Raw genomic sequence first — 113606 nt, 5'->3', positions numbered from 1 at the left:
GCAGGGCACAACGGACGACATCGTTGTCGCCTACCCGACGGCCGACCACGAGGCCCTCCGCCGCCTGGCGGCGTCGGACGAGGCCCGCGCGTCGATCGCGATCATGGTCGACTCGCCCGAGCACCTGGACCTGGTCGACGCGGCGCTGGGCCACAACCACCCGGAGATCCGGGTGTGCCTGGAGCTGGACGCGTCGTGGCGCCCGCTGCCGGGAGTCCACGTCGGCACGCGCAGGTCCCCGGTGTTCACCCCGAAGCAGGCGGCGGCGTTCGCGCGCAAGATCGTCTCCCGCCCGGGCTTCCGCCTGGTGGGCGTGATGGCGTACGAGGGCCAGATCGCGGGCTTGGGCGACGCGGCGGGAGCGCGCCTGAACCGCCTGGTGGTGGGCTGGATGCAACGCCGTTCGGCGGCCGAGCTGAACCGCCGTCGCGGCGAAGCGGTCCGAGCGGTCCAGGAGGTGACGCCGCTGGAGTTCGTGAACGGCGGCGGCACGGGAAGCATCGAGTCGACGGGCGCGGACGCGGTGGTCACGGAGATCGCGGCGGGCTCGGGCCTGATCGGCCCCACGCTGTTCGACGGGTACACGCGCTTCAAGCCCCGCCCGGCGGCGTTGTTCGCGTTGCCGGTGGTCCGCCGTCCGACGCGCAACATCGCAACGCTCTTTTCCGGCGGCTACATCGCTTCCGGCCCGGCGGGTGCTTCCCGTGTGCCGCAGCCTTACCTGCCTCAGGGCCTGAAGTTGCTGGGTTTCGAGGGCGCGGGCGAGGTCCAGACGCCGGTGACGGGCCGAGCGGCCCGAAACCTGAAGCTCGGCGACCGGGTGTGGCTGCGCCACGCGAAGGCGGGCGAGCTGGCGGAGCGGTTCACGCACTACCACCTCGTGCAGGGCGACCAGGTGGAGCGAACAGTGCCCACCTACCGCGGGGAGCACCAGAACTTCGGCTGACGCTAGAGGCCTTCGTGCGCCTTGCGCCGAGCGAGGTAGGCAGGCCAGTCGGCCCGCGCGGCGATCACGTCGTCGATCGAGAGCTTGACGACCGCGCACCCGCTGAGCGAGCAAGCCCGCGGGTAGCTGGCGTCGATCAGGGAGATGCCACCGATCTCGTCACCGTCGTCGATGTAGGTGCAGAGGACGGGGTGGAACGAGCAGTCTTCGTAGATATCGCCCGGCTGGAATTGCCCGGCGCGGTCTTCGTCCGGCACATCGGCCACCGTACGGCCTCCGTCCCATGGCCCTGTGGATGCAAGCCACATCGGGAGCGGTAGTGGGTGCCGTTGCGGGCGGCGGCAGTGGGAGGCCGATGCCGGACGACCCTGCTGCAATTGCGGAGGACGGCGTCAGCGGCTGCGGTGCCGGGGACGGCGCGGTCTGCTCACCCATGCGGGGCGCGGGAACTTTGCCGATCGCGGCGAGTTTGCGGCGGCCGACCTGGGCAATCCGCAGCGCGAGTGGATCTCTGGCGCGGTCCCGGTCCAGCACATCGGCCACCGCGCGCGCAGCCCGCCCTTCCCTGGGGGAACCCCCGCTTCCAGTCTATCGGCGCCCACCGACAACCCAGCCCCAAAACCGGAGTTGTCCACAGCTGTGCATACCTGTGGACAACTCCTGTGGACAGCTAGTCCCCGAACCGGGCCGCGAGATACCCCTTAACGACGTACTTGGCCTCGGCGACGATCTTCTCGTCCCCGCTGGGCTCCCGCCGGAACGCCAGCTTCAGCAGCGCGTCAGCCACCTCGTTGGCGATCGTGATCGCGAACCGCAGGTCCTCGACCGGCCGATCGACCTGAGCCGACAGCAGATCCGTCAGCGAGTCGACGATGACCGCGTTGTTGTCGCGTGTCTCGTCCAACAACTGGCGGTCGATGATGTCGCCGAAGTGGACCTTGGAGAATCCCGGGACCGTCCGGTGCATCTCGAGGTAGATGTCGAGGATCGAGTCGACGACGTCCCACCAGTGCTCGGGCCCGAGCTGCTTCAGCCGCTCGTTCACCGCCGCCACGAACCTCTCCAGGTTGCGGGCGGTAAGCGCTTGCACGACCGCTCGCTTGTCGGGGAAGAACTGGTACAGGGACCCGACCGCCACTCCTGCGCGCTTGGCGATCAACGTCGTCGTCAAGGCGTCGTAGCCCAGTTCGTCGATCAGTGCCGCGCTCGCGTCGAGCATCTGCTCGACCCGCTTCGCGCTGCGCTGCTGAACCGGCTGACGGCGCAAGGGGGTGGCTTCTGCCGGCACCTTCGCGGCCTGGATGTCGGACACGGCGCTCCTCCTCGTCTGATCTGGGACTTTATCGTGCCGACGGGGTTCCCCACGGACGAGTGAAGACCTAGTATATGAGAACTTTTCATGTTCACCCGTACGGGTGGCCTGACGAAGGGGTCAGCAGCCGGTGCAGAACCCGATCTTCCCGCCCGACTTCCTCTGGGGTGTCTCGACCTCGGCGTTCCAGATCGAAGGCGCCACCCGCGAAGGTGGGCGCGGACCGTCCATCTGGGACACGTTCACCGCGACCGAGGGCAAGATCGCCCGCGGTGAACAAGCAAACGTAGCCGCCGACCACTACCACCGCTACCCCGAAGACATCGCGCTGATGGCCGAACTCGGCGTCGGCGCCTACCGGATGTCCATCGCCTGGCCGCGCATCCAGCCCGACGGCACCGGTGCACCCAACGCCGAAGGGCTCGGCTTCTACGACAAGCTCATCGACGCCGTGTGCGAAGCCGGCATCGCGCCCGCCGTCACGCTCTACCACTGGGACACCCCGCAGGCGGTCGAAGACGCGGGCGGCTGGCTCTCCCGGGACACCGCTGAGCGTTTCGCCGAGTACGCCCGCATCCTCGGCGAGCGCTTCGCCGATCGGGTGAAACTGTGGATTCCGCTCAACGAGCCCATGGTCATGTCCATCTTCGGCTACGGGATCGGTGAGTACGCGCCCGGCCGGATGCTGCTGCTCGACGCCATCCCCACCGCGCACCACCAGAACCTCGCGCACGGCCTCGCCGTCCAGGCCCTCCGCGCCGCCGGGGCGACGAACATCGGCACGGCCAACAACCACTCGCCGATCTGGCCCGCTGACGAGAGCGACCAGGAAGCCGCCGAATGGCTGGACGCGCTGCTCAACCGGCTCTTCGCCGATCCCGTGCTGCTCGGCAGCTACCCCGAGCAGCTCCACGCGCACCTCCCGGCCGGGTTCGCCGACGACCTGCCGACCATCGCGCAACCCCTCGATTTCTACGGCATCAACTACTACGAGCCGCAGGGGGTCGCGAAGCCGAGCCCGGGCAACCCGCTGCCCTTCGACCTTCGCCCGATCGAGGGTTATCCGATGACCACGAACGATTCGCCGATCGTTCCGCACGCCCTGCGCGAGCTGCTGCTCGACTTCCACCGCCGCTACCTGGACAAGCTGCCGCCGATCCAGATCACCGAGAACGGCTGCAGCTTCGCCGACGTCGTCGCCGAGGACGGGGGCGTGCACGATCCCGAACGCATCGACTTCCTGCACAGCCACCTGGTCGCGCTGCGCGAGGCGATGGACGCCGGTGTCGACGTCCGGGGCTACTTCTGCTGGTCCCTGATGGACAATTTCGAATGGTCCAAGGGTTATGCGCCGCGCTTCGGCCTGGTGCACGTCGACTACGAGACCCTGCGGCGGACGCCGAAGGACTCGTTCCACTGGTACCGGAAGCTGGTGCGGAATGAGTGAATCGACCCGAGTCCTCCCGGAGGCGCTCGCCGAGCCCGTCGTGCGCGTGCGGCCCGGCTGGATGAGCCTGCTGTTCTTCGCGAACATCGCGCTCTGGCTGGGGATCTACGCGCCGATCCAGGTGCTGCTGCCGCAGCAGGCCGAGCTGCTCGACCAGGTGAACAAGGAGTTCGTGCTCGGACTGGTGATGGGGGTCGGCGCCGTCGTGGCTCTGGTCGTCAACCCGGCCGTCGGGCTGCTGTCGGACCGGACCTGCTCGCGCTTCGGCCGCCGTCACCCGTGGACGGTGATCGGTGCGGCGGTCGCCGCCGTCGGGCTGCTCGTGCTGGCCTTCGCGCCGGACGTCGCGCTGATGATCGTCGGCTGGTGCCTCGTTCAGGCCGGCCTCAACGGCATGCTCGCGACGCTCATGTCCGCGATCGCCGACCGCGTGCCGGTCGGGCAGCGGGCGCAGGTCGGCGGGCTCGTCGGCATCGCGCAGATGCTCGGCACCGTGCTGGGCGCGCTCGTGGTCGTCGTGATGCTCGGCATCGCCGGACTGCCGCTGGCTTACGCCGTTTGCGCCGGGATCGTCGTGGTCGGCGCCGCGTTCTTCGTGCTCCGGACGCCGGACGCGCGCCTGCCGGTCGAATTCCGGCCGTCGTCCCAGGCCGGCGAGGTCCTGCGCAACCTGTGGGTGTCGCCGCGGCGGTTCCCGGACTTCGCGTGGGCGTGGTCGTGCCATTTCATGATCAACCTCGGCAACGCGTTCGGGACGCTCTACCTGCTGTTCTTCCTCAAGGACGCGGTGCACTACCCGGATCCGGACACCGGGCTGCTCATCATGATGGCGCTCTACGGCGTCGCGCTCGTGATCGGCGCCGTCCTCGCCGGGCACTTCTCGGACAAGTCCGGACGGCGTAAGCCGTACGTCCTCGCGGCCTCCGGCGTGATGGCGTTGGCCGCTTTGCTGCTGGTGCTCTGGCAGAGCTGGCCGGTCGCGCTCGCCGCGTCGCCGCTGCTGGGCGTCGGCTTCGGTGCGTACATGGCTGTCGCGCTCGCGATGCTGACTCAGGTGCTCCCGACGGCGCAGGACCGCGCCAAGGACCTCGGGGTCATCAACATCGCGAACTCGCTGCCGCAGGTGGTCGCGCCGCTGCTGACGCCGCTGGTGCTCGCCTACCTGGGTGGTTATCCGGGGCTCTTCGCCGCGTCAGCCGTCGCGACGCTGCTCGCGGCCGTGCTGGTGCTCCGCGTGAAGGCGGTTCGCTGAACGAAGGTGGAACCGCGGGCCGGTGCCGGTCGGGGGAGGGGAGTGCAACGGCACCGGCCCGCGGAATTCGAGGGCCGCTCTGAGGCGGGCCGCCGCGCGGGTCGACCCTTGATCCACGCTGCGTTTGATGATCAATCTAGCGGGGGATTACCGCCTGGGCTAGGCCTGACGGCGAATTTTTTCGATTAATCGCGGTGGGGACCGGGATGGCCGGGAACTGGTTCGCACTGCTCGGGGGTGCGGGCGAAACAGTCCCCGGCCGGGGCGAGAGCAGGCGCGGGTCCGATGGGGCGATCGGTCGGCCGCGCTCGCCGGCTCAGTGGGTCAGGCCGTGACCGCTCGGCGCGGGTTCACCAGCGCGTGGCGCCCGGTGGTCTCGGCCGGGGACGGCGCCGGGACCGGGTGGCCCTGCGCGGGAACCGGGCTCTTGCGGCGGCCCTGCAGCCGCCGGTCCGCCGACGCCTGCTGCTGCTGCGGGGCCAGCCCGCCCGCCACCAGGTGTTCGTGCGCGACCTGCCAGACGGAGCACGGCGCCTTGCAGCGGTGCCACCGGGTCGAGCAGGTGGGGCAGTCGCCGCGTTCGTCGGGCTCGTGCATCTTCAGCATCGCGCGCCACGCCTCCGTCAAGCGGGGCAGTTCGGAGCGCGCGACCGAGACGAGCGACTGGGCGTCGGCGCGGTTCGCCAGGTCGGTCAGCATGTCGAGGCGCTCCCAGACCGCGTTGCGGAGGACCTGCCCGAGTACCTGATCCATCGTCAGCTCACCGTCACCTTTCCGCCATCTTGGCGGCTTCGTTGAGCGCGGCGCGCAGCTGGCCGAGCTGGCCGGACGTCAGCCGCGCGGTCTCACCGGGAGGCGAGACCAGTACCACCTGGTTGTCTTCGACGAACACCGTCACCGCGCGCTCGCGGCTGATGAGGTCGCCGCACTGCACGCGCCACACCAGCTGACCGCCCTCGTAGTGGCGGACGCTCGCGGTGCGGGGGTCCACCGCGGCGGCGGGGGTGACGGGGCGGACGGCGGAGACGGGAGAGACCGTCGCGACCGCCGGCCGCACGGCGCGGGTGGCCGTGCCGGCATGTCCCCCTGCGAACGAGTCCACGAACTCCACGCCTCTCTCCGCTCTGTCGTCTCTCTTCGGAGTGGCTCCGAAGATGCCTTCTGCAACATCGCCTTTGTGACTGTGCTGCGGTTTTCGTAGCTCTCCGTGATCGCTGCCGGTGTCCGGGCGGTGACGGAGATCTGACAACTACAGTGAGGTGAAACCGGGTGCGATAGAAGGTCGAAATGGCGTCATAGCGGTGACCGGACCGGGTTCCACGGTAAGCGGTCAACGGACTTCGCCCGGACCGATCAGGGCGCCAGTTCGGCAGTTCACACGGTTTCGCAGGTTTGCCTACGCTGTTTCACAGACGCCCGACCGGACAGTGGAGGGGGCGCGATGGACGCCAGTAACGGTGGCAGTGCCGACGCCAGGCAGGGCCACGCGGTTCCCGCTGACGCGTGGGAGCAGCCCGAGATGAGAGCTGCGCTCGCGACGCGCGAGATCAGCGCCGTTTACCGGCTCCTGCGCAAGCACGGTGTCTCGCAGCGCCAGATCGCCGCGATGACCGGCCAGTCCCAGTCCGAGGTGTCGGAGATCCTCAAGGGTCGCCAGGTCATGGCCTACGACGTGCTCACGAGGATCGCCGATGGCCTGGGCGTTCCCCGTGGATACATGGGCCTCGCCTACGACGAGGCCACGGCGATACGGGTCGTCGGCTCCGCCGACGGCCAGCAGGCTGAGGAGGACGAGTCCGTGAAGCGACGGAGGTTCCTCGCGCACGCCGCCCAGGTCACGATGGGTGCGGCGGTGTTCGGTCCGGAATCGGGCACGTGGTCGGCCGGACCGGCGCGGACGCCGGCTCCCGGGCGCATCGGCATGACCGACGTGCGCCAGGTGGAGGCCGCGACGCGCGCGCTCCGGGCGCTGGACTACCAGTACGGCGGCGGGTTCTGCCGCGACGCCGTCGTGGCGCAGCTGTCCTGGGGACAGCAGATGCTCGAAGCGCACGGCACCGACATCGTGAAGAACCGCCTGTACGTGGCGCTGGCCGACCTCCACTCGCTGGCCGGCTGGACGTCCTTCGACACCGGCCTGATGGACTCCGCCCGCGGCCACTTCGCGAACGCGCTCGACCTGGCCAAGCAGGGCGAAAACCACCCGCTCGTCGCCAACGTGCTCTACCGCATGGGCCGCGTCTACCTGCACCAGGACGCCCCGAACGACGCGCTGAAGCTGTTCCAGCTCGGCCAGATCGCCGCCCAGGAAAGCGGTTCCGAGCTGGCCGTCTCGGTGCTGTGCGCGAACGAGGCCTGGGCCTACGCGATGATGGGCAACGAAGAGCAGGCCGTGAAGCTGCTCGGCCGGAGCAAGGACGAGTTCGAGCGCGCCAACCTGGCCGAGGCCGAGTCCTGGGTGAAGTTCTTCACCGAGACCGACGTCTACGCCATGGTCGGCACCGTCCACACGGTCCTCGCGCAGAAGAACGCCGAGCACACGAAGTACGCGATCCCCGCCCTGACCAGGGCGGTCGAGTCCTACGACGACGAAATGGCCCGCTCCAAGACGTTCATGCTGAGCGCGCTGGCCACCAACCACCTGCTGGACGGCGACCTCGACCACGGCGCCAAGGTCGGCGGCAAGGCCATCGACTGCGCCGAGGGCATCAAGTCCGAGCGGGTCAAGGACCGCATGCGGCCGCTGCAGGACGAGGCCGAGCGCCGCCGGAACAACGCCGACGCCCGTGACCTCGCCGATCGCCTCAACGCTTTCTACGCCGCCTGACGTCGACGGCGCCGGCACGATCTTGGACGGCCGGTTCACCGCGGGGAAGTTGCGCGGTGTGCTGGCCGAGACCTGCTCGCTGCTGGGCCTCGACCCGGCGGGCGCGCGGCTGCTGCGGTTCACCAACAACGCGGTGTACGCGCTGGTCACCGCGCCTTTCGTGATCCGCATCGTCGGCTCGACGCAGCTGCGGCACCGGGTCGGCACGGTCGTGCGCGTGGCCCGGCACTTCGAGCGCCACGGCGTCCCCGCGATCCGGCTCCTCGACGGCGTCGAGCAGCCGCTGGACGTGGCCGGGCACCTGGTGACCGTGTGGCACCAGGTGCCGAGCATCGGCCGGCCGGCGACCTCCGCCGACCTGGCCCGCCTCCTGCGCCAGGTGCACGCGCTGCCCGCGCCGGACGGCCTCGCCGAGTGGGCGCCGTTCGCCGCGGTGCGGGCCAGAGTTTCCGATGCCGAGGAGATCACCGCCGCCGACCGCGCGTTCCTGCTCGACCGCTGCGCCGAGCTCGAGGCGGCGCTGGCCGAGCTGGAGTTTCCGCTGCCCAGGGGCCTGGTCCACGGCGACGCGTACCCCGGCAACGTCATCCCGGGCCCGGACGGACCGGTGCTCTGCGACTTCGATTCGTCGTGCGTCGGCCCGCCGGAATGGGACCTGACGCCGCTGGCGGTCGGGCGCGACCGGTTCGGTGACCCGCCGGTGCGGTACCGGACGTTCGCCGCCGCGTACGGCTTCGACGTCACGTCGTGGCCGGGATTCGCCGTGCTGCGGGCGGTCCGGGAGCTGAAGCTGACGACGAGCGTGCTGCCGATCCTGCGCAGCCGGCCGCAGGTGCGGCCCGAGCTCTACCGGCGGCTGGACGATCTCCGGAAAGGCCGGACGGACACGCGCTGGACGCGTTACCGTTGAGCCAAGTCTGTCACTTGATGTGACCGGCGCCACAATCTGCACGTGCATTCGCCGACTGCAAATGACCGTTCGTCGCTTCCGGAATGCGGTCAGCTCTGGGTAGAAAGTTCGGCTCGACGGGTCACCCCCAATGGATCACCAGTCATCCCAATGCGCAACTTGCAGCTACCCGCCGTGTCCGACCTGCGGTGATGCGGTTCAGGAAGCGACGACCGGCGCCCGCGTCAACACGACCGCGAAGCCGAACGCCAGCCCCATGACGGTCAGCTCGAGCGTCGCCCACGCGGCGAGCGCGGTCCGGTTGTGCCGGACGATCTGCGGCATCAACCGGAAGCGGGTGTATGCGCCGAGCAGCGCGATGGCGCCGGTGCACACCAGCTTCAGGAGGAACAGCTGCCCGTACGGCGTCGTGAAGATCGCCGCCCAGAACCCGATGGTCGGGTTGAGCGAGATCTCGACGAGGCCGTTGAACAGCCCGGTCGCCGCGGAGAGGACCAGGCAGAGCGTCGCGAGCTTGGAGAACCGGGGCAGCGCATGCGCCAGCAGCGTCCGGTTCGCGACGAGGAGCACGGTCATCGCGCCGAGGCCGCCGGTCCAGGCGACCGCGCTCATGACGTGCAGCTCCATCGAGATCATCGTGTAGTCGTGGTAGTTCCAGTTCGACGCGTGCCCGGTGACCGGCAGCGGCAGCAGCGCGAACAGGCCGAGCCCGACGCGGACCTCGGCGGGCACCTTCTCGCCGAAGCGCAGGGCCAGCGCGCCGATCCCGGCGTGCCCGAGGGCGAGCGCGGCGACGATGACGAGCGCCTTGCCCGCGCCGACGTTCGCGATGTAGCTGCCGATGTCCCCGGCGGAGAGCGTTGTCGAGCCCGGCTTGTACTCCGCGGTCTGCAGGATGAGCGCGACCACCGCGGCGGTGGCCCAGACGAGCGCGGCCGCGACGCCGGCCGGGCGGGCCAGCCGCATGATCGGCTCGGTGAGCTTGGGCCGGTCGTACCCGACGAGGACCGACAGCAGCGCGAGCCCGATCGTCGTCACCGCGGCCAGGTCGAGCAGGACCCGGACGATCGGGATGCCGGCCGAGACCACCGCGCTGGGTTCCACCACACCCGGCACCGGGGTGGTGGACATGAGCGCGACGCCGATGAGGGCGCCGAGCAGGCCCGCCGTGACGACGCAGAGCAGCGTCGAATAGCGGGGTTTCGCGGTGGTCTCGGCTTGGGACATCGCCTTACTTCTTCTCCTCGGCGGCGCCGCCGCCCGAACGCAGGGCCACGGTCAGCCCGATGGCCAGCAGCACGACCGCGCCGGCGATCCAGACCCAGATCGGCACCCCGCTCGACGGCGTCGACGCCGCCTGCGAGGAGCTGCCCGGCGACTTCGCCGCGTCGACGGTCGCCGGCGTGCCGGTGCCCGCCGTCGTCAGGGTGAAGGTGAGCTCACCGGTGACCGGGTGGCCGTCGGCGGAGAGCACGCGGTACCCGACCGTGTACTTCCCGGCCGGGCCGAGCGGCCGCAGCGGCGCGCTGATGACGTTGTTGACCACGCTGATCGGTCCCTCGGCCCACTGGCCGCCGCCGGGTCCGGTCACCGCGATCTGGTTGACGTCCGCGCCCTGCACGTACTGGTCGAACGTCAGGCTGATCTTCGCCGGGCCGGCGGCGACGGACGAGCCGTTCGCCGGGTCCGAGGAGATCAGCACGTTGTGCGCGAGCGCCGGGGTGGCCGTGCCCAGCAGGGCCACCCCGGTCAGTGCCAGCGCGACGAGCGCCTTGCGCATCTAGTCGTTGCCTCCCGACTTGGCCGTGGCCTTGCGGGCCCGGATGGTCGCGCCGGCTCCGACGCCGAGGCCGATGGCGCCGACGAGCAGGCCGGCCCCGCCGAGCCAGCGGGCCGTGCTGTCTGACGTGGTGGTCGCTGTCGCGGCGGCGTCCCCGGTCGTCGACGCCGTCCCCGCCATACTGCCGTGCGCGTCGCCGTCCTCGGCCTTCGCGGCCAGCTTGACGACCGGCGCCGGGTGCTCCGGCTCCTCGCCGCCCGGCGGCGTCGGCTGGTTCCAGTCGACGACCTTGCCGTCGCTGTAGGTCTGGTGTGCCGGGAACTCGATCTGGTCCACAGTGGACGGCAGCGGGCCGAAGCTGACCTGGAACTCCTGGAAGTCGGTGCCCTTCGAGCTCGTTGCCCGGCTGCGCGGTCCACGTCACCGCCGTGACGGCTTCGGTGATCTGGGTGCCGTTGTCCTTGGTGATCGGGGTGGGCAGCTTCGACTTCGTCACCTCGGCGGTCCAGCCGGGCAGCGGCTTGGTCCGCAGGCTGCCGATGCCGTAGTCGCCCTTGATGTCGACGACGACCTTGGTGGTGGCGGCGTTCGCCTCCTCGTTCGGCACGCGGAACCAGATCGCGGTGTAGCCGCCCTTGGTGGGCTGGGCGCCGTAGACGTTGGCGGTCACGTGCGCGGAGGCGACGCCGGCGCCGAGGAGTCCGGCGACCCCGACCGTGGCGGCGAGGAAACCGGCGCGCTTGAAGACGTGCTGGGACATGGGTTCACTCCTGATGAACTCAAGAAGGGGCAGCGGACTGGTTGTCCGCTGGTTCGGGGATGAGCTGGGTTCAGGAGTGGCTGGGCGGGCCGCGTCGCCCGCGGATCCGGCGCAGGTCGACGCCGACGAGGTGAGCGGGCCCGTCGACGCGGGCCGGGATGGGCGCGGGGGCCGCGGCCGGGACCGGCAGCGGGGTGAGCAGCCGCGGCAGGATCGCGCGCAGCACGGCCAGCACCGTGAGCAGCGTCGAGTCCGCGCGGGCGAGCAGGAGCGCGGTCAGCACGGTCGCGACGGCGTGCGCGGTGATCATGCCGAGGCCCGTGCTGTCCGCCGTCGCGTACATGTCGTGGTGGCCGGCGAGCGTGGTGAGCAGCAGGTGCATCACGAGCTGTGCGGCACCCAGCAGGGTGATCGTGGCGACCGCGCCGCGTGCCTTGCGGGCGAGCGCCGTCGCGGTCCAGCCGAACAGGGCGGTGAGCAGCACGGTCATCGCCGGGTCGGGCAGGCCGCCGTCGGCGAGGCGGTGCGCGGTGACGGACAGCGTCGCCGCGCTCACGGCCAGCAACACGCCGCGCGTAGCACCCAGCACGGCGGGTCGCCGTGCCGAAGTGCGCATGGCGAGCAGCCTAAGCGACGCGCCGCAGGGTGATCGTGTGATCCCGGCAAGTGAGCACACGATGAGTACACGGCCACCGAGCGGGATCGGTTCAGCGTTGTTGTTGCCGATCACCGCCGGATGCGGAACGGTGGTCGAAACCACGAGGCCGGATCCGGAGGTTTGGCTTCCACGCACGGTGGGTACTGAGCCGTCGGTCAGGAGCTAGCCCGTTCGGGTGAGTCTCGACGGACGCGGGCGGGAGTGCGGACACGGATGAATCTCTTCGAGTACATCTCGGACCGGGCGAGCAAGTTGTGGCTGGAGGCCTACCTCCACACCAGCATGGTGGTGCAGTGCACGATCCTCGCCGCGATCCTCGGCGTTCTGATCGGCGTGGCGGTCTACCGCAGCCCGATCGGTTCGGCGGTGGCCACGGCGCTGGCCAGCACGATCCTGACGGTCCCGTCGTTCGCCCTCCTGGGGCTGCTGATCCCGATCTCCGGGCTCGGGCCGACGACGGCCGTCATCGCGCTGGTGCTGTACGGCCTGCTGCCGATCGTCCGGAACACCATCGTCGGGCTCGACGGCGTCGACCCGGCCGTCGTCGACGCCGCCCGCGGCATCGGGATGAGCCGCTTCGGCGTGCTCACCCGCGTCGAGCTGCGGCTGGCGTGGCCGGCGATCCTCACCGGCATGCGCGTCGCGACGCAGATGCTGATGGGCATCGCGGTGATCGCCGCCTACGCGAAGGGCCCGGGCTTCGGTGCCGAGGTCTTCTCCGGGCTCACGAACGCGGGGAGCACGAACTCCCTGAACCAAGCCGTCACCGGAACGGTCGGGGTCGTCATCCTCGCGCTGATCCTCGACGGCATCTACGTCCTGATCAAGCGCTTCACCATCTCTAGGGGTGTCCGTGGCTGAGAACGAGGAAGTCTCCGGCGTCGAAATCGAGCTGGAGCACGTGACCAAGCGGTACCCCGGCACCCGCGAGCCGGCCGTGAACGACTTCTCGATGGTCGTGCCCGCCGGCAAGATCGTGGTCTTCGTCGGCCCGTCCGGCTGCGGCAAGACCACGACCATGCGGATGATCAACCGGCTGGTGCAGCCGACGTCCGGCCGGATCACGATCGGCGGCGAGGACGCGCTGAAGCTCGAGGTCGACACCCTGCGCCGCCGGATCGGCTACGCGATCCAGCAGGCCGGGCTGTTCCCGCACTTCACCGTCGCGCAGAACATCGGTGTCGTGCCCGGTTTGCTCGGCTGGGACAAGAAGAAGGTCAACGACCGGGTCGAGGAGATGATGGACCTGGTCGGGCTCGACCCGGCCGACTTCCGCGACCGCTTCCCGCGCCAGCTTTCGGGCGGCCAGCAGCAGCGCGTCGGCGTCGCGCGGGCGCTCGCCGCGGACCCGCCGGTGCTGTTGATGGACGAGCCGTTCGGCGCGGTCGACCCGATCACCCGCGGCAACCTGCAGGACGAGCTGCTGCGCCTGCAGAGCGAGCTGAAGAAGACGATCGTGTTCGTCACGCACGACTTCGACGAGGCCGTGAAGCTCGGCGACAAGATCGCGGTGCTCGGCAACCAGTCGACGATCCTGCAGTACGACACGCCCGAGGCGATCCTGGCGAACCCGGCGGACGACACGGTCGCGGGCTTCGTCGGCGCGGGCGCGTCGCTGAAGCAGCTGACGCTGCTGCGGGTGCGCGACGTCGAACTGCAGCAGGACGCGCTGACCGTGACCGTCGACGAGACACCCGCGTCGGTGCGGGAGAAGCTCGAGCAGTCCCGTCGGCACTTCGCGCTCGTGCTGGACGCGCGCCGCCGTCCCACCCGGTGGGTGCACGCGCGCGAGCTCACCTCGGCGACGTCGCTGGCGAACCTCGGCAAGCCGCTGCGCGACGTCGTCAGCTTGCAGTCGACGCTGCAGGACGCGCTCGAGGCGATGCTCGCCGAGGGCGGCTCGGTGCCGGTGACCGGCGCGCGCGGCGAGTACGCGGGCACCATCCAGCTGGACACCGTGATCGCGACCATCCAGCAGCTGCGCGAAGAGCACACGAACGGCGAAGAGGTGTCGGCGTGACGGCCGCCGTCGACACCGGGTTCAGCACTGAGTCCGGCTCCAAACGCGCGGAACGCGTCCGGCTCTTCGCGCAGCCGGTCGCGGTGCTGGTGATCGTCGCCGTCACGCTGGTCTCGGTGTTCTCCAGCGGGCTGACCGCGACGGAGAAGGAGACGCTCAACGCGTCTTCGCTGCTCACGGCGTTGTGGGACCACGTGCTGATGACGCTCGTGGTCACCGCGATCGTCGTGCTGGTCGCGGTACCCCTCGGGGTGATCGTGACGCGGCCGTGGGCTCGTTTCCTCGCGCCGATCTTCCTGGCGATCGCGAACATCGGCCAGGCCGCGCCCGCGCTGGGCGTGCTGGTGCTGTGGTTCATCGTCACCGGCGCGACGGGCGGGATCTGGGTGGCGGCGCTGCCGCTGGCGTTCTACTCGCTGCTGCCGGTGCTGCGGAACACGATGGTCGGCATCCAGCAGGTCGACCCGGCGCTGATCGACGCGGGCCGCGGCATCGGGATGTCGGCGGGCGCGGTGCTGTGGCGCGTCGAGCTTCCCGCTGGCCGTCCCGCTGATCCTGGCCGGCCTGCGCACGTCGCTGGTGCTGGCGGTGGGCACGGCGACGTTCGGCATGTTCGTCAACGCGGGCGGGTTCGGGCTGTTGATCGACACCGGCTACAAGCTGAACCTGACCTCGGTGCTGGTCACCGGCTCGGTGCTGGCGGTCGCGCTGGCGCTGCTGGTGGACTGGCTGGGCGCGGTCGCCGAACAGTACTTCGGACCGAAGGGGCTGCGATGAAACTCCGGCGACTGGCCCTCGTGGCGCTGCTGGGCGTGACGCTTTCGTCGTGCGGCCTGACGGTGAACCAGGCGGTGCCCTACGACATCCGGCCGGGCTCGATCCAGCCGATCCCGTCGCTGCAGGGGCTGAAGGTGACGGTGGGGTCCAAGGACTTCACCGAGAACATCATCCTGGCGTACATGGCCGAGATGGCCCTGACGGCGGCGGGCGCGGACGTCGTCGACCTGTCGGACATCAAGGGCTCCAACTCGTCGCGGCAGGCGCTGCTGTCCGGGCAGACGGACGTCACGTGGGAGTACACCGGCACGGGCTGGATCAACTACCAGGGCAACGAGCTCCCGGTCCCGGGTGGCGAAAAGGCCCAGTACGAGGCGACGGCGAAGGCGGACGAGGAGAAGTTCGGCGTCACGTGGCTGAACTATTCGCCGCTGAACGACCAGTACGCGTTCGCGGTGACCGAGGCGTACGGCGCGAAGAACAACCTGAAGACGACGTCCGACCTGGCGGCGTTCATCAAGAAGCAGCCGGACCAGGGAGTGTTCTGCCTGGAGACGGAGTTCACCAGCCGCCAGGACGGCTTCCCGGCGGCGGTCAAGGCGTACGGCTTCCAGAACCCGACGGTGAAGAACTTCGGCATCGGCACGATCTATTCGGCGGTGGCGAGCGGAACCTGCCCGGTCGGCGAGGTGTTCACCACGGACGGCCGCATCTCGGGCCTCAACCTGAGGGTGCTGGAGGACGACAAGAAAGCGTTCCCCCAGTACAACGCGGTGGCGACGCTGCGCACGGAGTTCATCAAGGCCCACCCGGACCTGCGCGGCCCGCTGGAGACGGTGAGCGCGGCGATCACGAACGAGCAGATGGTCGAGCTGTGCAAGCAGGTCGACGTCGACGGCCAGGACGCGGGCAAGGTAGCCCACGACTGGATGGTCAAGAAGGGCTTCATCAAGTAGACCGAGGGCCGAGCTTTCACGTGAAAGCTCGGCCCCAGGTCGGAGCTTTCACGTGAAAGCTGGTCAGATCCCCAGGCGGTGCAGCAGCTGGCCTTCGAGCCGCTCGAGCTTCCCCGGCCACCGCCCGGTGCGCTGACTTCCGCCGCGCCGCGGGCATCCGCTCCGCGGCCCGAACAGTCGCCGACAGCTGCTCCAGCGTCCCCAGCGCGTCCTTGACGAAGTCCTGGTCCGCCTTCGACGCCTTCTCCGACTTCTGCAGGTCGCGGCATCCGTCGGCCAGCCCGGCGATCCGCGCGTGCAGCGCCGCGCCGCGGCCGGTGTACTCGCCCAGCTTGTCGACCGAGACCCCGAGCTTGCGCGCCTGGTAGCGGTCGTACGCCTCCCGCGCCGCGCCCGCCGCGCGGACCGCGAACGGTGCCACCACCGGGATCACGGCCGGGCCGAGCACCTTGGCCACCGCGACCGCGTTCTTCGCCCTCTTAGGGGTGAACCTGGCTTCACCCTCGACCTTGGCCTTGCGCGCCATGGCACCTCCTGCGACGTGTCGACGTCGAACTTACTGGTCGCCCGGGTGGCGGGCATGTCGGCTCGGCGGTGGGAATCTAGAGTGATCTCCATGCAGGGTGAGGTGGTACTCGACGCGGGCGCGGTCAGCCGCTGTCGTCGTCGTGTGCACCTGGAGCACGATCCGGCGATGCGCGAGGTACCGCTTTCCCCGCCGGACCCCACCGCGCAGCAGCGGATCGCCGACGCCACCGCGCACCGCGAGGACATCGTCACGCGGCTCATGGCGGCGAACCCCGGCCACTGGGCGAAGATCGATCGCGACCTGCCCGCCCACGAACGCGTCGAGCTGACCGAGCAGGCCTTCGCCGCCGAAGCGCAGTACATCTGGGGTGCGCTCTTCCCGGTCGACCAGGCCGGGCACCGCCGCGGCGGCATCGACCTGCTGGTGCGCACCGGCCGTGGCTACGTCCCGGTGCTCGTGGTGCGCCATCGCATCACCGACCGCGGCACCGGCGCCATCGTCACCGAGATGACCGACCTCGACCCGGCGCACCGCAAGGCCGACGACGGCCGCAAGGTCCGTTCGCAGCCGCGCGACCAGCTGCGGCTCGTGCACATCCGCCGCATGCTGCAGACGCTCGGGCAGGCCGACGAAAGCCTCACCGTCGGCGGCGTGATCGGCCTCGACGCCGACGTCGTCGTCTGGCACGACCTCGCGGCCGGCACCTGGCCGGGCGGGCGCAGCGCCCTGACCGAGTACCAGGCCCGCTTCGCCGACCGGCTGGCCATCGCCACCGCGGCCGCGAACGGCGAGGAGCCGCTGGCCGAGCCGTCGCGCGTGCTGGAGTGCCGCCGCTGCCCGTGGTGGCCGACGTGCGAAGCGGTGCTCACCGAAACCCGCGACGTCAGCCTCGTGGTGCGCGGCGAGGACGCGATGGAGCTGCGCCGCGCCGGCGTGTCCACTGTGGACAAGCTGGCCGCGCTCGACCCGACGGGCGAGCCGCCCGCGGTGAACTGGACCGGCGTCACGTTCCCGGACGCGGTCGTTCTCGCGCGCGCCTGGCTGGCCGACCTGACGCTGGTGCGCCGCGTCGAGGCGGTCGAGGTGCCCCGCGCCGACGTCGAGGTCGACGTCGACATGGAGAGTTTCGGCGACGCCGGCGCGTACCTCTGGGGCTGCCTGCTCACCGGCGCCGACATCGGGCTCGAGCCCGGCTACCGCGCCTTCGCGACGTGGGACCCGCTGCCCACCGACGACGAAGCCCGCTCGTTCGCCGAGTTCTGGGCGTGGCTCACCGACGTCCGCAAGCGCACCGAAGCGGCCGGGCTGACGTTCCGCGCCTACTGCTACAACGCGCTCGCCGAGAACCGCTGGCTCTTCGGTTCGGTCGAGCGCTTCGGCGACCACCCGGGCATTCCGGCCAAGAAGGACATCCAGTCCTTTGTGGACTCGGCCGAGTGGGTCGACCTCTTCCGCAGCGTCACCGACCAGTTCCTGTGCTCCCACGGCAAGGGGCTGAAGGTGATCGCGCCGGTCGCCGGGTTCTCCTGGCGCGACCCCGAGGCGGGCGGCGAGGCGTCGATGCGCTGGTACCGCGACGCCGTGGGCATAGACGGCGAAGTCCCGGACGACGCCCAGCGCGAGCGGCTGCTTCGCTACAACGAGGACGACGTCCTGGCGACGCGGGCGCTGCGCGAGTGGATCAGCGCGCGGGCGCAGGCTGAAGTCCCGTACATGTTCGATCTCTGAGTAGTTCATTTCCTAAGACACTTGCCAGCTGACGCGTCTTCGCGCATACTCGTCTGCGAGTACTCGTAGACGAGGAGTCGAGATGAAGCGGCGCAAGGTCGGCAACCTCCTCGGGCTGGCCGTGCTGTCCGTCGTGCAGGAACGCCCCGCGCACCCGTACGAAATGGCGTCCGTGCTCAAGCAGCGCGGCAAGGACGCGGACCTGCCGATCAAGTGGGGTTCGCTGTACACCGTCGTCGCGAACCTCGAAAAGCACGGCTTCCTGGAGGCGGTGGAGAGCGTCAAGGACGGCGGGCGGCCCGAGCGGACCGTCTACCGGATCACCGAAGCCGGGCGTGCGGAGTTCGAGGACTGGGTCCGCGAGCTCGTCGGCACGCTCGACCGGGAGCCGCCGCGGTTCAAGTCCGGGCTGTCGATGATCGGCGTGCTGGGCCCGGACCAGGCGATCGTCCAGCTGCGGAGCCGGCTCGCGGCGCTCAGCGAACGCGTCGAGGCGCTGCGGGCGAGCCTGGACCAGCTGCGGCCCGTGCTGCCGCGGCTGTTCCTGGTGGAGGTCGAGTACGACCTCGCGATGACGGAGGCCGAAGCGCGCTGGGCGCGGGCCTTCCTGGAAGAGCTGACCAGCGGCGCCCTGCCCGGCATCGAGGCGTGGCGGCGCTACCACGAAACCGGCGAATTCCCGGACGACCTGGGGGAGTTCGTGGAGAGGTAGGAACCGATGGAGACGACCCGCAAGCACAAGGTGCCCGAGATGGAGGGCTTCCAGGCCCGCTGGTACGCCAAGAACCGCGGCACCGAGGCCCAGCTCGCGCAGTACCGGCGGCAGGCGGCCGAGGTGACGGCCGGGCTGCCCGACGGCGCGGAGATCCTGGAGGTGGCGCCCGGCCCCGGCTTCTTCGCCGTCGAGCTGGCGAAGCGCGGCTACCGCGTCACCGGGCTCGACATCAGCCACACGATGGTGGAGATCGCCCGGGAGAACGGGGCCGGGCTCGAGATCGACTTCCGGCAGGGCGACATCACGCACGCGCCGTTCGCGGCCGAGTCGTTCGACTTCCTGATCTGCCAGGCCGCGTTCAAGAACTTCCGGCAGCCGGTGGCCGCGCTGAACGAGATGCACCGGGTGCTGCGGCCGGGCGGGTTCGCGGTGATCCAGGACCTCAACCACGAGGCCACGGCCGCGGACATCGAGCGCGAGGTCGCCGGGATGAACCTCGGCGCGATCAGCGGCTTCACCGTGCGGCAGACCCTGGCGTGGCTGCGCCGCCGCGCGTTCACGCCCGCGCAGTTCGAGGAGCTGGCCGTCGAGAGCGCGTTCGGCGGCTGCTCGGTCACCACCGACGGCGTCGGCCTGGAAGTCCGCCTCACCCGCTGACCCGGGCAGGGCGGCACTTTCACGTGAAAGTGCCGCCCTCGGGCGTCAGCGCGGGGCCATGCGCAGGGAGCCGTCCATGCGGACGACCTCGCCGTTCAGGTAGTCGTGGTCGATGAGCGACAGCGCGAGCTGCGCGTACTCGTCCGGCCGCGCGAGGCGCTTCGGGAACGGGACGCCGGCGGCGAGCGACGCGCGGAAGTCGTCGCTGACCGTCGCGAGCATCGGGGTGTCGACGATGCCCGGCGCGATGGTCAGCACGCGGATGCCGTGCGAGGCCAGATCGCGCGCGGCGGGCAGCGTCATGCCGACGACGCCGCCCTTGGACGACGAGTAGGCGACCTGCCCGATCTGGCCGTCGAACGCGGCGATCGACGCGGTGTTGATGATGACGCCGCGGGCGTCGTCCTCGAGCGGTTCGGTCTTCGCGATGGCCTCGGCGGCGATCGTCAGCACGTTGAACGTGCCGACCAGGTTGATCTGGACGACCTTCGCGTACAGCGCGAGGTCGTGGCGGCCCTTCTTGGACAGGATCCGCGCGGACGGTCCGATGCCGGCGCAGTTCACCACGGTCCGCAGCGGCACGCCGGACCCGGAAGCGGTGGCGACGGCGGCCTCGACCTGCTCGACGTCGGTCACGTCGGCCTCGACGTAGGTGATGCCGTCGAGCTGCTCGGCCTTCTCGATGGACGGCGCCAGGTCGAGCGCGAACACCCGCGCGCCCTTGGCCGCGAGGGCCTTCGCCGTCGCGCCGCCGAGGCCGGACGCGCCCCCGGTGACGAGCGCCGCGGTGTCGGTGATCTGCATCTTGCGGTTCCCTTCGCTGCTCCGATTCCGGACCCAGGTTAACGCTCGTTCGCACGGCCGATTTGTGTGCTCTCTCACCGCGCGCAAACTGCCGTTAACGCACCGCCGCGGTGTCGTGTGGAGTACTCACCCGTGTCCGGTTCCGTTAGCGCGGTCGTCAACTCCGGCTGTCACCTTCAGCACCATGACGCCAGCTCGGATCGTGGTGGTAGGAACGGGTTACGTCGGGTTGACCACAGGGGCCTGCCTGGCCAGTCTGGGTCATTACGTCACTTGCGTGGACGTCGATCGCGCGAAGGTGTCGCGGCTGGCGGCGGGCCGCGTCGACATCCTCGAACCGGGGCTGGCCGACCTGGTGACGCGCGGGCTCGCGGCCGGTCGGCTGCGGTTCGTCGTCGGCGCCCGGGAGGCGGTCCGCGCCGCGGAAGGCGTCTTCCTCTGCGTGCCGACGCCGATGGGCGCGGGCGGCTCCGCGGACCTGCGCGCGGTCGAGGCGGTGACCGCCGAGATCGGCGACGTCCTGCCCGCCGGGTGCGCGCTGATCACCAAGTCGACCGTGCCCGTCGGCACGTCGAAGCGGATCCAGGAGATGCTCGGCCGCGCCGACGTGCCGGTCGTGTCGAACCCCGAGTTCCTCCGCGAAGGCACCGCGGTCGCGGACTTCCTGGGGCCGGACCGGATCGTCGTCGGCTCCGACGACCGCGCCGCCGCGCGCTGGGTGGGCGAGCTGTACGCCGAACTGGACGCGCCGGTCGTCGTCGCCGACGCGGCCAGCGCCGAGCTCGTGAAGTACGCCGCGAACTGCTACCTCGCGCTGAAGCTGTCCTACGTCAACTCGATCGCCGAGCTGTGCGAGCGGCTCGGCGCCGACATCGACCTCGTCACCGAGGGCATGGGCCACGACCGCCGGATCGGCCGGACGTTCCTCAAGCCCGGCCCTGGCTGGGGCGGCTCGTGCCTGCCGAAGGACACGAGCGCGCTGGTCAAGGTCGCCGAGTCGGTGAACTACGACTTCCGCATGCTGACCTCGGCGATCGACGAGAACATCGCCCAGCGCGACCGGATCGTCGCGAAGATCGCCGGCGCGGTCGGCGGCACGCTGGCCGGCGCGCGGATCGGCGTGCTCGGCCTGGCCTTCAAGGCGGGCACGAACGACCTGCGCGACTCGCCCGCGCTGGCCGTGTCGTCGGTGCTGTGCGCGCTGGGCGCCGAGCTGGTCGCCTACGACCCGGCGGTCGACGGCGAGATCGACGGGATGACCGTGGTCGACGACGCCTACCAGGTCGCGAAGGACGCGGACGCCGTCGTCGTGCTCACCGAATGGGCCGAGTTCAAAGACCTCGACTGGGCCGCGATGGCCGAGCTGATGGAGGGCATCGACGTCGTCGACACGCGCAACCTGCTGGACCCGCGGGCGATCGTCGACGCCGGGCTGTCCTGGCAGGGCGTCGGACGGCCACGGGTGAGCGCGCGAATCAAGGTTTCCTGACGGCTTGATCTTGGTTAGGGTGATCGGCACGGCATCGCGTGTCGGTCACCGGCTGGGTGAGGCATGGAGGTGGCGGGAGTGCCCGTGGAGGCATTTCAACCGTGTCAGTTTCCGTTGAGTTGAACCATTTGATCATTCCGTCCCGGAACAACCGGGAATCCGCCGAATTCCTGGCGAACCTGCTCGGCCTCGAAGTCGGGCAGGAGTGGGGTCCGTTCATCCCGGTCGAGACGCGCAACGGCGTCCGCCTGGACTTCGCGACCGTCCCCGAAGAGGACCTGCGCCTGCAGCACTACTGCTTCCTGGTCCCGGAGGACGATTTCGACGCCGTGTTCGCGCGGCTCGTCGAAACGGGTGTGACCTACCACGCCGACCCGATGGGCAAGCAGGTCGGCGAAATCAACCACAACCACGGCGGCCGTGGTGTCTACTTCCTCGATCCCGGCGGGAACGGGATGGAGATCATCACGCAGCCGTACGAGCCGGAGCGGAAGCGTCCGTCGTCCTGGTAGAAGTTCCTTAGCAATGCGTACTATCGGGGACATGTTCACGACGCGGCCGGAGCTGGCCGGCACCTTCGGGATGGTGGCATCGACGCACTGGCTGGCTTCGGCCACCGGGATGGCGGTGCTGGAGGACGGCGGCAACGCGTTCGACGCGGCGGTCGCGGCCGGGTTCGTCCTGCAGGTCGCCGAGCCGCACCTGTGCGGGCCGGCGGGCCAGGTACCCGGCCTCTTCGTGACGGCGGACGACCCGACCCCGCGGGCGCTGGCCGCGCAAGGCCCGTCGCCCGCGGGGGCCACGCCCGAGCACTTCGCGTCGCTGGGCCTGGACCTGATCCCGGGCAGCGGCCTGCTCCCGGCGACGGTCCCGGGTGCCTGGGAAGGCTGGCTGTTGCTCCTGCGCGACTACGGCACGAAGTCCCTGCGCTCGGTGCTGTCGTACGCGATCGGGTACGCCCGCAACGGCGTCCCGCTGGTGTCGCGAGTCGGCGACACGATCCGCGCGGTCTCCGAATTGTTCACGGAGCACTGGCCGACGTCGGCGGCGTTGTGGATGCCGGACGGCAAACCGGCGTCGGGCCTGCACCGGAACCCGGCGCTGGCGGACACGTGGGAGCGGCTGCTGCGCGAGGCGGAAGCCGTTTCGGGTCGCGAAGCGCAGATCGACGCCGGACGTCGTGCCTGGTCACAGGGTTTCGTCGCGGAGGAGATCGAGAAGTTCAGCCGCACGGCGTTCCGCGACGACTCCGGCCGCGATCACGCGGGCTTGCTGACGGGCGACGACCTGGCGTCGTGGGAGGCGTCGTACGAGGAACCGGCGTCCGTGGACGTCGGCGACTGGCGCCTGGTCAAGATGGGCGGCTGGACCCAGGGCCCGGCCCTGCTCCAGCAGGCGCTGCTGCTGCACGGCTTCCGCGACGAACTGTCCTATGTGGATGGAGTGCCGACGGAGCGCACGGTGCACCTGGCGGCCGAGGCGGCGAAGCTGGCGTTCGCGGACCGCGAGGCGTGGTACGGCGACACGGACGTCCCGCTGGACGTGCTGCTTTCCGCGGAGTACACGGATTCGCGGCGGGCGCTGATCACGGACACGGCGTCGCCCGAACTGCGCCCGGGGGACGCGCGCGGCCCCGCGCGGCTCCCGGCGATCCTGGACTCCCTGAAGGGAGTGCGAGCCGAGGGCGGCGCGACGGGCGAGCCGACGGTCGGCCCCCAGGGCCAGACCCGAGGCGACACGGTGCACCTGGACGTCGTCGACGCGGCGGGCAACCTGGTGTCGCTGACCCCATCGGGCGGCTGGCTGCAGTCGAGCCCGACGATCCCGTCGCTCGGGTTCTGCCTGGACTCGCGCGGCCAGATGTTCTGGTTGGAACAGGGACTGCCGAACTCGTTGGCGCCGCGCAAGCGGCCGCGGATCACGCTGTCGCCGTCACTGGCACTGCGCGACGGGGTCCCGACGCTGGCCTTCGGAACTCCGGGTGGGGATCAGCAGGACCAGTGGCAGCTGTGCTTCTGGCTCGCGCACGTCTACGGCGGGCTGAACCTCCAGGAGTCGATCGACTCACCGGCTTGGCACACGACGGCGTTCCCGAGTTCGTTCTACCCGCGCTCGTGGAACCCGCGCGAGCTGGTGGTGGAGTCGCGCCTGGGCACGTCCACTTTGGACGCCCTGCGCGCCCGCGGCCACGAGGTCGTGGACGCGGGCGATTGGGCATTGGGCCGCTTGTCAGCGGTCTCCCGCACGGAAGGGCTGCTGCGGGCGGCGGCCAACGCGCGCGGCATGCAGGGCTACGCAGCGGGCCGGTAAGCGTCGTGAGTGTTTAGGGCGGTTAGAACCGCCCTGAACACTCACGACTCCGCCAGCGAGGACCAGCCGCCGCCCTCGGCGAGCAGTGTCCGCACGCCCAAGGCGTGGTCGGCGAAGCAGGCCAGGTCCCGGTGCAGCAGCTCCGCACGCTCTTCATCGAGCGGGCGGTTGTCGTCCTGCCACAACTTCCAGGTCCAGCTCGCGGCGAGGTACATCGACCGCAGCAGCCCGGCGACCTCGGCATCGGCCGACCCGCCCGCGGCCAGGTACTCGGCGAGGATGAGATCGCACGCGCCGACCAGCTCGCGCAGGCCGCGCACCGCTTCGTCCGGGCTGCCGTCCCACCCCGGCCGGGGCCACGCCGACGAGCCGAGCTTCGAGCCACAACCGCCAGCCCGCGGTCAGCTCGTCGTGGTCACGCGGCACCCATTGCCCGGCCATGCCTTCGAGTGTGCGCCCGAAGACGCGGCCCGGCGGATGGGATTCCTCACGCCCCGGGGCGCTCCCAGAGCCAGAACTCGATGCCCTGGTTGTCCGTGCAGTCCGCCGTCGTCCCGTACGGGTGGTGCTCGACCTCGCCCGCCTGGCCGCCCTGCTCGCGGACCCGCGTCAACGCCGCGTCGAGGTTGTCCACCGCGTACATCAGCTTCCAGCCCACCTGACGGTCGCCGCCCCACAGGCCGCCTTCGAGACCCGGGCCGGAGAAGCTCCACGCGTCCGGCACCGAACCCGGCGAGAACTGCCAGCCCAGCACCGCGCCGTAGAACCGCTTCGCCGCCTCGTCCTCCGGGACCTGGAACGTGAAGTACATGGCCTCGCCGTGCCGGGCGGGCTTCGGGCCCGCCGAACGCGCCGGAGCCTGGGAGACCAGCCAGCGCTGGCCGAACGGGTCGCGGAACGAGCCGCCCCGCCCGTACGGCGAGTCGGTCACCTCACGGATCAGCGTCGCGCCGCGGTCGAGCGCGCGGGCCACGCTCGCGTCGACGTCCGGGACCTCGACCCGCACCGACGCGCCGCCCTCGTGCGGGGCGACGTGCCCGATTTCCGGGTGCTCCTCGGCGAGCATCAGCACGGCGTCGCCGATGGCCAGCTCCGCGTGCCCGATGCGGCCGTCGTCCATGACGATCGGGTCGCCGCGGCGGGTCGCGCCGAACACCTCGACGTAGAAGTCGAGCGCGGCGCGGGCGTCGGATACGGCCAGATAGGGCGTCAGCGAGCGCAGTTCGGCCTGGCCGGCCGGTGCTTCTGAAGTGGTGGTCATGTCGGCTCCGTTCAAGATCAAGCGACGCAGGTTGTCGCGCAGTTCGGCGACGAAGTCCGGGTCCGGCCGGACCCGCTCGGAGGGGCGGCGAAGCGCGTCGAAAGGCTCAGGCATCGCGACCCTCCTTCTCCTCGTAGGCACGCCGGAACGCGGCACGGGCCCGCACGAGCAACGCCTCCGTGGCGTGCACGCTGCGCCCCAGGTGGCCGGCGACTTCGGGCACGCCGAGGCCGTCTACGTACCGCAGGGTCAGGGCCGCGCGGTGGTGCGCGCCGAGGGATTCGAGCACCTGTCTCGCGCGCAGGGCGTCGAGCTGCTCGTCCCACGGGTCCTCGACGTCCGGTTCACTGTCGTGCACCAGCCGCAGCCCGCGTTCCTCACGTTCTTTGCGCCGCCAGTGGTCGGCGAGCTTGTGCCGGGCGACGCCGATCAGCCACCCGGTGCTCACTGGAGGTGCGTACTCCTTGCGACAGGCGGCGACCGCCCCGAGGAACGTCTCGGACGTGAGCTCCTCGGCGACCGTGCGGTCACCACACCGGGACAGCAGGTACCCGTAGACCTCCGGCAGCGCGGTCTCGTAGAGCCCGAGCAACGCGAAGGCCGGGTCCGGCTGTACCCGAGGTTCCGTCACACCCTCATCGTCGTCCGGCGCGCGGTTTCTCCGACGGGTGAACCCGGGATTTTTTCGGCGGCCAGTTCACCCGGACGGTGACGACGTGGTCCCGCCGCCCGGGAAAGAGCCGGTAGACGCTGACGACGAAGGTCCCGGGACGGGCCCGCTTGCGGAAGAGGTAGTCGTACGCGCAGGCGGTGCCGTACCGGACGGTCCACCCCTCGTACCGGTCACTGCGGTGCTCGAGGACGAACCCCATGTCGTCGACGAGCTCGGTGTACTCGTGCACCCTGCCGTCGTCGACCTCACGCCGGTACTCGAGCTCGTGGGGATAGCCGTACGCGTCCATGGCCCGCAGGTTCGCGTTCCGACCCCAAGAGCGGACCGTCCGAAGCGGGAATCCCGGCGCCGGAAACCCGCCCGTGCGATCGCCGTACCCCCCTCACGCCCTGGGGTCCGGCAACCGCCGCGCGGTAATCGCCACCACTGCGGCCAGCAACGCCACCGCCCCGATCACCACCGCGAACGCGTCCCGGCTCCCCAACGACCCGGAAAGCGCCGCGTACAAGCTCCCCAGCGTCGCCACGCCGAAAGCCAGCGACGTCTGCTGGTTCGTCGTCATCACGCCGGACCCGACCCCGGCCAGGTCCGTCGGCACGTGCGACAGCACGATCCGGAACAACGTGGTCATCGCCAGTGCGTTCCCCACCCCGATCGCCACCATCGACGGCGCCAGATCGAGGATCGTCAGGTGCGGCCAGGCCGACAGCGTCGTGCACAGCAGCGCCACCATCCCGGCCACCACGATCAGCCCGCCGACCGGCACGACCTTCTGCCCGTACCGCGCCACCAACCGGCTGCTCAGCATCGACACGGTGAAGTACGCGACGGCCATCGGCGTCAACGCCCCACCGGCGCCGAGCGGCCCGAAGTGCAGCCCTTCCTGCAACGTCATCGCGAAGACGAACATGAACGACCCGAACGCGGCGAAGAACGGGACAGCCACCATCAGCCCGCGCCGCACGCTGGGCAGCCGCATCACGGACGGCGGTAGCAGCGGTGTTCCGCCCAGTCGCTCCAGACGGCGCTCGACGTGCACGAAGGCCGCGGCCGCGAACGGCGACACGATCAGCAACGCGATCGTCCACGCGGGCCAGCCCAAGGCACGGCCTTCCATCAGCGGCACCAGGAACGACAGCAGGGTCACGGCCAGCAGCGTCGTCCCGAGCCGGTCGACGCCGAGTGGGTTGTGCGCCCGGCTCTCCGGCAGGCGGCGGGCCAGCACCAGCACCACCAGCCCGATCGGGACGTTCACCAGGAAGATGGGCCGCCAGCCCGTGCCCCACAGATCAGCGGCCACCAGCGCGCCGCCGAGCAGCTGGCCGACCACCGTCGAGAGGCCGCCCGTAGCACCGTAGAGACCGAGTGCGCGTGAGCGAGCTTCGCCCGACGTCGTCGCCTGGATGATCGAAAGCACCTGCGGCAGCAGCAACGCCGACGCCGCCCCCTGCGCGGCGCGGGCCACCACCAGCGTTGCCGCCGTCGGGGCGATTCCGCAGGCCAAGGACGTCAGCGTGAACAGCCACAGCCCGGCGAAGAACAGCCGCCGCCTGCCGAACGAGTCGCCGAGGCGGCCGCCCACCACCAGGAGCACCGCGTACGCGATGCCGTACGCCGCCACCACCAGTTCCAGCGTGGCCGTCGAGGCGTGGAGGTCGGCGTCGATCGTCGGGAGGGCGACGTTGACGATGAAGAAGTCGATGATCGGCAGCGCCGCCCCCAGCAGCACCGTGACCAGGCCGGCGGGGGTCAGTCCCGGCCGGGCCGGGGCGCCGAGGGTGGTCGGCGCGTCTTGAGTCGTGGTCATGACTACCACGATCAGCGTCCGCGGAACCTGGTACCAGTTGCCGTTTATCCAGGTATCGCCACTACCTGGTACCAGGTTCGAACGCGTGGCATCCTGGCACCATGACCACCGCCGTCGCTTCCGAACTCCGCCGTCAGGAGCTGGCGAGGTTCCTGCGCAGCCGCCGGGAACGCATCACGCCCGAGCAGGTCGGCCTGCCCCTCGTCGGCCGGCGGCGGACACCCGGCCTGCGCCGCGAAGAGGTCGCGCAGCTCGCCGGGGTCGGGGTCACCTGGTACACGTGGCTCGAGCAGGGCCGCGACATCAACGCGTCCGAGCAGGTCCTGCAGGCGATCGCCCGCACCCTGCGGCTCGACCCGCACGAGCACACCCACCTCTTCCGCCTCGCCGGCGCGCCCGAACCCGACCGCGAGCGGGACTGCCAGGTCATCACCCCCGCCATGGAGCTGATGCTCAAAAAGCTGGAGCCGTACCCGGTCGCCGTGCGCAACGCCCGCTGCGACCTGCTCGCCTACAACCGCGGCTACACCTGGCTGATGGGCGACGTCGACGCCATCCCGTTCGAGGACCGCAACACCCTCGTCCAGTGCCTGCTCAACCCGGACTGGCGCGAGCGGATGCTCGACTGGGACACGAACATCCCGCGGGTCATCGCGTCCTTCCGCGCGGCGATGGCCGAGCACGTCGCCGAGCCCGCGTGGAAGAACCTCGTCAAACGCCTGAAGGCCGAGTCGCCGCTGTTCGCCGAACTCTGGCCGCAGCACGACGTCAACTCCGAACCGATCCGCACCAAGCGGTACCTGCACCCGGACGTCGGGCTGCTGCGGTTCAACTTCACCTACCTCTACTACGGCCGCCGCTCGGAGATCACCGTGTCGACCTACACCCCGGCCGACGAGGAGACGGCGGCGAAGCTGCCGCTCATGTTCGACTGACTACCGCACCCGACGTACGCGGGAAGTCGCTTCGAGACGGACGCGGTGCGGCCTCGCGACCGGTAGTTTTCGCGGCATGAAGTGGTCGCCGTGGGTGGGACGCGTGGTGCGCACCGTCGTCGTCCTCGGGTTCGTGCTCGGGGCGACGAGCGCTTCGTCGCGCTGGCAGCCCGGCTCGGCGCCGCTCACCCCGCCCGGTGTCGCGTGGCTGGCCGCGACCGTGCTGACCCTGCTGGTCGTGCACCGCTTCCCGCTCACCGTCTTCCTCGCCACGACGGCGTCCGCGTTCGGCTACTACGCCTCCGGGCTGCCCGGCGGGCCGGTCATCGTCGTCCCGACCGTCGCGTTGTTCCTGCTCACCCGGCAACGCGGCCCGCTCACCGCCGGGATCACCGGGTCCGCCGCGCTCGCCGTTCTCTACCTCGGCCACGTCGTGACGTCGGGGTCGTTCGCGCTGGAGTTCGGCGCCGGGTTCCTCGTCGTGTGGCTGGTCGCGGTGATCGGGGTCGGCACCGCCGTCCGGTACCAGCTCGACGCGCTCGCCGCCCGCCGCGAGCAGGCCGACGAGCACCGCCACCGGCTCGCCGAGCAGGAACGGCTGCGCATCGCCCGCGAGGTCCACGACGTCGTCGCGCACAGCCTCGCGATGATCAACGTCCAGGCCGGCGTCGCCGCGCACGTCGCCGACCGGCGGCCGGAGCAGGCAAAAGAGGCGCTGCTGAACATCAAGGCGGCCAGCGCGTCCGCGCTCAAGGACCTGCGCGCCACCCTCGCCGTGCTGCGCTCGGGCGAGGACAAGGCGCCCGCGCCGAGCCTGGCCCAGGCCGCCGAGCTGCTGGCACACGCGCGCGACGCCGGGCTCACGGTCGACGTCCACGGCGAGCCCGGTGACCTGCCCGCGCCCGTCGACGCCGCCGCCTACCGGATCCTGCAGGAGTCGCTGACCAACGTCGTCCGGCACGCCGACCAGCCGGACCACGTCGACGTCCGGTTCGAACGGCGGAACGGCACCTTCACGATGCGGGTGCGCGACGACGGCCGCGGCACCAGCCAGCCGACCCCCGGCCACGGGCTGCGGGGGATGGGCGAGCGCGCCACCGCGCTCGGCGGGCGGTGCACCGCCGGGCCGGTCGACGGCGGTTTCGAAGTGTGCGTCGAGCTACCGATCGAGGGGGAAGCATGATCCGCGTCCTGCTGGCCGACGACCAGGTCCTGGTCCGCGCCGGGTTCCGCGTGCTGCTGGAGACCGAGGACGGCTTCGAGGTGTGCGGCGAGGCGGGCAACGGCGAGGAGGCCGTCGCGCTGGCCGTCGAGCACCAGCCGGACATCGTCGTGATGGACGTCCGGATGCCCGGCGTCGACGGCCTCGAAGCGACCCGCCGGATCACCGCGAACCCCGACCTCGCGGGCACGAAGGTACTGGTCTTGACCACTTTCGACGTCGACGAGTACGTCTACGAAGCCCTGCGTTCCGGCGCCAGCGGGTTCCTGCTCAAGGACACCGAGCCGGTTGAGCTGCTGCGCGCGCTGCGGGTCGTCGCGAGCGGGGAGGCGCTGCTGGCGCCGACCGTCACCCGCAGGCTGATCCAGGAGTTCGTCGGCCGCCCGGAGAACCGGCGCATCGACACCGCCGCCGTCCGCGAGATCACCGACCGCGAGCGCGAGGTGCTGGCGCTGGTCGCGGGTGGGATGTCGAACGACGAGATCGCCGCGCACCTGGTGATCTCGACCGCGACGGCACGCACCCACGTCAGCCGGATCATGACGAAGATCGGCGCCCGCGACCGGGCGCAGCTGGTGGTGCTGGCCTACGAATCCGGGTTGGTCACGCCGCGTCGCCCCGCCTGACCCGGCGCACCACGCGGACCGCGCGCACCAGGAACACCACGGCGAGGACGCTGACCAGGCAGATCCAGATCACGGCGCCTCCTCTCCCGGCCGATGCTCTGCTCAGAAGGCGTCCGGGAGTGGGATGGCGTTCATCGACACGGCGGATGTCACACCTTCGGGGTAACCGCCGGGACTCTCCACAAAGGCCGGATCTTCCGCTACGTTGCGGACCAAGCACAAATCGTCATCTCACAGGTCGGCCCTCCGTGCCAGACTGATGCCCCGAACGGTGGATGGGGGTCCAAGAATGAGCTGGCAGGAAGATCTGCGCCGACTCGACGCGGACCTGGCAGCCGGGCGGATCGAGCCGGCCGCGCACCGGAAGCAGCGCGACGAGCTCCTTGCCGCCGCGTCCGGGGCCACCGTGCCCTCGCCGGTCCCTTCGCCGCTGCGCCGTCCGGGCAACCGCTCGTGGCAGAGCGCCAACCCCGCCTTCACCCCGCCCGTCGATCCGACGCCGACCCCGCGGCCGATGCCGAAGCAGCCGACGCCGGAGGAGCGGCCGTGGATGCGCACCCGGCCGGCCGGTTCGGTGCCCGCGCCGAGCGGGATCCCCGCCATCCCCGACCACATGACGACCGCGCCGAGCCCGGCCGACATCGTCCCGACGCGCTACCTGCGGGTCGAAGGCACCAACCTGCACTCGACCACGCCGAGCCGCTTCCCGCCGGTGGCCCCGGAATCCGCGCCGCCGCCGGAACCGGACCTCGGGGGCAAGCACCGCGGCGGGGCAGAACCCGGGCAGGGCCGCCCGACCTGGCTGTTCGTGACGCTCGGCGTCGTGCTGGTGCTCATCCTGATCGTCGGCGGCACGTACTGGCTGGGCACGCGGACCGACGAGCCGTCCGACGCCGCGTTGCCGCCGGTCCCGACGACGTCGCTGCCGTCGAACGGCGTCACCGACCCGTCGCTCTCGCTCGAGCAGCGCCTGCCGGCGTTGCCCGGCAAGCCGAACACCGCCAACTCGACGATGTCGATCGACAAGGCGCTCGAAGCCAAGGTGATCACCGAGGCCGACGCGGCGCAGATCCGCGCGGGCAACGCCAAGGAGATCATCTTCCGCGCGTCGGCCGACCCGGCGAAGCCCCGCGACGGCAACCTGATGATGGTGATCCCGACGTTGTCGGTCTTCGACGCCAAGCACCTGGCGGCCGCGCTGCGGCAGAACCTCTCCGGGGCGCAGCTGGCCGCGACCCGGCTCGGGCCCACCGAGAACGATCTGATGTACACCCAGCGCGGCACCGACGGCTGGGTCGGCATCCTCTGGTACTCCTCCGGGGCGGTGGTCGTCGGCATCGGCGTGTCCCAGGCGGGTACCAGCGATTCGGCCGCGTTGCGGGTCCGGCTCGAGGCGATCCGGGACAGCGTGACGGCCGTCCTGCCGCCGGGCTGAGGAGCTCGGGTGACAAGCCGACCCGAGGGTCGGCCGGAGCACCCAGAAGTGCACAATGTGCATGTCATTTGAACAGGCGAGGCCGTGTCGGCCGGCCGCTGGCCGATCGACCAGACTGGAATAAGGGGGCTCCTGGTGTCGTGGCAGGAGGAGCTGCGTCGGCTGGACGAGGAGCTCGCGGCCGGGCAGCTGTCGGCGGACGAGTACCGCACCCGACGTGACCAGGTGCTTTCGTCCGCGGTGGGGGTGCAGGACCAGCAGCCGCCGCAGGCGCCGTCGCCGAACGCCGACGCGACCCAGGTGATCGCCCCGGTGAGCCCGCCGGGCGGGATCCCGCAGACGCAGCCGAACCAGGGCGGCGACGCCGAGCGCACGCAGGCCGTTTCGTGGCAGGCGCAGCAGCAGGCCCGCCCCGGTGACCCCAACGCGACCGCGTACGTCCCGCCCGCTCAGCAGCAGCAGCCGTTCTCGCCCCCGGGCGGGTTCGCGCCGCCGCCGCAGCAGCCGGGCGCCGACGACAACCCCGAGCGCACCCAGGTCGTCCGCAACACCGGCGAGTACCAGCCGAACTACCAGGGCTACTCGCAGCAGGCGCCGCCCGCGCAGCCGGGCTGGAACCAGGTGCCGCCCGGCGCCGCCGTCCCGCCGTGGGGGGCCGAGGACGCCGGCGCGCCGCACGACCCCAACGACCTGAGCTGGATGCGCCAGGGTCCGGAGTCCTACTTCGAGACCAAGAGCGGCTCCGGCAAGAAGAAGGTGATCAGCATCGTCGCGGCGGTGCTGGTCGTGCTGCTCGCCGGCTTCGCCATCTGGTGGTTCGGCCTGCGCGGTGACTCGGGCCAGGTCGCCCAGCAGACGACGGGGAACAACCCGACGTCGGCCGCGCCGAGCACCACCCCGCCGCCGCCGAGCGTCGCGCCGACCCGCGTGCCGCCGATGCCGGGCAAGGCCAGCGAGAAGAACGGCACGATGAGCGTCGACGACGCCGTGTCGAAGGAGTTCCTGAACGCCGCCGAGGCCGCCTCGATCAAGGCCGCGGGTTCCGCGTACGTCACCTGCCAGGCGTCCAGCAACACCCCGTTCGACTACTCGGTGCTGCTGGTGAACACCAAGAGCGTCGCGGACGCGACCAAGCTGGCGCAGTCGCTGAAGCCGGCCGCCGACACGGGCCTCCAGCCGGTCGCCGACCACGCCGGGCTGCCGAACTCGGTCACCGTCTACAAGGCCGTCCTCTCCGACCACACCACCTACCGCGCGGTGTACGTCTCGGGTGCGGCGGTGCTGCGGGTCGACGTCAACCAGGCGCCGGCCACCGACACGGCCGTGACCAAGGAGTTCGAGGGCGTCATGAAGGCGATGCTGGAGAACGTTCCGAACTCGTGACCGGACTCCAGGTGCCGACACCGCTGCGGTCCCGGGCGAACCCGGACGAGTACGGCTGCACGGTGCTGTCCACCGGCGTCTCGGACTACGCCGACGGCGCCGAGGACCTGGTCACCGCGCTGCTGGAGAACGCGCAGGACCGCGGGTCGCTCAGCGACGAGCTGACCCTGGCCGCGCGGACCTGGCCGGAGCGCTACCACCTGGACCACGGCCGCGCGAACGTGCTGCGCACTCTGGCCCTGCCGCCGGACGCCGCGGTGCTCGAGATCGGCTGCGGCACCGGCGCGATCACCAGCCACCTGGCCGAACGCTGTCGCTATGTCGACGCGGTCGAGCCCGTGGCGAGCCGGGCGCGGGGCGCGCGGGCCCGGACCCGCGACCTCGGCGACGTCGAGGTGTTCGTCGGCGGCATCGAGGACGTGCCGGAGGTCCCGGCCTACGACGTCGTGGTCGTCATCGGGGTGCTGGAGTACGTCGGCTCAGGCTCCGACGACGACGAGGTCTACACCAGCTTCCTGCGTGCCGCGCACGCCCGGCTCCGGCCCGGTGGCCAGCTGGTGCTGGCGATCGAAAACCAGCTCGGCGTCAAATACCTGTGCGGTGCTGCGGAAGACCACACCGGGCGCGCGTGGGACGGCGTCACCGGCTACCCCGACGGCGGCGTCGCCCGGACGTTCTCCCGCAAGCGGCTCCTCGGTCTCGTGGACCGCGCCGGGTTCGGCGGCACGACCGTGCTCGGCGCTTTCCCGGACTACAAGCTGACCCGCGCGCTGCTCTCCGACGAGCTGATCGCGGCGAGCCCGCGCCTGGCGACCCAGCTGCCCGCGTTCCCCAGCCCGGACTGGGCGGGCGACGCGGACCGCGTCGCCGACGAGGAGCGCGTGTGGGCCGAGCTGGTCGACGCCGGACTGGCCGCGCAGCACAGCAACTCTTTCCTCGTCCTGGCGGCGAAAGACGGCGAGCCGAGGCTGTGGCCGGACACCGTGCTCGCGTCGTTCTTCAGCACGGACCGCGCCGCCGACTTCTGCACGCAGTCGGTCGTCGAGCGGGGTGACCACGGCCTGCGCGTCCGCCGGACCCCGCTGGCCGCGCACCCCGGCGCGGCGCACGGCGTCCGCGTCGTGTCCACAGTGGACGACGTGGTCGACGCGCCGACCGTGCTGGACCTCGCCCAGCGGCACCCGGAACGGCTCACGGAGCTGCTCGGCCGCTGGCGTGACCTCGTCGTCGCGCGGGCCGAAGACCTCGGCCCGCGGCTGTGGGACCTGACGCCGCAGAACCTGCTCGTGACGCCGTCGGGGCTCGTCCCCATCGACCTCGAATGGTCGGTCGACGGCTGCACGGCCGACGACGTCCTCGCCCGCGGGATCCTGATCACTGCCGACGAACTCGCCCGCGGCGGCCGGGTGCCCGGACCCACCGTCGGCGACATCGTGCGGGACCTTTGTGGACGCCTCGGCCTCGACGAATCCGCGGTCCTCGACGTCGCCACGGCGGAGGCGCGGTTCCAGGTCATCCGGCAGGCGGGCCGCTGCGACCCGGCCTACCTCGCGGACCGGACCGAAGAGCTGACGCGGGCGTGGACGGTCCGGCTCGCCGAACCGTCCGCCGGCTGACCGCTCAGGCCCGCATCGACTCCGGCAGCATCCGCCGCATCGCGCGCCGCGTCGGCTCCTCGAAGAACCGGTGCAGGATGTGCGCGATCACGACCGTCAGCGCGAGGAAGCCGAGCACGATCAGCCGGTACTCCCAGCTCGTCGGCATGTCGGTGAGGTGCAGCTTGGTCTGGATGACGTGCCGCATGACGTCGATGCACAGCCAGTGGATCAGGTACAGCGCGAACGAGATCTTGCCGCCCCAGATCAGCAGTTTCGTGCGCAGCAGCCACGCCATGGGCTCACGGTTGCTGATCGCCAGTGAGCCGATCAGCAGCAGGAACAACGGGACGACGACGACGGTCTCGGCCGAGCCCCACATCAGGTGGCCGTTGATCCGCCAGTCCAGGCCCATGTTGTAGCGGGGGAACGGGTCGTAGCGCTGCACCAGGAAGATCACCGCGACGATCACGACGAACACGACGGTCGGCCGCAGGAACCACGGCAGCCGCGCGGCGCGGCCGTACCGCATCACGATCAACGCCGTGAACGCGCCGCCGAAGAACTCCGTCAGCACGCGCAGCGGGATCATCCCCGGCACCAGCGCGTTGTTGAACAGCAGCAGGTCGCTGCCGTCCTCCATGGTCACGCCGATCGCGACGATCGGGAACACGGAAACGAGCGCGCACAGGACGAGCGAGCGGACGCGCACGGTCCGCAGCATCTTCGCCAGCACCGCGATCGCGACGCTGAACACCAGGTACGCCAGCCATTCCGCGCTCAGCGACCAGTCCACCGGGTTCCACTGGTCCGGTTCGATGAACCAGCCTTGGATCAGCAGCACGTGCTCCAGGAACCGAGCCGGGCTGGCCGCGAGCTGGATGCTCGCGTCGTTGTTCGCCTGCAGCGAGTACGCGCGGTAGAGCGCCCAGCCGAGCAGCACCAGGAACATCACCGGCCAGATCCGGCTCAGCCGCAGCCAGAGGAAGCCGAGCGCCTTGCGCGGCGTCCACGGCTCGGTCATCCGGTGCAGGTGCGTGTAGGTCATGATGAAGCCGCTGAGCACGAAGAACAGGTCGACGCCGAGGTGCCCGGCGTCGAACAGCGGCGCGAGCCGGCCGAGGAACGGGAACGACGAGACCAGCTCCGGCCGGAAGTGGAAGGCCAGCACCCAGAGCGCCGCGAGCGCGCGGACCCCGGTCAGCGCCGGGATGAACGACGGCAGCGGCCCGCTTTCCTGGGTGGCGGGCGTGGCCGGTTCCTCGTGCGGCGCCGGGCGGGGGCGTGCTCCGGCGTGATCGCCGGGAGCACGTCCGTGGTCTCGGTTCTGTCCATGTCCTACCGTTTCGCGTTCGTCACGGCCCAGGCGCGCTGGGGATCCAGGTCGACCGGCCGGGCGGGCGGGTCGGGCACCACACGGGACAGCAGGACCTGCTGCACCAGCTCCGTGCGGTCGCCCCGGTCGGCGACCTCGAGCCAGAAGCCGTGGTGTTCCAGTCCCTCCGACCACGGGTCTTCCGGCCAGCCGCCGATCTCCTCGAGCACGGTCCGCCGCACCAGGTAGCCGCTGCCCAGGTACGGCAGCCTGGCCAGCCGCCGCGCCTCCGGGGGCAGGGCACCCACCAAGCCGAGCTGGACGTCCGCGACCGGGCAGTGCGCCACGTCCGCGCCCGCCCGGACCGCGGCCAGCAGCCGTGCCACGAGGTGCTGCGAGCATCGCATACCCGCGTCGAGCACCAGGACCAGGTCGGCGCGAGACTCCGCGAGGAGCCGGTTGTACCCGTGGCCCGCGCCGCGGGGGATCGGGTGCTGGAGCACGTCGTACGGCTTCGGCCCGGACGGCTCGGCGGTCCCGTCCTGGCAGACGAGGACGCGGCCGGGGAGCGTGGTCCCGCGAGCGAGGTCGTCGACCAGCGCCGCGACGCCGGGGTCGCCGATCCGCCGCACGATCAGCACGTCGAGGTCGTCGGCGCGCGGGCCGCCGCTCGGCGCGAGCGGCAGTTCGGCGGGGGTCTGGACCACGCCGTCGGTGCGTCGCGCGGTCTCGGCGCGTTCCACGGTGAGCCGCGCCGCGAGCCGCCGGTCCGGGCCGGGTTCGGCGCCGAGGGACTCCTCGCCGCGGAACCGCGGGTCCCAGCTCGGGGTGTCGACGGCCAGTGGGCCCTCGGTCGCGGCGACGACGGCGCGCGTCGGCACCGGCCGGTCCGAGCGCGCCGGTGCCGGGTGCCGTTCGGCGAGATCCGCCGCCAGCTCCAGCAACGCACGGGCCGACGGGCCCATGTCCAGCTCTTCGCGGACGAACCGGTAGGTCTCGGTGCGGATCGAGCGCTCCAGCTCGCCGTCGCGCAGCAGCGCCGCGGTCGCCGCGCCGACGACGGTCTCCCTGGCCACCACCAGGTGCTGCCCGGCGGTGAACGGCGCGAGATCGCGGCTGGGTTCCGTGACGACGACGCAGCCGTTGCAAGCCGCTTCCAGCACCCGCACCCACTCCAGCGCCTTCGACGCCTCGCGGTGCAGGTTGAGCAGCACGCGGCTGCGCGCCAGGTGCTCGTGCTTGGCCCGGCCCATCAGGAAGTCCGGCCGCGGCTTGACCATCGGCTCGTGCGGCGGGGTCAGCAGCCGCACCTCGAGCCCGTCCAGGTCGCGGGCCGCGCGGGCGAGCAACGCCGAGCGCCGGTGTTCGGCCGTGCCGAGGTAGGTGACGTCGATGGCGCGCGGGCTGTCCGGATCACCACCCCACCGGTCCCACAGCGGCGTGTAGCCGAGCTGGAAGCGGCGGACGTCGTGGCCGCGGCGCACCAGCTCTTCGGTGGAGTCGGCGTTGATGTCGACCGCGCCGCCGAACCGGGGCAGCAAGCTCGCACTGGTGTCGAAGGTGCGCGTGCCCGGGTGCTCGACGCAGAACGCGATCGTCCGGCGCAGCTGGTCCGGGCGCGGCCGCTGGTTCTCCGGCAGCACCACCAGGTACTCGTGCGGGACGACGACGAACACCGTGTCGTCGTCGTCCTCGGGCAGCGGTCCCACGTGGGTCTCGGCCCGGCCGCCCGCCGACCGCACGGCGTCCGCGACGACCTCGAAGAGCTCTTCCATGAAGGCGCTGCCGCCCGGCGCGGACGCCAGGACCAGCCGTGGTCCGGTCACGGTCAGCGGGTCTTCCGGCGGACCGTGCGCAGCGGGGCGGTGACCCGCCAGCTGATGGTCTGCCGGTGCGCCTCGAGCTCGCGCGTCAGCTCGGCCACCCGCAGGCGCAGCTGCTCGGCCTCGCGGTGGTCGTGCTCGGCGACCTCGGGCAGGTCGGCGCCGTGCAGGGCGAGCTCGGCCTGCAGCAGGTCCATCCGCAGCTGGTCGCGCTCGGTCCGGGTGCGTTCCAGCTCCTGGCGCGCGAGGTCGCGGTCGCGGCGCAGCGCGTCCAGCTCGACCCGGGCTTCGGAGGCCTCGTCGACCTGGCGGCGCAGCTCGTCGTTCGCCCGCGCGTCCTCGACGAGCCGTTCCTGCACGCGCAGGGCTTCCCGCAGGTCCGCGTCGGCGCCGCGGAGCCTGCCGAGCAGCCGCTCGCGCTCGGCCATCAGCACCGAGCGCTCGGCGCGCAGCTGCAGCAGTTCGGCCCGCACGGACGCCGGCACGGCGTACTCGACCGGTTCGTCGTTCTTCGGGCCTTCTTCGGCGCTCATGCGTCTCGTTCCTCGGTACCGGTGCCTCGCGCGAGGCCTTTCAGGATGGTGGAGAACTCCTGCCCGTAGTGGGCGGAGTCCAGGAAGGCGCCGACGCCGGCCAGCGCCCGCTCGGCGATCCGCTCGCGGGCCGCGGGCGGGGTGTCCAGCGCCCGCAGCAGGCCGACGGTGAGCGCGTTGAGGTCGTTGGGCACGAAGAGCCAGCCGCTCTCGCCGTCGCTGACGATCTCGCGCGTGCCGAAGACGTCGGCGGCCACGACCGGCACCCGGAACGCCATCGCCTCGAGGATCGACCGCGGCAGCGACTCGATGTCGGAGCTGTTGACGAACAGGTCGGCCGCGCGCAGCCACGGCCGCGGGTCGCGGCAGATCGGCACCAGGCTGACCGAGCCGGTGAGCCCGGCCGCCTCGACGTAGTCCCGCAGCGCGTCGCAGTACGGTGACTCGTGCGTCCCGACGATCACCAGGTGCGCGTCCGGGTGCGTGGTCCGGACCTGTTCGAAGGCCAGCAGCAGCGGCGCCTGGCCCTTGCGCGGCTCGCTGACGCCGACGTTGAGCAGCACCGTCGCCCGCTCGGGCAAGCCCAGCTCGCGCCGGACGTCTTCCTTCGAGTCGTGTAGCGCCTGCCGCACCGGGACCGGGTCGATGCCGTACCGGACGGTGACGCACCGCCGCGGCTGCGACCACGGCAGGAACATCTCGCGCGTGGCGTCGGCGACGAACAGCAGCGCGTCGGCCTTGGCCAGGCAGTGCTCCCAGCGGTCGCGCACCAGCGGGTCGAGGCCGTCCATGCCCCAGTTCAGGTAGGCGAAGTCCTCGAGGCTGAAGCTCTCGTGCACCACCCACGCCACCGGCAGGCCCGCGCGCATCGCCGCATCGACTCCGGCGAACATGCCGAGCGTGTTCACCAGCACGACCCCGGCGCCGCTCGCGGTGGCCAGCATCGCCAGCTCGCCGACGTACGCGGTGTAGGTGACGGCGTCCTGCACGCGGTGGTGGCCGGTGACGTGCACGGTGACGCCCAGCTCTTCCAGCTCGCCGCGCAGCGGGCCGTCCTCGGGGGAGACCAGCGTGACCTTGTGGCCGTGCGGGCCCGCGAGGTGGCGCAGCAGCTCGCTGAGCCAGAACTGGCCGCCGCCGACGCGCAGGCTGTGCGTCACGACCAGGACGTGGTCGGTGTCGACGGCCGCTTTGACGCGCGCCAGCAGGTCCTCGGTGAACGCCGACGCACGCGCGACGGCTTCGGCGTCGCGCCGGTCGACCGGGCGCCGCCGCAGCGTCGCGTACCGGACCGGAGAGTTCCACTCGCGGCCGTCGCGGGTCCAGGCCCGCACCCGGAACGTCACCTTCCGGCGCTCACCCGGCGCCATCGGCAGCGGCACGCGGGCCTCGTAACCGCTCAGCCCAGCCTGCCGGACCTCGCCGGGCAACGCGCTGGTGACGTCCGGCCGGGGCAGCATGAGCCGCGCGCGCTGCGGGGCCGCGCCGTCGACCTCCACCTCGACCCGGCTGGGCAGCTTGCCGTCGAGCAGCAGCCAGCCCGAGACGACCATCAGGTCACCGGTCAGGTCGGCGTCCGCGGCCGGGAAGTCGATCTCGCCCAGCGGCGACGGCATCCGGTGCCCGCTCGGCGGCTGCACGGTGACGCGGACGAGCTCGGTGCCGTCCGGCGCGGTGACGGTCGCCTCGACGCCAGCGAGGTGGTCTCCGTCGGCTTCCGCCCGCCACACCCACGTCGGCCAGTCCGCCGGCACCCCGGGCACGGCCGTGCCGCCGCGCTCCCAGTGCACCGTGGCGACCTGCCCGCCGAGCCGGACGGTGCTGCCGTCGGGCCCGCTCGGCGAGACCAGCCAGCCGCCGACCGACACCCGGCCCGCCGTCACCGAGGCACTGCCGGCGTCCACGCCGGCCAGCCACGGCAGATCCCGCACGCTCATCCGATTCCTTCGTCCATGCGCCGTGGGGCGCTCATCGCCTGGGGTGCGCCGCGAGCTGCTCGCTCAGCGTCTTCACCACGGCCGGGGCCAGGATAGGGCTTTGCCCGCCGATCAGGTTGCGTTCCGCGATTTCGAGGACGACGACGTCGCTGCCGGCCAGCTTCGCCGCGGCCGCGGCGGTGTTCTGCTGGACGTAGTCGGAGTGCATGATCGTCATGTCCGTGAACGCGGCCGCGAGGTACATGTTCGCGAAGCCGGTGAACGAGTCCCCGATCATCGCCACCTTGTCGCCGACCGTGCCGACGCCCGGCGTCCCGCGCAGCTCGATCGGGACGGTGTTCGGCTGCCCGAAGAAGGTGCGGGTCTTGTCGGCGCCGCCGTCCGGCGCCAGGCTCTCCAGCTCGGCGGGCTCGCTGCCGGAACGGCCGATCAGCGGCGGCAGGTCCGTGAGCTTGTCGAACGTCTCCTTCGGCGCGGTCCGCCAGGTGTTCGTCACGCCCGGCTTCAGGTCCTCGGCCAGCGCCCGGACCATGGTCAATCCGCCGTGGAACTGCCAGTGCGTGTCCTGCTTGAAGTAGATCGGCGCGCCGCGCCGCTGCGACTCGGCCAGCAGCGGGCCGCGCAGGTCCAGGTAGCCGACCTCGGTGTTCAGCCGCTGCCACATCAGCCGGGCCGCGACCGGCGCGCAGTCCTTGCCGGCGTAGGAATCCGGCAGGAACTGCGGGAAGATATCCGACTTGTCCGGCGGCACGATGAGCACGAGCCGCCGTCCCGACGCCTCGACCGTGCGGCGCAGCCCGATCAGCTCGTCGATCACCGTGGCGGCCGGGATGATCGGGTTGCACTTGGCGTACATGTCGTTGCCGAGGTACAGCCAGCCGTCGCGGCCTTCGACCACGGGCGGGTACGCGCTGTTCGTCTGGCCCTGCGTCGTGCCGGTGTCCGGGCGGGCGGGCGGCTGCTGGTTCGGCACCGGGCCGACCGCGGGCCCGGTGGGCTGGCCGCCGAGTGCCGGCGGCTCGCCGAAGACCCCGCGGCTGATCGCGTCCTCGGCCTCCACCGCGGCCTGGCGGCCGGGCAGGTGGTCGGTGGCCCACTGGCTGAGCCCGCTGAAGAAGCCCCAGCCGTCGGAGAGGCTCGGGAAGTCGTGGAGCTTGCGGTTTTCGAACGGCTCCGGCGGGCCGAAGAGGCCGAGCGACACCACCGGCGTCAGGAAGAAGACGACCGCGCAGATGAGTGCGACCTGCTGGCGGCCGTGGCGCGGCCGGTACATCGAGTGGTCCTTGGGCAGCCAGGCCTCGTGGACCGAAAGGGGCTTGACCGGCTTCTCCGGCTTCCCGCCTTTCACCTGCACCGACACTCCCTCACCATAGCCGACCCCCGGTTGGTGCCCGGTTGTCGGCGACCGTCACCCGTCAAGCCCCCGAAAACTGTCGTACATATGTTCTAAAATGGGCGTTGTCCAGGGGAGATGCCACCCGCGTCCGCGGGAGGCGTGATGGAGGAAGGCAGGGCCATGGCCTACATCACCCTGCCCACGTTCGTGGGCTACAGCGCGAGTAACGGACCGTCGCGGTCGTCGTTCGTCCGGCGGCAGCGCCGGCTGTACGAGGACCCGGCGCGAGCCGCGTTCAACTACTACCGGCGGGCGGCCAACGCCGTGCGGTCCGGGCGGGCGGCGGGGCAGGACGCGACCGCGTTGCGCGCGCTGGTCAACGCCGCCGACGACCGGACGAAACCGCACTACGCGGCGATCGCCGACGGCTGGCTGCGCTACCTCGGCCGCAAGTCGCCGCGGCTGGTCGAGGTCGGGCGCGGCCGGTGCCGGATCGGCGAGCTCGAGATCGGCGTCAGCCCGCAGATCGGGCTGCGCAAGAGCGACGGCCGCCGGTACGCGACCTGGCTCTACTTCAAGGAGGAACCCCTGACGAAGGACTCCGCGCAGCTCGCGCTGTGGGTGCTCGAGCAGGCGATGCCGGACGTCCTGCCGGGCGGGCACGCGCTGGTGGTCGACGTCCGCCGGGCGAAGGAGTTCCAGTTGTCGGCGCGCGACCGCGAACGGCTGCGGCCCTGGGCCCGCAGCGAGGCCTCGGCGTTCCTGACGCTCTGGGACGCCGCCTGAGCCGGGGAGGCGCCGGGTCCGCCCGGCGCCTCCCTTAGCATCGCCTCCGAGCGTTCAGGGGGGCGACGATGAGACTGGTCGCGGGGCGGTACGCGATCTCGGCCGAGCTGGGCCGGGGCGGCATGGGCGTCGTCTGGCGCGCCGAAGACCGGGTGCTCGGGCGGCCGGTCGCGCTCGAGGAGACTCGCCACCCCGCCGGGCACCAACCTCGAACGCGTCATGCGCGAGGCCCGCACCGCCGGCCGGCTCAACGACCCCGGCGTCGTCACGGTCTACGACGTCGTCAGCGAGCACGGTGCCACGTTCATCGTGATGGAGCTGGTGGTCGCGCCGACGCTCGCCGACGTCGTCGGGCGTGAGGGGCCGCTGGCGAACGACCGCGTCGCCGCGCTCGGCCTGCAGGTGCTCGGTGCCCTGGAAAGCGCGCACGCGGCGGGCATCGTGCACCGGGACGTCAAGCCCAGCAACATCATGGTGCTGCCCGGCGACCGCGTGAAGCTCGCCGACTTCGGCATCGCGCGGGCGATGGACGACCCGGGGCTGACGCAGACCGGCGGCGTCATGGGCTCGCCCGGCTACATGGCCCCCGAGCTGTTCGCCGGAGCCGGGCCGTCGCCCGCGTCGGACCTGTGGTCCCTCGGCGCGACGCTGTTCCACGCCGCCGAAGGGCGCGCGCCGTTCCAGCGCACCACCACGGCCGCGACCCTGCACGCGATCATGTACGACCAGCCGGTGTTCGAGCACTGCCGCGGCCCGCTCGCCGACGCCGTCCGCGGGCTGCTCACGCAGTCCACTTCGGACCGTCTCGGCGCCTCGGGAGTCCGGCGGCTGCTGGAAACCGCGCGCACCGCGATCACGGATTCGCCGACGCAGGCGGTGGACCCGGCCGAGCTGCCGACGATCGTCTTCGAGCCAGTGACGGCTCGGGTGGCCCCGCCGTCACCGACCACAGTGGACTGGGATCCGCCGCGGAAGAAGCGGCGCCTCCCGCTGGTGCTGACCGGGGTGGCGGTGGCCGTCGTCGCCGCGCTGGGCGCGATCTTCCTCCTCAAGCCGGACAGCACCACGCCGGTCGCCGCGGGTTCGCCCGGCGGCGCGGCGGGTCCGGCGCCGACCACGTCCGCCTCGTCCGGCACCACGACGTCGGCGAGCCCGACGTCTTCGGCGAGCGCGTCCTCGGTTCCGCCGTCCGCGAGCGTCCCGGTGCTGCCCGGCGCGAGCACGGTCATCCCGCCCAGCGCGCCCGCGAGCGGCGAACCCGCGAAACCGAAACCGACGATGGTGCCGCTGACCCGCTACCACCACCCGGACGGCCCGCACTTCAGCGCCACCAAGAAGATCGGCCCGCCGGCGGGCTTCACCAAGGAGGGCGTGTTCGGCTCGCTCGTCGCGACGGCCGAGCCCGGCACGCGGAAGTTCTACGCCTGCAAGGTGAAGAACCAGAACGACTGGTTCACCTCGACCGACCAGTCCGGCAAGTGTGAAGGCCAGGAGCCGATCGGCCTGCTCGGCTACGCGTACGCGCAACCGCCGACGTGGGCGTCGGCGCGGGCGATCTACCGCTGCAACGCGGGCGCGAGCCACTTCGACTCGCTCGACGCGGGCTGCGAAGGCAAAACCAAGGAGTTCCTGATGGGCTACCTCGTCTTCTGAAGCAGCACCTCGGCCACCAGCTCGGGCCGCGTGACGAACGGGTGGTGCGCCACGGACAGCTCGACGACATCGGTGGCGCGCTCGGCTTGGGCCCGCTGCTTCTCCGGCGGCGTCGCCAGGTCTTCGCCGCAGACGACGTAGGTCGACGGCACCTCCCGCCACGCCGCTTTCGTCGTCGGCTGACCGAAAACGGCTTCGTTCTGCGCGGTGAGCCGTTTCGCGGCGGCGGAATACGTGGCGTCGTCGAAGTCCTGCGCGAACAGCGGCCGGACGAGGTCCTCCCGGACGCTCGCGGTCCCGTCGCCGTGGCTGACGTGCCACGGCGGCGGCTCACCGGTCCCGAAGCCCGCGAGGGCCTCGCCGACGTCGGGCAAGAACGACGTCACGTAGACGAGCCGGTGGACCGCGGGGTGGTTCCCGGCTTCGGAAATGACGACGCCGCCGTAGGAGTGCCCGACGAGCAGCGCGGGCTCGTCGGAGGCGTCGAGCACCGCGCGGACAGCCGCGGCGTCGTCGCGGAGATCACCGCGCGGCTCGGCCTCGCAGCTCGGCAGCACGACGGCTGAGCTGCGCAGACCGTGGCCGTCGAGCACCTCGGCCGTCGGCCGCCACCACCAATTGCCATCTCGGACGAACGCGCCGTGGACGAAGAGAACCCGCATGGTGACAACCTGGCAGACTCCACCCGGTCGAGTGACACAGTTCGCGGCGAGCGGACGAGGACTGGACAAACCGGAGGGCGAACACGAAGCTTTCGCGTGTTCTACCGTGCGTGGCCAACTTCGAGGTCGAAACAGTGAATGCTGCCTGGGAAGCCGTCTCCCGCGTCGCCGACGAGCCCGCCTGGTACTGGGTGTACGACAAGCTGGCGTTCTGGCCGAGCACCTACGCCCACGCCTGGCCGGGGTTCCGCGAGCCCGCGCCGTCGCGGACGTGGGACCTTTCGCCCGGTGACCTGGACCGCGCGTCGGCCGAGTTCCGCCTCGGCCCGTACGCCGTCGAGGAGCACCAGGTCGCGGCGATCGCGCTGGCGGCGTTCCGCGAGGTCTGCGGTCCGGACGACTGGCTGTGGGCGCTGCACTGGCAGCACCAGTCCTACCGCGTCCGCCCGCACCTGATGACCGAGGGCGCCCGCTGGCCGGTGCCGGTGTTCCCGCGCGCGGACTACCACCTGTTCCTGGCCTCGGACTTCTCGTTCGGCACGCTCGGGCACCCGTGGGAGCGCACGTTGTGCGTGTTCGGCGAGAAGCTGGTGCCGGCGTTCGAGCGCCTCGGCGAAGGGGTGCTGAAGAACGTCCTGCGCCGTGACGGGAAGCCGTCCGCACTGGCCCGCTGAGCTCGCGGTTGATCTCTTGCTACCGTTTCGCGGGTGTTCGAATATCACGGCTGGGTGACCATCCAGGCGACCACGAGCGGCGACGACGACGCGGCTCTGCTGGAGCGCCTGGTCGACCGCGTGCACCGCGCGATCCGCGACGCCGGTGACTTCGACCTGGTCGACCTCCGCTGGAGCGCGGGGATGCCGATGCTCCACTTCGGCGGTTTCGACAAGCACGGCGGCCGCCTCGGCCCCGAGCTCCTGAACTTGTTCACGAGGGCGGGCGAGCTGGCCCCAGGCTCCTACGGCCTGCTGTACGTGTGGGACGACCAGGACACCGAGCACGACAACGAGTTCCGGGTGTACCGAATGGCCCGAGGCCAGGTAACAGAGCGCGAAGACCCCCACCTGACCCCAGTAGCGCCGACAATCTTGGACGTCTACGAGCTTTAGCCCCTACACCCCCCGGGCGGGTGACCACGCTGGAAGGCGACATGAGGCACCGTGGGGGTCCGGGGGCTCGGGCCCCCGGGTGAAATGGCGAAGGGGCCGAGGTCGACGTTTTCCGTCGACACACGACCCCTGACCCTGAGCGGATGACGGGATTCGAACCCGCGACCCTCACCTTGGCAAGGTGATGCGCTACCAGCTGCGCTACATCCGCACTGCCTTGCTGTTGAGAAGCACTCTATACCCACCCGAATCCGCTCCGATGAGCGGGTCCCCCCATGCCCTGACCCGGTGCTTCGGTGTCACAGCTGGCGTACAAGGGGTGACGACGGCTGTTTCCCTCCGTATGGTGTCCCCATTCGACCGAATGGGGAGACCTTCGGGGAGGAGGTGCCGGGCCGGATGACCGAGCTGGGCACGGTGCCGCCACCAGCGGCCTCGGAATCCGACGAGCAGGCACTGCTGCAACGACTGCGAAACGGTGAGGACGCCGCCTTCGGGGAGCTGTTCGAGCTGCACGCGGCCGCGGTGCGGAGACTCGCGCAGAGCCTGGCCGCCGACCGGTCCGAGGCCGAGGACATCACCGCGGAGACCTTCTTCCGCGTCCTGCAGGCCCTCCGCCGGGGTGCCGGCCCCCGCGACTACGTCCGCGCCTACCTCCTGACCGTCGCCCGCCGGGTTTCGTGGGAGTGGCACGGCGCTCGGCGGGACGTCCCGGTCTCCGACGACGAGCTGACCTTCCGCGCCGGTGCGGGGGCCGACACGCACGCCCGCACCGCCGAGCACACGCTGATCACCACCGCGTTCACCAGCTTGCCCGAGCGCTGGCGGACCGTGCTGTGGCAGACCGAGGTCGAGGGTGAGCAGCCCGCGATGGTCGCCACCCACTTCGGGTTGAGCGCGAACGCCACGGCGGCCCTGGCCCGCCGTGCCCGTCAGGGCCTGCGTGCCGCGTACTTGCAGGCACACCTTTCGGTGAACCGGGGGCCGGACTCGTGCCGCGCCGTCGTCGAGAAGCTCGGCGGGTTCACCGCGGGCAGCGTGACCGGCGCCGAGGCCGAGCGGATCAAGGCGCACCTGCACGGCTGCTCGTCGTGCCGTGCCACCCAGGACGAGCTGCGCGACGTCTGTTCGTCGCTGCGCGCCCACGCCGGGGTGCTGGTGCTGCTGGTGCCCGCCGCCGGTGCGGTCGCGGGCGGCAGCGGGGTCCTGGCCGGGCTCGGTGCGACCGTCAAGGGTGTCCTGGTCGGCTCGAAGGTCAAGATCGGACTGGCGCTGGCGTCGACGGCGGCCGTCGGCGCGGTCGGCGTGGCCGCCGGTCCGGTGCTGTTCGGCTCGGCGCCCGTGCAGGACGTCGGCCTCACCGGCGGCGCGCCCGAGCTGGTCGTCGTGCCGCCGAGCGAAACGCACCACCAGCCACCGCCGCAGCCGCAGCACGACCAGCAGATCGGCGTCGGCGTCCTCAACGGCCGCGGCACCGGCGCCACCGTCGCGGTCAAGCCGCGGACCGCCGTGAACCGCCAGCTGGGCGCGCACGAGGTGCCGAGCGTGCCGGGCGGCGACGTCCCGGCCGGGGACCCCGGTACCGCCGGCGGCGACGGCGGGCTCGCCCCGCGCGACGACGTCACGTCGTCGACGTTCAGCGCGCCCGACCAGTCCTCGACGTCGCCGCGGCTCGACAGCGAGACGACGAGCCCGCAGATGACGATGACCGAGTCCCGCGACTCGACCGAGAGCGCCGACGCGCCCGAGCTGTCGCCGGACGAGACGACAACCCTTTCGAAGCACCCCGCGCCGACCGACGAGGGCACCGAAACCACGGAGCCGTCGACGACGGTGACGCCGACGTCGGGGAAACCGTGCCCCAGCAGCACGTCCGAAGTCACCGATTCGGGCGAACCAACCGATTCGACCGCGACCACCTCGTCGGGTTCCTGATCTGCGGTGATCATCTCCGGCGGGCGGGATGTCCGATTCCTCCCTCGCGCGGGCCGGGCCGCGCACGGTACCGTTGTGCTGCTCACCCTGCGGGCGGCCTGGGAGGCAACTGAATGAACCGGCTGGTGCGCGGCGAAGACGGCCGCGACTGGGTGGTCCGTGCCCAGATGGAATGGCGTGCGCCGGCCACGGCCGACGACTTCGAGCACGACGTCGCCGGCAGCTACGGCCCCGGCATCGCGATGATCGTCGTGACGGCCCTGCTGGCCGTGATCCTCGTCGTGTGGACGCCGGACCAGGTCAACGTCCCGGCGTGGGTGTTGCTGGCGTTGCTGCTCGTGGTGCTGTTTTTCCCGCTGCGGTGGATCCTGCGCCGTCCGTGGACGGTGGTCGCGGAGACCGAGGGCGACGTGACCGGCGACCGGCCGTCCGAGCGCTGGGTCGGCACGATCCGCGGCATGTTCACCGTGCAGGGCGAGGTCAAGAAGATCTCGAAGACGATCCAGCGGCATTCGCTGCCGGACTTCGACGGGCCGCTGCACCCGGTCGAGTAGGGCACACTGGGGCCATGCCCGAGTTACCCGAGGTCGAAGCGCTGGCCCACTACCTGCGCGAACACGCGGTGGGGCAGACGATCTTCCGCATCGATGTCGCATCGCTGAGCGTCCTGAAGACGGCGACCCCGCCGTGGACGGACCTGCACGGCCGCGAGATCACCGCCGCGACCCGTTACGGCAAGCACCTCGACGTCGTCGCCGGTGACCTGCACCTGGTGATCCACCTGGCCCGCGCGGGCTGGCTGCGGTGGTCGGACGGCCTGGCCGCGGCGCCGCTCAAGCCGGGCAAGGGCCCGATCTCGCTGCGCGTGCACCTGGAGTCGGCGACCGGGCCGGGCTTCGACCTCACCGAGGCGGGCACGAAGAAGGGCCTCGCGGTGTGGATCGTGAAGGACCCGCAGGAGATCGCGAGCGTCGCGCGGCTCGGGCCGGACGCGCTCAGCCTGGACGCCGCGCAGCTGCGGAACCTGTTCGCGGGCAAGAACACCCGGCTGAAGTGGGCCCTCACCGACCAGTCGCTGATCGCCGGGATCGGCAACGCCTACTCCGACGAGATCATGCACCGGGCGAAGCTCTCGCCGTACGCGACGATCGGCAAGCTCGACGAAGGCGCGCTGGAGACGCTGGCCGAGGCGATCCACGAGATCGAGTCCGACGCCGTCGAGCGCTCGGTGGGCCAGAAGGCGGCGCGGCTCAAGGGGGAGAAGCGCTCGGGCCTGCGGGTGCACGCGCGCACCGGCCTGCCGTGCCCGGTCTGCGGCGACACGATCCGCGAGATCTCCTTCGCCGACAAGTCGTTCCAGTACTGCCCGACCTGCCAGACCGGCGGGAAGCCGCTCGCCGACCGCCGGATGTCCCGCCTGCTGAAGTAGTCAGCAGAACGCGGCGACCAAAGGCGCGTCCGCTCGCGACGGCAGCGGCGGCCGGTGCTCGGCGTCGGCCTTGACGTCGAAGACGGTCGCGACCAGCGTGAGCTGCCGCCGCCCGTCGGTGACCGACATGCTGACGTAGCCGGGGCCCGCGCCGGTGCCGCCCCAGACGGTCCGGCCGCAGGGGAGTTCGACCTTCTCGACGCCGAGCCCCTGCCCGATGAGCTGGGCCTGGAAGCTCCGGGGGCAGCAGCCGTCCGGCGAAGAGCGCCCGGTGGAAGGTGGCGAGGTCGTCGACCGTGGACACCATCGCGCCCGCCGTCCAGTCGTAGGACGGGCTGATGGTGGTCCAGTCGACGCGAGCGAGGTCGTACCCGTGCAGGTGCGGCCCGGTGAGGCGCGGCGAGGTCAGCGGGAACGACGTGTGCACCAGCCCCAGTGGCCGCAGGACCCGCGCGGCGACCTCGCGCCGGACGTCGTGGCCGGTCACCGCCTCGACCAGCTTGCCGAGCACGAGGTAGCCGGTGTTCGAGTACTCGTAGCGGCCGGGCGCGGACGGCGGCTTCCGCAACGCCATCCGGATCACCTCGTCCGGCGTGTAGACGTACCCGCGGTCCCCGGCGAAGTACGGCGCGAACAGCTCGGCGTCGGCCGGGTCGTGGATCCCGCTGGTGTGCCCGAGCAGCTGCCGCGGCGTGACCGCCGGGACGCCCGGGACCGCGACCGGCGCGTCCAGCGACAGCCGTCCTTCCGCCGCGAGCTGCAGCACGACCACGGCCACGAACCCCTTCGTGTTGCTCGCGATCCGCCACCGCTGCCCGGCGCGCGCGGGCTCGCCGGTGCGGACGTCGGCGACGCCCGCCGCGTAGCGCGAGACCCGGTCGCCGTCGCGGTGGTAGGCCACCGCGGCCGGGAACCCGCCCCGGGTGACGAGCGTGGTCACGGCGTCACGCACCGGATTCCCCCGTTCGGCGGCACGTGCTGCGCCGCCCGCCGCCGTCGCCGCGATCGACACCGCGAGCGCGCCCGCGACAACCCCCCGAAACCGCATTCTTCCTGCCCCTTTCCCCGGAAGCGGTGGAACAGGACGAGCCTCGCGCGTGTTGCGGACAGTGACCATGAGGGCAGCCACCCGACTCTGGGTAGGGTCACCCCAACCCTCGGTCAGCACAGTTGGACAGAAAGTGGGATCAGGCCTTGCACCCGGTTGGTCGAGCGCAGAGCATGGACGCCGTGTCCGGGTTTCCGCTTGCGCAGATCGTTCCGTGGGGTCTCGTGGTGCTGCTCGGCATCGTGGTGATCGTGCTGCTCGTGAAACAGCGCAAGCCGGCCAGCGTGGTGGAGGACGCCATGCTGCAGGCCGTCCACCGGATGTCGAAGGCGGCGCCGAACCTCCGCTCCGGCCTCGACGAGGACGCCGCCGACAAGATCACCACCCAGCTGCTGCAGATGCTCGACTGCGTCGCCGTCGGCATCACCGACAGCGAGGGCACGCTGCTGTCCTGGGACGGCGAGGCGAACGAGCACTACGTCGACCTCGTCGACGCGATCGGCGCGGCCATCCGCAAGCACCGCCGCGAGGTCGTCGCGCACGACCGGATGCCGTGCAACCACCGCGGCACCTGCCGGATGAAGACCGCGGTCATCGTGCCGCTGCTGGTCGAGGGCGAGACCGAGGCGGCGCTGATCGTCGTCGGCCGCACCCGCGGGCGGCTGGTGCAGATGGCCGACGCCGTCGCCCAGTTCGTCTGCACCCAGTTCGAGCTGGCGCGGCTCGACGAGTCCAAGCACCAGCTCCAGCAGGCCGAGATCAAGGCACTGCGCGCGCAGATCTCACCGCACTTCGTCTACAACGCGCTCAACACGATCTCCGCGCTGATCCGCACGGACCCCGAAGAGGCGCGAGAGCTGCTTCAGGACTTCGCCGACTTCACGCGCTACTCCTTCCGGACGTCCGGCATGTTCACCTCGCTCGCCGAGGAGCTGCGCAACATCGACCGCTATCTGACCATCGAGAACGCCCGCTTCGGCGGCCGCCTCGAGGTGCGGATGAAGATCGCGCCCGAGGTGCTCAGCGTCGTCGTGCCGTTCCTGATCATCCAGCCGCTGGTGGAGAACGCGGTCAAGCACGGGCTGGCCAGCAAGCCCAGCGGCGGCTGCGTCACGGTGATCGCGCAGGACCACGGCACCGAGGCGCTGATCAGCGTCGAGGACGACGGCATCGGCATGGACCCGCGGCGGCTCAAGGACGTCAAGAACGCGCACAGCACGGGTGCGCACGTCGGGCTCGGCAACATCAGCCAGCGCATGCAGCAGGTGTTCGGCAGCGACTACGCGGTGATGGTCGAGACCGCGCCCGGCGCCGGGATGAAGGTGACGCTGCGGGTGCCGAAGTTCGTCCCCGGCGTGCGGCCGAACATGCCGGACTACAGCGCCGAGGCCGAGGCCGACGTGCCGGCCCAGGGCGGCCCGGCCCAGCTGAACGGCGCCGAGGTGAACGGCGTCAACGGCACCCGTTCCGGCATCCTCCCCATGAGCTGAATCCCGCTAGCCTGGCTGCATGAGCGTTACGGACAAGCTGGCTTCGCGGATCCCGGTGCTCGCCGACCGGGTCGAGCGCAAGGACGTCGTGGCGGTGGTGAAGCTGCACGGCGTGATCACGCCGTCGCCGTCGCCGCTGGCCAGGGGCGCGATCAACCTCGCCGCCGTCGAGACGGCGCTGACCAGGGCGTTCGGCCACGATCGGCTGAAGGCGGTCGCCCTGCTGGTGAACTCGCCCGGCGGCGCGCCGACGCAGTCCGGGCTGGTCGCCGAGCGGATCCGCCAGCTGGCCGACGAGAAGAACGTGCCGGTGCTGGCGTTCTGCGAGGACGTCGCCGCTTCGGGCGGCTACTGGCTGGCCTGCGCGGCCGACGAGATCTACGCCCACCGGACGTCGATGGTCGGTTCGATCGGCGTGATCAGCGGCGGCTTCGGGTTCACCGGGCTTTTGGAGCGCTTCGGCATCGAGCGGCGGCTGCACACGGCGGGCGCGAACAAGTCGCGGCTCGACCCGTTCTCGCCGGAGAAGCCCGAAGACGTCGAGTGGCTGAAGAAGATGCACACCCAGCTCCACGAGCTGTTCGTGAACTGGGTGAAGGAGCGCCGCGGCGACCGGCTGACGGACACCGAGGACCTGTTCACCGGCGACGTCTGGCTGGGCGCGAAGGCGGTCGAAGCTCGGCCTGGTCGACGGCCTCGGCAGCCTCCGGCAGATCATCACCGAGCGCTACCCGGACGCGGAGATCTCGGTGGCCGAGCCGAAGAAGCCGCTGCTGGCCCGCCTCGGCATCGGTGCCCCGGCCGCCGCGTCGGCCCTGCTGGACGCGGTGACGCAGAAGGCCGCGTGGTCCCGCTTCGGCCTCTGACCCGGTGTCCGGTTTGAGTACTTCCGGGCAGACTTTGTGACCTGAGTCACCCTGCCTCGGTAACGCCTCTGGCTTCGCGCGCGGGGCATCGGTTCTCCTTGTCCACGGGCTTTGTTGCGATCGGCAACAAATCCGGACGACAAGGAGGTCGTACCCGATGCCCCGCTCCCGAAGATCCCTCACCCTCGGCGCCCTGGCCGCCACCGCGCTCATCGCCGTCCCGCTGACCGTCCCCGCCGCCGCGTCGATCCCGCCACCCGAATCCGGCTGGACCACCGTCTTCGCCGATGACTTCACCGGCGGCTCCGGCTCGCTGCCCTCGAGCGCGAACTGGCTCATCGACACCGGTCACAGCTACCCCGGCGGCCCCGCCAACTGGGGCACCGGCGAGATCCAGAACTACACGTCCAGCACCGCCAACCTCGCCCAGGACGGTGCCGGCAACCTCCGCATCACGCCGTTGCGCGACGGCGCGGGCAACTGGACGTCGGCGCGGATCGAAACCCAGCGCACCGACTTCAAGCCGCCGTCGGGCGGGGTCATGCGGATCGAAAGCCGGATCCAGATGCCGAACGTCACCGGGGCCGCCGCGCTCGGCTACTGGCCCGCGTTCTGGGCGCTCGGCGGCCCGTACCGCGGCAACTGGTGGAACTGGCCCGCCATCGGCGAGTTCGACATCATGGAGAACGTCAACGGGATCAACTCCGTCTGGGGCGTCCTGCACTGCGGCGTCAACCCCGGCGGCCCGTGCAACGAGACGACCGGGCTCCCGGCCAACCGCGCCTGCCCCGGCAGCACGTGCCAGTCGGCCTTCCACACCTACCGCTTCGAATGGGACGCGAGCACCAGCCCGCAGGTGTTCCGCTGGTTCGTCGACGGCCAGCAGTTCCACTCGGTCAGCCAGAACCAGGTCGACGCGACGACCTGGGCGAACATGACCACCCACCAGGGCTACTTCGTCCTGCTGAACGTCGCGATCGGCGGCGCGTTCCCCAACAACAACTCCGGCACCACGACGCCGGGGCCGGGGATCGTGCCGGGCCGCCCGATGGTCGTCGACTACGTCACGGTCAGCACCCGCGGTGGCGGCACCACACCGCCGACCACCACGACTCCACCCAGCGGTGGGACCAGCGCGTACAGCACCATCCAGGCCGAGTCCTTCAGCCAGCAGTCCGGGCTGATCACCGAGGCCACGACGGACAGCGGAGGCGGCCAGAACATCGGTGCGCTCGCCAACGGCGACTGGGCGCTCTACCCGAACGTCGACTTCGGCAGTAGCGCCGCGACGAACTTCCAGGCCAGGGTCGCGTCCGGGGCGGCGTCCGGCGTGAGCGGGCTCGTCGAAGTGCGGCTCGACAGCCGGTCCAACGCGCCGATCGGCAGCTTCGCCCTCGGCAACACGGGCGGCTGGCAGAGCTGGCGGACCGTCCCGGCGAACATCAGCGCGGTCACCGGCGTGCACAACGTCTACCTGACGTTCACGAGCGGCCAGCCAGCCGACTTCGTGAACCTCAACTGGTTCACCTTCGTGCATTGAGGCAAGGGCCCGCGGCTCTTGGCCGCGGGTTCTCCCACATCAGGCAGACGGGGGCTGGACATTGCACTCGGCAATGGGCAGGATGCGTTTCACTGTGAGTGCTCACGATGACACCCGGAAGCTCGTGGTCCTGGCCGTGGACGACGAGCCGAACGGGCTTGACGAACTCGTCCACTGCCTGCGCAACAGCCCGCACGTGGCGAAGGTGTTCCCGGCGATCGACGCCTCCGAGGCGCTGCGGTTGCTGTCCACCGACGACCCGCGGCTGCGCGAGCGCAAGGACCGCGGCCTGCCGATCGTCGACGCCGTGTTCGCCGACATCGACATGCCCGGCCTGTCCGGGATGGAGATGTCCCGGGTCTTCGCCGCGTTGCGGCCCTCGCCCGCGCTCGTGTTCGTCACCGGGCACGCCGAAGAGGCGGTCAACGCCTTCGACCTCGGCGCGCTCGACTACGTGCTCAAGCCGTACCAGCAGGACCGCCTCGACCGCGCCATCTCGCGCGTGCTGGACAAGCTGGCCGCCGCCGCGGTGCCGCCGCCCGGAGCCATGGGCGGCGAGCCGGTGAAGAACGACGACGAGGTCATCCCCGTCGAGCTGGCCGGCACCACCAAGCTCATCCCGCGCTCCTCGGTCCGCTGGGTCGAGGCGCAGGGCGACTACGCGCGGCTGTTCACCACCGAAGGCAGCCACCTGGTGCGCATCCCGCTGGCCCAGCTCGAAGAGCGCTGGGAGAAGGCCGGGTTCGTCCGGATCCACCGCTCGTTCCTGGTCGCGTTGCCGCTGATCACCGAGCTGCGCATGGGCCAGGGCGGCTACCAGGTCGTGATCGGCAACGAAGAGAAGGTGCTGCCGGTGAGCCGGCGGCACACCCGCGCGCTGAAGGACCGGCTGGTCGGTTCGGGCCGGAACGGCTGACTGCGGACCGGTCATGACCGACGACTTCTACGAGCGCCGCCCGAACGGCGTGCGCGAGCCCGATCCGACGCTCGGCCGACGGCCCCGCCAGCGGCCGCTGCCGCAGCCGGGTGAGCGGGCCGTCGTCGAGTCGCTGCCGCCCGCGCCGGACAACGAGCCGCCGCCGAAGCCGGAGCACCACGCGAAACCCAAGCGGGAGCGAGTGATCCTCGCCGACCCGCGCCGCGGCGCCGGCACCCTGCGCGCCCGCGTCGAGCTGGAAGAGCAGACCAGCTGGGGAAAGCTGCTCGTCAAGGACCACCTGGTGAAGGTGCAGCTGCGGACGGCGTTGCTGCTCTCGCTGCTCGTCGTCGTGGTGTTCGGTTCGCTGCCGGCGCTGTTCTACCTGGTTCCCGGGTTCTCCCGGTTGAGCGTGGTCGGCATCCCGGTGGCGTGGCTGATCCTCGGCGTGCTGCCGTTCCCGTTCCTGTTCGGCGTCGGGATCTGGTACAACCGGCTCGCCGAACGCAACGAACGCGCGTTCGTGGACATGATCGAAAACTAGTTTCGCACCCGCTCGTGCGAGGATTCCTCCGTGCAGCTGAACCCGTGGGCCCTGACCGGCATCGTGCTGGTCGCCGTGGTGACGTTCTTCCTCGGTCACCGCTCCTCGCGTTCGGCCACGAGCACGCACGACTTCCTGGTCGCGCGGCGCACGGTGCGCTCGCGCCGCAACGCCGCGGCGATTTCCGGTGAGTACCTTTCGGCGGCGTCGTTCCTCGGCATCGCCGGGATCGTGCTCAAGGACGGCGCCGACGCGCTGTGGTTCCCGATCGGTTTCACCGCGGGTTACCTCGCCCTGATGCTGTTCGTCGCGGCGCCGCTGCGGCGGTCCGGCGCGTACACGCTGCCCGACTTCGTCGAGATGCGGCTCGGGTCGAAGGGCCTGCGCCGGTTCTCCACGGCGTTCGTCGTGTTCATCGGGATCCTCTACATGGTCCCGCAGCTGCAGGGCGCCGGGCTGACACTGGCGACGATCCTGCCGGTGCCGGTGTGGGCGGGCGCGATCGCGGTGATGGTCGTGGTGGCGTTCAACGTGATCGCGGGCGGCATGCGCGCGATCACCGTGGTGCAGGCGTTCCAGTACTGGCTCAAGCTGTTCGCGATCGCGGTGCCTGCCTTCGTGCTGTGCCTGGTCTTCTTCGCCGGCGGCGGGCCGGACGGCTTCCGCCCGCTGGGCGCGCCCGCGCCGCCGGTGTTCACCACCGACACCACTGTGGACGTCCAGACCGACGTCACCCTGCACGTCACTTCGGACACCTACCTCTGGGCGTACGGCCGCACCGACAACGGCCCAGCCGGCGGCCCGACGCACTGGACGCCGCTGGCGCCGCACACCGTGGCCGAAGGCACGAAGCTGAAGTTCCTGGCCGGCACGCCGGTCCCGGCGGTCAGCGACGCGATCGCGGACAACGCGAACTGGCTGCACCCGGGCTCGGGCAGCCTCACCGACCTGCTGCAGACGTACTCGCTGATGTTCGCGACGTTCCTCGGCACCATGGGCCTGCCGCACGTGCTGGTCCGCTTCTACACCAACCCCGACGGCAAGGCCGCGCGCCGCACCACCGTGCACGTCCTGCTGCTGCTCGGCCTCTTCTACCTCTTCCCGACGCTGCTGGGCGCGCTGTCCCGGATGTACGTGCCGGAGCTGCTGGTCACCGGCAAGACGGACGCGGCGATCCTGCGGTTGCCCACGGCGATCCTGCCGGGCGTCGGCGGCCAGATCCTCGGCGCGGTCACCGCGGCGGGCGCGTTCGCCGCGTTCCTCTCCAGCACGTCCGGGCTGCTGGTGAGCGTCGCCGGGGTGGTGTCGACCGACCTGCTGCCCGGCCGGGTGCGGGACTTCCGCGTCGCGACCGGGCTGGTCGCGCTGTTCCCGATCGCGCTGGCCGTCCTGCTGCGGCCGGAGGACATCTCGCTGTCGATCGGCCTGACGTTCGCGCTCGCCGCGTCGACGTTCAGCCCGTTGCTGGTGCTGGGCATCTGGTGGCGCAAGCTGTCCTGGCCGGGTGCGCTGGCCGGGATGTTCGTCGGCGGCGGGCTGGTGCTGGCCGCGCTGGTGGTCAACGTCGTGAGCGGCTACACCGGCGGCTGGGCACCCTGGTTCGTCAACCAGCCCGCGCTGATCACCGTGCCGGTCGCCTTCGTGACGACCTACGTCGTCAGCCGCCTCACCGGGTACGGGCGCCCGGACCACGTCCACGACATCATGCTGCGGCTGCACGCGCCCGATCCGCTCGGGTTCATGCGGGACAGGGCGGTCGCGCGGTTCGGGCAGGCCGAGGAAAAGACCCGGATCGCCGGCCGCGGCCGGCACCGCAAGTGATCCACTGACAGCCAGTCAGAAATTCTTACCCGATCGAGTGAGTTTCGGTCTGCTATCCGGACATCGTGCGCGAATCTCTTAGTGGGTTTCTACTTAAGGTCAAGCGCCCGATTGGGGGCTTACCAACTACACCGTTAACTCTTTACGGTCCGTTGGCTTCAAACAGTACGGCCAGTACGCGAACGGGAAGGTGGAGATCCGCTGTGAGCAGCACCGAACAAGACGTCGGTGGCGCGGAGCCGCGAACCGACTGGGAGAAGATCCAGGGGAGTCCCGAATTCACCGACCTGCGGCGCAGGCTGCGGGTCTTCGTGTTCCCGATGACCGCGCTGTTCCTGCTCTGGTATCTGCTGTACGTGCTCCTCGCCGACTACGCGCACGGATTCATGAGCACGAAGCTGTTCGGCAACATCACCGTCGGCCTGGTGTTCGGGCTCCTGCAGTTCGTGTCGACGTTCGTCATCACCGGGCTGTACGTCCGCTACGCCAACCGGAAGCTCGACCCGGTCGCCGACGGGATCCGCGCGAAGATCGAAGGGGAGCCCGGCAAATGAACGTCGCCGCGGGCGTGGAAGGCAGCAACTCCACCCTCAACATCATCATCTTCCTGGTCTTCGTCGCGATCACGCTGGTGATCGTGTTCCGGGCCAGCCGCAACACGAAGACGGCGTCGGACTACTACGCCGCCGGCCGCGCGTTCACCGGCCCGCAGAACGGCATCGCGATTTCCGGTGACTACCTTTCCGCGGCGTCGTTCCTCGGCATCGCCGGCGCGATCGCCATCAACGGCTACGACGGCTTCCTCTATTCGATCGGCTTCCTCGTCGCGTGGCTCGTCGCGCTGCTCTTGGTGGCGGAACTGCTGCGCAACACCGGCAAGTTCACGATGGGCGACGTGCTGGCGTTCCGGATGAAGCAGACGCCGGTGCGCGCGGCGGCCGCGATTTCCACGCTGGCCGTGTCGTTCTTCTACCTGCTGGCGCAGATGGCGGGCGCGGGTGGCCTGGTCAACCTGCTGCTGGGTATCGAAGGCGAGGCCGGGCAGGACATCGTGATCGCCGTCGTCGGCGTGATCATGATCCTGTACGTGCTGATCGGCGGCATGAAGGGCACCACGTGGGTGCAGATCATCAAGGCGGCGCTGCTGATCGTCGGCGCGTTCGCGATGACGCTGTGGGTGCTCGGCAAGTACGGCTTCAACCTCTCCAGCCTGTTCCAGGCCGCCGTCGACAAGGGCGGCAAGGGCGGCGCGGCGCTGCTCGACCCGGGCAAGCAGTACGGCAAGACAGGCACGACGAAGCTCGACTTCCTGTCGCTGGGCATCGCGCTGGTCCTCGGCACGGCGGGCCTGCCGCACGTCCTGATGCGCTTCTACACGGTGCCGACCGCGCGCGACGCGCGTCGCTCGGTGGTCTGGGCCATCGTGCTGATCGGCGTGTTCTACCTGTTCACGCTGGTGCTCGGCTACGGCGCGGGCGCGCTCGTCGGCCCGGACAAGATCTCGAAGGCCCCCGGCACGACGAACTCCGCCGCGCCGCTGCTGGCATTGGAGCTGGGCGGTCCGGTGCTGCTCGGGTTCATCTCCGCGGTCGCGTTCGCGACGATCCTCGCGGTGGTCGCCGGGCTGACGATCACGGCGTCGGCGTCGTTCGCGCACGACGTCTACGCGAGCGTGCTCAAGAAGGGTCAGGTCTCCACAGGCGGCGAGGTCCGCGTCGCCCGGATCACGGCGCTGGTCATCGGCGCGCTGGCCATCGCGGGCGGCATCCTGGCGAAGAGCCAGAACGTCGCGTTCCTGGTGGCGCTGGCCTTCGCGGTGGCGGCGTCGGCGAACCTGCCGACGATCCTCTACTCGCTGTTCTGGAAGCGGTTCAACACCCAGGGCGCGCTGTGGTCGATCTACGGCGGCCTGGTCGTCACGATCGTGCTGATCGTCTTCTCGCCCGCGGTTTCGGGCAAGCCGGTGGACGCCAAGACGGGCAAGAGCGCGTCGATGATCCAGGGCGTCGACTTTCACTGGTTCCCGCTCGACAACCCGGGCCTGGTCTCGATCCCGGCGGCGTTCCTGCTCGGCTGGCTCGGCACGGTCCTGTCGAAGGAGCGGAACACGAAGAAGTACGCCGAGATGGAGGTCCGCGCGCTGACCGGCGCCGGTGCCGAGAAGGCGGTAGTGCACTGACCGCTTTGCGGGGGCGTTGACCTCACGCGCGGGCAACGCCCCCGCATGGCAGCATGGAGACCGTGGTGAGCCCTGCTGAACTGCCGACCGCCGAGGTCCGCGACCTGCCCAAGGACGGCCTCGTGCTGCTCGACGTCCGCGAAGACGACGAGTGGGCCGCCGGCCACGCGCCCGGCGCCGTGCACATCCCGATGGGGGAGCTGCCCGCCCGCGTCGGCGAACTGACCGACCTGCCCGACGACCAGCCGATCCACGTGATCTGCCGCAGCGGCGGCCGGTCCGCGCGGGCGGCCGCGTGGCTCAACCAGAGCGGCTGGGACGCGGTGAACGTCGCCGGCGGCATGGGCGCGTGGCAGCGCGAAGGCCGTCCGATGGTCAGCGAACACCCCGGCGTCGAACCCGAAGTGATCTAGCCTTGCAGCCGGGTCCGCCTCCCCCACCCGGGTACTGGCCGCGCCAGACCCCGCCGCCGACCGCCCAGCAGCTGCAGGGCCGGATGCTGGCCGCGCGACCGGAGCCGTACCCGTACCACCACCGTCCGGTGCACCGGCCGAGGCTGCGCTGGGTGGCGACCCCGCCGCCCGGCGCGTGGCCGCGCCGCCGGGTGGTCGCGCCCGAGCGGTACCTCGGGCCGCCGGCGTACCCGGTGCCGCCGCGCTGGGGCTTCCCGAACCTGGTCTGGCGCCGTCCGACGTCGGTGCCCGGCACCGCGTCCGACGAGGTCCGCCCGATCGACCGCGTCCCGGTGCTCAGCCGCAGCGTGATCCTCGTGCTCTTCGGCTTCGCCGCGCTCGCCGTGGTCGCCGCCGTCGCGGAGATCTGGCGGTACGTGCTGCTCGTCCAAGGCCGCGACTCCGCGCTGGCCCGCTCGGTGGTGGCGTTCTCCGACGGCTTCGTGCTCACCGCGGGCCTGCTGGCGTCGATCCTCGCGCTGCTGCCCGCCGGGTTGTCGCTGTGGTGGCTGCTGGTCGCCCGCCAGGCGGCGGCGGACGTGTCGGGCGACGACCCGCCGCGGCCCGTGTGGCAGGTCCTCGTCGGCGTGCTCGTGCCGGTGGCGAACCTGCCGATGGCGCTGTCGATCGTCGGCGAGCTGGAGCACGCGGTGCTGGGCCGCCCGCGCGACGTCCGGCCGAAGCCGTCCCGCCAGGTCGTCGTGTGGTGGGGCGCCTGGCTGCTGAACTGGATCCTGCTGGGGGTGTCGATCGTCTGGCGCTTCCGCGACGACGTGCAGTCGATGGCCGACAGCGTCGTCCTGGTCGCGTTGACCGATCTCTCGGCGGCGGGGCTGGCCGTGGTGACCGCCCTGGTCGTGCGGCGGTTCTCGGCGTTGCTGGCGCCTTCGGACGCCCGGGCCGTGCGCTCGATGCGCGTGCTCAAGGTGGCCGGTGCGCCCGAGCCGGAGCTGCGCCCGTCCCGTCCGGCCGGCGCGGCCCGCTAGTACCGGCCGAAGACCGGTTCGAGCTGGTCGAAGGCCTGTTCCGCGACGGGCCACAGCGCGTCGGCGATCCCCTGCTCGCCCTCGATGGTCCGGTTGAAGACCTCCTCGAACAGCACCCGCAGCACGGTCGCGACGTGCGCGGCGGCGAGCACCGGCGGCACCCCTTCCGCGGGGTGGCGGGCGACCAGCAGGTCGATGAGCGTCGACTCGCGCTCGCGGTGCATCTCGTGCAGGGCGTTCGTCAGGACCGGGCTCTCCCTGATCATCAGCGCGAAGGCCGGGCCCGAGAAGCCGACGATCGCCTGCTGGGCGCCCAGCGCTTCGAAGTAGAGCTCGCGCGTGTCGTGGAAGAAGCTGTCGCGGATCAGCGACGCCGGCCACGAGACGAAGTCCGCGCGGATGTCGAAGACGAGGTCTTCCTTGCGCGGGAAGTGGTTCGTCACGGTCATCTTGGCGACCCGCGCCGCGCTGGCGATGTCGGCGATCGTCACGTCCTCGAAGCCGTTCCGGATGAACAGGCGCGTGGCGACGTCGGAGATGTTGCGCCTGGTCTCGTGCTTCTTCTGGGCACGGAGTCCCTCGCTCATGCCATCACCCTACTGGGTCGAACCCAAGTTTGTGCTTGACCCATTGAGTGTGTTGAACCTAATCTGAGGTTCGACCTAATCAACTGGGGGCGAGATGACAACGGCGGTGGCCCGGCCCGACGCCGCACTGTGGCGGCTCGGCGGCGTCCTGATCATGGGCGCGGTGCTGTCGATCCTGGACGCGACGATCGTGACCGTCGGGATCGACGCGATCGCCCGTGACCTGGGCAGTTCGCTGACCACGGTGCAATGGGTGGCGAGCGCGTACCTGCTGGCGGCCTCGGCGGCGATCCCGTTGTCGGGCTGGCTGACCGACCGGTTCGGCGGCCGCGCGGTGTGGCTGACGGCGGTGGCGATCTTCACGGCGGGCACGCTGCTGTGCGGCTTCGCGTGGTCGGCACCTGCGTTGATCGCGTTCCGGGTGCTCCACGGCCTGGGCGGCGGGTTGATGCAGCCGGTCGGCCAGGCGGTGTTCGCGCAGGAGGCGGGCCCGGCGCTGGGCCGGATGATCGGCGTGATCACCCTGCCGGCAACGGTGGCCCCGGTACTGGGCCCGCTGCTGGGCGGTGCGCTGGTGGCGGACTTCGGGTGGCGCTGGATGTTCTTCGGGATCGTCCCGCTGGGCGTGGCGACGTTCTGCTTCGCCCGCCGCCTCCTGCCAGCTCCTGTTCCGGACGGCGCGCGCGAACCACTGGACATCCGCGGGATCCTGCTGCTTTCGCCAGGGCTGGGCGCGTTCGTGTACGGCCTGGCCGAGGGCGTGGTGATCGCCTGGGTCGCCGGGGCCGCGTTGCTGCTGGCGTACGGCGTCCACGCGGCCCGGACACCGTCGGCGGTGCTGGACCTGAAGCTGTTCCGGGACAAGGGGTTCGCGGTGGCGAGCGCGAGCACGTTCCTGCTGGGCGCGTCGCTGTACAGCTCGATGCTGGTGCTGCCGCTGTACTACCAGCAGGTCGAGCAGGCGAGCGCGTTGCAGGCTGGCCTGTTGCTGGCACCCCAAGCCCTCGGTTCGGCGGCGGTCCTGCTGGCGGGTGGTCGGCTCCTGGCCCGGTTCGGCCCGCGCCGCATGATGCTGGCGGGGATCGGCCTGTCGATGCTGGGCACACTGGCGTTCACCCAGCTCGGCGCGGCCCCTGGAGGCGTGGTCTTGACGCTGTCACTGCTGATTCGCGGCGCAGGCCTGGGCGCGGCGACCACGCCGGGCATGACCACGCTCTACGGTTCCCTGGAGCGGTCCCGCATCCCGCGGGCGGCAAGCGCGTTCAACGTGATCAACCGGATAGGCGGCTCACTGGGCACGGCGCTGCTGGCCGCGGTCCTCCACCACGAACTCACGGACACAGCGGCACCCACGGCTTTCGGCACGACGTTCACGTGGGCACTTCTCCTGTCCGCCCTGACTCTGGTTCCCGCAGCTTTCTTCCCCCGTAGGAGCACCCGATGAAGTACCGCCTGCTGAGCGTCCACGCCCACCCCGACGACGAGTCCAGCAAGGGAGCGGCCACGTTGGCCCGCTACGCGACCGAGGGCGTGGAGGTCTTGGTGGCCACATGCACGGGCGGCGAACGCGGCGACGTCCTGAACCCGGCGTTGGACACCCCGGAGACCCACGCGAACCTCCCAGCGATCCGCCGCCGCGAAATGGCGGCGGCGGCGGAGATCCTGGGCGTGCACCACCGTTTCCTCGGCATGGTCGACTCCGGCTTGCCGGGCGAAGGCGACCCCCTGCCGGAGGGCAGCTTCGCGACGCTGCCGTTGACCGAAGCGGCGTCCCCGTTGGTGGCCCTGATCCGCGAGTTCCGCCCCCAGGTGGTGATCACGTACGACGAAACGGGCGGCTACCCCCACCCGGACCACATCCGAACCCACGAGGTGACGCTGGAAGCGTTCACGGCCGCGGCCGACCCATCCCGCTACCCGGGCACGGGCAAGCCGTGGCGCCCACAGAAGCTGTACTACCAAGCGGCGCTGAGCAGGGCCTGGTTCCAAACCCTGCACGACGCAACCCTGGCGGCGGGCCTGGAGTCCGGAATGGGCGAGGTCCTCACGGAGTTGCCACCCGAAGACCAGCTGAAGGTGACAACACGGATCCGGTGCGAGGAATACTTCCCCACGCGCGACCGCGCGTTATTGGCCCACGCATCCCAGGTGGACCCGGCCCACCCGTTCTTCGCCTACTCACGCGAGATCGAACGGGAGGTCTGGCCATACGAGGACTACCACCTCGCCCACCCGACACCAGGCCCAGCTCTCGAGGACGATCTGTTCACCGGAGTAACCCCATGAGCCCGCAGCCCGCGGACAACAAACGCGCCCGCCGCCGAGGGCTTCAGCCAGCCACGGCCCGGCAGCCGCCCTGCCCAGCGCTCAGCGAGCGCGGGCTGGGATAGTCATCCGGACAAGTCCGCCCAGCGCGGCGGCGATCCGCTCGGCGGGCTCCCCGCCAAGCCTCGCGGGCGGCGAGCCGCGGGTGTCCCGTGGAGCCGCAACCCCTGCGGCCCACCAAGGCGGTCCGCGTCCTTCCCCAAGCCGCGGCCCGCACCTCAGGCGGTGACCCGAAGCTCCCGCAGCCCCCGAATCACAAACTCGGGCCGCCGCCGAGGACGCTCCGCCAGCCGCAGCCCCGGCAACTTCTCCGCCAAGGCACCAAGAGCAGCGGCGATCTCAACCCGAGCAAGAGGAGCCCCCACGCAGTAGTGAATCCCCAGCCCGAACCCGAGATGAGCATTGGGCGTCCGCCCGATGTCCAGCCGATCCGGCTCGTCGAAAACCTTCGGATCCCGCGCAGCAGCCCCCAGCAATGCCCCGATCTTCTGCCCCCGCGAAACGACATACCCACCGATCGTCACGTCCTCGGTGGCCGTCCGCTCGAAGAGCTGCAGCGGAGCGTCGAACCGGATCAGCTCCTCCACACAAGAATCCAGAAGGGACGGTGAGGCCAGCAGTCGCTCCCACTCCGCCCGATGCGTGAGCAGCGCGAAGATGCCGTTGCCGAGCACGTTCACGGTCGCCTCATGGCCGGCCATCAGCAGCAGCACCGCGGTCGCCACCAGCTCGTCCGGCGTCAGCTCGCTCCGCAAAAGGTCGCTGATGATGTCGTCACCCGGCGACGAAGCCCGCGATGCAGCCACTGAACGCACGTACGCGACGAACTCCTCGGCAGCGCGCTCGGCAGCGTCGCGACCTTCCTCGGAAAGGCCGTACTCGTACATCTTCACGATCGCGTTGGACAGCTCGACCATCCGCGGGCCGTCGGACCCGGGCACCCCCAGCAACTCGGCGATGACGGCGACCGGCAGCGGTTGGGCCAGGTGCTCGAGCAGGTCGGCACTGCCGTCGGCGGCGATGGCGGCCGCCAGCGAGTCGACCATCGACGCCGCCAGCGAACCGACCATCGGGCGCAGCCGCTGGACGTGGCCGCGGCCGAACGCTCCCGCGATCAAGCGGCGCAGGCGCGTGTGGGCCGGTGGCTCGTTCTCCAGCAGCGAGTTGCGGTGCAGCAGGTTGAACGACGCGAACCGCTCGAGCGGCTGGGCGTCCTGCCAGATCCGGCCCAGCCCACGGTGACGCAGCACCGCCGACGACGCCGCGTGCGACACCGCGACGGCGAGGCCGAGGCCTTCGTGGAAGTGGACTTCGCCTTGCTCACGAAGGGCGGCGAAGGCCGGGTACGGGTCAGCGAGGAACGCGGGATCGCGGGGGTCGAACACGTCGCGAGACTAACCCTTCGATAGCGTCTCAAGCCGAGCCAGAGGAGGCAGCAGTGGGCAAGGGCGCGCGCAAGAAGGGTCCCAAGCAGGCGTCGGACCGCAAGCCGAAGGTGCGCGACGTCTTCGTCGGCCAGCCGTTCGAAGGCCTGGCCGCGGAGCCTGAGCTGATCGCGCTGCGCGAGTTCGTCCCGTCCGCGACGGCCAAGCTGACCCTCGCCGACGGCGGGGACGTCACCCTCGGCACCGTGCTGCCGATGGCCGCGGCCGCGTTCGTCCGCTCGGACGGCGAACGCTACCTCGGCCTGCAGGTGCAGACGCGCTCCTCCGACATCAGCCGGGACCTCGGCCGCTCGCTGAAGTGGCTGCTCGACGCCAAGGAGGGCGACGTCCTCGCGGTGCCGGACACGACCACGCCGCCGTCGGCCGATGAGCACGCCCGGCTGCAGGACCTGCTGGCCCCCGGTGCCGAGCTCGACGTCACCCTGCACCAGGACTTCGGCTGGTGGCTGCCCGAGGACGCCGACGCCACCGGGGACGTCGCCGTGTCACTCGAGCGCGCCAACGCCGCCATCATGCCGACCGAGCGGCTCGGCTCGGGCGCCTACTGGGTCCTCGCCGGCGAGAAGGCCCACCTGCGCTGGGTCCGCCCGGAGCCCGAGAACCTGCTGCTGCAGGCGCTGGCCCGGCTGTCCGCGGCCGGGGAGCTCGGCCTCGGCGAGGGCTCGCGCTACGCGGGCTCGTTCCGGGCGCACGGCCTCCTCGTGCCGGTGTGGGACCTCGACACCGAGGCCCACGCCCGCGAGTGGGCCGACGCGAAGGACGCCCTCGGCGCCCGCCTGGAAACCGCCCTCAAGTCGCTCGACGACGAGCCGCTGAACGCCACCGAACGGCGCGCGCGGGACGGGCTCATCGGCCGTCAGCTCACCCTGCGCTGAGCCTCGTCGGAAAGCACCGGACCGCCGGTTTGTCCCGGCGGCTGGAAACCGCTCGATGAGCGTTCAACCAGGTACTTTGTGGCGCACGAGACACCGCCGCCGGATCGCGGCGGTGGGACGATTCTCGGCGTGATACTCCACATCTGCGGGGCGGCCGACTGGGCCGAAGTGGGCGAAGACGGCGCGTACCGGCCGCCCTCCCTGGACGACGTCGGGTTCATCCACTGCTCCGACTTCGGCACGGCGCACCTGCCTGCCAACGCGCTCTACCGGGGCCGCACCGACCTGGTGCTGCTCGAGATCGACCCGGCGAAGGTCGGCGTGCCCGTCCGCTGGGAGGACGGCGCGCCGCCGCACCCGGCCGGTGTCTGGTTCCCGCACGTGTACGGCCCGATCCCGCGTTCGGCGGTCGTCGGGGTGCACCCGTTCACCGAGACGGGAGACGGCGGCTTCCGGCTGCCCGACTCCCTCGCCCACCGCTGACGTGGGCAGATCAGTGCCCGGCCGGGTCTCCGCGAACTCGGCCGGGAACGCGGGCAACCTGAGGGGGCTGTGATGCGTGTTGGGGGAGAAAGCGACTCGGCTTCCGGCTACCCGACCCCGATGGGAGGCGATACGGTGACCGCTGCGGCACCCGTCTTCACCGGGGCAGAACCCTGGGTGACCAGCGCAGGCCGAGGGAGGGCCGCGACCTTGCCGGCTGAGCTGGCCGACTTCGGCGACTTCGTGCGGGCCACCCTGCCCGGGCTGCTGCGGTACGGCCACGCCCTCACCGGCAACCCGCACGACGCCGCCGACCTGGTGCAGACCGTGCTGGAGAAGATCGGTTCGCGCTGGTCCCACGTGCACGACAAGACCGGCGACCCGCTCGCGTACGTCCGCCGGTCGATGGCGAACGCGCACGTCAGCCGGTGGCGCCGCACGCGCCGCGAGAACCTGGTCGCCGACCTGCCGGACACCAGCCCGCACGTGCCCGCCGACCCGTTCGAGCACGAGCCGCTGTGGCGCGCGTTACGAACGTTGCCGCCGAGGCAACGCGCCGTGATGGTGCTGCGTTACTACGAAGGTCTCTCGGAAGCGGAGATCGCCGGTGCCCTCGGCGTCACGCAGGGCACCGTCAAGAGCCAGGCCAGCAAGGCGATCGCGTCGCTGCGGACGAAACTGACCGCGGCCGACCTCGATGGCGAAGGGAGTGACGCGGGTTGAACATCTCCGAGGAAGAACTGGAGCAGCGCCTGCGCAAGCTGTTCGCCGACGAGCGGCTCGACTTGCCGCCGCCGCCGGACGCGGGCACGGCCATCGTCGCCGGCGCGCGACGGCGGCACCGCCGTCGCCGCGTCGTGCAGGCCGTTTCCGGCGTCGCGGCCGCCGTGGTCGCCGTCGCGGGTGGGTTGACCATGGTCCGGCTCCACACCGAGGACGGCACCGCGGTGATGTCCGCCGACGGCTCCGGGCTCAGCGTCAAGCCGCCGGAGAACCTCACCCCCGGCAGGCCACCCCAGCCGTCGACCCCCGGGCCGACCGGCACCCAGGACATCCAGGTTTCCTCGCCCCCGGCCGCACCGCCGCCGACTTCCGGCAGGCCGTCGTCCTCCCGGCAGTCGTCGACGCTGCCGCGGGTGACGAGCGGCCCGCTGCTCGCCGCGGACGGCTTCGGCAGGCTCAAGCTCGGCATGACCGCGGCCGAGGTGGCCGCCCAGTCCGTCACCCTCAGCGAAACCCAGGCCGGCGAGGCGTGCAGCGTCTACACAGTCGCGGGCAGCGGCGTCCCCGACTCGGCGACCGTCGTCATTTCGAAGGCGGTCGGGCTGACTGTCGTCACCCCGGACGCGCTGGCGCACACCGCCGAGGGCATCGGCGGCGGGTCCACGAAGGCCGAGGTGCTGGCCGCCTACCCCGCCGCGAAGGACGAGCCGGGCGGCTTGGTCGCGCCCGTCGGCGCCGCCGAATACCACTTCCGGCTCGACGAGAGCGGGGTCGTCGGGACGAGCCTGATGAGCGTCGACCAGGACTGCGCGGGCTGAGCCCGGCGCGAAACGCGAAAACCCGGGCTGTCCACAGGGGGAGAGCCCGGGTTTTCGCCCTCGTGGTGGGAAGTCAGAGCGCCCCGCCCGCCACCGGCGGCATCTGCGAGTCGGTTCCGCCGTCGCCGACGGACTCGCGGTGCAGGTGGTTCTCGACCTCGAACAGGTTGCCGTTCGCGCGCTTGACGACGTTCAGCAGCGTGTTCATCTGGGAGATCTCTTCGACCTGCTCCTTGAGGAACCACTGCGTGAACTGCTCGCTGATGTAGTCCTCTTCGGCCCGGGCCGCCTTGGCCAGCGCGGAGATGTCGGCGGCGACCTCCTTCTCCTGCTCGAGCGCGAGCTCGATCGAGCTCGGTGACGCTGGAGAAGTCGTTGCGCACCTCGCCGGTGCCGGGGATCTCGACGTGGTGGTCGCGGTCGAGCATGTACTGCACGAGCGCCATCGCGTGGTTGCGCTCTTCGACGGACTGCTTGTAGAAGTGCTTCGCCAGCTGCGGCAGGTCCTCGGCGTCGAACCACACCGCGAGCGCGATGTACTGCTGGGACGCGTTGAACTCGTTGTGGATCTGCGCCTGCAGCAGTTCGAAGAACTTCGAGCGCGGTTCTTTCTTCTTGGTGAGGGCCATGCGAACCAGAATAGGTCAAGATTGGCGGAAAGACCACTTGGGACTGGTGATCTCCCCCCTATTAGGCTTACCATTCCTAAAGAAGACGAACCTTATTTAAGTAAGCCTTCCCTAAATTGTCGCGCACATTTAGGGAAGGCTTACTTCGTTTATCGCAACGGTTCGCGGCGGATCGGGCACGACATGCAACGCGGTCCGCCGCGGCCCGAGCCCAGTTCGGAGCCCGCGATCGGCAGCACCTCGATGCCGGCCGCCTCCAGGCGTTCGTTCGTCTCGACGTTCCGCTCGTACCCGACGACCACGCCGGGCGCCAGGGCGAGGGTGTTGTTCCCGTCGTCCCACTGCTCGCGCTCGGCCGTCACGGGGTCGAGCCCGGTGTCGATGACCCGCAGCCGGTCGATTTCCATCGCCTCGGCCGCGGCCACCAGGAACGGCGCCGGCCCGGCCACCTTGACGCCGCCGTCGCCGGTCGGGCGCAGCGTGAACGCCGTCAGCGAGTCGCGCGCCAGCGGGTACATCACCACCGCGTCGGCGTCGACCATCGTGCACACGGTGTCCAGGTGCATGGTCGCGCGGGACTGCTCGATGGGCACCGCCAGCACGGTGTGCGCGATGCCGTCGGCGAACACCGACCGCGCGAGCGACTCCGCGCCCGCCGCCGTCGTCCGCTCGCCGACGCCGATGGCGAGCACGCCCGGCGCCAGCAGCATCACGTCGCCGCCTTCGATCGGCGCCGAGTGCGCGCCGTACGCGCGGGCCGCGTGCCGGAACTGCGGGTGGTAGGCGTAGATCAGGTCGAGCACCGCCGTTTCGCGGCGCCGTGCGGGCATGTTCAGCGACGAAACCGCCACCCGGTCGCCGATCCACACCGACGAGTCGCGGGTGAACAGCAGGTTCGGCAGCGGGTCGACGGCGAAGTCGTGCGGGTGGTTCATCATCCGCACCAGCGACGCGCCCTCGGCGGACGGCAGCTCCTCGAACGTCATCCCGGCCATCAGCACCTCGGCGAGCCCGGCCGCGTCGACGCCGGACAGGTGCGACCGCAGCGAGTCGGCGAGGTCGCCGCCGAGCCGCCGGTCGTCGACCGCCGCGTGCACGCCCGCCGCGTGGGCGCGGTCGTCCTCCAGCGCCGTCCGGAGCGCGTCGGCGAGCAGCAGGACGTCGACGCCGCGGCTGCGCAGCACCTCGGCGAACGCGTCGTGCTCGGCCTGGGCCCGGTCGACCCACGGGATCGAGTCGAACAGGAGCTGGTCGTTGTTGCGGGGCGTCAGCCTTTTGAGCTCGTTGCCGGGCCGGTGCAGCAGCACCGCGCGCAGGGGTCCGACTTCGCTGTCCACCCGGGGAGGTGTCGTTTCGTCGATCACCCAGCGAGCGTACTCAGGGCAACCAGGAAACGTGACCTTTGAGCAGCGAGTATCCGACGAAAGACACGAAGTCGAACAGCGTGTGCGCGGCGACCAGCGGCCACAGCCGGTTGGTCTTCTGCCACAGCCGCCCGAACACCAGTCCCATGACGAAGTTGCCGACGAACCCGCCGAAGCCCTGGTACAGGTGGTAGGACCCGCGCAGCACGGCGGCGCCGAACACGGCGGTGTTCTCCCGGACGCCGAGCTGCCGCAGCCGCGTCAGCAGGTAGCCGATGACGAGGACCTCTTCGGCGAAGGCGTTGCCGAACGCCGAGAGCGTCAGCGAAATCGGCCGCCACCACGTATCGCCCAAAGTGGACGGTTGCACCGCCAGGCTGAAGCCGAGGTGGTAGGAGACGAAGTACAGGGCCAGGCCGGGAATCCCGATCAGCGCGGCGAGCACGACGGTCAGCAGGGTGTCCCGCCCCGGCGCCCGCTTGTCCAGCCCGACCTGGGTGATCTTGATGCCCGCGCGCCACAGCAGGTACAGCCCGAGCGCGCCCCAGCCGACCAGCTGCGCCGCCGACAACAGCTGCTTGAGCAGGTCGATCAGGCTCGCCGCGGCCTGCGGCACGTTGAGCTGCGTCTGCTGCTGCGCGAGCGGCACCGGCTGCAGCAGCGAGTCCACAAGGGACAGCAGGCTGCGCACGCCGGACATCCCGAGCGTGATCCCGAAGACGATCAGCAGCTCGAGCTTGACCGCCCGGCGCTCGCGCGGGTCCTCGATCACGCCGGGGAACTCCGGGCGGGCCGGGGCCAGCCACGATCGCGCGGTGAACGTCATGACCGCACGCTACCTTCGGGGTATGCCGAGGAGCATCGCCACCAACGAAACCGTCGACCGGTCCGAACTCGTCGAGTTCCTGTCCACCCGCCACCGCGCGATCCTGCTGACCACGAAGGCCGACGGCGGCCCGCAGCTGTCGCCGGTGACCTGCGGCGTCGACTCGGCGGGCAGGCTGGTCGTCTCGACCTACCCGAAGCGCGCCAAGGTCGTGAACATCAAGCGGAACGCCCAGGTGTCCGCCTGTGTCCTCTCGGACGAGTGGAACGACCAGTGGGTGCAGGTCAACGGCACCGCCGAGGTGCTCGACATCCCGGATTCGGTCGAGCCGCTCGTGGAGTACTTCCGCAGCATTTCCGGCGAACACCCGGACTGGGACGAATACCGCGAAGCCATGGTCAAGCAGGGCAAGAGCCTGATCCGGGTCACCATCGAGAGCTGGGGCCCGATCGCGAAGGGCGGCTTCCCCGCCGAACTAGCCTGACGCGCCCCGCAGGAACGGGCAGCCGACCAGCCGCCGCAGCTCCATCGCGAGCTGCGGCGGGCTGTCGACGGACTTCGAGAACGCCAGCCGCACGTCGTGGTCGCCCGCCTCGGACTCGACGCGCAGCCGCAGCCCGAACCGGTCGAGCCCGAGCGGGCGGATCCGGCCGCCGCGCAGCTCGGCGGGCAGGTGCTTGGCCAGCTGCTCGACGACGTCGGAGTGGTCGCTCTCCAGGTGCCGCAGCCATTGGGCCTCGTAGTCGTGGAACGGGTCGGGCGGCGCCGCGCTGAACATGTGCGGGCGCAGCGAGTGCGTGCCTTCGGCGTCGGCGAGCACGAGCGACGCGGGGGTGAGCCGCAGCAGCGTGACGCCGTGGCCGACGTCGAGGAGCCGTTCGTCCGGCCGCGACTCGGCGATCGCCACCGCCCGCGCGCGGGCCGAAACCGGCGAGAGCGGCCGCAGCCAGCCGGTGATCCAAAGGAGCCCGCGGATCGGCTCGCGCAGGGCGACCGGCGCCTGGTCGGCGAGTTCGACCATCACGGCCAGCTCGCCGCGCTGGGTCTGCTTGGCCGCGTGGACCATCGGGTGGTCGTCGGGCAGCAGCACGCTGACGCTGCCGCTGTGGTGCACGTGGTGCAGGACCGGGACGACGCGCTCGCTGTCGAGGCCCGTGCGTTCGCGGGTGGGCAGCAACGACGCGGGGCCGCCCCGGGTCGCGATCGTCTTGGCGCGCTCGGCGGGGTTCGGCGCCGGCGGGCGGCGGATGGATGCGGGTGCCTCGGTCACGGCTCACCTCCTACTTAGGTGAGCCTAACCTGAATCCGACGGCGTGGGTAGTCGCTCGTTTGCGGTGCGGGTCACGTGGCGCTCCGCTGAACGGAGCACCGGGTAACGCGGGTGTGCAATCCGTCGAAAAGGCGAGTGACACAGCCGACACGGTGGGGGCCCAGCGTGCAGATCGTCCCGGTACCCGAACGCGTGCCCGCGTTCGAGCTCGACCCCGCGATGCCGTCCGGCGCGCTGCCGATCTTCGGCGAGTACCTCGACCGGATCGGCCGCGGTGCGGGGGACCGGCGGGCGCTGACCTGGTTGTTCCTGGCGTTCGGGATCGCCCAGTGCGTCACCGGCGCGGGGGTCGCCCTGCCGCTCGGCACGCTCGCGTTGGCCGGGGCGATCGAGGTGTGGTGGTTCTGCCACGCGTACGCCAGGGTGCCCGAGACGCGGCTGAAGCGGGAAGCGTTCCGGCAGGTGGACATCGCCGCCGACGGGCTGGTCGCGGCCGGGCGGACGGTCGGGGTGCGCCTGCCGGACGGCCGGTGGCTGCGCCTCCGGCTCGACGAGGCGTACCGGTTGCTGGTGGCCGGGCACCGCCGGGTGTGGCTGCTGGGCCGGGGTCCCAAGGTGTTCGTCGGCTTCTCCGGCGTGGTGCGCGTCCGCCGGGCCCGGATCCACGACGCGCCGCCGTCCGGTGCCGTGGCGGTGGCCGCGCCGGCCTGGTCCGGTTCGCCGCGGCTCGATCCCGTGCTGAGCGCGCACCGCCGCCAGATCGCTCGCGAGCTGCGCGCGACGGCGGCGTTCCTGCTGGTCCTGGCCGGTTTCGCGCTGTGGGTCCGGCTCGAGTTCCCGGCCGTGGGGTGGGTCGCCTTGCCGTTCGCGGCGGGCGCGCTGCTGAGCGCGCTGGCGGCCGTGCTGCGCTCGTTCGCCCACGGCCGCCCGCTGCCGGCCGAGCACTGGACCGAGCTGCGGGCGGTGCTGGACGGCCCGGTCCGGATGAGCCGCCGCGGCGGCGCGGCCCGGGTGAGCGGCCTGACGATGCTGGCCGACGGAACGGTGGTCGGCTTCCGCCTCCCGAAAGCGGACCCGTCGATGGCGGCGAACATCGCGGCGACGGGCCGCCTGTGGATCGCGGGCGTCCCGAAGCCGGGCGCGGCGAAGACGGGCGTGCCGGGCTACCCGGTGCTCGGCACGGTCTGGCTGGGCTGAGCCCAGCTCGGCCGCCACGCGTTCGCCGCAGGCTCGGCCCGGCCCAGGTACGTCCGCAACGCGGTCAGCGCCGGGTGCGCGTTGTCCCGGCGCCAGACCAGCGAGTGCGGGTACACCGGCATCGGGTTGACGATCGGCACGAGCCTGAGGTCGTGCCCGGGCGGCCACAGCACGCGGCTCCCCGCGCCGACGAGGGTCGCCACGTCGGCCGATTCCGCGACGGTGTCCAGCACGACCTCGGTGCCGAAGTTCGGCCCGGCGGCGTCGATCGACAGACCGAACGCGGCCGCGAACTCGGCGTAGTACGCGCCCCACTCGGTCCCGGGCACGACGCCGGGCATCCAGAGCCGGTGCCCGTCCAGCTCCGGCCAGCGGGTGCGCGGGTCCGCACAGCAGCTGGATCGGCTCGTCGGCCACCCCACCGCGCCGCGAGGTCTCCGGGCAGCTCGACGACCGCGCGGAAGGACGCGTCGACCGAGCCGTCCCGGAGCGCGGACGTGTCGAAGAGGGTCACGCCTTCCAGCGCGATGTCCGGGTGGGCCTCGTGAAACCCGCACAGCCGAGCGGCGGGACCCAGCCGCCTGCCGATGACGTCGACCCGACAAACGTGTCTGCGCGAGGGCACTGAGGCAACGGTCGGTGTTCCAGCGGTCGCGAGTGAGTCCGGAGGCCTCCCGCCGACACAGGCGGCCCCCGCCGCTCCCAGGGGGGCGTCCCCGTGCCCAGTCTATCGGCGAGGTACGACCTGAACCGCGGAAAGCCGCCCGAGCGCCGGAGCTGTCCACATTCGCCGCCGCATGTGGACAACCGCGTGTCGTGATACGCCGACTTGTACTCGGTTGCCCGCGCCGCCGTTCCCGGCTTGGATCTCCGACGTGATGCGCGGGCGGTCGCTGGGGCCGCGGTTCAGGTGGCTCTGGTCGGCTTACGCCGTGAGCGCGTTCGGCACGTGGCTCGGCTTCGGAGCCTTCCCGATGCTGGCGATCCTCGTCCTGCACACCGGTCCCGCCGCGGTCTCCGCGCTGGCCGCCGTCGGGCCCGCCGTCGGGGCGCTCGTCGCCGTTCCGCTCGGGCCGTGGGTCGACCGCCGCCGGAAGCGGCCCGTCATGATCGGCATGGACCTCGTGCGGTTCGCCGCCCTGGTCAGCGTGCCCGCCTGCTACGCCCTCGGCCTGCTGAGCTTCGCGCAGCTCATCGTCGTCTCGGTGGTCGTCGCCGCGGCGGACATCACCTTCACCTCGGCCAGCGGTGCCTTCCTGAAAGGCCTGGTGCCGCCCGAAGACCTGCTCGTCGCGAACGGCCGGTTCGAGTCCACGAACTGGACCGCCACCGCGCTCGGCCCGCCGCTCGGCGGGGCCGCGTTCGCCCTGCTCGGACCGGTGACGTCGGTGGTCGCCAACGCCGTCAGCTTCCTGCTTTCCGCGCTCGGCATCCGCGCCATCGGCGGCGGCGAACCGCGCCCGCGAACGACCAACCGGCTGCGCGCGGGTGACCTCGCCGACGGCTGGCGCTTCCTGCTCGCCCACCGCGGCCTGCGGCCCCTGCTCTTCAACGCCATGGTGTTCAACGGCCTGGTCATGGCGACCGAGCCGGTGCTCGCCGTGCTGATGCTCAATCACCTCGGGTTCACGCCGTGGCAGTACGGGCTCGCGTTCGCCGTCCCGTGCCTCGGCGGGCTCGCGGGTTCGCGGCTGACCCCGCGGCTCGTGCGCCGCTTCGGACGTCACCCCGTCCTGCTGACCTCTGGCGCACTGCGCGCGTGCTGGCTGCTCGCCTTGGCCTTCCTGCCGGGCGGCACCGGCGGCCTGGCCTACGTCATGGTCGTCGAACTCGGCTTGATCGTCTGCTGCAGCGTCTTCAACCCCGTGCTCGCCACCTACCGGCTCGAGCAGCTCCCGGCGGACCGCGTCGCGCGGACGCTGTCGGCCTGGTCGGTCAGTACCAAGGCGTCCATCGCGGCGACGACCGCCGTCTGGGGTGTGCTCGCCGGGCTGACCGGGCCGCGCGTCGCGCTCGGCGTCGCGGGCGTGCTCGTGCTGGCGACGCCGTTGCTGCTGCCCCGGCGCGACCGGACGCCTACCCCAGCGACTTCCGCGTCGCCTGCTCCGTCTCGATGACGCCCTGCCGGATGCCCTCGAGCTGGTCGCTCAGCTCCCGCACCGCGCCGGTGTCGACCGCGACGTCCGTGGTGGCCGCCGTCAGCTCGGCGACGCGCGCCACCAGGCTGTCCAGCCCGAGTGCGCCGGACTGCAGTTGCGCCAGCAGCTTGTCGCGCGCGCCGGTCAGCCGGGCGTGGACGTCCGCCTGAGCCTGCACCGCCGTCAGCGCCTGCTCGAGGTCGCCGCGCACCTCCTCGCGTGCCGAAGCCAGCGACTGCTCCAGCCGCCGCCGTTCCCGCGTGACGGCGTCGAGGTCGACGCGGGACAACGCCTTCCCGGTCGCCGACGCGCGCCCTGCCAGGCGTCGCAACGTCGACAGCGTCTCCTGGACCACGGGTTCCATGTCCGCGACGCGGTCGGCGAGCGGGCCCGAGTCGAGGGAGTCGCTCAGCGAAACGAACCCGTCGGCCGCGCTTTCGGCGCGCCGCAGCCAGGTGTCCTCGGCCGATCCGGGCGCGACGTCGAGCACGCGCGCCTCACGCTGTTGCGGTTCCTTCTCGCGGGTCAGGGCCGCGACGCCCGCTCGTGCCGTCAGCACCGCCACGCCGATCAGCAGGGCGACGAGCACCGGCAGCTGCACGGCCCACGCGACGCCCGCCGACGTGGCGGCCAGCAGCAGCCCCCACGGTTCGGCGAGCTCACGGGCGAACTTCATGTCAGAAATTCGAGATCACGGAGGTGAACACCTGGTTGATCGAGTCCGGTTTGGACGAATCGTACTCCGATCCTTCGGTCGCTTCGGCGATCTGCTTCAGCACGTTCTGGTCGGCGTCCGAGCCGTAGGCGATGGTGAACAGCCGGACCGTCTCCGCGTTGCCCTCCGGCCGCAGCTGCGGCACCAGGTGGTCGAGGTCGATGCCGCCGGAGTCCTCGTTGCGGCCGTCGGTGAGCACGACGACCGCGTTGATCGCCGACGGGTCGAGGTGGGCGTTCATGTACTCGTAGGCGGCCAGCGCCGAGTCGTACAGCCCGGTGCCCGACTGCGGTGTCAGCCCGCTCAACCGCATCGCGAGGGTCTCCTTGCCGTTGTTGCCGAGCGGCTGCACCGGCAGCAGCTCCTGGTAGTCCTTGTCGCCGTCGAGCCGGGTCGAGAACTGCCAGAGCCCGACCTGGTCGCGCGGCACGAACTGGCCCAGCGAATCGATCGCCGCCTGCTTCGCCAGGTCGATCTTGCTCTTGCCGGTGCCCTTGACCTCGTCGCCCATCGAACCGGAGACGTCCACGACGAGCAGCACGTTCGCCTTCTTGCGCAGCTCGGTCCACGACGCCAGCAGCTTCGACAGCACCGTCGGCGACGGCGGTTGCAGGAAGCTGATCTTCGCGTCCGGCTGGACGCCGTTGGCCGTGGTCACCTGCGGGCCCGGCTTGCCGTCGAACGAGCGGAAGCCGAGCGCGGCGAACTTCGCCTGCGTCTCTTCGCCGCGCAGGTAGCCGAGGAAGTCGGCGGCGATCTGCTTGCGCGTCTGGTCGGCCCAGTTCAGCGTGACGAACGGGTGGTCGGAGTTCAGCGTCCCGTCGCCCGGGTAGATCGCCACCAGCGGCACCTTCGGCGGCGCGTGCTGGCCGACCTTCGCCGGGTCGTTCGTCGGATTGCCCTGGTTGTAGCCGATCAGCGAGTTCTCCTCGACGGTGACCGCCGAGATGTACGACAGCGCGGCGCCCTTGTCGTCGGCCTTCTGCAGGTTGGTCAGGAAGGTGAGCGTGGTGTCGCCGTAGTGCACGATCGCCTGCTCGATGTTCGTGACGAACTGCTTGGCCTCGGGCTTCTCGAGCGCGGCCGCCGTCAGGTCGGACGATGTGCCGGTGGCGGCGTAGAAGCCGCCGATCGTGGCGTTCAGGCCGGACGTCGAGATGTTCGGGTTCGTCTTGCCGAGGCGGAACTTGCCCCACTCCGGGTGGCCGTACTTCGCCCAGCCCGCCGGGTCGGTGGCCAGCGCCGCGAGGTCCTTCCAGCCGATCGCCTTGCCCGGCCAGCCGAGCGCCTCGGCCATCGGCTTCGGCATCGCGACGACCAGCGGCGAGTTCGCGATCGACTGGGTGTCGCCGTCGGGCACGACCGACCCGGTGTCGCCCTTGGCGTTGACGCGCAGCAGGTTGACCCAGCCGCTCGCGGCCGGCGTCCAGACGTCCGGACGCGGCCCGTCGGTGGCTTCGTTCCAGCCGTTCGCCAGCGCCTGCATCGCGACGCCCGACGATTTCGACTTCACGACGACGTCGACGCAATGGCCGGCGACAGTCCGTCCGGAGTAGGCCTTCGCCGCCTCTTGGACGATTCCCACCTTTTCCGGGGAGGACGCGACGGTGAGCGCGACCGCGTCCGAGCCGGTGCATTTCGGCTGGTCGGCGTCGTCGCTCGAGCCACTGGTCCAGGCCCGGATCCCGATGATCAGGCCGACGGCGACCACGATCGCGGCCAGGAAGGGGAGAATCCTTCTCTTTCGCCGCGCTGGCTGGGAATTGATCATCGAACCCTCCCCGTTCCGCCGGAAATTCCCATTATCCGGCAACGGAACGGAGAGGGGACGGTATTTTGACTATCCCTTAGGGCCGCGGCGCGACCACGTCCACGCGTAACCGGGGTCCTCGGACGCGTCGGCGGCTTCGCCCAGCTCCAGCGGCGCGAACGTGTCGACCATGACCGCGGTCTCGTCGAAGAACTCCGCGCCGATCGACGCCTCCGCCGCGCCCGGCTGCGGACCGTGCGTGAAGCCCGACGGGTGCAGCGAGAGCGAGCCGATCCCGATCCCCGAGCCCTTTCGGGCTTCGTAGTTGCCGCGCACGTAGAACATCAGCTCGTCCGAGTCGACGTTCGCGTGGTTGTACGGCACCGGGATCGAGTCCTCGTGGTAGTCGACCTTCCGCGGGCAGAAGGAGCACACGACGAAGTTCGGGCCCTCGAACGTCTGGTGCACGGGCGGCGGCTGGTGCACGCGACCGGTGATGGGCTCGAAGTCGTCGATGTTGAACACCCACGGGTAGAGGCAGCCGTCCCAGCCGACGACGTCGAACGGGTGGGTGGCGTAGGTGTAGCGGGTCAGCCCGGCGCGGTGCCGCACGAGCACCTCGACGTCCTCGCCGTCCTCCAGCAGCGGCTCGGCGGGCCCGCGGATGTCGCGCTCGCAGTACGGCGAGTGCTCCAGGAACTGGCCCTTCGCCGACAGGTAGCGCTTCGGTGGGCCGATGTGGCCGCGCGCCTCCAGCGTGAAGAGGCTGACCTCGCCGTGCGGGACGACGCGGTAGGTGCACGACGTCGGGATCACGACGTAGTCGCCGTCGCCGACCTCGAGGCGGCCGTAGATGGTCTCGAAGGTCGCCGAGCCGCCGTGGACGTAGAACAACTCGTCACCGGCCGCGTTGCGGTAGAGCGGGCTGGGCGCGGTGGCGGTGACGAACCCGATGGTCACGTCGTTGTTGCCGAACAGCCGCCGCCGGTCGGTGACGGCGTCGGCCTCGCCGCCGAACTTGAGGTCCCGCGTCTGGAACGCCCGCGGCTTGAGCGGGTGGTTCGGGGTGAGCGAGCCGCGGTCCTCCGTGACGGCGACCGCGTCGACGATCGCCGTCGGCAGGCCGCGGTGGTAGAGGAGCGCGGAGTCGGCCGAGAAGCCCTCGACACCCATCAGCTCCTCGGCGTAGAGCCCGCCGTCCGGCTTGCGGAACGCGGTGTGCCGCTTGTGCGGGATCTCGCCTACTTGCCGGTAGTAAGGCATCGACGTCCCCTTCAGACGTGTCCGCTGTGCGAACGATTTTGTCCTCATGTCGTACGCTACTAGCGTGTCAGTCGTGTCAAGCGCTGTGGAACTCACGCCCCCCGGCCCCCGTGGAATTCCTCCCCTGTTCGCGAGGCTCGTCGACGACTCGGCGCTCTTCCCTCCGGGCGATGCCGCCATGCCCGAAGCCCTGCGCGCGCACTTCGCGAGCCGGGAGTCCGAACACGCCGGTGTCCTGGGGGTTTTCCTCTGCCAGGCGTCCCGGCTGCCGGAGCTGATCACCGAGCTGATCAAGATCAAGCCGAAGCAGCCGCTGCCGCTTTCGCTGATCATCGACACCGGTCTCGGCGGCGTCCCGAAGGCGATTTCGATCGTCGAGTCGCGCAGCGAGCTGCTCGCGCTGCGGATGGTCGAGATGCCGGCGCCGTCGGACGTCGACGAGGTCTGGCTGGAGCGCGTCTCGGAGTTCGTCCCCGAGGACGTCATCCGCGTGGTCGAGCCGCGGCGCGGCGTCGGCTGGCTCGACGGCGTCCGCAAGGTGATCGAGCACGGCAGCTGGCCGAAGATCCGTTGCGGCGGCCAGGCGGGCGAGAACTTCCCGAGCGTCGACGAGGTGGCCGACTTCCTCGCCGTGGTCAGCGGGTCGACCGGGGCCTCGTTCAAGGCGACGAACAGCCTGCACCGCGCGGTCCGGCACACCGACCCGGACACCGGGTTCGTGCACCACGGCTTCCTGAACCTGCTCGTGGCGTCCGCGCGCAGCCTCTCCGGCGGCGACGTCCGCGCGGCGTTGGAGTCGACCGACGCCCAGGCGCTGGCCGACGAAGCCCGCGCGCTGTCCGAGCCGGCGGCGAAGGCCGTGCGCGCGCTCTTCGCGTCGTACGCGGCGGCGTCGTTCGACGAGCCGGTCGCCGACATGGGCGAACTCGGCTTGCTGTGACCAGCCGGGAGGGGTCGCTGACGCTCGACCGCGGCCTGGCGCTGCTGCAGGCCGTGGCCGACGCCGGTGGCGACGCGGCGACCATCTCCGAGCTGGCGGTGGCCATCGGGGCCAGCCGCGCGGCCGTCTACCGGCTCCTCGTGCCGCTGCAGGAACGCGGGCTGGTCTGGCGCGACGGCACCAAGGTCCGCCTCGGCGTCGGCCTGCTCCGGCTGGCCGGGCAGGTGCTCCCGCAGCTGCGGGACGCGGCCGGCCCGGTGCTGCGCGAACTGGCCGAGAAGGTCGGCGCGACCGCGCACCTGTCGGTCGCGCAGGGGGAGCAAGCGCTTGCGGTGGCCGTCGTCGAGCCGTCGTGGACCAACTTCCACGTCGCCTACCGCGTCGGGAGCAGGCACTCGCTGACCGCGGGCGCGGCGGGCAAGGCGATGACGCTGCGCCCGGGCGGCGACGGCTGGGTGACGTCGACCGGCGAGCTGGAGGCGGGCGCGTCCGGCGTCGCGGCGCCGGTGCGTGGCGTGCCGGGGCTGCGGGCGAGCGTCGGCGTCGTGTCGCTGGAGCCGCTGAAGGCCGCCGAGGTCGGACCACAGGTCGTGGCGGCCGCCGTCCGGCTGGCCGACATCCTGAAGACGGACGGTTAGCGCAGCGGCTTGACCATCGTCAGCAGCAGGGCGACATCGACGGTGAACAGCAGGCGCTCGAACAGGCCGAGCGTCAGCGTGAAGACGAATCCGCCGAGCACCACGCCGACGCTGACGAAGCTCGCTGTGGCCAGCCGCCGGATCGTCGTCCGCCGCGGCTCCCACGGGCAGCGCTCGCGGCCCTTCTTCGTCAGCACGAACGCGGCCGCGGGCAACGCGACGAACGCTGTCAGGGCGGCGATGTTGTGCACCTGTCCGGCCAGCGAACGCGCCTGCCCGTCCGGGTCGACCGGCACCAGCCCGCACACCAGCAGCCCGGCCGACCACACGCCGAGCAGCACGCAGACGGCCGTGGTCCCCGGCCGGTGGGCCTTCGCGATGCCCGCGAGCAGCGCGACCGAGCCGAGCGAGAGCGCCAGGCACATCACGCTGAACAGCGGCGCGGCCGAGGCCGACCCGAGCTTGCCGTAGACGTACTCCGACAGCGTCTGCCAGATCGGACTGACCTGGCCGGAGAGGCGCAGGTGCAGGTCGATCGAGATGGCGACCGCGAGGCCGATGCCGCCGAGCGCGATCCGGCCGTGCAGCGGCGAGACGGCGTGCGTCGCCTTCGAGTTCACCTGGTGCTCTCCCTTTCGTTCCCGAAAGGTTACCGGGCGAACCTGTGAAAGAGCGGTCAGAAGGCCAGCTGGAGCAGGGCGAACCCGGCGAACCCGGCGAAGGCGAACCCGGCGCAGCGCTGGATCAGCTTCGGCCGGATCCGGCTGCGGAGCTTCGCACCGATAAACACCGCGAGCCCGGCGACCACGACGAGCGCGGAGAAGGCGCCGACGCCGACGGCGACGGGGTTGCCGATGCGGGCGGCGAGGCTCGCCGTCGCGAGCTGGGAGGCGTCACCCCACTCGGCGGCGAAGAGCACGCCGAAGGACGTCATCGCGGAGCGCATGAAGGACAGTGGCGAGGGCCCGGAGCGTGAAGCGTCTTCACCAGCTTCGTCGGCTTCGCTGAATCCCTCGCGAAGGAGCATGAAAGAGCCGAGGCCGAACATCGCGGCGACGACGAGCGAAAGGACGACGTCCGGCAACAGCGTCAACACGCTGCCGAACGCGACCGCGATGACGCATTGCACGGCGAACGCGACGCACACCCCGGCGAAAACCGGCCAGCCGCGGAAACGGGTGGTCAGCACCAGGGTCGCGACCAGCGTCTTGTCCGGCAGCTCCACGGCGAGGACCAGGCCGAACGCGCTGATCAACGCCACCATCGCGGCAGTCATGAGTATTTCTTCGCCCCTTTCACTGCAACGATAAAGGGGCGATTCAGAACGCCGCAAGCTGATGGCTTCCGCGAAATTGCCCGATCGGCGGCCATGAATTTGGCATCCCGGCCAGGCGCACAATTTTTTTCGGCGCACCGAATTTTCGGTTGTGGCCTGGGGTAGGTTGACGACCATGGGGTCAGAGGCGCGTGCTGCGCAGGTCGAAGAGGTCATCCGGCGGCTGGAAGCCCACTACGTCTTCCCGGACGTCGCGAGGAAGCTCACAGAGGTGCTTCGCCAACGTCTCGGCGAAGGCGCGTACGCGGGAGTCGAGGACGCCGAATTCGCGACGCTCGTCACAGCCGACCTGCAGTCGGTGAACGGCGACAAGCACCTCCGGCTGCGTCACCACGTCGACCCGGTGGCCGAGGACGGCGACCACGAGCACGCCTCCGAGGACTTCCGGCAGGCGGCCGAGCTGGAGAACTTCGGGATCGCGTCGGTGCGGCGCCTGCCGGGCAACGTCGGCTACCTCGACACGACGCTGCTCTACCCGCTGGACCTCGCGGCGTCCGCGATCGCGGCGGCGATGACGCTGGTCGCGTCCGCCGACGCGCTGCTGCTCGACGTCCGGCGCAACCGCGGCGGCACCCCGGACACGAGCGCGTTCCTGCAGACCTACCTCCACGACGAGCGGGTCCACTACCTCGACATCTACGAGCGCGAGGGCGACCGCACGACCCAGATGTGGACGCTGCCGTACGTCCCGGGCGCGCGCTTCGGCGGCACCAAGCCGATCTGGGTGCTCACCGGTCCGGCGACGTTCTCCGGCGGCGAGGACCTCGCGTTCTCCCTCCAGCAGCACGGCCGCGCGAAGACGGTCGGCGAGCCCACCCGCGGCGGCGCCCACCCGCGTGAGCAGTACAAAGTGGACACCCACCTCGACGTGACGGTGTCGATCGCGCGCTCGCTGCACCCGGAGACGGGGGAGAACTGGGAGGGCACCGGCGTCCGGCCGGACGTGCCGGTGGCCGCGGACAAGGCGTTCGACACGGCGTACGCGCTGGCGCTCGAGCACGTCCTCGGGCTGGGTGCCGACGGGCCGCGACGCGACGTCGCCGAGGAAGCGCGGGAGGCGCTCACCCGGCTGTAGTTCACCCGGGACGTTGGTCCTGGGCACAACGGGACCACTTGAACTGGTCCGGCTCCCGGCACCGGAGCACGCTGGATGACGTGGAGGTACTGGAGCTAGCGCGGTGGCAGTTCGGCATCACCACCGTCTACCACTTCCTGATGGTCCCGCTGACCATCGGGCTGTCGATCCTGGTCGCGGCGATGCAGACCCGCTGGGTCCGCACCGGCGATCCGCGGCACCTGAAGATGACGAAGTTCTGGGGCAAAGTCCTGCTGGTCAACTTCGCGATGGGCGTGGTGACCGGGATCGTGCAGGAGTTCCAGTTCGGGATGAACTGGAGCGCGTACTCCCGCTTCGTCGGCGACGTCTTCGGCGCGCCGCTGGCGATGGAAGGGCTCGTCGCGTTCTTCGTCGAGTCGACGTTCCTCGGCCTCTGGATCTTCGGCTGGGACCGGCTGCCGAAGAAGGTGCACCTGGCGTGCGCGTGGGCGTTTTCGCTGGCCACGATGGCGTCGGCGTACTTCATCCTGGCGGCGAACTCGTGGATGCAGCACCCGGTGGGCGTGACGTTCGAGAACGGCAAGCCGACCATGAACTCGATCTGGGCGGTGCTGACGAACAACACCGCCCTGGCGGCGATCCCGCACACGCTGGCGGGCGCGTTCTCGGTGGCGGCGGCGTTCCTGGTGGGCGTCGCGGGCTGGCACCTCTGGCGGCGGCGGTCGAACCAGGACGTCTGGCGTTCGTCGCTGCGCCTCGGCGGCTGGGTCGGCATCGCGGCCTTCGCGGTCCTCGCGATCACGGGTGACGCCCAGGGCAAGCTGATGTTCGAGCAGCAGCCGATGAAGATGGCGTCCGCGGAAGCGTTGTGCCACACGGAGAAACCGGCGAGCTTCTCGATCATCGCGATCGGCGACGTGTCCGGGGCCAACTGCGAGGACGTGAAGACGTTCAACGTGCCGGCGCTCCTGTCGTTCCTGGCGCACAACGACTTCTCGACCGAGGTCAAGGGCGTGGAGAACCTGGTGTCGGAGTACCAGGCCAAGTACGGCACGAACTACCCGGACGACCCGGACCTGGGTTCCCTGGCGGGCAAGCCGATCGACTACGTGCCCAACTTGCCGGTGACGTACTGGGGCTTCCGCATGATGATCGGCTTCGGCGCGGTCTCGGCGGGCATCGGCCTGCTGGCCCTGTGGCTGACCCGCCGCGACCGGATCCCGGAAGGCCGCTGGTTCCCCCTGCTGGTCCTCGGCGGAATCGCGACACCGTTCCTGGGCAACAGCGCGGGCTGGATCTTCACGGAGATGGGCCGCCAGCCATTCGTGGTCGCCCCCAACCCGACGGGCGTAGATGGGGTCTGGATGTTCACGGCCCAGGCGGTCTCCCGCCTGACCACGGGCGAGGTGTGGACCTCGCTGATAGCGCTGACGACGGTGTACGCGGCCCTCGGAGTGGTGGAGCTGTACCTGATGCGCAAGTACATCCGCGGCGGCGTAGAGGCAGTGATGCCCCCGGAGAAGAAGGACTCCGACAAGACCGACGGCGACACGCTCGCCTTCGCGTACTGAGGAGCGGAAATGACAACCCTGCAGCTCAGCGGCTGTGCAGCAGCCCAAGACTCCCGTAAAGCAGCCCCCACCCTTCCCGGGGGGCGACCCCGAACCCAGCGTATCGGCTTGGTCACTCTCGCGGGTTACCCACAGCAAATCTGTGGACAACTCGACCCGTTGTGGATAACTCACGGCGATCGGGCCCGCGACGGCGTCAACCGTCGGCCCGCTGTGGTAGGTGCGCGATGAGCCTCGAAGTCGTCTGGTTCGTCGTCATCGCCTTCTTCTGGCTCGGCTACCTCTTCCTCGAAGGCTTCGACTTCGGCGTCGGCATGCTGCTGCCCGTCCTCGCCGAGGACAACACCGAGCGCCGCGTCATGGTCAACACCATCGGGCCCGTCTGGGACGGCAACGAAGTCTGGCTGATCGTCGCCGGCGGGGCGATGTTCGCCGCCTTCCCCGGCTGGTACGCCAGCCTCTTCTCCGCCGCTTACCTGCCGCTGCTGCTCGTGCTGCTCGCCCTCATCGGCCGCGGCGTCGCCTTCGAGTACCGCGGCAAGGTCGACTCCGACCGCTGGCGGCGCACCTGGGACCGCGTCATCGCGCTCGGCTCGTGGATCCCGCCGCTGGGCGTCGGGCTCATCCTCGCCACCACCGTCCTCGGCCTCCCGCTGGACGCCGAAGGCAACCGCGTCGGCTCCGCGTTCGCCGCCTTCCGGTGGGACACCCTGCTCGGCGCGGTCGCGATCGTCGCCTTCTCACTCACCCACGGCGCCGCCTTCCTCGCCCTGAAAACCAGCGGTGACCTGCGGGAACGTGCCCGGAGCCTGGCCGTCAGGCTGCTGCCGGTCGCGATGCTGCCGATCGTCGCGTTCCTCACGGTCGTCCAGTGGCGCGAAGGCACGTTGTGGACACTGCTCTCGTTTGGGATCAGTGCTCTCGCCGCCGTCGTCGCGTGGCTGCGGCTGCGGGCCGGTCGTGAGGGACAGGCCTTCGCCGCGCTCGGCGTCGTCATCGCCGGGGCCGCCGTCACGATGTTCGGCGCGCTCTTCCCGGCCGTGCTGCCCTCGACGCTCGACGCCGCCAACACGCTGACCGTCGAAGGCGCCGCGTCGAGCCCGTACACGCTCACCGTGATGACGTGGGTCGCCGCCTTCGGCGCGCCCGCCGTGCTGATCTACCAGGGCTGGACGTACTGGGTGTTCCGCAAGCGCATCGGCACCCAGCACATCCCGGCGGTCCACGCACCATGACCAAGCTTCCCGGACGCGCTCCCCTTTCCGCCTCGGAGTCCACAGTGGACTCGGCGCGGCCGGGAAAGGGCCCGCTCGGCGCATTGCCGGCCCTCGTGCCGGCCGTGCGCCGAGCGCTGGCCCTGGTGGGTTTCCTGTCGTTCCTCCACGCCGCCGCGCTGGTGGCACAGGCGTTCCTGCTCGCCGACGTCCTCGCGACGATCGTCGGAGCAGGCACCGGGGGACGCACCGCCCAGCTGGCCGCGCTGCTCGCGCTCGTCGCGACGCGCGCGTTGACCGGCTGGGCGGTGCGCACGGTCTCCGCCCGAGCCGCGGCGACCGCGCAACGCGAGTTGCGCGCGCGAGCCGTCGACCACGCGCTGCGCCTCGGCCCCGAGTGGATCGCGCAGCGCGGCCACGGCGAGCTGACGGCGTTGACGACCCGCGGCCTCGACGCGCTCGACGCGTACTTCCGCGAGTACCTGCCCGCCCTGGTGACGGCGGCCGTCGTGCCGCTCGGCGCCGGGGCGGCGATCCTGTTCGCGGACTGGCCGTCCGGCGTGATCGTCGCGCTGACGGTGCCGCTGCTCCCGATCTTCGCGATCCTCGTCGGCAAGTACACGGCCGGGCGCGTCGCGGGCGCGACCGACGCGACGCACCGGATGTCCGAACGGCTCCTCGAACTCGTCCGCGTCCTTCCGGTGCTGACGGCGTTCCGCCGCGCCATGGCCCAGGCCGGGACGGTCCGAGTGCTGTCCGAGCGCCACCGCCGCGCGACGCTCAAGACGTTGAAGGTCGCCTTCTCTTCGGCGTTCGTGCTCGAACTGATCGCGACGCTGTCGGTCGCGCTCGTCGCGGTGGTCATCGGCGTCCGGCTGGTCGGCGGGAGCCTGCCGCTGGCCATCGGGCTCGGCGTCCTGATCCTGGCGCCCGAGTGCTACCAGCCGCTGCGCGCGGTCGGCGCCGCGTTCCACGCCAGCGAGGACGGTGTCGAGGCGGTCCGGCGCGTCGCCGACCTGCTGGCGACGCCCGTTCGCGAGACCGGAACCGCGCCTGTCGAGCGCGGCGAGGTGAAGGTGTCGTCGCTGCGCGTCGCGCGTCGCGGCGGGTTCGCGCCCGATGGCGAGACGTTCACGGTCCGCCCGGGCGAGACGGTCTGGCTCCGCGCCCCGAGCGGAGGCGGCAAGTCGACAACGCTCGCGGCGCTGCTCGGGTTCGTCCCGGCCGCCGACGGCGCCATCACGGTCGGCACGACGAACCTCGCCGACGCCGACCTGACGCGGTGGCGCGAGCAGGTCGCGTGGGTGCCGCAGTCGCCGGTGTTCACGGGCGGCACGGTCCGCGAGGAAGTCGGCTCCGACGCGTTCCTCGCCGAACTCGGCCTGACGGGACTCGCGGACCGCCCGGTTTCGAAGCTTTCGCTGGGACAACGCCAACGCGTCGCCGTCGCCCGGGCGCTGCGCCGAACCCAGGACGGCGCCTGGCTGCTCCTCCTCGACGAGCCGACGGCCCACCTCGACGAAGCCAATGCGCGCCTGGTTCTCGACGCGGTCCAGCGCGCGGTCGACACCGGCGCCGCGGCGATCATCGCGGCCCACCAGCGTACGGCGGCAGTCGATATGTCGACAGACGTCTCCGCGGCGCCCACGCTGTCCACAGAGGACACCGCGCGCCCGCCGCTGGGGTGGCGCTCGATCCTCGACGGTCGCCTGTTCGGCGGCGCCGTCCTGGGCGCGGTGGCGTTGCTGGCCGGGGTGGCGCTGACCGCGACGTCGGGCTGGCTGATCGCCAAGGCGTCCCAGCAGCCGCCGATCCTGACGCTAACGGTCGCGGTGGTCGGCGTCCGCGCGTTCGGGCTCGGCCGCGCGGGGCTCAGGTACGTCGAACGGCTGGTCACGCACGACGCGGCGTTCCGCATCGCGGGCCGCCTCCGGGTGCGGCTGTGGAATTCGCTGGTCCGGCTCGGGCCCGCTCGGGGGTTGCGCGCGGGGGAGGGGCAACGGCGCCTGGCCGCGGACGTCGACACGGTGCGCGACCTGCTGCCGAGGGTGGTTTCGCCACCGCTGGTGGTCGCGTTGGTCGCGGCCGGGGCGATCGCCGTGCAGACGTGGGTGCTGCCCGCGGCCGGGTTGGCGCTCGCGGTGGTCGTCGCGCTCGGGTTGTGCGCGCCGTGGGTGGCGTTGCGCGCCGAACGCCGAGCGACGTCGGCGCTGGCCGACGGCCGCCGCGAAGTGGCAGCCCGAGTACTGGTGCTCTTCGAGGCGGCGGCCGAGCTGCTGGCGTACGGAACAGCGCGCGACCACCGCCGAGCCCTGACCGACGCCGACACGCGGCTGGTGGCGCAGGCGCGTCGCCAGGCGTTCGGCGTGGGCGCGGCGGAGGCACTGGTGACGCTGGTGTGCGGAGCGGGCGCGGTGGTCAGCACGGCCCTGGCCGCGACGGCCGTCGCCGACGGACGGCTCGACCCGGTGCTGGCGCCCCTGTTGGCCCTGGTGCCGCTGGCGTTGGCGGAGGTCCTCGCGCTGCTGCCGCCGGTGGCGCAGCACTGGGACACGCTGCAGCGGGCGCGTCGCCGATTGGCCGACGTGCCGGAGCAGCCCTCGCGCACCCCGGGCACCGAGGTGGAGCTGCGAGGCGCGGACCTCGGCTGGCCGGACGGACCGGTGGTCCTCCACGACGTCGACCTCGAGCTCCGCCCGGGCACGTACGCGGCCGTCGTGGGGCCGAGCGGCGCGGGCAAGTCGACGCTCGTCGCCGCGCTCCTGGGCTTCCTCGCGCCCCGGCGTGGCGAGGTCACGGTCCCGGACGGGATCGCGTGGGCGCCGCAGGAGCCGATGCTCGCCGCCACGACGGTCGCCGAGAACCTCCGCCTCGCCCGGCCGACGGCGACCGAGGACGAGCTGCGCGAGGCCCTGCGGCAGGCCGCCCTGGACGACGTCGAGCCGTCGACGCTGCTCGGCAGCGGCGGCAGCGGGCTGTCCGGTGGGCAGGCTCAGCGTGTCGCGCTGGCGCGTGCGCTGCTCGGGGCGCCGTCGGCGGGTCTCGTGCTGCTCGACGAGCCGACCGCGCACCTCGACGAACCGACGGCGCGGGAGGTGCGCGCGCACCTGCGTGACGCGTTGGCGGGCCGGACGGTGGTGCACGTGACCCACCGGGCCGACGAGGCCGAGGGCGCGGACGTGGTGCTCGAAGTCCGCGACGGCCGGGTCGTGACGCGGGTGCCGGTGGCGTGATCGATTCCCACGACGTCGCTGTCGTGCCGCCGCCGCGCCGCGCGATAATGACGGAACTCATGGATCCGACGCTTGCCGCGCGGGCACTGTCCGCCGCCACCGAGATCACGAGCACCGCCCTGTCCGGCGACGACCCGGGAGCGGTGCTGGACACGGTCGTCGCCAGGGCGGCCGAACTCGCGGACGCCGACCTGGGCTTGGCGATGGTGAGCACGGACGACGGTCGCGTGGTGGTCGAGGCAGCGCATTACGCCACGGCTCACCCCGCCGCGGACGAGCCCGCCGAAACGGGCGACCCGGCGACGGCGCTCGGCAACGCGAGCGAAGGCCGCGGTGGACCGGCCTCGGCCGACGCGCGCGCTGGGGAAGGCGCGGGCTCGGCCTCGGCTGATGCGAGCGCGGGCCCTGGCGAACCGGTCTCGGCCGACGCAGGCGCGGGCTCGGCATCGGCCGACGCGCCCGCGGATCGCGGCGGACTGGCGTCCGCCGCCGCGAGCGGCGGGCCGGGCGTGGGCTCGTCCGCCGCCGATCCGGGTGCGGGCCCTGGCGGACCGGCCTCCGCCGATCTCTCCCTGCGTGGCCTTGCCCTTCCCGCCGACTCCGCTGCCGGGCGGGTCGCTCGGGGTGGGGAGCCCGTGGCCAGCGAGGACTTCACCGTCGATCCGCGGACCGCGCCCTACGTTCCCGCCGAACTCCAGGGCTATGGCCCCTTCGCCGCCGCGCCGTTCGGGTCCGGGGGGCGTGTTCTCGGCGCGCTCACCGTCTACCGGAAGCGGGGCCGCGAGCCCTTCTCCGCCGGGACCGTCGAGATGCTCGTCGCCTTTGCCGCGCAAGCCGGGGTTGTCCTCGCACTCGCCGAGGGTGCCAATGCCCGGCACCGCGTCGCCCTCTACGAAGAGCGCGAGCGCATTGCCCGTGAGCTCCACGACGTCATCGTCCAGCGCCTCTACGGTGCCGGCATGCAGCTCGACCGCGTCCGGCGCAACATGCGCAAGCGGTTCGCCCAAGCCGACGGGGCTCGGCTGTCCGACGCCATCGACCAGCTCGACCAGACCATCGAGGAGATCCGGGGCACCGTGCGCGCGCTGCGGTCACCGGAACCTCGCCACGACACCGGCACGCCCACCGACCTCGCCGAGTCGGCGCGCGGCGAGGTCCGCATCGCCGGCGAGCTGCTCGGGTACCCGCCGACCCTGGAGCTGTCCGGCGAATTCGCCGACATCCCCGCGGAACGGGCCGACCACATCCGGGCCGCCCTGCGCGAAGCACTGTCCAATGTGGTCAGACACTCCGGTGCCAGCGAAACCCGCGTGACGCTGACCAGGGACTCCCGGGGCGTGAAACTCCGGGTCCGGGACAACGGATCCGGCGTCCCCCAAGGCGTCGCCACCCGCGGTCTGCGTCATCTCGCCGAACGCGCGGACGCCGCGGGCGGGAAGTTCTTCCTGAACTCCTCACCCAGTCTCGGCACGCTCGTCGCGTTCGACCTGCCACTCGACTGATTCGACTCGGCCTCACCCTTCTCGGGTCATCCAAGCCTCCCTTCCTCGCCCTCGAGAAAGATCTTACCGGCTCATCGAACATATATTCGACTCACCTTCGGGTGAATGTCGCCCCGGGAAATGGCCGATGAGCATGGCGGACCGTGACGAGCGGTGAAAAGGACGCAGCGAACGGCGGCTTGCGGACGTGCCGAATGCGCAGGGTTACTTCTCGCGGCGCGCGATCCAGGCGGCCGCCTGCGTCCGGCGCTGCATGCCGAGCTTCGCCAGCACGGACGTGACGTAGTTCTTGACCGTCTTCTCCGCGAGGAACAGCCGCTCGGCGATCTCGCGGTTCGACAGGCCCTGGCCGATCAGCTCGAGCACGTCCCGCTCGCGCTCGGTCAGCGCCGCCAGCTCGTCCGTCGGCGGGTGCCGCATCTTGTCCAGCACCCGCGCGGTGCTCACCGGGTCCAGCAGCGACCGCCCGGCCGCGACCTCGCGCACCGCGTTCACCACGTCCTGCCCGCGCACCTGCTTCAACAGGTACCCCGCGGCGCCGGCCATGATCGCGCCGACCATCGCCTCTTCGTCGTCGAACGCCGTCAGCATCAGGCAGGCCGGCGGGTTCGGCTTGGACCGCAGCTCGCGGCACAGCGTGATGCCGTCGCCGTCGCCGAGGCGGACGTCGACCACCGCGACCTCCGGCTCGACGTGCATCGCCACCGCCAGCGCCTCTTCGACGCTGCTCGCCTCGGCGACGACCTCGATGTCCGGCTCGTCGCCGAGGAGGTCGCGCAGCCCGCGGCGGACCAGTTCGTGGTCGTCGACGAGCAGTACCTGGATCGGCATACCACGAGGTTACGGGGTGTGTGGACGGCGTGCGGCGGCCCGTCGGCACCGTCACACCCGGTGTCGGCGGGCAATTACCTCGAACGTGTCGAACAAAATGCGTAACATCCCGACTGGTACGTATTACCGGTGCGCGATTCCCCAGGTCGACATGGAAATGGGGAAGAATCACGAAACCTGCCGGATTTCGTCAGATGCTGGCATTTCCCGAATTCTCGAATGGGGCGTAACAGGCACCGGATGGTCGCGATAGTCACCACGCAATCGCCCCGATTCCCTCCGAAAGGAATTCCGTTGTCCCTGATTCGTCGTGCCCTGACCACGGCCGCCGCGGTCGCCGGGCTCGCCCTCCTCGGCCCCGTCCCCTTCGCCTCCGCGCAGCTCGCCGTCCCCGTCGCCGGTGACCTGAACTGCAAGGACTTCAAGTACCAGGAGGAGGCGCAGGCGGTCCTCGACGCGACACCGGGAGACCCGAACAACCTCGACGAGGACCACGACGGCAAGGCGTGCGAATCGCTGCCCCCGCGTCCCCGGCAGAGCACCACCCCGACGTCCGAAAAACCGGCCACCACCACGCAACCGGCTCCGAAGTCCAGCACGAAGAAACCCGCGACGGGCGGCCAGGTGAAGGTGAAGCCGGTCGGCGGCGTGGCCACCGGCGGGGGCGAGCCGGACACCGACGTCCCCGGCTTCCTGGTGCTCAGCGGCACGCTGCTCGCCGCGGCGGTGTCCGGCGGCATGGTGGTCTACCTGCGCCGGCGCCCGAGTTGAGGCACCCGCGCCGGTGGCCGGCCGTCACGGCGGTCGCCGCCGCGTTCGGCGCGGTACTGGCCGTGGTCCTCGTCCTCGTCCTGGCCCCGAAGGCGCCCGAGCAGATCGCGCCGCCGAGCCCGGCCACCACGAGCACCCCGAGCACCACGAGCACCGCGGCGGAGACCACCGGCGGCCTCCCGGCGGCGGAACCGGCGTCGCTGAGCATCCCGGCGATCGGCGTGCACGCCGAGACCATCCAGGACCTCGGGCTGACGTCGAGCGGCGAGCTGGAGGTCCCGGGTGACGCCACGACGGTCGGCTGGTTCACCGGCGCGCCGTCGCCGGGGGAGCCCGGTCCGGCGGTGCTGGCCGCGCACGTCGACTACAAGCACGTGCCCGGCGCCTTCTCCCGGTTGAAGGAGCTGCGCCCGGGCGAGCAGGCCAGGATCGGCCGCGGCGACGGCCGGACGGTGGTCTTCACGGTCTACCGCGTCGACCGCTACGCGAAGGCCGAATTCCCGACGGACCAGGTGTACGGCGACACCCCCGGGCCCGAGCTGCGGCTCATCACCTGCGGCGGCGCGTTCGACCGGGCGAGCGGCAACTACCTCGACAACGTCGTCGCCTACGCGCGGCTCACCGGCGTCGAGGTCTAGTCCAGGTCGATCCGGGCCAGCTCGAGCCTGCGGTAGGCGCGGTCGTCGAGCGACCAGACGTCCAGGACGTCGCCGTCGAGCTCCCGGGTACGCGATCACGAGTTGGGTGGGCTCGCCGCCGTCCGCCCGGTACCGGACGTCCGCCGGGATCCCGGCCTCGAGCTGCAGGCAGAGTTGCTGCTGCTTCGGCGTGAGGCGGCCCGCGTACCGGTCGCTCATCGCGCGGGCGAGCTGCCCGCGGCGCAGGCCCGGACCGCTCGCCGGAGCGGCCAGCAGGCGTTCGGCGTGGTCGAGGGGGCCGGGCGGCTGCTCGCCGGGTTCGCGGTCACGCACGACGACCTTCGGCTCCACCCGCTCGCGGGCGGGCAGGACGATGCTGCCGTCGCCCGCGTGGTGCGTGGGCGCGTATCCCGCTTCGCGCAACGCTTCGAGCGTGCCGGTCGCGTCCACAGTGGACGTCAGGACGGTTGGTGCCACCGAGCGCAGGCCGAGTTTCGCGAGTTTGCGGTGCGCGGCGAGTTCGGCGAGGACGGCCGGTTCGCCGACGACGACGCTCGCGACGTCGAGCACCCGCGCCTCGCCGTGGCGCCGTGCGACGTCGTTGACCAGGTACACGAGCGGCTGCGGCAGGTCGCCCGCGGCGATCGCCGTCAGCTCGTCGAGCAGTTCCTCGGCGGTCGCGCCCTGGTCGAACGCCCGCCGGACGCTCGCGGGCGAGAACCGCCAGCTGGTCGCCGTGCCCTGGGCTTCCCGGTCGGCGACGCGGTCGAGCGCCGCGGCGAGCCGCGCGTCGGGTGAGCCGGGCACGATCGCCGTCAGGTCGGTGCCGAACAGCGCCGTCGTGCGCGCGCGGGACACCAGTTCGTCGGTGACCTCGATGAGGTCGCCTTCGTCGAGCAACGCGCGTCCGGCCGCGGTGACGGCGCCGTGGGCGAAGACGCCGAGGAGTTCGCCGTCGTTCAAGGCCTCACGGACGTGTTCGGGGAAGTCTTCGGCGGGCAACATCGGCGCGTGCCACGCGGCGAGCTCGGTCAACGCGGCGACGTCGGCGATCGCGTCGCCCGGGTCGAGCCGGGCCAGCAGCCGCACGAGTGCCTTGCGCACCAGCGCCGGGACGTCGGTCTCGAACTCCAGCGGCTCCGGGTCCCACCAGGTCGACAGCAGCAGGCGGTACAGCAGCGCGGGCGCGGGCCGCGCGACGTCGGGGTTCGGCGCGAGCGTGGGCGGCGGCGCCTTCTGCCCGCGGCGCGGCGCGGGTGGCTCGTCGGCCAGCAGCAGCCCGGCCTGCGCGGTGAGGTCGATGGCCAGGGCGATCTCCTCGGGCGTGCCCTTGGTCTCCTTCGCGATCTTCTTGATCAGGCGCGCGCCGATCGTGCCGTCCTTGAGCAGCGGAAACGGCTCCGCGGCGGCCAGCTCGAGGATCGCCGAAACCCGATCGAGCAGCCGCAACGCGGCGGCCGACGACAGCGCCTCCGCCGCCTCGGCCCCCGTGTGCGTGACGGAGAACTCCGGCTCGGCGGGGGTGAAGGGCAGCTGGTGGTCCGAGCCGCGCAGGGCCAGCGACACCTCGATCGGCATGGCCACGGTGCCGTAGAAGGTCTGGACGAGGAAGCCGTGGTCGAACGCCCAGCCCGCCGGGGCCACGCCGTGGACCTCGGGCACGCCGTCGGCCATGTCCTGCACCAGCTTGCGGGCGTCCGCCGGCGCCGTGGCGAAGAGCTCGCGGACGCGGTCGGCGTCGCGGAAGAAGTGCACCAGCGCGAGCAGGAGCTCCGGTTTCCGCCCGGTTTGCGGCAGGCCGAGCGATCGCGCGAGCCGCGCCAGCGCGCTCGTGCCGAGGTCGCCGAGCAGCGCCGCGACGGGCCTGCCGAGGCCTTCGGCTTGGAAGTCGGTGCGGTGCAGCGGTTCGGGCAGGACGAGGCCGTCCCGTTCGCGCCACAGGATCGCCCGCTCGGCGAGTTCGTCCACAAAGGATTCGACGGCGGTCGTGCCGAGCAGCCGCGAGACCTCGGCGACCGGCGTCGGCCGCCGCCCGAGCGCGTGGCAGAGCTGGACGGCGCGCAGGACCTGCACCTGCGGCAGGGACAGCCTGAGCAGGGCTTCGTCGAGCGACCGCGCCGAACCGAGCCGCGCCGCGAGGTCGTCGAGGCGGCGGGGCCACGGTTCTTCGAGCACGTCCGGGCGGTGGGCCAGTACCTTCGCCAGCTCTTCCCGGTCTAGGTTCGCGAGCCGGCCGAGCAGGTCGGTCGTCATGGCGCCAGGCTAGATCACCGTTCGCAGGCCACTCCGTCGCCGTCGCGGTCGAGCGCGGACCGGTAGCCGGGCTCACCGCGGTACAGCGGCGCGGCACCGGCGGCCTTCGCGGCCGAGCAGTTCGCGTAGTACGCGCTGTGGTCGGGTTCCGGAGCTTCCTCGGTGGTCTCCACGGGCGGCGGCGCCGGAGCGGCCTTGGTGGCGGGTGCCGCCGGAGCCGGTGTGGGTGTCGACGTCGGGGTGGGAGTCGGCGCGGGGGCGTCGATGGTCCCGTTGCACGGCGGGCCCCACAGCCCGCTGGCGGCCTGCTTCGCCGCGGCTTCCGCGGCGGCGAGCGCGGGCGATGCGGCATTCGCCGCGTACTTGAGATAACCCTTTTGGATCGCGAGAGCCGCGTAGTCCTGACCGTCGGCCAGCGTCACGGGGATGCCTTGCGCCGTTTCCACGCCCAATGTGATCATTTTTCCGGAAAGGGTGGTGGTGGCCCAGCCCAGCGATTCCGTCGCGTAGCACCCGCTGTTGACCACCGGCGCGACGACACCGAGCACGTGGACCGTCTTGCTGGGTCCGTCGCTGCCCTGGGCAATGAGGGTCGCACCGTCGGTGACGGTGCCGACGGTGTAGCTGACGACGACCGGCTTCGTGCTGGTCGTGGGGGTGGCCGGAGACGGCGGGGGCGCGGCGGCGGGCGTCGTCGGCTCCGGTGCCTTCCCGAAGATCGCGCCCAGCACGAACAGGACCGCGAAGGCGGCCAAGACGATCTTCAGCCAGTTCGGAAAGCGCTTCATGCCGGGTTTCCTCGTTCCTCGACGCGGTGTGCCGAGGAGGTACTCGGGAAATCTCCCGCCGTTGTTACGCACGAGCCCGTGATCGACCACCAGTCGTTATCCGGCGGAATGTTGCCGTCACGATCGCGTCACGAACCATCCGCGCGCGCCGAAAAGGTGTCACAACGCCGCACCGGAAAACGACCCTGGCGGCGTGATCGAATCCCTCCCGCTGCGCGGCGCCGGTGGCCACCCCGCGCGGAACGTCGAGTTCACCGCACTGGAGATCCGGACGACCGGCCTGCGGCCGGGCGCCGTCGTCGAGCTCGCCGCCGTGCGGGTCCGCGCCGACGGCACGGTCATCGGTGAGCTGTCGACGCTGGTCGACCCCGGTCCCGGCGTACCGCCCGGCCCGGCCGTGGTGCACGGCCTCACGCGCGGCGACGTCGACGGCGCCCCTTCGTTCGGTGCGGTGCTGGGTTCGCTGCTGAACTTCTGCCGCGGCAGTGTCGTCGTGGTGCACCACCTGCCGCACACCAGCGCTTTCCTCGGCCACGAGGTCGCCCGGCTCGGCGCCCGGGTCCCGGTGCTGCCCGGCGTCGACACCCTGGCCGCCGCACGGATGGCCGTCCGGCTGCCGAACTACCGGCTCGCCACCGTGGCCCACGCGCTCGGCGTGACGACGCGGCCGGGGCAGCCGGCGTTGTCCGGTGCGCGGACCGTCGCTCAGCTGGCCGTCAGCCTGTTCGGACGGCACGGGTTCACTTTCGCCGCCCCACCGGTGCTTCCGGAGCTGCCCCGGTTCGCCGCGGGCCCGCTGCGCCCGCGTGCCGACGCCACGGTGGCCGAACCGGGCTGGATGGCGGAGGCGGTCGAACGGGTGACCTCGATGGACACCGACCCCTACCTGGACCTCCTCGCGGGCGTCGTCGCCGATCGGCACGTGTCGCGCGAGGAGGTGTCGGCCTTGGCCGCGTTGGCGGCCGAAGCGAGCTGGCCGGTGGAGCGGGTGCGTGCGGTCCACGAGCAGTTCGTCGCCGCGCTGCGGGAGATCGCGGAACGGGACGGCGTGGTGACCGACGCGGAGGCACGCGAACTGCGGCAGGTGGCGACCGCGCTCGGGGTCGCGGAAACGGGGTCGCCGCGGCCCGTGGCGAGCGGGAAGCCGACGCGGGTGCTAGTCCTCGGCACCAGCGTCGCGGCGGACCAGCTGCGTGCCCGCGTCCTCGCCGAGGGCGTCCAGCTGGCGAAGAAGCTGACGGCGAGCGTCACGCACCTCGCCGCGGACGCGACCGTGCCCGCGAACGAACCCCGGCTCACCCGCGCCGCCGAGCTGGGCGCCGAGCTGCTCGACGTCCGCACCGCGCCGGTCGCGCTCGGCTTCGAGCCCCCGCCCGCGCGACCGGCCACGGCCACGGCCGCGCCGGAGCGCCGGGCGCGCGTGGTCGGCGGGCGAGTCCTGATGGGCGTCGGGCTGGTGCTGATGTTCATCGTCGTCGTCGCGATGTTCGGCGGTTCGTCGCTCGCGGCGGGGATTTTCCTCGCCGTGCTCGGGGTCGGTGCGCTGCTCGGCGGGTGGTGGATCGCCGAGCCCGCCGCGCGATAGCGTCGAGGCTGTGCCGAGACTGATCCACCTGAACGGGCCGTCCGGGATCGGGAAGTCCACCATCGCTCAGCTCTACGCCGGACGGCGGCCCGGGGTGCTCAACCTCGACACCGATCGCGTCGTCTGTCTCATCGGTGGTTGGCGCGACACCTTCTTCGAGACCTTCAAGGCCGCGGACCGGGCACGACGTCGTCATGCCGCAGCTCGCCGCTCGCCACTCGCGTTCGGGACATCGCGCCCTTCGAGGCCGCCGCTGCCGACTGTGGGGCCGAATACCGGGAAATCCTGCTCACCGCGGACAAACCGGTCGCCGTCACCCGGTGGGCCGCGCGCAGCGACGCCGTGAGCGAAGGCGTCGACGACGTTCTGCGGGATCGCGGGGGTGCTGCCGTCGTCGAGCGGATTCACGACCAGCTCCTCGTCGTCCACACCGATGGGCGCTCGCCCGAGGAGACCTATGACGCCCTCGTGCGTGTTCTCTGACCCCCGTCCGGTTCACTGGTGACCATGGCGGTGATTCCGGAGCTCGCGCTGCGGCAGATCGAACGGTGGTGCGCGCAGCACGTCCCCGAGCACCTCAAAGACCAGGTGCGGGTCGAGTGCCGGACGCGCGGGCGCGCCGTCACCATCTTCGAACGCCGCGCCGCCGGGGATGGCTGGAGTGAACAGAAGATCGCTCAGCTGCGGCTCGACGACTTCGGTATCTGGTCCGTCCTGTGGGCCGACCGCAACGGGCAGTGGCTGAGCTACCCCGACGCGCCCGTCGCCAGCACGCCGCCCGCCCTGCTCGCCGAGATCGACCGGAATCCCGACGGCGTCTTCTGGGGCTAAGCCGGCGGGAACCGCTTCTCGTTGCGGTCGATCTTCGCGTGCGCCGCGGCCGCCAGGTCCACGCCGAGGCGGTCCGCCAGCTGCAGCAAATACAGCGTGACGTCCGCGATCTCGTCGAGCACCTTCGCCTCCAACGCCGGGTCCTCGCGCCACGCGTCCGACTCCTCCGGCGTCAGCCACTGGAACAGCGACGTCAGCTCGCCCACTTCGCCGGACAACGCCATCGTGAGGTTCTTCGGGGTGTGGTACGGCTCCCAGGAGCGGGCCGCCGCGAAGTCGCGGAGGCGCTGCGTTACGTCTTCGAAGGTCACTCGACGATTGTCCCCGGTGGTCACGGTGCGCTAACGGCCGTATGGCGGACTGGCGTTGACCGGTGAATCTCTCACTCAATAGGTTGAACTTCGTCGGGATGCTTGCGGGGCCCAAGGCTGGGAAAGGAACGTCTTGAAGTACCTGCGATCCGTCCGCGGCCGCATGCTCTGCATCGCGTTCGTCCCCGGCGGCGCGCTCGTCCTCGTGGCCTTCGTCATCGCGTTCTTCCTGGTGCAGCAAGCGGTTCGGACCAGCGACCTGGCGATGGAGACCGCCGGGGCCGCCGACCGGACGGCGCGTGCCGTCGTCGCCCTGCAGGGCCAGCGCGGGGACGCGATGGCCGACCCCCTCCGCCGGACCGAGGCCTATGCGACCTTCACCCAGCGGATCGACACCGCCATCGCCGGCCTGCGCGACTACGCCCGCCGCGCCCCGGACGCCGAGTCCGGCTACCAGCAGATGACCGCCGTCGAGCTGCTTTCCGTCGCCGAAGGCATGTACCGCGCCGATTCCCTCGCGCTCGCGGGCCTCGACGGGGTGACGCGGCGGACCTTCGCCGCCGCCGTGGCCGCCTACCGGGCCGAACTCGCCCGCGTCGCGCCGCAGCTCACCGAGAGTGGCCGGACCGCGTATGAGTCCCTCACCCGCAGCGCCGACTGGAGCAGGCTGGCCGCCGCCGAGGACGCGCTCGCCGCCGCCGAACCGCTGCCCGTTCCCGAGTCCACCTGGCGCAGCGCCGCCTACACCGTCTCCGACCAGCTCGGCAGGCTGTACTCGCAGCAGAACCAGTACGCCGTGCAGCTCACCCTCGACGACGGCCGCCGGACGCTCGCCGGTGCCATCGCCGCCGGTACCGCTCTGCTGCTGTTCGCCGGGCTCCTGCTCGTCGTCGTGCGGCGGCTCGTGGCGCGGGTGCCCGTCCCGGTCGTCCCGATCATGGTGCCGACGGTCCGCGCCGCCATCCCGCGTCCCCGACACGCACGGTCACGACGGCCGCGGACGCCGGAGCCGTGGCCGCTGAAAGCCGTGTTCGACGACTTGCGGCGCTCATGAGCACGTCACCGAAAGTCACGGATTACTCCGAAAAGAGCACGCGGTTGGCCCACACGCGCCGCCGCCGTGGTCGGGCAGACTGGTGCGCGTGAGTCCCCACTCGGATCTTCGCCCCTACCTGCGCACTTTGGACGCGGAGACGCTGGCGGACCTGCTGCACGCCCAGGCCGAGCGTGACCCTGAGTTGCGGCATTCGCTCGAACTGCGCGCCGCCACCCAATCCGGTGACGTCAGCGAGGCGCACCGGCTGCTGGACACCGCGGTGACCGACGGGAACGTCGAGTACGCCGCGAAGATCGGCGCCGTCCTCGACACGCTGCAGCGGATGCTCGACGCCGGCAGCCCGGCCGACCTGGCCCCGCTGGCCCGCCGGACGGTCGACGACATCAGCGAAACGCTGGAGCAGTCCGGTGACCACGCCGGCGACCTCGGCGACCGGCTCGAACGGGCCGTGGAGCTGTACGCCCGCGCGTGCGCCGCGCGGCCGCCGGACCCGGAGAAGCTGGCCGACTGGATCGTCGAGGTCGAGTTCGACGGCCCCGGCTGGCCGGTCATCGACCTCGCCGAGTTCGCGACGGCGCTGGGCGAGCCCGGCCTCAAGCGGATCAAGTCCACTGTGGACGACGTGCTCGCGGTGAGCGGACCCGGCCACCGCCGTGACGTGGCCGAACGGCTGCAGGAGCAGCTGGCCGAGGTGCTCGGCGACGTCGACGGGCTGGTCGCGATCCTCTCGGCGAAGCCGCCGCGCCGCGACGTCAGCCTCAAGATCGTCCGGGTACTGCGGGCCGCGGGGCGGCACAGCGAGGCCATCGCGCACGCCGCCCGCGCGCTCACCCACGACAAGAACCCGCCGCCGGTGCCCGAGGCGGACGACGAAACCTCCCGCCGGCGCAAGGAGTTCGACGCCGAGCCGGGCCGCGAGACGTACGCCGCGCTGCGCGAAGCCGCGACAGCCGACGGGAAGTGGACCGTGCACCGGCGGGAAGCGCTGGCCCGGCTGCGTGAGCTGGCCGCGGAAAGCGCCGAGCACGCCGACGCGCTGGCCCGCGTCCTGCTCGACGACGGCCGTCCGGACGAGGCCTGGCGGGCTTGTGTCCGGTTCGGGGCATCGCCGGAACTCAAGCTGGAACTGGCCGAGCAGCGCGCGACGGACCACCCGGCCGAGACGATCCCGGTCTTCCGCGAGCACGTCGAAGAGCTCATCGAGCGCAAGGACCCGCAGGCGTACCAGGAAGCCGCCAAACGGCTGAAGGTGTTGCGCTCCTTGCACAAACGCGCCGAGACGCCGGACGAATTCACCGCTTACCTCGCCGCGCTGGTGGAAACCCACCGCCGGAAAACCCGCCTCATCACGGAAATCCGGACCGCGCGGATCGCGTTGCCCAAAGCCGTAACCTCCCCGCGCACACCTCGTTGACCCGGGTGAACCGGTGTGCACGTGCACCGGGACACCGCGAGCCCGCCAAGGCGGTAGCGCCGCTCTGGCCAGCGACGTCGCGGTGGCCCTGTTCCGCCGTCCGGCTCGGCGCCTCCCCGTCGAGCACGCGGCGGGACCCGCGCCAGGGCCACCGCGACCGGCTGGGGAGCCCGATGGAAACATTGACCGCATGAGCCCGGTGAGTCGCGCCCGCAAGAAGGCACCGCAGCCCGTCACCCACAGCGTGACCGGCCTGTTCAAGGACGTCCTGAACGACTTCTCGGCGCTGGGCGCCGACCCCGCGCCGGTCGACGTCGAGCTGCTCGCCTCCGAGGTGCTCGGCCAGTTCCACGACGTGCCCGTCGAGGACGGCGAAGAACCGCTCGGCCTCGAGCTGATCGGCTTCGCGCAGCGCAAGATCACGCCGGGGGCGGCGGCCCTGCTCGCCGCGCTGAAGGTCGTCGCCGAGACCGACGTCGAGCGCAAGGCCGCCGACGCCGGGCTGCAGGTCGTCCTCGGCCGCGGCATCCCCGAGCCGACCTGGGCCGCCGGGCTGGGGCAGGTCGCCGCGGGCGAGTGCTGGCGGACCGGCGACGTCTACGGCGACGAGTCGTCGCTGCTCTGCGTCTTCTCCCACGGTGACCAGCTGCACGGCTTGCTCGCGTTGCTCGACTTCACCGAGGGCGGCCGGGTGCGGGACCTCGTCGTGATCGAGCAGCCGGGGGAGGTCCTCGCCGAGATGCGGCAGCAGGCCGACGCCGACCCGGAGCTGGTCGTGCTGGAGGCTGTCGACCCCGCCGAGGCGCACCGGCTGATCGCCGACGGCCTCGCCGCGACCGATCACCTCGAGGACGCCGACGTCAGCGAGGACTACGCGCGCTTCCACGCCGTCGCGCTCACCTGGTGCCGCGCGCTGCCGGAACCCGCGCTCGTGCCCGAGGTGGCCGCCTGGTCCGACGACGAGCGGGCCGCCGTAGTCGAGCAGTTCGTCGCGGCGAGCGGGGAAGACGACGACGCCGCCCGCGCGATCGGCGGCCTGCTGCTGGAGCACGGGCTGCGGACCGACCCGGGCAACCCGCTGCGCATCGGGCCGGAGAAGGTCGCCCGGTTCCTCGAGGGCCTGCTGGGCGAGGAGTACGAACTCGACGCCGACCACGAGGACGCCGTCGAGCCGGTCGTGCTGGCCTGGGTGCAGTGGACGGCGGAGCGGGCCGGGCTGACCGAGACCGCCGTCGCCGCGCTCGACGAGGCCGTCGCCGACTACCTCAGCGAATACACCGACGGAGACGACGACTCCCCGCTCGAGCGCTACTTCAGCGGTGTCGGCGACCTCGCGCCGAGCGAGCTGGCGGACGCGCTGGAGCGCCGGATGTTCGCGGTGCCGTCGCTGACCACCGAAATCGACGACGAAGAGGTCGACCTCGACCCCACCGACCCCGAGCAGCGCCGCGCGCTCGTCATCGCCGAAGCCGACGAAGACGAGGAAGAGGAGCGGCTGGTGCTGCGGGCGACGATCGTCGACCAGCTGTGGGACGACGAGCCCGCCGAGGCGTGGCAGGCCGTCCAGCGGCTGCAGGAGGGCGAGCTCGACCGCGGCGAAATCTTCGAGCAGCTGATCGACGCGCTGGAAAGCAGCCTGCTGGAATCGGAAACGCTCGAATACGACGCCGACGCCTACCTGGAGGCGCTCGCCGAGCTCGGCTGAGTCAGGGGAGCGGCCCCGCGGGCTCGACCGGCTTGGTCTTCTGGCGGCGTTCCTGGAGCTTGTCGTCGAAGTCGACGACGAACGTCCCGGCAGCCATGGCGATCAGCAGGGCCAGACCGAGCACCGCACCGACCCACGTCAGGATCATCGCGAACATCGTGGGCCTCCTCCCCAGCTCAGAGTCGTTTTCGGTCTCCTTCAGGGTCGCTTTCACACGCCTGCGGGGGTATCGGCCAACCGGTTACGGCTGACCGGGCCGCCTCGGCCGATCGGCCGGTTTCCGGCGCGGAGAGTCGCCAGGGGACGACGAATCGTGGCCGCGCCTTCGCTCAGCGTGCGAAGGCGCGGCATGTGGGTGACGAGGCGCGTGACCGTCTCATCGAGCGGGTCAGAGCTTGCGCAGGCGGACCCGGTTGATGGTGTGGTCGGCGTCCTTGCGGAGCACCAGCGTCGCGCGCGGCCGGGTCGGCTTGATGTTCTCCATCAGGTTCGGCTCGTTGATCGAGCGCCACAGGTGCCGCGCCTCGGCGCGGGCCTCGTCGTCGGGCAGGCCGGCGAAGTGGTGGAAGTGCGACGCCGGATCCGCGAACGCCGTGTGCCGCAGCTCCAGGAACCGCTCGATGTACCAGCGCTGGATGTCGTCGGTGTGCGCATCGACGTAGATCGAGAAGTCGAAGAGGTCGGACACCATCAGCCGCGGGCCCGGCTGCAGCACGTTCAGGCCCTCGAGGATGAGGATGTCCGGCTGCTGCACGACCTGCTCCTGGCCGGGCAGGATGTCGTAGGCCAGGTGCGAGTACACCGGCGCGGTGACGCGCTCGGCGCCCGACTTCACCTCGGTGACGAACCGCAGCAGGGCGCGGCGGTCGTAGCTCTCGGGGAAGCCCTTGCGGTGCATGATCCCGCGGCGCATCAGCTCGGCGCGCGGGTACAGGAACCCGTCCGTGGTGACCAGGTCGACGCGGGGGTGGTCGGGCCAGCGGGCGAGCAGCGTCCGCAGGATGCGGGCGGTGGTCGACTTGCCGACCGCCACGCTCCCGGCGATCCCGATGACGTAGGGCACCTTGGTGCCGCGCGAGTCGTCGCCGAGGAACGTCGTGGTCGCCTCGTAGAGCCGCTGGCGCGCGGCGACCTGGAGGTTGATCAGGCGGGAGAGCGGGAGGTAGACGTCGGCCACCTCGGCCAGGTCGACCTGCTCGCCGAGCCCGCGCAGCCGCAGCAGCTCCGCCGCGGTCAGCGGCAACGGCGTCGAACTGCGCAGTTCTTTCCATTGTTCCCGGTGCAGCTCGACATACGGGCTGAGTTCGCGGACCCGGGTCATCGCACACTCCTCCGGCCGTCGCCTGCACTGGCGGACGTTCACCTGCCGGATCAACGGTAGGGCTTACGGCGGGTGAACGCGCTGTGATGTAGTCCACCCCCTATCAGGGCTTGATCACCGCGCGTGACGGAAGACCTCGTCCCAGGCCGCCGCGACCTGCCGCGCGCACGTCGCCGGGTCGACGCCGCCGACGCCGGTGCCCAGGCCCGGCATCGCGATCGTGTCGACGGCGGCGCGCACCGGACCGTGGTCGAGTTCGCCGTCGCGCCACTTCAGGAACACCGCGCGCGCCGCGAGGTAGGGGTGCACGGTGTCGGCGGGCAGCCGCTCGCCGGGCTCCCGCATCGTCGGCGCGCTGATCAGCCAGGCCGGCTCGGCTTCGCCGGTCGGCACCACCACGGCCTCGCCGATCGGCAGCTCACCGCCGTGAAACGCCAGGACAGCACTGCGGACGCTCTGCTCCACGCCGGGGAACGCCCGCGCGTAGACGGCGTCGATGCCGCCGCGCATCCAGCCGTAGGAGTTGGCCGGGCTGACCACGGCCTGCGCGACGACGTCGAGCACCGAACCGCGGTGCACCCGGACCCGGCCCGCGAGCTTTTCCGCGGCGGTCGTCCAGGCGGCGGCGAGGGGTTCATCGACGGCGCACAGCACCAGCTCCGGGGTGCGGGAGGAGGCCGGCGGGTGTGCGCCCTCACGGCCGGTGTGCGTGCCCGAGTCGGCGGTCACGCACCCAAGCATCGCAAAAAACGCCACCCGGCGTAACCGGTCGCGGTACCGGCTGTCCGAGTGAAAGTCGCCACGGCCCGGCCCCGTAGCCTGGGTCCTGTGTCACGGATCGCATACTTCGGCCCCCAGGGGACGTTCACCGAACAGGCCGCGCGGGTCCTCGCCGGCGGCGAAGAGCTGGTTCCGGCCGAGACCGTCCGGCTGGCGATGACGGCCGTCCGCGAGGGCGAGGCGGACGCCGCCTGCGTCCCCATCGAGAACTCCGTCGAAGGCGTCGTCCCCGCGACGCTCGACGCGCTCAGCGAGTCGACGCCGCTGGTCGCCGTCGCCGAGGCCATCCTGCCGGTCCGGTTCAGCGTGCTGACCCGGCCGGGGAACACCGAGATCCGGACCGTCGCGAGCCACCCGCACGCGCTCGCCCAGGTCCGCGAGTGGCTCGAGGCGAACCTGCCGGACGCGCACCCGGTGGCGTCGTCCTCGACGTCGGCGGCCGCGGTCGGCGTGCTGCAGGGCGACTTCGACGCGGCCGTGTGCGCGCCCGTCGCCGTCGAGCACTACGACCTCGAGGTGCTGGCCACCGAGGTCGCCGACGTCACCGACGCGGCGACGCGGTTCCTGCTGGTCCGGCCGCCGGGCGAGCTGCCCGCCCCGACCGGCGCCGACCGGACGTCGGTGGTCGCCGCGGCCGCGAACCGCACTGGCACGCTCGCCGAGCTGCTCACCGAGCTGGCCACCCGCGGCATCAACCTGACCCGGCTCGACGCCCGGCCGACGCGGAACAACTTCGGCGAGTACCGCTTCTTCATCGACTTCGAGGGGCACGTGGCCGAGCCGCGGATCCTCGACGCGCTGACCGCGTTGCGCCGCCAGTGCCGCGCCCTGCGGTTCCTCGGCTCGCACCCGCGCGCCGACGGCACCCGCACCACGGTCGAACCCGGCTTCGGCAACGACGACTTCGTGGAAGCGGCCGTGTGGGCCGACGCGGTGCGCAAGGGGGACCTGGCGTGAGGCTGCTGCTGATCCGCCACGGGCAGACCGAAGGGAACGTCCGCGGCGCGCTCGACACCGCCCTGCCCGGACCGCCGCTCACCGAGCTCGGCCGGTCGCAGGCCGAGGCGCTCGCGGCGCGGCTGGCCGGCGAGCCGATCGTCGCGGTCTACGCGTCGCGGGCGACCCGGGCCCAGCAGACGGCGGCCCCGCTGGCGGCGCGGTTCGCCTTCGACGTGCAGGTCGTCGACGGCGTCCACGAAGTCGTCGCCGGTGACCTGGAAGGGGCGACCGACCACGAGTCGATCCGCACCTACATGGAGGTCGTGCGGCGCTGGACGCTCGGCGAGCTGACGGCGTCGCTGCCCGGCGGCGAGAGCGGCACCAGCGTGCGCACCCGGATGCTCGACGCCGTCGCCGACCTGCGCGCCAAGCACGAGCAGGCCGACCCGGACGGCGTGGTCGCCCTGGTCAGCCACGGCGGCGCGATCCGGCTCGGCGCCGAGTGGCTGGCGCCGAACGTCCACCCGGACGTCGCGAACGCGGCCCTGATCCCGAACACCGGCCTGGTGGAGCTGGACGCGCGCCCGAACGGGGAATGGCACTGCCTGACCTGGGGCGATACACCGTTGTAAAGATCCCGAAAGTGTGATCCCGTCACGTTTAAGACACGTTTGGTGGGGAATTAACGGAACGACCCAACCTGCCGGAGATCCGCACGTCTACCCAGTAGCACCACACCAGGGAGGCGATTGAAATGGTTCGGACGAAGCTCTTGCGGTTGTTCCCGGTCGTCGCGGCTTCGGCGGGCGTCCTCGCGCTTTCCGCCTGCGGGGGCGGTACGACCCCCGTGGCCAGCAGCTCGACGCCGTCGACCTCGGATTCGCCGACGTCCAGCACCGCGACCACGGCCACGTCGGAGCCGAGCACGTCGACGGTCGCCACCTCACCCGCCGGCCAGCCCGCGGACAACGGGCTCTGCAAGGCCGGCGACGTCAAGCTCGCGCTCGGCCAGGGCGACGCCGGGGCGGGCTCGCGGTTCCGGCCGCTGCTCATCACCAACTCCAGCTCGCACCCGTGCACCATCCAGGGGTTCCCCGGCGTGTCCTATGTGGCCGGTGCGGACGGGCACCAGGTCGGGAAGGACGCCTTCCGCGAAGGCACCAAGGGCAACCCCGTCAAGCTGAACCCCGGCCAGACCGCGGCCGCCGACATCCAGTTCGTCAACGTGCAGAACTTCGACCCGAACACCTGCCAGCCGACCGCGGTGAAGGGCCTGCGGATCTACCTGCCGCAGGAGACCGCGTCGAACTTCGTGCCCGCCGAGGGCACCGGCTGCGCGAGCACGAAGATCCCGGGCAACCAGCTCGCCGTGAAGACCGTCCACCCGGCCTAGAGGCGGCCGCAGATCTCCTGGGCCTGGACCAGGTGCCGCTGGCCGGAGATGTCGTTGAAGTGCAGGCTCAACACCATCCGGCTGACGCCGTCGATGTGGTCGGCCAGTGGCTGGTAGTTGGCGTTCACCTGGGCGGCCGCCGCGGACAGCTCGCGCGCGGCCGTCATCCGGTGCAGCCGTTCCGAGGTGAGGCCGGGCGTCAGCGACGGCTGCGCGTCCCGGCTCGTGTCGGGCAGCTCGCCGACCCGGTCGAGCGCCTGGCACGCCGCGAGGGCGTCGTCGAGCGCGCCCGCGTGCACGCCGGACAACCCCCACAGCAGACCCAGCACACCGCCGCCGAGCAGGAACCCCGCCACGGCGCACAGCACCAGCATCCGGCGGGACTGCGGCGGTGCCGCGACGACCTCCTCCGACTCGGCTGAGGGCTCGTCGAAGTCCGGATCGGCGTCGGTGCCGGTGTCCACGGTGCGCATGAATGCCTCCCACCACGGGCGTGATGAGATATTTCAGCTCACATTCACGGATCCTGGTGCAGGAGAGCCGCGGCTGAGTCCGATTTGTCATCGAGCGAGAACCGCCGCAACGCGAAGTACGCGAACACGGAGATCATCAGCATCGCGATTCCGGACACCGCGAACGTCCGCGCCGCCGTGCCGAGCGCCTCGGTCAGCACCCCGCCGAGCAGCGCGCCGACCGGGATCGCACCCCAGACGACCGTGCGCCACACCCCGAGCACCCGCCCGAGCAGCTCGCCCGGCACCAGCGTGTGCCGCGCGGTCGCGAGCACGACGTTCACCGCGACGACGGCGGCCGCGAACAGGCCGAACAGCGCGGCCCCGGCGACCGGCGAGCGGACCAGGCCCATCCCGCCGAACCCCGCGGCGCAGACCAGGACCCCGCCGACCAGCACCACGCGGCGGCTCGTCGCCCGCACCAGCCGCGGCGTGCCGGCCGCGCCGAGCAGCCCGCCGATCCCGCCGACGAACGCGAAGAAACCGAACTTCGCCTCGGACAGCCGGAGGTCTTCGAGCGCGTACAGCACCAGCTGCGCCTGCGCGAGCTCGCTGACCAGGCTCAGCAGGCCGGCGACGGCGACCAGCCGCAGCAGGAGCGCGTGGCCGCGCAGCCACCGCAGGCCGTCGGCGAGCTCGGAACGCAGTTTCGCCCGCTGAACCGGGATTTCGGCCTTCGCGCGGTAAGTGCCCGCGAGGCCGAGCAGCACCGCGGCCGCGATCGCGAATCCCGCGGAGTTGAGAACAAACGGAAAGGCGGCGAAAAGCGCGAATGTCAAACTGCCGATCGGCCCGCCGAGGAATGTCTGGCCGACGATTTCGCACGCCTGCAGCTTGCTGTTGGCCGCGTCGAGCGAGCCGTCGCCGACAACCGCCGGGATCAGCGCGTTGGCCGCGCTGTCCGCGATCGTCTCGGCCGTCCCGATCACCAGCGCGGTCAGGTAGACCAGCCAGATCGTCATGCCGCCGGTCGCGACCAGCACCGCCAGCGCGGCGACGGCGGCCGCGCGGGCGGTATTCGCGACGATCATCGCGCGCCGCCGGTCGATCCGGTCGACCAGCGCGCCGGCGACCGCGGCGAACAGCAGCCACGGCAGGAACTGCGTCGCGGACAGCCCGGCGATGAGCACCGGGTCCCTCGTCAACGTTGTCGCCAGCAACGGCAGGGCCACCTTGCCGATGCCGTCCCCCAGGTGGGACGCCGCACTCGACGTCAGCAGCCACCTGAGTCTTCGGGTCTGGTCCATCCCGGCCCCCCACCACGTATCGCACTCGCCCCATGACCTCGCGTAACAGGATAAGGGGACGAACGGACCGCCGTGGTCACGTTGTCGATACTGGTGCGCTCAACCCCAGCCGAGCTCGTGCAGCCGGGCGTCGTCGATGCCGAAGTGGTGCCCCAGTTCGTGCACGACGGTGATGAGGACCTCTTCGACGACCTCGTCTTCGTCCTCGCACATCGCGAGGATCGGCTGCCGGTAGATCGAGATCCGGTCCGGCAGCACCCCGCCGTACGACGACGTCCGCTCGGTCAGCGCGATGCCGTGGTAGAGCCCGAGGATGTCCGGCGCCTCGTCGTTGAACTCCTCGACGAGCACGACGACGTTGTCCATCGCGCGCGCGAACTCCGGCGGCACCTCGTCCAAAGCCTCCGAGACCAGTTCTTCGAACCGCTCCCGGCTCATCTCGACGGGCATCAGCCGTTCTGCTTCGTCGACGGCGGGGCGCTGGTGGCCGGGCCGCCGCCACCGTCCGACGGCGGGCCGCCGTCCTGGGGCTGGCCGCCGTCGGGGCCCGCCGGGGCGACCTTGATGCTGCCGGTCACCGCCTGCAGGCCGCTCTTGTCCGCCAGCAGCGCCGCGACCTTGCAGTTGACCTTGGTCGAACCCGCGTCCCAGCTCTCCTGCTCCCGCAGGTCCCAGGTCAGGATCAGTTTCTTGGCGTCGAGGTCCGCGCCGCCGGTGTAGTCCGCGGCCGCCTTGTTGCACTCGGTGTCGAGCCAGGCCTTCTGGTTGTCCTGCGACGGGTAGCCCTCGGTGAACTTCGTCTTGAGGTCGAGGGTCGCGACGATCTCGTAGGAGTGCGGCTTCGCGCAGTCGATCGGGTCGCCGACGCCCTTGCCCTGCAGCGCCAGGCACGTGCCGGGCTCGAAGACCAGCGACTGGTCCTGCTCCTTCGCCGGCCCGGTCGTCGGCAGCAGCTTGCCGCCGGGGCCCGCCCACTGCAGGCCGCAGCGCAGCTGGCGGTCGCCGTCCTCCCACTGCGACGGCGTCGGGCGCAGCAGGTTCGTCGTCAGCTTGCCGTAGGGGTCGAGGTTGTGGCCGAGGTACGGCTTCACGTCCGCGGTGCACTTCTGCTGCGCGATCTGCTGCCACTGGTCCAGCGTCGGCACCGGCGCGCCCGCCGGGAACTGGGCGCCGATGTCCACCAGCGCGGTCACCTCGAACAGATGCGGCTGGGTGCAGACGACCTTCCGCGCGTCACTCGCGTCCGGGTTGTCCCAGGTCAGGCAGCTGCCGGGCGGTGAATGGAACGCCTCCTGCGCGGCCTCGGACAGCTTGCCGGCGCCGCCGCCGGACCCGCCCGTGATGCCGTCGCTCCACGAGAACACGACGCTGAGCGCGAGCGCGATGAGCGCGCCCGCGAAGATCCCGCCCATCACGACGCGGGTGCGCAGCGTCTGCGTGGCGGTGGGGAACCGATCGGCGCTGGGAGACATCGCAGTCCATGATGCCCGCGCCGCGCGAGACGTGCGCGGTCCGGGTGGTTAGGGTGGTCACGGTTTCGCGGTGGCCGGTGATTACGGAGCGCACATGACGCAGGACAACAATACTGGGGACCAGCCGCCCCCCGAGCCGCCGCAGCGCGGCTCGATGAGGTTCCAGGACTCGAACACCCGGCCCCGGCAGCCGTCGGTCGCCGAACAGCGGGCCCGCCAGCAGGCGCTGGCCCAGCAGGAACGCGACGAGGAGCTCGCCCGCCAGGCCGACGCCAAGGCGGCCACGCGGCGCAAGATCCTCATCGGCAGCGGGGTCACGGTCGGGCTCGTCGGCCTGGTCGCGACGTTCTACACGGTCGCGAAGCCGACCAACGTCACGGCCGTCTGCACCGACGCCGGCGGCGTCGTCCAGAACGACGACTACTGCGACGACAACTACGTCACCAGCCACGGCGGCTACCACAGCGGCGGCTTCCTGTTCCTGCCGATCCCGGGCGGCGGCTACAACAGCTACCGCTACAACTACGGCGGCACCGGCGTCATCGGGCAGCGCGTGTCCGGCGGTTCGTACGACCCGCCGTCGGCGCGCACGAACGTCACGACGAAGTCCGGCAAGTCCGTCCAGCGCGGCGGGTTCGGGATCAGCGGCAAGAGCGGCAGCGGCGGCAGCGGCAAGAGCGGGGGATCGTAGGTGTACCGGGACCGGCGTGAGCCGCGGCGCGACTGGCAGCGGATCGTCGAAGAGCAGGGGCTCGTCTACGGCACGCCGGCCCGCGACAGTAGCGGCCGGGTGCGGCCGTACTGGGACGAGTCCGTGCACTACGTCTTCGACATGGACGAGGTCCTCTCGCTCGAGGCGGACGTCGAGCTGCTCCACTCGATGTGCCTGGAGGCCGTCGACAACGTCGTGACGACCGAGGGCTACCAGCGCTTCGGCATCCCCGAGTGGGTCTGGCCGCACATCGCCGAGTCGTGGAAGCGGCAGGACCCGCACGTCTACGGCCGGTTCGACCTGCGCTACGACGGCAAGTCGCCGGCCAAGCTGCTCGAGTACAACGCGGACACGCCGACCACGCTGCTGGAGGCGTCGCTGCTGCAGTGGCACTGGAAGACCGACGTCTTCCCGGACGACGACCAGTGGAACTCGATCCACGAGAAGCTCGTCGAGCGCTGGTCCCAGCTGCGGGACAAGCTGCCGTCGAACGAGCTGCACTTCACCTGGTCGGCGGCCGACCCGACCGGCGAGGACAACGTCACCACGGCGTACCTGCAGGAGACCGCGGCCGAGGCCGGGCTCGACACCGTGGGACTGGCGATCGAGGAGATCGGCTGGGACCCGGTGCTCAAGCGGTTCGTCGACCTCGAAGAGTCGCGGATGGCGAGCGTGCTGAAGCTGTACCCGTGGGAGTGGGTGGTCGACGAGGAGTTCGGCCGCCACGCCGTCGAGTCGCTGCCGCGGACGCTGTGGATCGAGCCGCTCTGGAAGATGATCCTCTCCAACAAGACGCTCCTGGCGATCCTGTGGGAGAACTACCCGGGCCACCCGAACCTGCTGCCCGCGTTCGCCGACGACCCCGGCCTGCTCACCGAATACGTCCGCAAGCCGAAGCTGGGCCGTGAGGGCGCGAACGTCCAGATCGTCGCGACCGGCTACGAGACCCAGACCGAAGGCGTCTACGGCGCCGAAGGCTTCGTCTACCAGGCGTTCGACCCGCTGCCCGAGTTCGACGGCTACCGGCCGGCGCTCGGTGCCTGGATCGTCGGGGACAGCTCCGCCGGCCTGGGCATCCGGGAGACCGGCGGCCTGGTCACCGACGACGGTGCGGCATTTGTCCCACATCGCATCCCCGAGCCGTGATACAACACCGTCGCTGATCAGCCCTTTCTCCTGGGAGACAATTCGTGAACACGACCCTTGCGCTGTCCGACACGTTCGGCTCCGACCTCGTGCGGGGGATCGGTGCGATCCTGCTGTACGGCGTCGTCGGCCTGCTGCTGATGTTCGCCGGCTTCTACGCGATCGACTGGACCACGCCGGGCAAGCTGTCGAAGCTCGTGACGAAGGGCCTGCCGAACGCGGTGATCGTGACCGCGTCCGGGATGCTCTCGATGGCGTTCATCGTCGTCGTGGCGATCTTCAACTCGGCGAGCGACCTGACCGAGGGCCTGATCACGTCGCTGGTCTATGGCCTGCTCGGGATCGTCGTCCAGGTCATCGCGGTCCGGCTGCTGGAGTGGGCGACCCGCATCGACGTGGCGTCGACCATCGAGAGCGAGAAGTTCGCCCCGGTGAGCATCGTCGTCGCGGCGGCGCACCTCGGCCTGGGCCTCGTGGTGGCGGTCGGCATCTCCTGACGTCGTGGGCCGATCGGGCATGATCGTGGCCGCGTACGGCCGTTCGCACTAGCGTGGGGTTCGTGCGCCTGCTGAGGACACCGGACGACCGGTTCACGGACCTGCCCGACTTCCCCTTCGAGCCGAAGTACGTCGAGCTCGACGACCCGCACGGCGGCGTGATCAGAGTCGGTTACGTGGAGGCGGGCCCGGCCGACGGCCCGGTCGTCCTCCTGCTGCACGGCGAACCGAGCTGGTCGTACCTGTACCGGAAGATGCTCCCGGTCCTGGCGGCGGCGGGCTTGCGCGCGATCGCCCCGGACCTGGTCGGCTTCGGCCGGTCGGACAAGC

107 protein-coding genes, 1 tRNA gene and 7 pseudogenes (2 of these 115 cut by a window edge) are annotated in these 113606 nt (G+C 71.3%); 68 read left to right on the top strand and 47 right to left on the bottom strand.

All coding sequences use genetic code 11. From position 1 onward, the window contains the following. Positions 1-946 carry the 3' portion of an amino acid deaminase/aldolase gene (locus QP939_RS13210; RefSeq protein WP_285457038.1) on the top strand. It extends 239 nt beyond the left edge of the window, so only the last 946 of its 1185 coding nucleotides appear in the window; its start codon lies off the left edge, out of view; its stop codon occupies positions 944-946. 2 nt (positions 947-948) lie between these two features. Here the strand turns inward: QP939_RS13210 and QP939_RS13205 are convergent, their stop codons facing one another. Together QP939_RS13205 and QP939_RS13200 are read right to left on the bottom strand one after the other, a co-directional pair. Next, positions 949-1212, bottom strand: coding sequence for a hypothetical protein (locus tag QP939_RS13205; RefSeq protein WP_285457037.1), 264 nt, complete (start codon positions 1210-1212; stop codon positions 949-951). A 404-nt stretch (positions 1213-1616) separates the two neighbouring features. After that, the gene (locus QP939_RS13200) at positions 1617-2258 is read right to left on the bottom strand and encodes a TetR/AcrR family transcriptional regulator (protein ID WP_285457036.1); all 642 of its coding nucleotides are present in this window, start codon (positions 2256-2258) and stop codon (positions 1617-1619) included. 130 nt (positions 2259-2388) lie between these two features. Here QP939_RS13200 and QP939_RS13195 point away from each other — a divergent pair, with 130 nt between their 5' ends. Next, positions 2389-3705: a GH1 family beta-glucosidase gene (locus QP939_RS13195; RefSeq protein WP_285457034.1), complete on the top strand. Its 1317-nt coding sequence runs from the start codon at positions 2389-2391 to the stop codon at positions 3703-3705. Next, positions 3698-4957: an MFS transporter gene (locus tag QP939_RS13190; protein WP_285457033.1), complete on the top strand. Its 1260-nt coding sequence runs from the start codon at positions 3698-3700 to the stop codon at positions 4955-4957. The genes QP939_RS13195 and QP939_RS13190 overlap by 8 nt, the downstream gene beginning before the upstream one ends. Positions 4958-5281: 324 nt before the next feature. Here the strand turns inward: QP939_RS13190 and QP939_RS13185 are convergent, their stop codons facing one another. Then, positions 5282-5710, bottom strand: coding sequence for a hypothetical protein (locus QP939_RS13185; protein ID WP_285457031.1), 429 nt, complete (start codon positions 5708-5710; stop codon positions 5282-5284). A 13-nt stretch (positions 5711-5723) separates the two neighbouring features. Next, complete coding sequence (locus tag QP939_RS13180) at positions 5724-6068, bottom strand: hypothetical protein (RefSeq protein ID WP_003069007.1); 345 nt, start codon at positions 6066-6068, stop codon at positions 5724-5726. Positions 6069-6398: 330 nt separating this feature from the next. On the opposite strand from QP939_RS13180, the gene QP939_RS13175 reads away from it, so the two are divergent. Continuing rightward, positions 6399-7784 carry a helix-turn-helix transcriptional regulator gene (locus QP939_RS13175; protein ID WP_285457030.1) on the top strand — a complete coding sequence of 462 codons (1386 nt, stop codon included), beginning with the start codon at positions 6399-6401 and terminating at the stop codon, positions 7782-7784. A gap of 22 nt (positions 7785-7806) precedes the next feature. After that, on the top strand, positions 7807-8694 hold the full coding sequence (locus tag QP939_RS13170) for a phosphotransferase enzyme family protein (RefSeq protein WP_285459735.1): 888 nt from the start codon (positions 7807-7809) through the stop codon (positions 8692-8694). Positions 8695-8892: 198 nt separating this feature from the next. Here QP939_RS13170 and QP939_RS13165 read toward each other — a convergent pair whose 3' ends face one another. The 4 genes and pseudogenes from QP939_RS13165 to QP939_RS13150 all read right to left on the bottom strand — a co-directional run bounded on the left by QP939_RS13165 (position 8893) and on the right by QP939_RS13150 (position 11799). Next, positions 8893-9921 (bottom strand): copper resistance D family protein, encoded by a 1029-nt coding sequence (locus QP939_RS13165; RefSeq protein WP_285457029.1) that lies wholly within the window; start codon positions 9919-9921, stop codon positions 8893-8895. Positions 9922-9925: 4 nt separating this feature from the next. Next, positions 9926-10474 (bottom strand): copper resistance CopC family protein, encoded by a 549-nt coding sequence (locus tag QP939_RS13160; RefSeq protein ID WP_285457028.1) that lies wholly within the window; start codon positions 10472-10474, stop codon positions 9926-9928. After that, positions 10475-11234 (bottom strand): annotated as a pseudogene (locus QP939_RS13155) (YcnI family copper-binding membrane protein). 70 nt (positions 11235-11304) lie between these two features. Next, positions 11305-11799, bottom strand: coding sequence for a hypothetical protein (locus QP939_RS13150; RefSeq protein WP_285459734.1), 495 nt, complete (start codon positions 11797-11799; stop codon positions 11305-11307). A gap of 306 nt (positions 11800-12105) precedes the next feature. Between QP939_RS13150 and QP939_RS13145 the strand changes: the two genes are divergently transcribed. The 4 genes and pseudogenes from QP939_RS13145 (at position 12106) to QP939_RS13130 (ending at position 15645) form a co-directional block, all read left to right on the top strand. Continuing rightward, complete coding sequence (locus QP939_RS13145; protein ID WP_285457027.1) at positions 12106-12753, top strand: ABC transporter permease; 648 nt, start codon at positions 12106-12108, stop codon at positions 12751-12753. Then, positions 12746-13912, top strand: coding sequence for an ATP-binding cassette domain-containing protein (locus QP939_RS13140; RefSeq protein WP_285457026.1), 1167 nt, complete (start codon positions 12746-12748; stop codon positions 13910-13912). The genes QP939_RS13145 and QP939_RS13140 overlap by 8 nt, the downstream gene beginning before the upstream one ends. Next, a pseudogene (locus QP939_RS13135) lies at positions 13909-14689 on the top strand (ABC transporter permease). Before QP939_RS13140 ends, QP939_RS13135 begins: the two are co-directional and overlap by 4 nt. Continuing rightward, on the top strand, positions 14686-15645 hold the full coding sequence (locus tag QP939_RS13130; protein ID WP_285457025.1) for a glycine betaine ABC transporter substrate-binding protein: 960 nt from the start codon (positions 14686-14688) through the stop codon (positions 15643-15645). The pseudogene QP939_RS13135 and the gene QP939_RS13130 overlap by 4 nt, the downstream one beginning before the upstream one ends. A 63-nt stretch (positions 15646-15708) precedes the next feature. On the opposite strand, the pseudogene QP939_RS13125 reads toward QP939_RS13130, so the two are convergent. Beyond that, positions 15709-16171: pseudogene (locus tag QP939_RS13125) on the bottom strand (DUF6474 family protein). Between the two features lie 90 nt (positions 16172-16261). Here QP939_RS13125 and QP939_RS13120 point away from each other — a divergent pair. The 3 genes from QP939_RS13120 (at position 16262) to QP939_RS13110 (ending at position 19274) form a co-directional block, all read left to right on the top strand. Then, on the top strand, positions 16262-17902 hold the full coding sequence (locus tag QP939_RS13120; protein WP_285457024.1) for a TM0106 family RecB-like putative nuclease: 1641 nt from the start codon (positions 16262-16264) through the stop codon (positions 17900-17902). An 82-nt stretch (positions 17903-17984) separates the two neighbouring features. Next, entirely contained in the window at positions 17985-18614 is a 630-nt protein-coding gene (locus QP939_RS13115) for a PadR family transcriptional regulator (protein ID WP_285457023.1), read from the top strand. A gap of 6 nt (positions 18615-18620) precedes the next feature. Next, the gene (locus QP939_RS13110) at positions 18621-19274 is read left to right on the top strand and encodes a class I SAM-dependent methyltransferase (RefSeq protein WP_285457022.1); all 654 of its coding nucleotides are present in this window, start codon (positions 18621-18623) and stop codon (positions 19272-19274) included. 45 nt (positions 19275-19319) lie between these two features. On the opposite strand, the gene QP939_RS13105 is transcribed toward QP939_RS13110, so the two are convergent. Beyond that, positions 19320-20078, bottom strand: a complete 759-nt coding sequence (locus tag QP939_RS13105; protein WP_285457021.1) for an SDR family NAD(P)-dependent oxidoreductase — start codon at positions 20076-20078, stop codon at positions 19320-19322. A gap of 184 nt (positions 20079-20262) precedes the next feature. Here QP939_RS13105 and QP939_RS13100 point away from each other — a divergent pair, with 184 nt between their 5' ends. The 3 genes from QP939_RS13100 to QP939_RS13090 all read left to right on the top strand — a co-directional run bounded on the left by QP939_RS13100 (position 20263) and on the right by QP939_RS13090 (position 23877). After that, positions 20263-21567: a UDP-glucose dehydrogenase family protein gene (locus tag QP939_RS13100; RefSeq protein ID WP_285457020.1), complete on the top strand. Its 1305-nt coding sequence runs from the start codon at positions 20263-20265 to the stop codon at positions 21565-21567. Positions 21568-21695: 128 nt separating this feature from the next. Then, complete coding sequence (locus tag QP939_RS13095) at positions 21696-22079, top strand: VOC family protein (protein ID WP_285457019.1); 384 nt, start codon at positions 21696-21698, stop codon at positions 22077-22079. A gap of 31 nt (positions 22080-22110) precedes the next feature. After that, a complete protein-coding gene (locus tag QP939_RS13090) occupies positions 22111-23877 on the top strand; it encodes a gamma-glutamyltransferase family protein (RefSeq protein WP_285457018.1) in 1767 nt (588 codons plus the stop codon). A gap of 41 nt (positions 23878-23918) precedes the next feature. Here QP939_RS13090 and QP939_RS13085 read toward each other — a convergent pair whose 3' ends face one another. From QP939_RS13085 to QP939_RS13065, 5 genes are all read right to left on the bottom strand, one after another. Next, positions 23919-24197 (bottom strand): hypothetical protein, encoded by a 279-nt coding sequence (locus QP939_RS13085; protein ID WP_285457017.1) that lies wholly within the window; start codon positions 24195-24197, stop codon positions 23919-23921. Positions 24198-24364: 167 nt separating this feature from the next. After that, on the bottom strand, positions 24365-25252 hold the full coding sequence (locus QP939_RS13080) for a VOC family protein (RefSeq protein ID WP_285457016.1): 888 nt from the start codon (positions 25250-25252) through the stop codon (positions 24365-24367). Next, a complete protein-coding gene (locus tag QP939_RS13075; RefSeq protein WP_285457015.1) occupies positions 25245-25769 on the bottom strand; it encodes an RNA polymerase sigma factor in 525 nt (174 codons plus the stop codon). Before QP939_RS13075 ends, QP939_RS13080 begins: the two co-directional genes overlap by 8 nt. A gap of 4 nt (positions 25770-25773) precedes the next feature. Continuing rightward, on the bottom strand, positions 25774-26100 hold the full coding sequence (locus QP939_RS13070) for a hypothetical protein (protein WP_285457014.1): 327 nt from the start codon (positions 26098-26100) through the stop codon (positions 25774-25776). Positions 26101-26193: 93 nt separating this feature from the next. Beyond that, positions 26194-27618 (bottom strand): MFS transporter, encoded by a 1425-nt coding sequence (locus QP939_RS13065; RefSeq protein ID WP_285457013.1) that lies wholly within the window; start codon positions 27616-27618, stop codon positions 26194-26196. 101 nt (positions 27619-27719) lie between these two features. On the opposite strand from QP939_RS13065, the gene QP939_RS13060 reads away from it, so the two are divergent. The 6 genes from QP939_RS13060 to QP939_RS13035 all read left to right on the top strand — a co-directional run bounded on the left by QP939_RS13060 (position 27720) and on the right by QP939_RS13035 (position 34835). After that, a complete protein-coding gene (locus tag QP939_RS13060) occupies positions 27720-28553 on the top strand; it encodes a helix-turn-helix transcriptional regulator (protein WP_285457012.1) in 834 nt (277 codons plus the stop codon). Positions 28554-28629: 76 nt separating this feature from the next. Beyond that, complete coding sequence (locus QP939_RS13055) at positions 28630-29736, top strand: sensor histidine kinase (protein WP_285457011.1); 1107 nt, start codon at positions 28630-28632, stop codon at positions 29734-29736. After that, positions 29733-30401: a response regulator gene (locus QP939_RS13050; RefSeq protein WP_285457010.1), complete on the top strand. Its 669-nt coding sequence runs from the start codon at positions 29733-29735 to the stop codon at positions 30399-30401. Before QP939_RS13055 ends, QP939_RS13050 begins: the two co-directional genes overlap by 4 nt. A gap of 289 nt (positions 30402-30690) precedes the next feature. Continuing rightward, positions 30691-31836, top strand: a complete 1146-nt coding sequence (locus QP939_RS13045) for a hypothetical protein (RefSeq protein WP_285457009.1) — start codon at positions 30691-30693, stop codon at positions 31834-31836. Positions 31837-31971: 135 nt separating this feature from the next. After that, positions 31972-33219 (top strand): DUF1707 domain-containing protein, encoded by a 1248-nt coding sequence (locus QP939_RS13040; RefSeq protein WP_285457008.1) that lies wholly within the window; start codon positions 31972-31974, stop codon positions 33217-33219. Next, positions 33216-34835, top strand: coding sequence for an SAM-dependent methyltransferase (locus tag QP939_RS13035; protein ID WP_285457006.1), 1620 nt, complete (start codon positions 33216-33218; stop codon positions 34833-34835). The genes QP939_RS13040 and QP939_RS13035 overlap by 4 nt, the downstream gene beginning before the upstream one ends. 4 nt (positions 34836-34839) lie before the next feature. On the opposite strand, the gene QP939_RS13030 is transcribed toward QP939_RS13035, so the two are convergent. From QP939_RS13030 to QP939_RS13010, 5 genes are read right to left on the bottom strand one after another with little or no spacing between them, the layout of a single operon-like run. Continuing rightward, positions 34840-36180: an acyltransferase family protein gene (locus tag QP939_RS13030; RefSeq protein ID WP_285459733.1), complete on the bottom strand. Its 1341-nt coding sequence runs from the start codon at positions 36178-36180 to the stop codon at positions 34840-34842. Beyond that, a complete protein-coding gene (locus QP939_RS13025) occupies positions 36153-37955 on the bottom strand; it encodes a glycosyltransferase family protein (RefSeq protein ID WP_285457005.1) in 1803 nt (600 codons plus the stop codon). Before QP939_RS13025 ends, QP939_RS13030 begins: the two co-directional genes overlap by 28 nt. A 2-nt stretch (positions 37956-37957) precedes the next feature. Then, the gene (locus QP939_RS13020) at positions 37958-38485 is read right to left on the bottom strand and encodes a hypothetical protein (protein WP_285457004.1); all 528 of its coding nucleotides are present in this window, start codon (positions 38483-38485) and stop codon (positions 37958-37960) included. Beyond that, positions 38482-40422, bottom strand: coding sequence for a glycosyltransferase family 4 protein (locus tag QP939_RS13015; protein ID WP_285457003.1), 1941 nt, complete (start codon positions 40420-40422; stop codon positions 38482-38484). Before QP939_RS13015 ends, QP939_RS13020 begins: the two co-directional genes overlap by 4 nt. 31 nt (positions 40423-40453) lie before the next feature. Next, positions 40454-41782, bottom strand: coding sequence for an alginate O-acetyltransferase AlgX-related protein (locus QP939_RS13010; RefSeq protein ID WP_285457002.1), 1329 nt, complete (start codon positions 41780-41782; stop codon positions 40454-40456). A 138-nt stretch (positions 41783-41920) separates the two neighbouring features. Here QP939_RS13010 and QP939_RS13005 point away from each other — a divergent pair, with 138 nt between their 5' ends. Together QP939_RS13005 and QP939_RS51815 are read left to right on the top strand one after the other, a co-directional pair. After that, positions 41921-42544: a hypothetical protein gene (locus QP939_RS13005; protein ID WP_285457001.1), complete on the top strand. Its 624-nt coding sequence runs from the start codon at positions 41921-41923 to the stop codon at positions 42542-42544. A gap of 219 nt (positions 42545-42763) precedes the next feature. Next, on the top strand, positions 42764-44197 hold the full coding sequence (locus tag QP939_RS51815; RefSeq protein WP_352251177.1) for a protein kinase domain-containing protein: 1434 nt from the start codon (positions 42764-42766) through the stop codon (positions 44195-44197). On the opposite strand, the gene QP939_RS12995 is transcribed toward QP939_RS51815, so the two are convergent. Further along, positions 44182-44859, bottom strand: coding sequence for an alpha/beta fold hydrolase (locus QP939_RS12995; RefSeq protein WP_285457000.1), 678 nt, complete (start codon positions 44857-44859; stop codon positions 44182-44184). The two genes, QP939_RS51815 and QP939_RS12995, sit on opposite strands and share 16 nt — an antisense overlap. 134 nt (positions 44860-44993) lie before the next feature. Here QP939_RS12995 and QP939_RS12990 point away from each other — a divergent pair, with 134 nt between their 5' ends. Together QP939_RS12990 and QP939_RS12985 are read left to right on the top strand one after the other, a co-directional pair. Then, entirely contained in the window at positions 44994-45533 is a 540-nt protein-coding gene (locus QP939_RS12990; protein WP_285456999.1) for a DUF2716 domain-containing protein, read from the top strand. Positions 45534-45566: 33 nt separating this feature from the next. Beyond that, positions 45567-45968, top strand: a complete 402-nt coding sequence (locus QP939_RS12985; RefSeq protein ID WP_285456998.1) for an immunity 7 family protein — start codon at positions 45567-45569, stop codon at positions 45966-45968. A gap of 138 nt (positions 45969-46106) precedes the next feature. Here QP939_RS12985 and QP939_RS12980 read toward each other — a convergent pair. Then, positions 46107-46179 (bottom strand) — tRNA-Gly (locus tag QP939_RS12980). A 188-nt stretch (positions 46180-46367) separates the two neighbouring features. Between QP939_RS12980 and QP939_RS12975 the strand changes: the two genes are divergently transcribed. The 3 genes from QP939_RS12975 (at position 46368) to QP939_RS12965 (ending at position 49332) form a co-directional block, all read left to right on the top strand. Beyond that, entirely contained in the window at positions 46368-47903 is a 1536-nt protein-coding gene (locus tag QP939_RS12975; protein WP_285456997.1) for a sigma-70 family RNA polymerase sigma factor, read from the top strand. Between the two features lie 113 nt (positions 47904-48016). Beyond that, positions 48017-48457, top strand: coding sequence for a hypothetical protein (locus tag QP939_RS12970; protein ID WP_003076880.1), 441 nt, complete (start codon positions 48017-48019; stop codon positions 48455-48457). A 14-nt stretch (positions 48458-48471) separates the two neighbouring features. Next, positions 48472-49332, top strand: a complete 861-nt coding sequence (locus QP939_RS12965) for an Fpg/Nei family DNA glycosylase (protein ID WP_285456996.1) — start codon at positions 48472-48474, stop codon at positions 49330-49332. A gap of 247 nt (positions 49333-49579) precedes the next feature. Here the strand turns inward: QP939_RS12965 and QP939_RS12960 are convergent. Next, positions 49580-50380 (bottom strand): annotated as a pseudogene (locus tag QP939_RS12960) (serine hydrolase domain-containing protein); the annotation flags it as partial. Positions 50381-50553: 173 nt separating this feature from the next. On the opposite strand from QP939_RS12960, the gene QP939_RS12955 reads away from it, so the two are divergent. From QP939_RS12955 to QP939_RS12910, 10 genes and pseudogenes are all read left to right on the top strand, one after another. Next, complete coding sequence (locus tag QP939_RS12955) at positions 50554-51870, top strand: histidine kinase (RefSeq protein WP_285456995.1); 1317 nt, start codon at positions 50554-50556, stop codon at positions 51868-51870. A 19-nt stretch (positions 51871-51889) separates the two neighbouring features. Further along, positions 51890-52736, top strand: a pseudogene (locus QP939_RS12950) (S49 family peptidase). 157 nt (positions 52737-52893) lie between these two features. Beyond that, complete coding sequence (locus QP939_RS12945) at positions 52894-54276, top strand: glycoside hydrolase family 16 protein (protein WP_285456994.1); 1383 nt, start codon at positions 52894-52896, stop codon at positions 54274-54276. 82 nt (positions 54277-54358) lie between these two features. Beyond that, positions 54359-55192 carry a LytR/AlgR family response regulator transcription factor gene (locus QP939_RS12940; protein WP_285456993.1) on the top strand — a complete coding sequence of 278 codons (834 nt, stop codon included), beginning with the start codon at positions 54359-54361 and terminating at the stop codon, positions 55190-55192. A gap of 13 nt (positions 55193-55205) precedes the next feature. After that, on the top strand, positions 55206-55736 hold the full coding sequence (locus tag QP939_RS12935) for a hypothetical protein (RefSeq protein WP_285456992.1): 531 nt from the start codon (positions 55206-55208) through the stop codon (positions 55734-55736). A 30-nt stretch (positions 55737-55766) separates the two neighbouring features. After that, a complete protein-coding gene (locus QP939_RS12930; RefSeq protein ID WP_285456991.1) occupies positions 55767-57557 on the top strand; it encodes a sodium/solute symporter in 1791 nt (596 codons plus the stop codon). Between the two features lie 203 nt (positions 57558-57760). Further along, positions 57761-58111: a DUF485 domain-containing protein gene (locus QP939_RS12925; protein WP_285456990.1), complete on the top strand. Its 351-nt coding sequence runs from the start codon at positions 57761-57763 to the stop codon at positions 58109-58111. Continuing rightward, positions 58108-59736 (top strand): monocarboxylic acid transporter, encoded by a 1629-nt coding sequence (locus tag QP939_RS12920; protein WP_285456989.1) that lies wholly within the window; start codon positions 58108-58110, stop codon positions 59734-59736. The genes QP939_RS12925 and QP939_RS12920 overlap by 4 nt, the downstream gene beginning before the upstream one ends. Positions 59737-59789: 53 nt before the next feature. After that, positions 59790-60149, top strand: a complete 360-nt coding sequence (locus QP939_RS12915; RefSeq protein WP_285456988.1) for a rhodanese-like domain-containing protein — start codon at positions 59790-59792, stop codon at positions 60147-60149. Between the two features lie 2 nt (positions 60150-60151). Then, a complete protein-coding gene (locus QP939_RS12910) occupies positions 60152-61174 on the top strand; it encodes a DUF4328 domain-containing protein (RefSeq protein ID WP_434219647.1) in 1023 nt (340 codons plus the stop codon). Here QP939_RS12910 and QP939_RS12905 read toward each other — a convergent pair. Beyond that, a complete protein-coding gene (locus tag QP939_RS12905; protein WP_285456987.1) occupies positions 61171-61761 on the bottom strand; it encodes a TetR/AcrR family transcriptional regulator in 591 nt (196 codons plus the stop codon). The two genes, QP939_RS12910 and QP939_RS12905, sit on opposite strands and share 4 nt — an antisense overlap. A 94-nt stretch (positions 61762-61855) precedes the next feature. On the opposite strand from QP939_RS12905, the gene QP939_RS12900 reads away from it, so the two are divergent. Together QP939_RS12900 and mca are read left to right on the top strand one after the other, a co-directional pair. Further along, entirely contained in the window at positions 61856-63205 is a 1350-nt protein-coding gene (locus tag QP939_RS12900) for a DHA2 family efflux MFS transporter permease subunit (RefSeq protein WP_285456986.1), read from the top strand. Beyond that, on the top strand, positions 63202-64047 hold the full coding sequence (mca, locus tag QP939_RS12895) for a mycothiol conjugate amidase Mca (RefSeq protein WP_285456985.1): 846 nt from the start codon (positions 63202-63204) through the stop codon (positions 64045-64047). Before QP939_RS12900 ends, mca begins: the two co-directional genes overlap by 4 nt. Positions 64048-64304: 257 nt before the next feature. On the opposite strand, the gene QP939_RS12890 is transcribed toward mca, so the two are convergent. Beyond that, positions 64305-65471 (bottom strand): cytochrome P450, encoded by a 1167-nt coding sequence (locus tag QP939_RS12890; protein ID WP_285456984.1) that lies wholly within the window; start codon positions 65469-65471, stop codon positions 64305-64307. Between the two features lie 53 nt (positions 65472-65524). On the opposite strand from QP939_RS12890, the gene QP939_RS12885 reads away from it, so the two are divergent. The 4 genes from QP939_RS12885 to QP939_RS12870 all read left to right on the top strand — a co-directional run bounded on the left by QP939_RS12885 (position 65525) and on the right by QP939_RS12870 (position 68430). Next, positions 65525-66406, top strand: a complete 882-nt coding sequence (locus QP939_RS12885) for a DUF5926 family protein (RefSeq protein ID WP_285456983.1) — start codon at positions 65525-65527, stop codon at positions 66404-66406. Positions 66407-66535: 129 nt separating this feature from the next. Then, positions 66536-66889: a DUF952 domain-containing protein gene (locus QP939_RS12880; RefSeq protein WP_285456982.1), complete on the top strand. Its 354-nt coding sequence runs from the start codon at positions 66536-66538 to the stop codon at positions 66887-66889. A gap of 210 nt (positions 66890-67099) precedes the next feature. Beyond that, positions 67100-67612 (top strand): SigE family RNA polymerase sigma factor, encoded by a 513-nt coding sequence (locus QP939_RS12875; protein WP_285456981.1) that lies wholly within the window; start codon positions 67100-67102, stop codon positions 67610-67612. Beyond that, entirely contained in the window at positions 67609-68430 is an 822-nt protein-coding gene (locus QP939_RS12870; protein ID WP_285456980.1) for a hypothetical protein, read from the top strand. Before QP939_RS12875 ends, QP939_RS12870 begins: the two co-directional genes overlap by 4 nt. A 73-nt stretch (positions 68431-68503) precedes the next feature. On the opposite strand, the pseudogene QP939_RS12865 reads toward QP939_RS12870, so the two are convergent. The 3 genes and pseudogenes from QP939_RS12865 to QP939_RS12855 all read right to left on the bottom strand — a co-directional run bounded on the left by QP939_RS12865 (position 68504) and on the right by QP939_RS12855 (position 71249). After that, a pseudogene (locus tag QP939_RS12865) lies at positions 68504-69059 on the bottom strand (ferritin). Positions 69060-69208: 149 nt separating this feature from the next. Further along, positions 69209-70396, bottom strand: coding sequence for an arginine deiminase (locus QP939_RS12860; RefSeq protein ID WP_285459731.1), 1188 nt, complete (start codon positions 70394-70396; stop codon positions 69209-69211). Positions 70397-70436: 40 nt separating this feature from the next. Further along, positions 70437-71249 carry a CPBP family intramembrane glutamic endopeptidase gene (locus tag QP939_RS12855; protein ID WP_285456979.1) on the bottom strand — a complete coding sequence of 271 codons (813 nt, stop codon included), beginning with the start codon at positions 71247-71249 and terminating at the stop codon, positions 70437-70439. Between the two features lie 22 nt (positions 71250-71271). Between QP939_RS12855 and QP939_RS12850 the strand changes: the two genes are divergently transcribed. Then, on the top strand, positions 71272-71733 hold the full coding sequence (locus QP939_RS12850; protein WP_285456978.1) for a PPOX class F420-dependent oxidoreductase: 462 nt from the start codon (positions 71272-71274) through the stop codon (positions 71731-71733). On the opposite strand, the gene QP939_RS12845 is transcribed toward QP939_RS12850, so the two are convergent. After that, entirely contained in the window at positions 71725-72519 is a 795-nt protein-coding gene (locus QP939_RS12845; protein ID WP_285456977.1) for a DUF2470 domain-containing protein, read from the bottom strand. The two genes, QP939_RS12850 and QP939_RS12845, sit on opposite strands and share 9 nt — an antisense overlap. Before the next feature lie 165 nt (positions 72520-72684). Here QP939_RS12845 and QP939_RS12840 point away from each other — a divergent pair, with 165 nt between their 5' ends. Next, positions 72685-73716, top strand: coding sequence for a hypothetical protein (locus QP939_RS12840; protein ID WP_285456976.1), 1032 nt, complete (start codon positions 72685-72687; stop codon positions 73714-73716). On the opposite strand, the gene QP939_RS12835 is transcribed toward QP939_RS12840, so the two are convergent. Continuing rightward, positions 73683-74057 (bottom strand): type 2 periplasmic-binding domain-containing protein, encoded by a 375-nt coding sequence (locus QP939_RS12835; protein ID WP_285456975.1) that lies wholly within the window; start codon positions 74055-74057, stop codon positions 73683-73685. The genes QP939_RS12840 and QP939_RS12835 overlap by 34 nt on opposite strands. 534 nt (positions 74058-74591) lie before the next feature. Between QP939_RS12835 and QP939_RS12830 the strand changes: the two genes are divergently transcribed. Then, positions 74592-75833, top strand: a complete 1242-nt coding sequence (locus QP939_RS12830; RefSeq protein WP_285456974.1) for an MFS transporter — start codon at positions 74592-74594, stop codon at positions 75831-75833. Here QP939_RS12830 and QP939_RS12825 read toward each other — a convergent pair. The 3 genes from QP939_RS12825 to QP939_RS12815 all read right to left on the bottom strand — a co-directional run bounded on the left by QP939_RS12825 (position 75793) and on the right by QP939_RS12815 (position 79582). Next, positions 75793-76530: a hypothetical protein gene (locus tag QP939_RS12825; protein WP_285456973.1), complete on the bottom strand. Its 738-nt coding sequence runs from the start codon at positions 76528-76530 to the stop codon at positions 75793-75795. The two genes, QP939_RS12830 and QP939_RS12825, sit on opposite strands and share 41 nt — an antisense overlap. Position 76531: 1 nt before the next feature. Further along, on the bottom strand, positions 76532-78340 hold the full coding sequence (locus QP939_RS12820) for a substrate-binding and VWA domain-containing protein (protein WP_285456972.1): 1809 nt from the start codon (positions 78338-78340) through the stop codon (positions 76532-76534). Positions 78341-78409: 69 nt separating this feature from the next. Beyond that, positions 78410-79582, bottom strand: coding sequence for a homogentisate 1,2-dioxygenase (locus QP939_RS12815; protein WP_285456971.1), 1173 nt, complete (start codon positions 79580-79582; stop codon positions 78410-78412). An 85-nt stretch (positions 79583-79667) separates the two neighbouring features. Here QP939_RS12815 and QP939_RS12810 point away from each other — a divergent pair, with 85 nt between their 5' ends. Both QP939_RS12810 and QP939_RS12805 read left to right on the top strand, forming a co-directional pair. Further along, entirely contained in the window at positions 79668-80522 is an 855-nt protein-coding gene (locus QP939_RS12810) for a hypothetical protein (protein WP_285459730.1), read from the top strand. Continuing rightward, positions 80519-81160 (top strand): IclR family transcriptional regulator, encoded by a 642-nt coding sequence (locus QP939_RS12805; RefSeq protein WP_285456970.1) that lies wholly within the window; start codon positions 80519-80521, stop codon positions 81158-81160. The genes QP939_RS12810 and QP939_RS12805 overlap by 4 nt, the downstream gene beginning before the upstream one ends. Here QP939_RS12805 and QP939_RS12800 read toward each other — a convergent pair. Next, complete coding sequence (locus tag QP939_RS12800; protein ID WP_285456969.1) at positions 81157-81780, bottom strand: DUF998 domain-containing protein; 624 nt, start codon at positions 81778-81780, stop codon at positions 81157-81159. The genes QP939_RS12805 and QP939_RS12800 overlap by 4 nt on opposite strands. A gap of 56 nt (positions 81781-81836) precedes the next feature. Beyond that, positions 81837-82424, bottom strand: a complete 588-nt coding sequence (locus tag QP939_RS12795) for a TMEM165/GDT1 family protein (RefSeq protein ID WP_285459729.1) — start codon at positions 82422-82424, stop codon at positions 81837-81839. Between the two features lie 187 nt (positions 82425-82611). On the opposite strand from QP939_RS12795, the gene QP939_RS12790 reads away from it, so the two are divergent. The 5 genes from QP939_RS12790 to QP939_RS12770 all read left to right on the top strand — a co-directional run bounded on the left by QP939_RS12790 (position 82612) and on the right by QP939_RS12770 (position 91073). Continuing rightward, positions 82612-83571 (top strand): S41 family peptidase, encoded by a 960-nt coding sequence (locus tag QP939_RS12790; protein WP_285456968.1) that lies wholly within the window; start codon positions 82612-82614, stop codon positions 83569-83571. A gap of 80 nt (positions 83572-83651) precedes the next feature. Beyond that, the gene (locus tag QP939_RS12785; RefSeq protein ID WP_285456967.1) at positions 83652-85124 is read left to right on the top strand and encodes a cytochrome ubiquinol oxidase subunit I; all 1473 of its coding nucleotides are present in this window, start codon (positions 83652-83654) and stop codon (positions 85122-85124) included. Between the two features lie 227 nt (positions 85125-85351). Further along, positions 85352-86359, top strand: coding sequence for a cytochrome d ubiquinol oxidase subunit II (gene cydB, locus QP939_RS12780; RefSeq protein WP_285456966.1), 1008 nt, complete (start codon positions 85352-85354; stop codon positions 86357-86359). Next, a complete protein-coding gene (gene cydC, locus QP939_RS12775) occupies positions 86356-89571 on the top strand; it encodes a thiol reductant ABC exporter subunit CydC (RefSeq protein WP_285456965.1) in 3216 nt (1071 codons plus the stop codon). Before cydB ends, cydC begins: the two co-directional genes overlap by 4 nt. A 59-nt stretch (positions 89572-89630) precedes the next feature. Then, on the top strand, positions 89631-91073 hold the full coding sequence (locus QP939_RS12770; protein ID WP_434219674.1) for a GAF domain-containing sensor histidine kinase: 1443 nt from the start codon (positions 89631-89633) through the stop codon (positions 91071-91073). A gap of 204 nt (positions 91074-91277) precedes the next feature. Here the strand turns inward: QP939_RS12770 and QP939_RS12765 are convergent, their stop codons facing one another. Next, complete coding sequence (locus tag QP939_RS12765; protein WP_020642740.1) at positions 91278-91904, bottom strand: response regulator; 627 nt, start codon at positions 91902-91904, stop codon at positions 91278-91280. A gap of 294 nt (positions 91905-92198) precedes the next feature. Between QP939_RS12765 and QP939_RS12760 the strand changes: the two genes are divergently transcribed. Both QP939_RS12760 and QP939_RS12755 read left to right on the top strand, forming a co-directional pair. Continuing rightward, on the top strand, positions 92199-92675 hold the full coding sequence (locus QP939_RS12760; protein WP_285456964.1) for an excalibur calcium-binding domain-containing protein: 477 nt from the start codon (positions 92199-92201) through the stop codon (positions 92673-92675). Then, positions 92672-93313, top strand: coding sequence for a class F sortase (locus tag QP939_RS12755; protein ID WP_285459727.1), 642 nt, complete (start codon positions 92672-92674; stop codon positions 93311-93313). Before QP939_RS12760 ends, QP939_RS12755 begins: the two co-directional genes overlap by 4 nt. A gap of 534 nt (positions 93314-93847) precedes the next feature. On the opposite strand, the pseudogene QP939_RS12750 reads toward QP939_RS12755, so the two are convergent. Together QP939_RS12750 and QP939_RS12745 are read right to left on the bottom strand one after the other, a co-directional pair. Next, positions 93848-94318: pseudogene (locus tag QP939_RS12750) on the bottom strand (helicase-associated domain-containing protein); the annotation flags it as partial. Between the two features lie 1262 nt (positions 94319-95580). Continuing rightward, positions 95581-96354, bottom strand: coding sequence for an excalibur calcium-binding domain-containing protein (locus tag QP939_RS12745; RefSeq protein WP_285456963.1), 774 nt, complete (start codon positions 96352-96354; stop codon positions 95581-95583). Between the two features lie 193 nt (positions 96355-96547). On the opposite strand from QP939_RS12745, the gene QP939_RS12740 reads away from it, so the two are divergent. Then, entirely contained in the window at positions 96548-97939 is a 1392-nt protein-coding gene (locus QP939_RS12740; RefSeq protein WP_285456962.1) for a 3'-5' exonuclease, read from the top strand. Positions 97940-98131: 192 nt separating this feature from the next. On the opposite strand, the gene QP939_RS12735 is transcribed toward QP939_RS12740, so the two are convergent. Next, positions 98132-98368 (bottom strand): hypothetical protein, encoded by a 237-nt coding sequence (locus tag QP939_RS12735; protein WP_285456961.1) that lies wholly within the window; start codon positions 98366-98368, stop codon positions 98132-98134. A gap of 78 nt (positions 98369-98446) precedes the next feature. Between QP939_RS12735 and QP939_RS12730 the strand changes: the two genes are divergently transcribed. Continuing rightward, complete coding sequence (locus QP939_RS12730; RefSeq protein ID WP_285456960.1) at positions 98447-98770, top strand: DUF3024 domain-containing protein; 324 nt, start codon at positions 98447-98449, stop codon at positions 98768-98770. Here QP939_RS12730 and QP939_RS12725 read toward each other — a convergent pair. After that, complete coding sequence (locus QP939_RS12725) at positions 98767-99081, bottom strand: nucleotide pyrophosphohydrolase (protein WP_285456959.1); 315 nt, start codon at positions 99079-99081, stop codon at positions 98767-98769. The two genes, QP939_RS12730 and QP939_RS12725, sit on opposite strands and share 4 nt — an antisense overlap. Before the next feature lie 133 nt (positions 99082-99214). Between QP939_RS12725 and QP939_RS12720 the strand changes: the two genes are divergently transcribed. From QP939_RS12720 to QP939_RS12710, 3 genes are all read left to right on the top strand, one after another. Beyond that, entirely contained in the window at positions 99215-100135 is a 921-nt protein-coding gene (locus QP939_RS12720; protein WP_285456958.1) for a nitrate- and nitrite sensing domain-containing protein, read from the top strand. An 88-nt stretch (positions 100136-100223) separates the two neighbouring features. Further along, positions 100224-101552 (top strand): DUF6880 family protein, encoded by a 1329-nt coding sequence (locus QP939_RS12715; RefSeq protein WP_352251152.1) that lies wholly within the window; start codon positions 100224-100226, stop codon positions 101550-101552. Positions 101553-101742: 190 nt separating this feature from the next. Continuing rightward, complete coding sequence (locus QP939_RS12710; protein WP_285456957.1) at positions 101743-103257, top strand: hypothetical protein; 1515 nt, start codon at positions 101743-101745, stop codon at positions 103255-103257. Position 103258: 1 nt separating this feature from the next. On the opposite strand, the gene QP939_RS12705 is transcribed toward QP939_RS12710, so the two are convergent. The 3 genes from QP939_RS12705 to QP939_RS12695 all read right to left on the bottom strand — a co-directional run bounded on the left by QP939_RS12705 (position 103259) and on the right by QP939_RS12695 (position 105307). Continuing rightward, a complete protein-coding gene (locus QP939_RS12705; RefSeq protein WP_285456956.1) occupies positions 103259-103414 on the bottom strand; it encodes a hypothetical protein in 156 nt (51 codons plus the stop codon). A 231-nt stretch (positions 103415-103645) separates the two neighbouring features. Beyond that, positions 103646-104578, bottom strand: a complete 933-nt coding sequence (gene coaA, locus QP939_RS12700) for a type I pantothenate kinase (protein WP_285456955.1) — start codon at positions 104576-104578, stop codon at positions 103646-103648. Positions 104579-104692: 114 nt separating this feature from the next. Continuing rightward, positions 104693-105307 (bottom strand): macro domain-containing protein, encoded by a 615-nt coding sequence (locus QP939_RS12695; RefSeq protein ID WP_285456954.1) that lies wholly within the window; start codon positions 105305-105307, stop codon positions 104693-104695. Between the two features lie 99 nt (positions 105308-105406). On the opposite strand from QP939_RS12695, the gene pheA reads away from it, so the two are divergent. The 3 genes from pheA (at position 105407) to QP939_RS12680 (ending at position 107690) form a co-directional block, all read left to right on the top strand. Next, entirely contained in the window at positions 105407-106315 is a 909-nt protein-coding gene (pheA, locus tag QP939_RS12690) for a prephenate dehydratase (RefSeq protein WP_285456953.1), read from the top strand. Then, the gene (locus QP939_RS12685) at positions 106312-106929 is read left to right on the top strand and encodes a histidine phosphatase family protein (protein ID WP_285456952.1); all 618 of its coding nucleotides are present in this window, start codon (positions 106312-106314) and stop codon (positions 106927-106929) included. Before pheA ends, QP939_RS12685 begins: the two co-directional genes overlap by 4 nt. A gap of 122 nt (positions 106930-107051) precedes the next feature. Beyond that, a complete protein-coding gene (locus tag QP939_RS12680) occupies positions 107052-107690 on the top strand; it encodes a DUF4232 domain-containing protein (protein ID WP_285456951.1) in 639 nt (212 codons plus the stop codon). On the opposite strand, the gene QP939_RS12675 is transcribed toward QP939_RS12680, so the two are convergent. The 4 genes from QP939_RS12675 to QP939_RS12660 form a co-directional block, all read right to left on the bottom strand. Next, complete coding sequence (locus QP939_RS12675; protein ID WP_285456950.1) at positions 107687-108163, bottom strand: hypothetical protein; 477 nt, start codon at positions 108161-108163, stop codon at positions 107687-107689. The two genes, QP939_RS12680 and QP939_RS12675, sit on opposite strands and share 4 nt — an antisense overlap. 44 nt (positions 108164-108207) lie before the next feature. After that, a complete protein-coding gene (locus QP939_RS12670) occupies positions 108208-109449 on the bottom strand; it encodes an MFS transporter (protein WP_285456949.1) in 1242 nt (413 codons plus the stop codon). A 99-nt stretch (positions 109450-109548) separates the two neighbouring features. Next, complete coding sequence (locus QP939_RS12665; protein WP_020642760.1) at positions 109549-109899, bottom strand: metallopeptidase family protein; 351 nt, start codon at positions 109897-109899, stop codon at positions 109549-109551. Then, a complete protein-coding gene (locus tag QP939_RS12660) occupies positions 109899-110921 on the bottom strand; it encodes a septum formation family protein (RefSeq protein WP_285456948.1) in 1023 nt (340 codons plus the stop codon). The genes QP939_RS12665 and QP939_RS12660 overlap by 1 nt, the downstream gene beginning before the upstream one ends. A 94-nt stretch (positions 110922-111015) precedes the next feature. Between QP939_RS12660 and QP939_RS12655 the strand changes: the two genes are divergently transcribed. The 4 genes in view from QP939_RS12655 to QP939_RS12640 are tightly spaced (at most 53 nt apart) and all read left to right on the top strand, a layout consistent with a single transcriptional unit that may run on beyond the window. Beyond that, positions 111016-111612 (top strand): hypothetical protein, encoded by a 597-nt coding sequence (locus QP939_RS12655; protein WP_285456947.1) that lies wholly within the window; start codon positions 111016-111018, stop codon positions 111610-111612. Then, positions 111613-112779 (top strand): glutathionylspermidine synthase family protein, encoded by a 1167-nt coding sequence (locus tag QP939_RS12650; protein ID WP_285456946.1) that lies wholly within the window; start codon positions 111613-111615, stop codon positions 112777-112779. 44 nt (positions 112780-112823) lie between these two features. Continuing rightward, on the top strand, positions 112824-113276 hold the full coding sequence (locus tag QP939_RS12645; RefSeq protein WP_285456945.1) for a DUF350 domain-containing protein: 453 nt from the start codon (positions 112824-112826) through the stop codon (positions 113274-113276). 53 nt (positions 113277-113329) lie between these two features. Beyond that, positions 113330-113606, top strand: partial view of a haloalkane dehalogenase gene (locus QP939_RS12640; protein ID WP_285456944.1) — the beginning only. 638 nt of this gene lie beyond the right edge of the window; only the first 277 of its 915 coding nucleotides appear in the window; its start codon is at positions 113330-113332; its stop codon lies beyond the right edge, outside the window.

It is taken from the genome of Amycolatopsis nalaikhensis, assembly GCF_030264295.1.
GTDB lineage: Bacteria > Actinomycetota > Actinomycetes > Mycobacteriales > Pseudonocardiaceae > Amycolatopsis > Amycolatopsis nalaikhensis.
The sequence above is the reverse complement of the archived record's forward strand: the minus strand, read 5'-3'. Positions and strand labels throughout refer to the sequence as shown.

Bases quoted from the DNA above. Each gene is read 5' to 3' on its own strand.
- QP939_RS12995 (WP_285457000.1), bottom strand. From the start codon at position 44,859: ATGCGGGTTCTCTTCGTCCACGGCGCGTTCGTCCGAGATGGCAATTGG.
- QP939_RS13090 (WP_285457018.1), top strand. From the start codon at position 22,111: ATGTTCACGACGCGGCCGGAGCTGGCCGGCACCTTCGGGATGGTGGCA.
- coaA (WP_285456955.1), bottom strand. From the start codon at position 104,578: ATGACCCGGGTCCGCGAACTCAGCCCGTATGTCGAGCTGCACCGGGAA.
- QP939_RS13005 (WP_285457001.1), top strand. From the start codon at position 41,921: ATGGAGGAAGGCAGGGCCATGGCCTACATCACCCTGCCCACGTTCGTG.
- QP939_RS12770 (WP_434219674.1), top strand. From the start codon at position 89,631: ATGGATCCGACGCTTGCCGCGCGGGCACTGTCCGCCGCCACCGAGATC.
- QP939_RS12825 (WP_285456973.1), bottom strand. From the start codon at position 76,530: ATGAAGTTCGCCCGTGAGCTCGCCGAACCGTGGGGGCTGCTGCTGGCC.
- QP939_RS12935 (WP_285456992.1), top strand. From the start codon at position 55,206: ATGACCGACGACTTCTACGAGCGCCGCCCGAACGGCGTGCGCGAGCCC.
- QP939_RS12955 (WP_285456995.1), top strand. From the start codon at position 50,554: ATGGACGCCGTGTCCGGGTTTCCGCTTGCGCAGATCGTTCCGTGGGGT.
- QP939_RS13070 (WP_285457014.1), bottom strand. From the start codon at position 26,100: ATGGACGCGTACGGCTATCCCCACGAGCTCGAGTACCGGCGTGAGGTC.
- QP939_RS13185 (WP_285457031.1), bottom strand. From the start codon at position 5,710: ATGGATCAGGTACTCGGGCAGGTCCTCCGCAACGCGGTCTGGGAGCGC.
- QP939_RS13065 (WP_285457013.1), bottom strand. From the start codon at position 27,618: ATGACCACGACTCAAGACGCGCCGACCACCCTCGGCGCCCCGGCCCGG.
- QP939_RS13080 (WP_285457016.1), bottom strand. From the start codon at position 25,252: ATGCCTGAGCCTTTCGACGCGCTTCGCCGCCCCTCCGAGCGGGTCCGG.
- QP939_RS13045 (WP_285457009.1), top strand. From the start codon at position 30,691: ATGAGCTGGCAGGAAGATCTGCGCCGACTCGACGCGGACCTGGCAGCC.
- QP939_RS12915 (WP_285456988.1), top strand. From the start codon at position 59,790: ATGGAGACCGTGGTGAGCCCTGCTGAACTGCCGACCGCCGAGGTCCGC.
- QP939_RS13105 (WP_285457021.1), bottom strand. From the start codon at position 20,078: ATGCAGATCACCGACACCGCGGCGCTCGTCACCGGGGGCGCGTCCGGC.
- QP939_RS12900 (WP_285456986.1), top strand. From the start codon at position 61,856: ATGACAACGGCGGTGGCCCGGCCCGACGCCGCACTGTGGCGGCTCGGC.
- QP939_RS13020 (WP_285457004.1), bottom strand. From the start codon at position 38,485: ATGAGCGCCGAAGAAGGCCCGAAGAACGACGAACCGGTCGAGTACGCC.
- QP939_RS12710 (WP_285456957.1), top strand. From the start codon at position 101,743: ATGAGCCCGGTGAGTCGCGCCCGCAAGAAGGCACCGCAGCCCGTCACC.
- QP939_RS12945 (WP_285456994.1), top strand. From the start codon at position 52,894: ATGCCCCGCTCCCGAAGATCCCTCACCCTCGGCGCCCTGGCCGCCACC.
- QP939_RS12905 (WP_285456987.1), bottom strand. From the start codon at position 61,761: ATGAGCGAGGGACTCCGTGCCCAGAAGAAGCACGAGACCAGGCGCAAC.
- QP939_RS12820 (WP_285456972.1), bottom strand. From the start codon at position 78,340: ATGATCAATTCCCAGCCAGCGCGGCGAAAGAGAAGGATTCTCCCCTTC.
- QP939_RS12680 (WP_285456951.1), top strand. From the start codon at position 107,052: ATGGTTCGGACGAAGCTCTTGCGGTTGTTCCCGGTCGTCGCGGCTTCG.
- QP939_RS12970 (WP_003076880.1), top strand. From the start codon at position 48,017: ATGAACCGGCTGGTGCGCGGCGAAGACGGCCGCGACTGGGTGGTCCGT.
- QP939_RS12965 (WP_285456996.1), top strand. From the start codon at position 48,472: ATGCCCGAGTTACCCGAGGTCGAAGCGCTGGCCCACTACCTGCGCGAA.
- cydB (WP_285456966.1), top strand. From the start codon at position 85,352: ATGAGCCTCGAAGTCGTCTGGTTCGTCGTCATCGCCTTCTTCTGGCTC.
- QP939_RS13060 (WP_285457012.1), top strand. From the start codon at position 27,720: ATGACCACCGCCGTCGCTTCCGAACTCCGCCGTCAGGAGCTGGCGAGG.
- QP939_RS13160 (WP_285457028.1), bottom strand. From the start codon at position 10,474: ATGCGCAAGGCGCTCGTCGCGCTGGCACTGACCGGGGTGGCCCTGCTG.
- QP939_RS12705 (WP_285456956.1), bottom strand. From the start codon at position 103,414: ATGTTCGCGATGATCCTGACGTGGGTCGGTGCGGTGCTCGGTCTGGCC.
- QP939_RS12835 (WP_285456975.1), bottom strand. From the start codon at position 74,057: ATGCCCGGCGTCGTGCCCGGGACCGAGTGGGGCGCGTACTACGCCGAG.
- QP939_RS13175 (WP_285457030.1), top strand. From the start codon at position 6,399: ATGGACGCCAGTAACGGTGGCAGTGCCGACGCCAGGCAGGGCCACGCG.
- QP939_RS13055 (WP_285457011.1), top strand. From the start codon at position 28,630: ATGAAGTGGTCGCCGTGGGTGGGACGCGTGGTGCGCACCGTCGTCGTC.
- QP939_RS13110 (WP_285457022.1), top strand. From the start codon at position 18,621: ATGGAGACGACCCGCAAGCACAAGGTGCCCGAGATGGAGGGCTTCCAG.
- QP939_RS12655 (WP_285456947.1), top strand. From the start codon at position 111,016: ATGACGCAGGACAACAATACTGGGGACCAGCCGCCCCCCGAGCCGCCG.
- QP939_RS12765 (WP_020642740.1), bottom strand. From the start codon at position 91,904: ATGCCGATCCAGGTACTGCTCGTCGACGACCACGAACTGGTCCGCCGC.
- QP939_RS13120 (WP_285457024.1), top strand. From the start codon at position 16,262: ATGCAGGGTGAGGTGGTACTCGACGCGGGCGCGGTCAGCCGCTGTCGT.
- QP939_RS12660 (WP_285456948.1), bottom strand. From the start codon at position 110,921: ATGTCTCCCAGCGCCGATCGGTTCCCCACCGCCACGCAGACGCTGCGC.
- QP939_RS12790 (WP_285456968.1), top strand. From the start codon at position 82,612: ATGGGGTCAGAGGCGCGTGCTGCGCAGGTCGAAGAGGTCATCCGGCGG.
- QP939_RS12815 (WP_285456971.1), bottom strand. From the start codon at position 79,582: ATGCCTTACTACCGGCAAGTAGGCGAGATCCCGCACAAGCGGCACACC.
- QP939_RS13190 (WP_285457033.1), top strand. From the start codon at position 3,698: ATGAGTGAATCGACCCGAGTCCTCCCGGAGGCGCTCGCCGAGCCCGTC.
- QP939_RS12975 (WP_285456997.1), top strand. From the start codon at position 46,368: ATGACCGAGCTGGGCACGGTGCCGCCACCAGCGGCCTCGGAATCCGAC.
- QP939_RS12920 (WP_285456989.1), top strand. From the start codon at position 58,108: ATGAACGTCGCCGCGGGCGTGGAAGGCAGCAACTCCACCCTCAACATC.
- QP939_RS12675 (WP_285456950.1), bottom strand. From the start codon at position 108,163: ATGCGCACCGTGGACACCGGCACCGACGCCGATCCGGACTTCGACGAG.
- QP939_RS13115 (WP_285457023.1), top strand. From the start codon at position 17,985: ATGAAGCGGCGCAAGGTCGGCAACCTCCTCGGGCTGGCCGTGCTGTCC.
- QP939_RS13100 (WP_285457020.1), top strand. From the start codon at position 20,263: ATGACGCCAGCTCGGATCGTGGTGGTAGGAACGGGTTACGTCGGGTTG.
- QP939_RS13165 (WP_285457029.1), bottom strand. From the start codon at position 9,921: ATGTCCCAAGCCGAGACCACCGCGAAACCCCGCTATTCGACGCTGCTC.
- QP939_RS13145 (WP_285457027.1), top strand. From the start codon at position 12,106: ATGAATCTCTTCGAGTACATCTCGGACCGGGCGAGCAAGTTGTGGCTG.
- cydC (WP_285456965.1), top strand. From the start codon at position 86,356: ATGACCAAGCTTCCCGGACGCGCTCCCCTTTCCGCCTCGGAGTCCACA.
- QP939_RS12730 (WP_285456960.1), top strand. From the start codon at position 98,447: ATGGCGGTGATTCCGGAGCTCGCGCTGCGGCAGATCGAACGGTGGTGC.
- QP939_RS13050 (WP_285457010.1), top strand. From the start codon at position 29,733: ATGATCCGCGTCCTGCTGGCCGACGACCAGGTCCTGGTCCGCGCCGGG.
- QP939_RS51815 (WP_352251177.1), top strand. From the start codon at position 42,764: ATGCGCGAGGCCCGCACCGCCGGCCGGCTCAACGACCCCGGCGTCGTC.
- QP939_RS12665 (WP_020642760.1), bottom strand. From the start codon at position 109,899: ATGCCCGTCGAGATGAGCCGGGAGCGGTTCGAAGAACTGGTCTCGGAG.
- QP939_RS12850 (WP_285456978.1), top strand. From the start codon at position 71,272: ATGCCGAGGAGCATCGCCACCAACGAAACCGTCGACCGGTCCGAACTC.
- QP939_RS13015 (WP_285457003.1), bottom strand. From the start codon at position 40,422: ATGAGCGTGCGGGATCTGCCGTGGCTGGCCGGCGTGGACGCCGGCAGT.
- QP939_RS13130 (WP_285457025.1), top strand. From the start codon at position 14,686: ATGAAACTCCGGCGACTGGCCCTCGTGGCGCTGCTGGGCGTGACGCTT.
- QP939_RS12745 (WP_285456963.1), bottom strand. From the start codon at position 96,354: ATGAAGCGCTTTCCGAACTGGCTGAAGATCGTCTTGGCCGCCTTCGCG.
- QP939_RS12940 (WP_285456993.1), top strand. From the start codon at position 54,359: ATGCGTTTCACTGTGAGTGCTCACGATGACACCCGGAAGCTCGTGGTC.
- mca (WP_285456985.1), top strand. From the start codon at position 63,202: ATGAAGTACCGCCTGCTGAGCGTCCACGCCCACCCCGACGACGAGTCC.
- QP939_RS12795 (WP_285459729.1), bottom strand. From the start codon at position 82,424: ATGGTGGCGTTGATCAGCGCGTTCGGCCTGGTCCTCGCCGTGGAGCTG.
- QP939_RS12670 (WP_285456949.1), bottom strand. From the start codon at position 109,449: ATGGACCAGACCCGAAGACTCAGGTGGCTGCTGACGTCGAGTGCGGCG.
- QP939_RS12855 (WP_285456979.1), bottom strand. From the start codon at position 71,249: ATGACGTTCACCGCGCGATCGTGGCTGGCCCCGGCCCGCCCGGAGTTC.